Annotated in this window: 113 protein-coding genes and 1 tRNA gene (2 of these 114 only partly in view); 75 read left to right on the forward strand and 39 right to left on the reverse strand. The window is 66.4% G+C overall.

What is annotated here, in order from left to right:
• The 3 genes from PFY01_RS07550 to rplL all read left to right on the forward strand — a co-directional run.
• A protein-coding gene (locus tag PFY01_RS07550) for a DUF2059 domain-containing protein (protein WP_271042997.1) crosses the window boundary here: on the forward strand, positions 1-463 show its 3' portion. 92 nt of this gene lie to the left of the window's left edge; only the last 463 of its 555 coding nucleotides appear in the window; its start codon lies off the left edge, out of view; the stop codon is at positions 461-463.
• Between the two features lie 310 nt (positions 464-773).
• Complete coding sequence (rplJ, locus tag PFY01_RS07555; RefSeq protein ID WP_055754822.1) at positions 774-1,289, forward strand: 50S ribosomal protein L10; 516 nt, start codon at positions 774-776, stop codon at positions 1,287-1,289.
• Positions 1,290-1,351: 62 nt separating this feature from the next.
• Positions 1,352-1,735 (forward strand): 50S ribosomal protein L7/L12, encoded by a 384-nt coding sequence (gene rplL, locus PFY01_RS07560; RefSeq protein ID WP_017506702.1) that lies wholly within the window; start codon positions 1,352-1,354, stop codon positions 1,733-1,735.
• A gap of 123 nt (positions 1,736-1,858) precedes the next feature.
• Here rplL and PFY01_RS07565 read toward each other — a convergent pair whose 3' ends face one another.
• Positions 1,859-2,776, reverse strand: a complete 918-nt coding sequence (locus PFY01_RS07565) for an alpha/beta hydrolase family esterase (RefSeq protein WP_271042998.1) — start codon at positions 2,774-2,776, stop codon at positions 1,859-1,861.
• 119 nt (positions 2,777-2,895) lie between these two features.
• Between PFY01_RS07565 and PFY01_RS07570 the strand changes: the two genes are divergently transcribed.
• Positions 2,896-3,573, forward strand: coding sequence for a type 1 glutamine amidotransferase domain-containing protein (locus PFY01_RS07570; RefSeq protein ID WP_165116153.1), 678 nt, complete (start codon positions 2,896-2,898; stop codon positions 3,571-3,573).
• A 40-nt stretch (positions 3,574-3,613) separates the two neighbouring features.
• Here PFY01_RS07570 and PFY01_RS07575 read toward each other — a convergent pair whose 3' ends face one another.
• The 4 genes from PFY01_RS07575 to PFY01_RS07590 form a co-directional block, all read right to left on the reverse strand.
• Positions 3,614-5,590, reverse strand: a complete 1,977-nt coding sequence (locus PFY01_RS07575) for a M61 family metallopeptidase (protein WP_271042999.1) — start codon at positions 5,588-5,590, stop codon at positions 3,614-3,616.
• 114 nt (positions 5,591-5,704) lie between these two features.
• On the reverse strand, positions 5,705-7,666 hold the full coding sequence (locus PFY01_RS07580) for a M61 family metallopeptidase (protein ID WP_271043000.1): 1,962 nt from the start codon (positions 7,664-7,666) through the stop codon (positions 5,705-5,707).
• 132 nt (positions 7,667-7,798) lie between these two features.
• Positions 7,799-8,284 (reverse strand): hypothetical protein, encoded by a 486-nt coding sequence (locus tag PFY01_RS07585; protein ID WP_271043001.1) that lies wholly within the window; start codon positions 8,282-8,284, stop codon positions 7,799-7,801.
• Between the two features lie 132 nt (positions 8,285-8,416).
• Positions 8,417-8,968, reverse strand: coding sequence for an FKBP-type peptidyl-prolyl cis-trans isomerase (locus PFY01_RS07590; protein WP_271043002.1), 552 nt, complete (start codon positions 8,966-8,968; stop codon positions 8,417-8,419).
• A gap of 340 nt (positions 8,969-9,308) precedes the next feature.
• On the opposite strand from PFY01_RS07590, the gene rpoB reads away from it, so the two are divergent.
• The 3 genes from rpoB to PFY01_RS07605 all read left to right on the forward strand — a co-directional run bounded on the left by rpoB (position 9,309) and on the right by PFY01_RS07605 (position 17,977).
• The gene (rpoB, locus tag PFY01_RS07595) at positions 9,309-13,424 is read left to right on the forward strand and encodes a DNA-directed RNA polymerase subunit beta (protein WP_112861789.1); all 4,116 of its coding nucleotides are present in this window, start codon (positions 9,309-9,311) and stop codon (positions 13,422-13,424) included.
• A gap of 103 nt (positions 13,425-13,527) precedes the next feature.
• Positions 13,528-17,724, forward strand: coding sequence for a DNA-directed RNA polymerase subunit beta' (rpoC, locus tag PFY01_RS07600; RefSeq protein WP_271043003.1), 4,197 nt, complete (start codon positions 13,528-13,530; stop codon positions 17,722-17,724).
• A gap of 121 nt (positions 17,725-17,845) precedes the next feature.
• Positions 17,846-17,977 carry a hypothetical protein gene (locus tag PFY01_RS07605; RefSeq protein ID WP_271040861.1) on the forward strand — a complete coding sequence of 44 codons (132 nt, stop codon included), beginning with the start codon at positions 17,846-17,848 and terminating at the stop codon, positions 17,975-17,977.
• A 2-nt stretch (positions 17,978-17,979) separates the two neighbouring features.
• Here the strand turns inward: PFY01_RS07605 and PFY01_RS07610 are convergent, their stop codons facing one another.
• A complete protein-coding gene (locus PFY01_RS07610) occupies positions 17,980-18,804 on the reverse strand; it encodes a hypothetical protein (protein ID WP_271040862.1) in 825 nt (274 codons plus the stop codon).
• Positions 18,805-19,184: 380 nt separating this feature from the next.
• Here PFY01_RS07610 and rpsL point away from each other — a divergent pair, with 380 nt between their 5' ends.
• The 5 genes from rpsL to PFY01_RS07635 all read left to right on the forward strand — a co-directional run bounded on the left by rpsL (position 19,185) and on the right by PFY01_RS07635 (position 25,415).
• Positions 19,185-19,559, forward strand: a complete 375-nt coding sequence (gene rpsL / locus PFY01_RS07615) for a 30S ribosomal protein S12 (protein ID WP_008260482.1) — start codon at positions 19,185-19,187, stop codon at positions 19,557-19,559.
• A gap of 81 nt (positions 19,560-19,640) precedes the next feature.
• On the forward strand, positions 19,641-20,114 hold the full coding sequence (gene rpsG / locus PFY01_RS07620) for a 30S ribosomal protein S7 (protein WP_055754905.1): 474 nt from the start codon (positions 19,641-19,643) through the stop codon (positions 20,112-20,114).
• Positions 20,115-20,259: 145 nt separating this feature from the next.
• Entirely contained in the window at positions 20,260-22,338 is a 2,079-nt protein-coding gene (fusA, locus tag PFY01_RS07625) for an elongation factor G (protein WP_055754906.1), read from the forward strand.
• A 109-nt stretch (positions 22,339-22,447) separates the two neighbouring features.
• Positions 22,448-23,638 (forward strand): elongation factor Tu, encoded by a 1,191-nt coding sequence (gene tuf, locus PFY01_RS07630; RefSeq protein ID WP_055753383.1) that lies wholly within the window; start codon positions 22,448-22,450, stop codon positions 23,636-23,638.
• Between the two features lie 181 nt (positions 23,639-23,819).
• A complete protein-coding gene (locus PFY01_RS07635) occupies positions 23,820-25,415 on the forward strand; it encodes a carboxylesterase/lipase family protein (RefSeq protein WP_271040863.1) in 1,596 nt (531 codons plus the stop codon).
• Here the strand turns inward: PFY01_RS07635 and PFY01_RS07640 are convergent.
• The gene (locus PFY01_RS07640) at positions 25,412-26,479 is read right to left on the reverse strand and encodes a L,D-transpeptidase family protein (protein ID WP_271040864.1); all 1,068 of its coding nucleotides are present in this window, start codon (positions 26,477-26,479) and stop codon (positions 25,412-25,414) included. The two genes, PFY01_RS07635 and PFY01_RS07640, sit on opposite strands and share 4 nt — an antisense overlap.
• A gap of 38 nt (positions 26,480-26,517) precedes the next feature.
• A complete protein-coding gene (locus tag PFY01_RS07645; RefSeq protein ID WP_165117191.1) occupies positions 26,518-26,679 on the reverse strand; it encodes a hypothetical protein in 162 nt (53 codons plus the stop codon).
• 143 nt (positions 26,680-26,822) lie between these two features.
• On the opposite strand from PFY01_RS07645, the gene PFY01_RS07650 reads away from it, so the two are divergent.
• The 3 genes from PFY01_RS07650 (at position 26,823) to PFY01_RS07660 (ending at position 29,900) form a co-directional block, all read left to right on the forward strand.
• Positions 26,823-27,989: a GNAT family N-acetyltransferase gene (locus PFY01_RS07650; RefSeq protein WP_271040865.1), complete on the forward strand. Its 1,167-nt coding sequence runs from the start codon at positions 26,823-26,825 to the stop codon at positions 27,987-27,989.
• Between the two features lie 10 nt (positions 27,990-27,999).
• Positions 28,000-28,914, forward strand: a complete 915-nt coding sequence (locus PFY01_RS07655; protein ID WP_271040866.1) for a transcriptional regulator — start codon at positions 28,000-28,002, stop codon at positions 28,912-28,914.
• A 98-nt stretch (positions 28,915-29,012) separates the two neighbouring features.
• Positions 29,013-29,900 carry a GIN domain-containing protein gene (locus tag PFY01_RS07660; RefSeq protein WP_271040867.1) on the forward strand — a complete coding sequence of 296 codons (888 nt, stop codon included), beginning with the start codon at positions 29,013-29,015 and terminating at the stop codon, positions 29,898-29,900.
• Positions 29,901-30,017: 117 nt separating this feature from the next.
• On the opposite strand, the gene PFY01_RS07665 is transcribed toward PFY01_RS07660, so the two are convergent.
• Entirely contained in the window at positions 30,018-30,773 is a 756-nt protein-coding gene (locus PFY01_RS07665) for a porin (RefSeq protein WP_271040868.1), read from the reverse strand.
• 589 nt (positions 30,774-31,362) lie between these two features.
• On the opposite strand from PFY01_RS07665, the gene rpsJ reads away from it, so the two are divergent.
• The 30 genes from rpsJ to PFY01_RS07815 all read left to right on the forward strand — a co-directional run bounded on the left by rpsJ (position 31,363) and on the right by PFY01_RS07815 (position 48,037).
• Positions 31,363-31,668 carry a 30S ribosomal protein S10 gene (rpsJ, locus tag PFY01_RS07670; RefSeq protein WP_003164367.1) on the forward strand — a complete coding sequence of 102 codons (306 nt, stop codon included), beginning with the start codon at positions 31,363-31,365 and terminating at the stop codon, positions 31,666-31,668.
• Positions 31,669-31,689: 21 nt separating this feature from the next.
• Positions 31,690-32,439, forward strand: coding sequence for a 50S ribosomal protein L3 (gene rplC / locus PFY01_RS07675; protein WP_055753390.1), 750 nt, complete (start codon positions 31,690-31,692; stop codon positions 32,437-32,439).
• Positions 32,439-33,077, forward strand: coding sequence for a 50S ribosomal protein L4 (gene rplD, locus PFY01_RS07680; RefSeq protein ID WP_017506058.1), 639 nt, complete (start codon positions 32,439-32,441; stop codon positions 33,075-33,077). The genes rplC and rplD overlap by 1 nt, the downstream gene beginning before the upstream one ends.
• Positions 33,077-33,379: a 50S ribosomal protein L23 gene (locus PFY01_RS07685; RefSeq protein ID WP_008260292.1), complete on the forward strand. Its 303-nt coding sequence runs from the start codon at positions 33,077-33,079 to the stop codon at positions 33,377-33,379. The genes rplD and PFY01_RS07685 overlap by 1 nt, the downstream gene beginning before the upstream one ends.
• A gap of 4 nt (positions 33,380-33,383) precedes the next feature.
• Complete coding sequence (gene rplB / locus PFY01_RS07690; RefSeq protein WP_055753391.1) at positions 33,384-34,220, forward strand: 50S ribosomal protein L2; 837 nt, start codon at positions 33,384-33,386, stop codon at positions 34,218-34,220.
• A 2-nt stretch (positions 34,221-34,222) separates the two neighbouring features.
• Entirely contained in the window at positions 34,223-34,501 is a 279-nt protein-coding gene (gene rpsS, locus PFY01_RS07695) for a 30S ribosomal protein S19 (RefSeq protein ID WP_017506055.1), read from the forward strand.
• A gap of 3 nt (positions 34,502-34,504) precedes the next feature.
• Positions 34,505-34,885 carry a 50S ribosomal protein L22 gene (gene rplV, locus PFY01_RS07700; protein WP_017506054.1) on the forward strand — a complete coding sequence of 127 codons (381 nt, stop codon included), beginning with the start codon at positions 34,505-34,507 and terminating at the stop codon, positions 34,883-34,885.
• Positions 34,885-35,640, forward strand: a complete 756-nt coding sequence (gene rpsC / locus PFY01_RS07705) for a 30S ribosomal protein S3 (RefSeq protein WP_017506053.1) — start codon at positions 34,885-34,887, stop codon at positions 35,638-35,640. The genes rplV and rpsC overlap by 1 nt, the downstream gene beginning before the upstream one ends.
• A gap of 3 nt (positions 35,641-35,643) precedes the next feature.
• On the forward strand, positions 35,644-36,084 hold the full coding sequence (gene rplP / locus PFY01_RS07710; RefSeq protein ID WP_017506052.1) for a 50S ribosomal protein L16: 441 nt from the start codon (positions 35,644-35,646) through the stop codon (positions 36,082-36,084).
• Positions 36,084-36,281 (forward strand): 50S ribosomal protein L29, encoded by a 198-nt coding sequence (gene rpmC, locus PFY01_RS07715; protein ID WP_008263673.1) that lies wholly within the window; start codon positions 36,084-36,086, stop codon positions 36,279-36,281. Before rplP ends, rpmC begins: the two co-directional genes overlap by 1 nt.
• 10 nt (positions 36,282-36,291) lie before the next feature.
• The gene (gene rpsQ, locus PFY01_RS07720) at positions 36,292-36,534 is read left to right on the forward strand and encodes a 30S ribosomal protein S17 (protein ID WP_017506051.1); all 243 of its coding nucleotides are present in this window, start codon (positions 36,292-36,294) and stop codon (positions 36,532-36,534) included.
• Between the two features lie 18 nt (positions 36,535-36,552).
• Positions 36,553-36,921 (forward strand): 50S ribosomal protein L14, encoded by a 369-nt coding sequence (gene rplN, locus PFY01_RS07725; protein WP_003164378.1) that lies wholly within the window; start codon positions 36,553-36,555, stop codon positions 36,919-36,921.
• A 1-nt stretch (position 36,922) separates the two neighbouring features.
• The gene (gene rplX, locus PFY01_RS07730) at positions 36,923-37,231 is read left to right on the forward strand and encodes a 50S ribosomal protein L24 (protein ID WP_039248554.1); all 309 of its coding nucleotides are present in this window, start codon (positions 36,923-36,925) and stop codon (positions 37,229-37,231) included.
• Complete coding sequence (gene rplE, locus PFY01_RS07735; protein WP_017506049.1) at positions 37,231-37,791, forward strand: 50S ribosomal protein L5; 561 nt, start codon at positions 37,231-37,233, stop codon at positions 37,789-37,791. Before rplX ends, rplE begins: the two co-directional genes overlap by 1 nt.
• A gap of 19 nt (positions 37,792-37,810) precedes the next feature.
• Positions 37,811-38,116 carry a 30S ribosomal protein S14 gene (gene rpsN / locus PFY01_RS07740; RefSeq protein WP_055753393.1) on the forward strand — a complete coding sequence of 102 codons (306 nt, stop codon included), beginning with the start codon at positions 37,811-37,813 and terminating at the stop codon, positions 38,114-38,116.
• A 15-nt stretch (positions 38,117-38,131) separates the two neighbouring features.
• On the forward strand, positions 38,132-38,530 hold the full coding sequence (gene rpsH / locus PFY01_RS07745) for a 30S ribosomal protein S8 (protein WP_008262310.1): 399 nt from the start codon (positions 38,132-38,134) through the stop codon (positions 38,528-38,530).
• A 1-nt stretch (position 38,531) separates the two neighbouring features.
• Positions 38,532-39,065: a 50S ribosomal protein L6 gene (rplF, locus tag PFY01_RS07750; protein WP_055753394.1), complete on the forward strand. Its 534-nt coding sequence runs from the start codon at positions 38,532-38,534 to the stop codon at positions 39,063-39,065.
• 3 nt (positions 39,066-39,068) lie between these two features.
• Positions 39,069-39,425, forward strand: coding sequence for a 50S ribosomal protein L18 (gene rplR / locus PFY01_RS07755; RefSeq protein ID WP_008259637.1), 357 nt, complete (start codon positions 39,069-39,071; stop codon positions 39,423-39,425).
• 12 nt (positions 39,426-39,437) lie between these two features.
• Positions 39,438-40,046: a 30S ribosomal protein S5 gene (gene rpsE / locus PFY01_RS07760; RefSeq protein WP_055753395.1), complete on the forward strand. Its 609-nt coding sequence runs from the start codon at positions 39,438-39,440 to the stop codon at positions 40,044-40,046.
• 3 nt (positions 40,047-40,049) lie between these two features.
• The gene (gene rpmD, locus PFY01_RS07765; RefSeq protein ID WP_271040869.1) at positions 40,050-40,238 is read left to right on the forward strand and encodes a 50S ribosomal protein L30; all 189 of its coding nucleotides are present in this window, start codon (positions 40,050-40,052) and stop codon (positions 40,236-40,238) included.
• 142 nt (positions 40,239-40,380) lie between these two features.
• Positions 40,381-40,974 (forward strand): 50S ribosomal protein L15, encoded by a 594-nt coding sequence (gene rplO, locus PFY01_RS07770; RefSeq protein WP_055804617.1) that lies wholly within the window; start codon positions 40,381-40,383, stop codon positions 40,972-40,974.
• Between the two features lie 128 nt (positions 40,975-41,102).
• Positions 41,103-42,482, forward strand: a complete 1,380-nt coding sequence (secY, locus tag PFY01_RS07775; RefSeq protein ID WP_017506043.1) for a preprotein translocase subunit SecY — start codon at positions 41,103-41,105, stop codon at positions 42,480-42,482.
• A gap of 37 nt (positions 42,483-42,519) precedes the next feature.
• A complete protein-coding gene (locus PFY01_RS07780) occupies positions 42,520-43,080 on the forward strand; it encodes an adenylate kinase (protein ID WP_017506042.1) in 561 nt (186 codons plus the stop codon).
• A 27-nt stretch (positions 43,081-43,107) separates the two neighbouring features.
• Positions 43,108-43,839 carry an energy transducer TonB gene (locus tag PFY01_RS07785; RefSeq protein ID WP_271040870.1) on the forward strand — a complete coding sequence of 244 codons (732 nt, stop codon included), beginning with the start codon at positions 43,108-43,110 and terminating at the stop codon, positions 43,837-43,839.
• A gap of 138 nt (positions 43,840-43,977) precedes the next feature.
• Positions 43,978-44,346 (forward strand): 30S ribosomal protein S13, encoded by a 369-nt coding sequence (gene rpsM, locus PFY01_RS07790; RefSeq protein ID WP_026108555.1) that lies wholly within the window; start codon positions 43,978-43,980, stop codon positions 44,344-44,346.
• A gap of 9 nt (positions 44,347-44,355) precedes the next feature.
• Positions 44,356-44,745 (forward strand): 30S ribosomal protein S11, encoded by a 390-nt coding sequence (rpsK, locus tag PFY01_RS07795; RefSeq protein ID WP_013268944.1) that lies wholly within the window; start codon positions 44,356-44,358, stop codon positions 44,743-44,745.
• 93 nt (positions 44,746-44,838) lie between these two features.
• Entirely contained in the window at positions 44,839-45,858 is a 1,020-nt protein-coding gene (locus PFY01_RS07800) for a DNA-directed RNA polymerase subunit alpha (protein ID WP_017506040.1), read from the forward strand.
• A 104-nt stretch (positions 45,859-45,962) separates the two neighbouring features.
• Positions 45,963-46,382: a 50S ribosomal protein L17 gene (gene rplQ, locus PFY01_RS07805; RefSeq protein WP_055804627.1), complete on the forward strand. Its 420-nt coding sequence runs from the start codon at positions 45,963-45,965 to the stop codon at positions 46,380-46,382.
• A gap of 89 nt (positions 46,383-46,471) precedes the next feature.
• Entirely contained in the window at positions 46,472-46,930 is a 459-nt protein-coding gene (locus PFY01_RS07810; RefSeq protein WP_055804630.1) for a GNAT family N-acetyltransferase, read from the forward strand.
• A gap of 189 nt (positions 46,931-47,119) precedes the next feature.
• The gene (locus tag PFY01_RS07815) at positions 47,120-48,037 is read left to right on the forward strand and encodes a LysR substrate-binding domain-containing protein (protein ID WP_271040871.1); all 918 of its coding nucleotides are present in this window, start codon (positions 47,120-47,122) and stop codon (positions 48,035-48,037) included.
• On the opposite strand, the gene PFY01_RS07820 is transcribed toward PFY01_RS07815, so the two are convergent.
• Positions 48,009-48,866 (reverse strand): ABC transporter permease subunit, encoded by an 858-nt coding sequence (locus PFY01_RS07820; protein ID WP_271040872.1) that lies wholly within the window; start codon positions 48,864-48,866, stop codon positions 48,009-48,011. The genes PFY01_RS07815 and PFY01_RS07820 overlap by 29 nt on opposite strands.
• Positions 48,856-49,767, reverse strand: coding sequence for an ABC transporter ATP-binding protein (locus PFY01_RS07825; protein ID WP_174086385.1), 912 nt, complete (start codon positions 49,765-49,767; stop codon positions 48,856-48,858). Before PFY01_RS07825 ends, PFY01_RS07820 begins: the two co-directional genes overlap by 11 nt.
• Before the next feature lie 99 nt (positions 49,768-49,866).
• On the opposite strand from PFY01_RS07825, the gene PFY01_RS07830 reads away from it, so the two are divergent.
• Positions 49,867-51,111: an ectonucleotide pyrophosphatase/phosphodiesterase gene (locus tag PFY01_RS07830; RefSeq protein ID WP_271040873.1), complete on the forward strand. Its 1,245-nt coding sequence runs from the start codon at positions 49,867-49,869 to the stop codon at positions 51,109-51,111.
• A 62-nt stretch (positions 51,112-51,173) separates the two neighbouring features.
• On the forward strand, positions 51,174-52,895 hold the full coding sequence (locus PFY01_RS07835; protein ID WP_271040874.1) for a hypothetical protein: 1,722 nt from the start codon (positions 51,174-51,176) through the stop codon (positions 52,893-52,895).
• Positions 52,896-52,914: 19 nt separating this feature from the next.
• Here the strand turns inward: PFY01_RS07835 and PFY01_RS07840 are convergent, their stop codons facing one another.
• The 3 genes from PFY01_RS07840 to PFY01_RS07850 are packed head-to-tail and all read right to left on the reverse strand — an operon-like array spanning position 52,915 to position 57,894.
• The gene (locus PFY01_RS07840) at positions 52,915-53,694 is read right to left on the reverse strand and encodes a thioredoxin domain-containing protein (protein ID WP_271040875.1); all 780 of its coding nucleotides are present in this window, start codon (positions 53,692-53,694) and stop codon (positions 52,915-52,917) included.
• Positions 53,695-53,719: 25 nt separating this feature from the next.
• Positions 53,720-55,120 (reverse strand): M48 family metalloprotease, encoded by a 1,401-nt coding sequence (locus PFY01_RS07845; RefSeq protein WP_271040876.1) that lies wholly within the window; start codon positions 55,118-55,120, stop codon positions 53,720-53,722.
• Between the two features lie 59 nt (positions 55,121-55,179).
• Positions 55,180-57,894, reverse strand: a complete 2,715-nt coding sequence (locus PFY01_RS07850; RefSeq protein WP_271040877.1) for an Rne/Rng family ribonuclease — start codon at positions 57,892-57,894, stop codon at positions 55,180-55,182.
• Positions 57,895-58,402: 508 nt separating this feature from the next.
• Between PFY01_RS07850 and PFY01_RS07855 the strand changes: the two genes are divergently transcribed.
• Positions 58,403-59,578 (forward strand): N-acetylmuramoyl-L-alanine amidase family protein, encoded by a 1,176-nt coding sequence (locus PFY01_RS07855; RefSeq protein WP_228763701.1) that lies wholly within the window; start codon positions 58,403-58,405, stop codon positions 59,576-59,578.
• A 39-nt stretch (positions 59,579-59,617) separates the two neighbouring features.
• On the forward strand, positions 59,618-60,295 hold the full coding sequence (locus tag PFY01_RS07860; protein WP_271040878.1) for an SDR family oxidoreductase: 678 nt from the start codon (positions 59,618-59,620) through the stop codon (positions 60,293-60,295).
• A 4-nt stretch (positions 60,296-60,299) separates the two neighbouring features.
• On the opposite strand, the gene PFY01_RS07865 is transcribed toward PFY01_RS07860, so the two are convergent.
• Positions 60,300-60,968, reverse strand: coding sequence for a J domain-containing protein (locus PFY01_RS07865; RefSeq protein WP_017506027.1), 669 nt, complete (start codon positions 60,966-60,968; stop codon positions 60,300-60,302).
• Positions 60,969-61,013: 45 nt separating this feature from the next.
• On the opposite strand from PFY01_RS07865, the gene PFY01_RS07870 reads away from it, so the two are divergent.
• The 7 genes from PFY01_RS07870 (at position 61,014) to PFY01_RS07900 (ending at position 69,597) form a co-directional block, all read left to right on the forward strand.
• On the forward strand, positions 61,014-61,310 hold the full coding sequence (locus PFY01_RS07870; RefSeq protein ID WP_055804669.1) for a BolA family protein: 297 nt from the start codon (positions 61,014-61,016) through the stop codon (positions 61,308-61,310).
• 80 nt (positions 61,311-61,390) lie between these two features.
• A complete protein-coding gene (locus PFY01_RS07875; RefSeq protein ID WP_271040879.1) occupies positions 61,391-63,208 on the forward strand; it encodes a response regulator in 1,818 nt (605 codons plus the stop codon).
• 124 nt (positions 63,209-63,332) lie between these two features.
• Positions 63,333-63,827: an RcnB family protein gene (locus tag PFY01_RS07880; RefSeq protein WP_199061338.1), complete on the forward strand. Its 495-nt coding sequence runs from the start codon at positions 63,333-63,335 to the stop codon at positions 63,825-63,827.
• 98 nt (positions 63,828-63,925) lie between these two features.
• Positions 63,926-65,614, forward strand: coding sequence for a cisplatin damage response ATP-dependent DNA ligase (locus tag PFY01_RS07885; protein WP_271040880.1), 1,689 nt, complete (start codon positions 63,926-63,928; stop codon positions 65,612-65,614).
• 52 nt (positions 65,615-65,666) lie between these two features.
• Positions 65,667-66,620, forward strand: a complete 954-nt coding sequence (locus tag PFY01_RS07890; protein WP_271040881.1) for a mechanosensitive ion channel family protein — start codon at positions 65,667-65,669, stop codon at positions 66,618-66,620.
• On the forward strand, positions 66,620-67,636 hold the full coding sequence (locus tag PFY01_RS07895; RefSeq protein WP_271040882.1) for a threonine aldolase family protein: 1,017 nt from the start codon (positions 66,620-66,622) through the stop codon (positions 67,634-67,636). The genes PFY01_RS07890 and PFY01_RS07895 overlap by 1 nt, the downstream gene beginning before the upstream one ends.
• A 74-nt stretch (positions 67,637-67,710) precedes the next feature.
• Positions 67,711-69,597 (forward strand): ABCB family ABC transporter ATP-binding protein/permease, encoded by a 1,887-nt coding sequence (locus tag PFY01_RS07900; protein WP_420197066.1) that lies wholly within the window; start codon positions 67,711-67,713, stop codon positions 69,595-69,597.
• On the opposite strand, the gene PFY01_RS07905 is transcribed toward PFY01_RS07900, so the two are convergent.
• From PFY01_RS07905 to PFY01_RS07920, 4 genes are all read right to left on the reverse strand, one after another.
• The gene (locus PFY01_RS07905; protein WP_271040883.1) at positions 69,582-70,061 is read right to left on the reverse strand and encodes a chemotaxis protein CheE; all 480 of its coding nucleotides are present in this window, start codon (positions 70,059-70,061) and stop codon (positions 69,582-69,584) included. The genes PFY01_RS07900 and PFY01_RS07905 overlap by 16 nt on opposite strands.
• Positions 70,058-70,609: a response regulator gene (locus tag PFY01_RS07910; RefSeq protein ID WP_271040884.1), complete on the reverse strand. Its 552-nt coding sequence runs from the start codon at positions 70,607-70,609 to the stop codon at positions 70,058-70,060. The genes PFY01_RS07905 and PFY01_RS07910 overlap by 4 nt, the downstream gene beginning before the upstream one ends.
• A 135-nt stretch (positions 70,610-70,744) precedes the next feature.
• A complete protein-coding gene (locus PFY01_RS07915) occupies positions 70,745-71,692 on the reverse strand; it encodes an acetyl-CoA carboxylase carboxyltransferase subunit alpha (protein WP_066554768.1) in 948 nt (315 codons plus the stop codon).
• 90 nt (positions 71,693-71,782) lie between these two features.
• A complete protein-coding gene (locus PFY01_RS07920; RefSeq protein WP_271040885.1) occupies positions 71,783-72,685 on the reverse strand; it encodes a site-specific tyrosine recombinase XerD in 903 nt (300 codons plus the stop codon).
• A 125-nt stretch (positions 72,686-72,810) separates the two neighbouring features.
• Here PFY01_RS07920 and PFY01_RS07925 point away from each other — a divergent pair, with 125 nt between their 5' ends.
• From PFY01_RS07925 to PFY01_RS07935, 3 genes are read left to right on the forward strand one after another with little or no spacing between them, the layout of a single operon-like run.
• Positions 72,811-73,377, forward strand: coding sequence for a shikimate kinase (locus PFY01_RS07925; RefSeq protein WP_271040886.1), 567 nt, complete (start codon positions 72,811-72,813; stop codon positions 73,375-73,377).
• Positions 73,374-74,480 (forward strand): 3-dehydroquinate synthase, encoded by a 1,107-nt coding sequence (gene aroB, locus PFY01_RS07930; RefSeq protein ID WP_271040887.1) that lies wholly within the window; start codon positions 73,374-73,376, stop codon positions 74,478-74,480. The genes PFY01_RS07925 and aroB overlap by 4 nt, the downstream gene beginning before the upstream one ends.
• Positions 74,480-75,067, forward strand: coding sequence for a GNAT family N-acetyltransferase (locus PFY01_RS07935; RefSeq protein WP_271043041.1), 588 nt, complete (start codon positions 74,480-74,482; stop codon positions 75,065-75,067). Before aroB ends, PFY01_RS07935 begins: the two co-directional genes overlap by 1 nt.
• Here the strand turns inward: PFY01_RS07935 and PFY01_RS07940 are convergent.
• Both PFY01_RS07940 and tadA read right to left on the reverse strand, forming a co-directional pair.
• Positions 75,064-75,489 (reverse strand): MliC family protein, encoded by a 426-nt coding sequence (locus PFY01_RS07940; protein ID WP_082464998.1) that lies wholly within the window; start codon positions 75,487-75,489, stop codon positions 75,064-75,066. The two genes, PFY01_RS07935 and PFY01_RS07940, sit on opposite strands and share 4 nt — an antisense overlap.
• Before the next feature lie 50 nt (positions 75,490-75,539).
• Entirely contained in the window at positions 75,540-75,998 is a 459-nt protein-coding gene (gene tadA / locus PFY01_RS07945; RefSeq protein ID WP_271040888.1) for a tRNA adenosine(34) deaminase TadA, read from the reverse strand.
• Positions 75,999-76,010: 12 nt separating this feature from the next.
• Between tadA and PFY01_RS07950 the strand changes: the two genes are divergently transcribed.
• From PFY01_RS07950 to rsmD, 4 genes are read left to right on the forward strand one after another with little or no spacing between them, the layout of a single operon-like run.
• A complete protein-coding gene (locus tag PFY01_RS07950; RefSeq protein WP_271040889.1) occupies positions 76,011-77,567 on the forward strand; it encodes a pseudouridine synthase in 1,557 nt (518 codons plus the stop codon).
• A gap of 23 nt (positions 77,568-77,590) precedes the next feature.
• Positions 77,591-78,001, forward strand: a complete 411-nt coding sequence (locus PFY01_RS07955; protein WP_271040890.1) for a GFA family protein — start codon at positions 77,591-77,593, stop codon at positions 77,999-78,001.
• A gap of 29 nt (positions 78,002-78,030) precedes the next feature.
• Positions 78,031-78,675 (forward strand): TMEM175 family protein, encoded by a 645-nt coding sequence (locus PFY01_RS07960; RefSeq protein ID WP_271040891.1) that lies wholly within the window; start codon positions 78,031-78,033, stop codon positions 78,673-78,675.
• Positions 78,675-79,250: a 16S rRNA (guanine(966)-N(2))-methyltransferase RsmD gene (gene rsmD / locus PFY01_RS07965; RefSeq protein ID WP_055753424.1), complete on the forward strand. Its 576-nt coding sequence runs from the start codon at positions 78,675-78,677 to the stop codon at positions 79,248-79,250. The genes PFY01_RS07960 and rsmD overlap by 1 nt, the downstream gene beginning before the upstream one ends.
• A 37-nt stretch (positions 79,251-79,287) precedes the next feature.
• On the opposite strand, the gene PFY01_RS07970 is transcribed toward rsmD, so the two are convergent.
• From PFY01_RS07970 to topA, 4 genes are all read right to left on the reverse strand, one after another.
• Positions 79,288-79,758, reverse strand: coding sequence for a low molecular weight protein-tyrosine-phosphatase (locus tag PFY01_RS07970; RefSeq protein WP_271040892.1), 471 nt, complete (start codon positions 79,756-79,758; stop codon positions 79,288-79,290).
• Between the two features lie 16 nt (positions 79,759-79,774).
• Positions 79,775-80,449: a hypothetical protein gene (locus PFY01_RS07975; RefSeq protein WP_271040893.1), complete on the reverse strand. Its 675-nt coding sequence runs from the start codon at positions 80,447-80,449 to the stop codon at positions 79,775-79,777.
• A gap of 161 nt (positions 80,450-80,610) precedes the next feature.
• The gene (gene mutL, locus PFY01_RS07980; protein ID WP_271043042.1) at positions 80,611-82,488 is read right to left on the reverse strand and encodes a DNA mismatch repair endonuclease MutL; all 1,878 of its coding nucleotides are present in this window, start codon (positions 82,486-82,488) and stop codon (positions 80,611-80,613) included.
• Between the two features lie 198 nt (positions 82,489-82,686).
• Positions 82,687-85,308 carry a type I DNA topoisomerase gene (topA, locus tag PFY01_RS07985; protein ID WP_271040894.1) on the reverse strand — a complete coding sequence of 874 codons (2,622 nt, stop codon included), beginning with the start codon at positions 85,306-85,308 and terminating at the stop codon, positions 82,687-82,689.
• A gap of 138 nt (positions 85,309-85,446) precedes the next feature.
• Between topA and PFY01_RS07990 the strand changes: the two genes are divergently transcribed.
• Positions 85,447-85,641, forward strand: coding sequence for a hypothetical protein (locus tag PFY01_RS07990; RefSeq protein ID WP_271040895.1), 195 nt, complete (start codon positions 85,447-85,449; stop codon positions 85,639-85,641).
• On the opposite strand, the gene dprA is transcribed toward PFY01_RS07990, so the two are convergent.
• The gene (dprA, locus tag PFY01_RS07995) at positions 85,638-86,711 is read right to left on the reverse strand and encodes a DNA-processing protein DprA (protein ID WP_271040896.1); all 1,074 of its coding nucleotides are present in this window, start codon (positions 86,709-86,711) and stop codon (positions 85,638-85,640) included. The genes PFY01_RS07990 and dprA overlap by 4 nt on opposite strands.
• Entirely contained in the window at positions 86,708-87,346 is a 639-nt protein-coding gene (gene plsY, locus PFY01_RS08000; RefSeq protein ID WP_271040897.1) for a glycerol-3-phosphate 1-O-acyltransferase PlsY, read from the reverse strand. The genes dprA and plsY overlap by 4 nt, the downstream gene beginning before the upstream one ends.
• Positions 87,347-87,474: 128 nt before the next feature.
• Here plsY and PFY01_RS08005 point away from each other — a divergent pair, with 128 nt between their 5' ends.
• Positions 87,475-88,407: a glycerophosphodiester phosphodiesterase family protein gene (locus tag PFY01_RS08005; protein ID WP_271040898.1), complete on the forward strand. Its 933-nt coding sequence runs from the start codon at positions 87,475-87,477 to the stop codon at positions 88,405-88,407.
• An 8-nt stretch (positions 88,408-88,415) separates the two neighbouring features.
• On the opposite strand, the gene pyrC is transcribed toward PFY01_RS08005, so the two are convergent.
• Genes pyrC through ruvX form a run of 4 tightly spaced genes read right to left on the reverse strand, consistent with a single transcriptional unit; the run spans position 88,416 to position 92,109 of the window.
• On the reverse strand, positions 88,416-89,690 hold the full coding sequence (pyrC, locus tag PFY01_RS08010; protein ID WP_271040899.1) for a dihydroorotase: 1,275 nt from the start codon (positions 89,688-89,690) through the stop codon (positions 88,416-88,418).
• Positions 89,687-90,670, reverse strand: coding sequence for an aspartate carbamoyltransferase catalytic subunit (locus PFY01_RS08015; RefSeq protein ID WP_271040900.1), 984 nt, complete (start codon positions 90,668-90,670; stop codon positions 89,687-89,689). Before PFY01_RS08015 ends, pyrC begins: the two co-directional genes overlap by 4 nt.
• A 39-nt stretch (positions 90,671-90,709) precedes the next feature.
• Positions 90,710-91,633: an AEC family transporter gene (locus tag PFY01_RS08020; RefSeq protein ID WP_271040901.1), complete on the reverse strand. Its 924-nt coding sequence runs from the start codon at positions 91,631-91,633 to the stop codon at positions 90,710-90,712.
• The gene (gene ruvX, locus PFY01_RS08025; protein ID WP_017506485.1) at positions 91,630-92,109 is read right to left on the reverse strand and encodes a Holliday junction resolvase RuvX; all 480 of its coding nucleotides are present in this window, start codon (positions 92,107-92,109) and stop codon (positions 91,630-91,632) included. The genes PFY01_RS08020 and ruvX overlap by 4 nt, the downstream gene beginning before the upstream one ends.
• 73 nt (positions 92,110-92,182) lie before the next feature.
• Between ruvX and PFY01_RS08030 the strand changes: the two genes are divergently transcribed.
• The 4 genes from PFY01_RS08030 (at position 92,183) to gatB (ending at position 96,094) form a co-directional block, all read left to right on the forward strand.
• Entirely contained in the window at positions 92,183-92,734 is a 552-nt protein-coding gene (locus PFY01_RS08030) for a hypothetical protein (RefSeq protein WP_271040902.1), read from the forward strand.
• Between the two features lie 95 nt (positions 92,735-92,829).
• Positions 92,830-93,117, forward strand: coding sequence for an Asp-tRNA(Asn)/Glu-tRNA(Gln) amidotransferase subunit GatC (gatC, locus tag PFY01_RS08035; RefSeq protein WP_039247681.1), 288 nt, complete (start codon positions 92,830-92,832; stop codon positions 93,115-93,117).
• Positions 93,118-93,119: 2 nt separating this feature from the next.
• Positions 93,120-94,598: an Asp-tRNA(Asn)/Glu-tRNA(Gln) amidotransferase subunit GatA gene (gatA, locus tag PFY01_RS08040; RefSeq protein WP_271040903.1), complete on the forward strand. Its 1,479-nt coding sequence runs from the start codon at positions 93,120-93,122 to the stop codon at positions 94,596-94,598.
• A gap of 2 nt (positions 94,599-94,600) precedes the next feature.
• Complete coding sequence (gatB, locus tag PFY01_RS08045; protein ID WP_271040904.1) at positions 94,601-96,094, forward strand: Asp-tRNA(Asn)/Glu-tRNA(Gln) amidotransferase subunit GatB; 1,494 nt, start codon at positions 94,601-94,603, stop codon at positions 96,092-96,094.
• 67 nt (positions 96,095-96,161) lie between these two features.
• On the opposite strand, the gene PFY01_RS08050 is transcribed toward gatB, so the two are convergent.
• The 3 genes from PFY01_RS08050 to PFY01_RS08060 all read right to left on the reverse strand — a co-directional run bounded on the left by PFY01_RS08050 (position 96,162) and on the right by PFY01_RS08060 (position 98,722).
• Positions 96,162-96,482, reverse strand: coding sequence for a hypothetical protein (locus PFY01_RS08050; protein WP_271040905.1), 321 nt, complete (start codon positions 96,480-96,482; stop codon positions 96,162-96,164).
• A 338-nt stretch (positions 96,483-96,820) separates the two neighbouring features.
• Positions 96,821-97,975, reverse strand: coding sequence for an RcnB family protein (locus PFY01_RS08055; RefSeq protein WP_271040906.1), 1,155 nt, complete (start codon positions 97,973-97,975; stop codon positions 96,821-96,823).
• Between the two features lie 162 nt (positions 97,976-98,137).
• A complete protein-coding gene (locus PFY01_RS08060) occupies positions 98,138-98,722 on the reverse strand; it encodes an RcnB family protein (RefSeq protein ID WP_271040907.1) in 585 nt (194 codons plus the stop codon).
• A gap of 314 nt (positions 98,723-99,036) precedes the next feature.
• Between PFY01_RS08060 and PFY01_RS08065 the strand changes: the two genes are divergently transcribed.
• Positions 99,037-99,342 carry a hypothetical protein gene (locus PFY01_RS08065; RefSeq protein WP_039247692.1) on the forward strand — a complete coding sequence of 102 codons (306 nt, stop codon included), beginning with the start codon at positions 99,037-99,039 and terminating at the stop codon, positions 99,340-99,342.
• A gap of 8 nt (positions 99,343-99,350) precedes the next feature.
• On the opposite strand, the gene PFY01_RS08070 is transcribed toward PFY01_RS08065, so the two are convergent.
• Positions 99,351-100,100, reverse strand: a complete 750-nt coding sequence (locus PFY01_RS08070) for a polysaccharide biosynthesis/export family protein (RefSeq protein ID WP_271040908.1) — start codon at positions 100,098-100,100, stop codon at positions 99,351-99,353.
• A 121-nt stretch (positions 100,101-100,221) separates the two neighbouring features.
• Between PFY01_RS08070 and PFY01_RS08075 the strand changes: the two genes are divergently transcribed.
• The 4 genes from PFY01_RS08075 (at position 100,222) to PFY01_RS08090 (ending at position 104,712) form a co-directional block, all read left to right on the forward strand.
• Positions 100,222-101,661 carry a GumC family protein gene (locus PFY01_RS08075; RefSeq protein ID WP_271040909.1) on the forward strand — a complete coding sequence of 480 codons (1,440 nt, stop codon included), beginning with the start codon at positions 100,222-100,224 and terminating at the stop codon, positions 101,659-101,661.
• A gap of 47 nt (positions 101,662-101,708) precedes the next feature.
• On the forward strand, positions 101,709-102,410 hold the full coding sequence (locus tag PFY01_RS08080; protein WP_271040910.1) for a hfsB: 702 nt from the start codon (positions 101,709-101,711) through the stop codon (positions 102,408-102,410).
• Between the two features lie 122 nt (positions 102,411-102,532).
• Entirely contained in the window at positions 102,533-104,197 is a 1,665-nt protein-coding gene (locus PFY01_RS08085) for an FAD/NAD(P)-binding protein (protein WP_271040911.1), read from the forward strand.
• 11 nt (positions 104,198-104,208) lie between these two features.
• Positions 104,209-104,712, forward strand: coding sequence for a DUF1543 domain-containing protein (locus PFY01_RS08090; RefSeq protein ID WP_271040912.1), 504 nt, complete (start codon positions 104,209-104,211; stop codon positions 104,710-104,712).
• Positions 104,713-104,717: 5 nt separating this feature from the next.
• Here the strand turns inward: PFY01_RS08090 and PFY01_RS08095 are convergent, their stop codons facing one another.
• The 4 genes from PFY01_RS08095 to PFY01_RS08110 are packed head-to-tail and all read right to left on the reverse strand — an operon-like array spanning position 104,718 to position 109,523.
• Positions 104,718-105,650, reverse strand: coding sequence for a glycosyltransferase family 2 protein (locus PFY01_RS08095; RefSeq protein ID WP_271040913.1), 933 nt, complete (start codon positions 105,648-105,650; stop codon positions 104,718-104,720).
• 2 nt (positions 105,651-105,652) lie between these two features.
• Positions 105,653-106,585 carry a glycosyltransferase family 2 protein gene (locus PFY01_RS08100; protein ID WP_271040914.1) on the reverse strand — a complete coding sequence of 311 codons (933 nt, stop codon included), beginning with the start codon at positions 106,583-106,585 and terminating at the stop codon, positions 105,653-105,655.
• Positions 106,582-108,042, reverse strand: a complete 1,461-nt coding sequence (locus PFY01_RS08105; RefSeq protein ID WP_333780209.1) for a lipopolysaccharide biosynthesis protein — start codon at positions 108,040-108,042, stop codon at positions 106,582-106,584. The genes PFY01_RS08100 and PFY01_RS08105 overlap by 4 nt, the downstream gene beginning before the upstream one ends.
• Positions 108,039-109,523, reverse strand: a complete 1,485-nt coding sequence (locus PFY01_RS08110) for an exopolysaccharide biosynthesis polyprenyl glycosylphosphotransferase (protein WP_271040915.1) — start codon at positions 109,521-109,523, stop codon at positions 108,039-108,041. Before PFY01_RS08110 ends, PFY01_RS08105 begins: the two co-directional genes overlap by 4 nt.
• Before the next feature lie 137 nt (positions 109,524-109,660).
• Between PFY01_RS08110 and PFY01_RS08115 the strand changes: the two genes are divergently transcribed.
• Positions 109,661-109,715 (forward strand) — tRNA-Ser (locus PFY01_RS08115) (it continues 37 nt past the right edge of the window).

A 109,715-nucleotide genomic window follows, 5' to 3' on the forward strand; every position in this document is an offset into this window, starting at 1 on the left:
CACGCGCGTCGAGCCAGCGCCGCAGGATGCCGGCCTGGCGCGCCGCAGCGCCCTGGCGCGCGAACTGATCGACCTGTCCGTCGGCCCGAACTTCATGAAGGAGTTCGAGCGCTTCATGGTCACGCAGATGGGTGAACTGGATAAAAAGGGCGGCGAAGAAGCGATTTGGGTGCGCACCAACATGCCGTCCATGGCAAGCAGAATGATCGAGCGGTTCATGGATGACTTGGCCCCGATCTACGGTTCCGTCTTCACCGAAGAAGAACTCGTCGCTCAGATCGCATTTTATCGCACGGCTGTCGGGCGCTCTGTCGCAGCCAAGACGATATCCTTGAGCATGGCCTCACAGGAGGTCGAGACCGCAGCGATGACGAACCTTCTGGAGGAGTTCGAGAGCAAATATTGCGCCCGGTTCGACTGCGGCGAGGGCGAGCAGACCGGCGCCAAGCCCAGTCGGCGTTAAGCCGGGTTGATTTCCAGCGGCGGCGCCTGTAAGAGCGCCGCTTCCCGTCGGAGGTTCATCTTCTGACGGTCCTGTCCGAGAACTTCGGGGCGTGGGGGTCACCCAGGCCATAACTGTCAGAGAGCCCTCTGACGCCGTGGGGAGATGGGGACGCGACCTTGCGCTGTCAGCCCGCATTCCGGGACGGACGCCGTCAGACGCATCCTTCGGACAATACGACCGGCCCGACGTTTCGCAGCGATGCGACGCGCTTTGGCCAATCCGTCGTCGGGAATAAGCTCGGCGGCGAATACCAAGACTGGAGACCGCAATGGATCGCGCTCAAAAAGCCGAGTCTATCGAATCGCTCAAGGGCGTTTTCGCCGACGCCGGCAGCGTGGTCGTGACCCACAACCTGGGTCTGACCGTTGCGGAAATGGAAGATCTGCGTGGCCGTCTTCGTAAAGAAGGCGGCGCGTTCAAGGTGGTCAAGAACCGCCTGGCGCTGAAGGCGCTCGAAGCCGAGGAAGGCAGCGACTACCACAACCTGTTCAAGGGTCCCGTGGGCATCGCCTATTCCGAGAACCCCGGTACGGCCGCCAAGGTCGCCACCGAGTTCGCCAAGGCCAACGATCGCTTCAAGATCGTCGGCGGCTTCATGGGCTCGACCATCGTTGACCAAAAGGGCGTGGACGCACTGTCCAAGCTCCCGACGCTCGACGAGGTTCGCGGTCAACTCATCGGCCTGCTCAATGCGCCTGCGACCCGTATCGCCGGCGTGCTGCAAGCACCCGCCGGTCAGCTGGCTCGCGTGTTCAACGCCTACGCCACCAAGGAAGCCGCGTAAGCGGCCCAGCCTTTCATCTCTGCATCACTCTCTAAAACCAATCCTCCGAAGGAAAACTGACAATGGCTGACCTCGCCAAGATCGTCGAAGACCTGTCCGCTCTGACCGTCCTCGAAGCTGCTGAACTCTCCAAGCTGCTGGAAGAAAAGTGGGGCGTCAGCGCCGCTGCTCCGGTCGCCATGGCTGCTCCGGCCGCCGGCGGCGGCGCTCCGGCTGAAGCTGCCGAAGAGCAAACCGAATTCACCGTCGTCCTGGTCGACGGCGGCGATAAGAAGATCAACGTGATCAAGGAAGTCCGCGGCGTCCGTTCGGACCTGGGTCTGAAGGAAGCCAAGGACCTGGTCGAAGGCGCTCCGCAGAACGTCGTCGAGAACGTCTCCAAGCAACAAGCCGACGAAGTCGCCAAGAAGCTGACGGAAGCCGGCGCCAAGGTCCAGATCAAGTAAGATCTGACTTTCGGCATTTGCTGAAGATCGGAAAGGCCCGGCGGGAAACCGCCGGGTCTTTTTTGTTGGCCTATCGCGCGGAGCGCTGCTTGAGGCCGGGCGCTGATGTGATGCGTGGAGCGCTCAGCGCTGCGGTCGGCTGCGCATGGCGAAGAAGGCCCACAGGGCGTCGTTGTCGGCGACCCAGCTGTGGCCGCCGCCTGAGGTGATGCGGCCCACCACGTCGGCGCCGTCGCGGCAGGCGGCGTAGCCCTCTTCATAGACCTTGTCGGCGATCCAGCGGGTGTCGCGCACCTGGGTGCAGCCGTTCAGCTGGGCCCAGCGCTGTTCGGCGGCGTGCATGGTGTAGCTCCAATAGCCTGCGCCGCCGCCCTGGATCGGATTGGTCGTGTCGGCGTCGCCGGCGATGGCGATGACCGGCATGGGGCGCGAAGGACGGCAGGTGGCGGGATCCGGCTGCTGCGGGCGGTCTTTTCGGGGATTGCCGGCGCGCAAGCCGACGACCGGGGCGATGGCGGCGAAACGGTCGGCGGCGACGCAACCCAGCCACGACGCCATCCGCCCGCCGCCCGACAGGCCCGTCGCATAGACGCGGCTGTCATCGACGCAGCCCTGGTCGGCCAGATAATCGATGGCTCCCGTCAGATAGGCGACGTCGTCGGCATCGCCGGGACCGGGGACTGCGCCGGTGACGGTCGGCACGCCGGGGATGTTCCAGACGAAACCTTGATCGATCGGAATGCCGGCGTCGGGCGCGGCGACGATGAAGCCGTGCCGATCCGCTGCCTCAGCCAGGCCGGAAGACGCCAGCATCTTGTCTCCGGTGCCGCCGCTGCCGTGCAGCAGGAAGACCAGAGGCGCCGGCTTTGCAGGGTCGAAACCAGCAGGCAAGTGGATCCGCATCGTGCGTCCACTGCGGCCGATGGCGACGGCCTGGGTCGCGCCCGCCTGTCCGATGTTGCAGGGGCCGGCCGCGTGCGCCGACGGGCTGAAGATCATCAGGCCCATCAGGGCGGCGAACAGACCGAACCAAGGCTTCATGCGACGTCGTCTCCGCTGATCGAGGCCGACAGGGTGGGGTGTTTTCGGCATCGAGGCCAGTCTTGAGCGGCGCCGTGCGGCTTCCCATCTGTGGACACCCCAAGACGGAGCCATCCCCTATGAAAATTCTGCTGGTGCTGACGTCGCACGACCAACTCGGCGACACGGGCAAGAAGACCGGCTTCTGGCTGGAAGAACTGGCGGCGCCCTATTACGCGCTGAAGGATGCGGGTGCGGAGATCGTGCTGGCCTCGCCCAAGGGCGGTCAGCCGCCGTTGGACCCCAAGAGCGACGACCCCGACGCCCAGACGGACGACACGCGCCGGTTCAAGGCCGACGCTGAAGCCCAGGCCGCCCTGGCCTCGACCGTCGTCCTGTCGTCGGTGAAGGCCGAGGATTTCGACGCCGTCTTCTATCCCGGCGGCCACGGACCGCTGTGGGATCTGGCGAACGACGCCGACTCCATCGCCCTGATCGAGGCCTTCGCCAAGGCGGACAAGCCGACCGGCTTCGTCTGCCATGCGCCCGGCGTGCTGAAGTCGGTGAACGGGCCGGATGGCAAGCCGCTGGTCAACGGCCGCAAGGTGACCGGCTTCACCAACTCCGAAGAGGAGGCCGTGGGCCTGACCGATGTGGTGCCGTTCCTGGTCGAGAACGTGCTGACCGCCAACGGCGGCGACTACTCCAAGGGGCCGGACTGGGGCTCCTATGTTCTGACCGACGGCAAGCTGGTGACCGGGCAGAACCCCGGCTCGTCGCACGCGGCGGCCGAGGCGTTGCTGAAGCTGTTGAAGTAAGGGGCGTGTCTCCTCCCCGCAAGGCGGGGAGGAGACACTTTTAGCGCCGGCGAGGCGCGAGGATGTCGGACAGGCGATCCGGCGCGCCCTCGATCCGTTCCAGCCGCGGGTAGCGCAGGCCGTCGTGGTAATCGAAGGCCACCGTGCGGAAGCGATCGCCGGATTTCAGCAACAGTTCGATCGGGGCGTCGGTCCCTTTCGCCGCCGTGACGGCGTCGCGCAGGACCTCGGCCGAGCCGGTCTTGCCGTTGACGGCGACCAGGCTCCAGCCGGCGCCGAGGCCTTGCTCGAAGGCGAGGCCGCCCCAGCGGATGTTGGTCAGCTTGTCGCCCGACAGGGTGAAGCCCAGTGAATACTGGAAGTCGTTGGCCCAGCCACTCTGGACCGACTTCTCCGCCGCCGAGGGTGTGTCTGTGTAGGTCAGTCGCCAGCCGCCACGCTCGATCCCGGCCAGCGGCGCGCGGGCGTCAGGACCGACGGCGTCTAGACGGGTGCGAAGGAAGGCGGCCCAGTCGTGAGGATAGACGGCGTTCAGGGCCGCGACGACGTCTTCGAAGGTGTAACCCTGAGGCGCCCATTCGCCGTCGTCGTGACCGAAGAAGCCCCTGGCGAAATCGTCCAGCGACTTGCGGCCATTGGTGCCCTCGCGGATCAGGGTGTCGGCGTCCAGCCAGACCAGCAGGCTTTCGCGGTAATAGTCGCCCGTGCCGCGCATCCATGAGGTGAACTGGCCCGGCACGCGATAGCCCAGCAGATTGTGATTGTTGGTGTCCTGCAAGGCGCGCCACTGGCGACCCGGCTGGTTGTCATAGAAGGCGGCGACGCTGGCCAGGGTGGCCAGGGCCACGTCTTTCGAATGCAGGCCCGACCGGGCGGCCAGCACATCGCCCCAGTATTCGGTCTGACCCTCATAGACCCACAGCAGGGTGTTCTGGGTCGGGACGTTGTGGTTGGCGGTCAGCTCGTCCGCCGGACGCATGAACTTGCCGTTCCAGGAGTGGGTGTATTCGTGCGGCAGCAGGCCCCGGTCGCCGGCGCTCTTGGCCCAGTTGGTGAAGAAGTCGGGTACGCCGGTGTTCTCGGACGAGCGATGATGCTCCAGCCCGATGCCGCCCATCTGATCGGTCAGGGCGAACAGAAATTCGTAGTTGTCGAAGTGGCGGGCGCCGAACAGGCGGTCGGCCTGCTGGACCATATTCTCGAACAGTTTCAGTTGGTCGTCGGTGGCGGCCAGCCCCTTGGCCTCGTCGGCCAGGATGTTCAGGTGGACGCGCTCACCGCTGGGGTCGATGTCCACGCGGCGATAATGGGCGCCGGCGAAGATGGGGCTGTCGATCAGGGTGTAGAGGTCGGTCGGGGCGAAGGTCGCCACGTCGCCGTCCTGAGACGCCGTGGTCAGGGCGGTGCCGTATTTCCAGCCGGCGGGCAGGACCACCGAGGGGGCGACCTGGATTTGGCGGCTGAAATAGCCGGCCGGATAGAGGATGGCCTTTTCCCACTGCAGATTGACCATGGCTGGGGTCATCAGCACGCGCCAGTTGGAGGCGTCGGGTTGGGTCAGTTGCTGGAAATGCACCTCGATGCTGGTCACGCCCGCCGGAATGTCGAGGTGGAAGGCGTAAGGGTCCAGCGTGTCGCGCAGCCACTCGATGCGCCGGCCGTCGGCGGTGACGGTCAGGCCGGCCAACAGCTGGATCGGGCCGGTGGCGGCGTGGTTGCCGGGCAGGAACTTGGGATAAAGCAGGGTCAGCGGGCCAGAACCGGCGACCGGGATGGTCTGGCTGACGCGGATGATGCGACGGTCCAGGTCGGTGATGTCGGCGCGGTACTGGATCACGCCCGGATACGGCTTGTCCTGCGGTACCGGGATGGCCGGCTGGGCGCGGGGCAGGGCCAGCGGCGCCTGGGTCGCATCGATGACGACCGGAGTGGACTGGAAACTCTGGGCCAGAACTGGCGAAGCGGCGGCCATCATCAAAACGGCGAGGCAGGCGGCGGTCAGGCGGGTACGCGGCATTCGGTCATCCGGTTCGGCGAAGGAGCCGCACCGTCGGGGGCGAGGGGCGATGCGTCAAGCGTGGCGTTGTGTCTCCTCCCCACAGGTGGAGAGGAGACGTATGTGGTTGGCGTTTCAGCGCCTGCGTGGGGTCAGGATGTCGCCCAGGCGGTCGGGCGTGCCGGGGATGCGTTCCAGGCGGGGGTAGCGCAGGCCGTCGTGGTAGTCGAAGACGACGGTGCGGTATTGCTCGTCGTCCTTGACGATCAGGGTGATGGGCGTCGACGGATCCTTGGCCGCGGTGACGGCCTCGGTCAGGCGTTCGGCGCTGGCGGCCTGCCCGTTGACGGCGACGATCTCCATCCCGGCGGCCAGGCCCGACTTGAAGGCCAGGCCGTTCCACTGGACGCTGCGGATCTTGTTGCCTTCGCCGGTCTGGAAGCCCAGCGAATAGGTGAAATCGTTGCGTTTCAGCTCGGCGTACAGGGTCTTCATGTAATCGGTGGGCTTGTCCGAATAGGCCAGCCGCCAGCCGCCGCGCGCCAGACCGTCCAGCGGGGCGCGGGCCTCGGGGCCATCGGCGTCCAGTCGGGTGCGCAGGAAGGTCGCCCAGTCATTGGCGACGACGCCGTTCAGGGCCGCGACCACATCCTCGAACGTATAGGGAGCGGGCGTATAGCTGCCGTCCTGGACGCCGTAGAAGGCGCGGGCGAAGTCGTCGAGCGACTTCCGGCCGCCGGTCTTCTCGCGGATCGTGGTGTCGACGTCCAGCCAGATCAGCTGGCCCTCCGAATAGTAGTCCTCGTCGCGCTGCCACGACAGCCAGCCCTTGGGCTGGCGCTGGCTGATGATGGGGTCGTTGGTCGTGTCCTGCATCGCGCGCCATTCGCGGCCGACGCGCGTGTCGAACGTCGCGGCGGTCATGGCCAGGGCGTCCATCGCCTGTTGCTTGCTTAGCAGGCCCGAGCGGGCGGCGATCACCTGGCCATAGTACTGGGTCTGGCCCTCGTAGACCCACAGCAGGCTGTTCTGCAGGGGGCTGTTGAAGTTTGGCACATACTGGTCGGCGGGGCGGCGCCATTTGCCGTCCCAGGAGTGGTTCATCTCGTGGCTGAGCAGGTCGCGGTCGGACAGATGGGTGTCCCAGCCGGTGAAGAAGGCGGGATCGACCGAGTTTTCCGAACTGCGGTGATGCTCCAGCCCGATGCCGCCCAGCTTGTCCGTCATGGCGATCAGGAAGTCGTAGTGGTCGAAATGGCGCGCGCCATACAGCCGGTCCATCTGATCGACCAGATTGCGCAGGATCTGGATTTGCTCGTCGGTGGCGTTCAGGCTGTCGGCCTTGTCCGCAACGATGTTGGCGCGAACGGGCGAGCGACCGCCGGGATCGAGGTCGATCTGGCGATAGTGAACGCCGGCGAAGACCGGGCTGTCGATCAGCACCTCCAGATTGACGGGCTTGAACGTCTGGATGTCGCCAGCCTTGGTTTCGGGCTCCAGCGCCGTGCCGAACTGCCAGCCGGCGGGGAATTTGACCGTGGGCTGGACCGTGATGTTCCGCGACCAGTGGCCGGCGGGATAGAGCAGCATCTTCTCCCACTGGATGTTCAGCATCTCGGGCGTCATGGTGATGCGACCCTGATTGCCGGTCGTCGGCGACAGGTGCTGCAGGGTGATGTTCAGCGCGGTCGCACCGGCCGGGACGACCACGTGGTAGGCGAAGGGATGCAGGGTGTCGCGGACCCACTGCACCCGCTGGCCGTTCGCCGTGATCTCGATGCCCGCCAACTGCGCGATGGGGCCGACGGGGCCATGATTGCCCGGCAGCCATTCGGGGAAGAACAGGGTCATCGGTCCCGCCTGGGCGACCGGGATCGTTTCCTTCACCGCAAAGATGTGCTGGGCCAGGTTAGTAGCGTCGACATCTAGGGTGATGACGCCGGTGTAGGCGACGTCCCGCGCTTCAGGAATCGCAGGCAGGGGCGTGGGCAGGGCGGGCGGCGTGGTCGAGGCCTGCTGCGCCAGGGCGGCCGGGGCAGTCGAGGCCAGGAGGAGGGCGAGGCCGAGTGGAGCGGCGCGCAGGCAAGAACGGATCATTGAGGACTCTTCAGGCGACTGGGGAGCCGCGACAGTCCGACGCAGGGGGCGAGGCGTCAAGCGTCAGCGCTGTTTCCGAAATTGCACTGCACCCCGAAAACGCGTGCAAAATGCAAGGGCGTGCAATTCGGATCAGTCCTCCTCCATCGGACGCAGGGGCGGCGTGGTGGGCAGGTTGTGCTGTCGTTTCGGGTCCTTGGCCATGCCCCGGTAGTAGCGCACAGCATGGTCGTCGATCTTGGCGATGGCCTCCAGATCCTTGTGCAGCCGGGACCAGCCCCGCGCCTCGATCAGCTTGCCGTCGATCATCGCCCGTGAAGCATTGGCCCAGGCCAGACGCGCCATGTCGGCGGCGTTGCAGGGCAGGCGCTGGTCGATGGCGTCCAGCTCATAGGCGTCCAGCGGTTCGAAAACCGCGCCGTGCGGCTGGTCCGATCGGCGCCATCCTTCCGTACGGGCGCGCCAACGGAAGGTCGACAGGCTGAGGCCGTGCCGCGCGCAGACGTCCTGCGCGAAACCTCCGGCGAGATAGTCTTTACGGGCGGCGGCCCAGGTTGCGGCGGATCGCCGTGTCCAGTCGGGCGAATTCGGATTGGGATCGGAGATGTCATCGGTCATGCCGCCCATGATGCAGGCGGCGTCGGCTATGGCCGGAACAATGACGTTTGGAGCGCCTAAGCGGTTGAATAGGCTAGGGGCAGGGTGTCGAAATAGGATGGAGCGCGGTTACCAGCCGTCCTGTTTCAGTCTTCAACCCGGCTTGACGTCCAGCAGTTCGACCGAGAAGCGCAGGGTGGAGTTGGGGGGCAGTTCGTCGCCGCCGACCCAGCGCGAGCCGTAGCCCAGCGAGGCGGGGATGACGAACTCGTAGATTTCCCCGACGCGCATCAGGGCCACGCCCTCGGTCCAGCCCTTGATGACGCGATTCAGCGGGAACTCGGCCGGTTCATTGCGGGCGTAGGAACTGTCGAACTCGCGCCCGTCAATGAAGGTGCCGCGATAGTGGACCTTGACCGTGTCGGTCGCCTCGGGCTGAGCGCCCTCGGGGTGGGCCCTGCCGACGCGGCGGTACTGCAGACCGCTTTCGGTGGTGGTCCAGCCGTGCCGGGCGCCGTTCCAGGCGAGGTAGGCGGTATTGCCGGCGTCCCAGGCCTGCTGCGGCGTCAGGGCGCCCTGGCCATTAACCTGATCGGCGGCGCGCGCGGCGGCCGAAGCCGTCTCGGCATAGGTCACCGGCTCGCGATGGGTGGCGCAGGAGGAGAGGGCGAGAGCGGCGAGAAGGGGCAGGGCGATCCGTGTCATAAGGCGACGCTAGATCAGCCCATCGTCGCTCGCAATGAGATTGGTCGGCTCTGTCGAAAAGGTTCCCTGGGGCCTTTATTTCGTCGCGAATGCGCGTATATGTGCGCGCTCCGCAACACTCCATATGAGTCTGCGCGCAAGCGCCGAGGCCCGGTCCGTCGCCCTCCGACCGAGCGAAGGCGCGGCTCCTTCCCAGGGAGCCGGTCCATTTCAGGCGTCCTGGCCCGGCAGCGGGCCGAGGGTGGATGCCGAAACCCTGGCTGCGGACGCGGAGACGCGCGCCGTGGCTGCTGCATTTCACGCACGCCTTCCCCGGGGCGTGCGCCATGGGAAACACTGAATGACTGACGTCGCCCACGATCTCGCCATCAACGGTCAGATCGCTTCCGCCACCTCGTTCACCGGCAAGAAGCGCATCCGCAAATCCTTCGGGCGTATCCCTGAAGCGATCGCGATGCCGAACCTGATCGAGGTTCAGCGCGCTTCCTACGAACAGTTCCTGCAGCGCGAGGTCCGTCCGGGCGTCCGCAAGGAGCAGGGCATCGAGGCGGTCTTCAAGTCGGTGTTCCCGATCAAGGACTTCAACGAACGCGCCATCCTGGAATACGTCTCGTACGAGTTCGAAGAGCCGAAGTACGACGTCGAGGAGTGCATTCAGCGCGACATGACCTATGCCGCGCCGCTGAAGGTCAAGCTGCGCCTGATCGTGTTCGAAACCGACGAGGAAACGGGAGCCCGTTCGGTCAAGGACATCAAGGAGCAGGACGTCTACATGGGCGACATTCCGCTCATGACGGATAAGGGCACCTTCATCGTCAACGGCACCGAGCGCGTGATCGTCTCGCAGATGCACCGTTCGCCGGGCGTCTTCTTCGACCACGACAAGGGCAAGACGCACTCCTCGGGCAAGCTGCTGTTCGCCGCCCGCGTGATCCCGTACCGCGGCTCGTGGCTCGACTTCGAGTTCGACGCCAAGGACGTGGTCTATGTCCGCATCGACCGCCGCCGCAAGCTGCCCGCCACGACCTTCCTGATGGGTCTGGGCATGGACGGCGAAGAAATCCTGAAGACCTTCTATGAGACCGTGCCTTACGAGAAGCGCGGCGAAGGCTGGGTCACTCCTTACAAGGCCGAGCGCTGGCGCGGGGTTAAGCCGGAGTTCGACCTGATTGACGCCGACACCGGCGAAGTGGTCGCACAGGCCGGTCAGAAGATCAGCGCCCGCGCCGCCAAGAAGCTGGGCGAGACGACGACCTCGCTGTCGCTGGCCGCCGACGCTCTGGTCACCAAGTATCTGGCCAATGACGCCGTCAACTTCGAGACCGGCGAAATCTTCGCCGAGGCCGGCGACGAACTGGACGCCCCGACCATCGAAGTGCTGGAGCAAAACGGCTTCACCACCATCGAAGTGCTGGACATCGACCACGTCACGGTCGGCGCCTACATGCGCAACACCCTGCGCGTCGACAAGAACGACAACCGCGAGGACGCCCTGTTCGACGTCTATCGCGTGATGCGTCCGGGCGAGCCGCCCACCCCGGAAGCCGCCGAGGCCATGTTCAACTCGCTGTTCTTCGACAGCGAACGCTACGACCTGTCGGCCGTCGGCCGGGTCAAGATGAACATGCGTCTGGAAAGCCCCGAGGTCTCCGACGAGATCCGCGTCCTGCGCAAGGAAGACGTGCTGAAGGTGCTGCAGATCCTGGTCGGCCTGAAGGACGGCCGCGGCGAGATCGACGACATCGACAACCTGGGCAACCGCCGGGTCCGTTCGGTCGGCGAGCTGCTGGAAAACCAGTACCGCGTCGGTCTGCTGCGGATGGAGCGCGCCATCAAGGAGCGCATGTCCTCGGTCGATATCGACACGGTCATGCCGCACGACCTGATCAACGCCAAGCCGGCCGCCGCCGCGGTTCGCGAGTTCTTCGGTTCGTCGCAGCTGTCGCAGTTCATGGACCAGACGAACCCGCTGTCGGAAATCACCCACAAGCGTCGTCTGTCGGCGCTTGGCCCGGGCGGTCTGACGCGTGAGCGCGCGGGCTTCGAAGTCCGCGACGTGCACCCGACCCACTACGGCCGCATCTGCCCGATCGAAACGCCGGAAGGCCCGAACATCGGCCTGATCAACTCGCTGGCCACCCACGCGCGCGTCAACAAGTACGGCTTCATCGAGAGCCCGTACCGTCGCGTGAAGGACGGCCAGGCCCAGGGCGAGGTGGTCTACATCTCGGCCATGGAAGAGTCGAAGTACACGATCGCCCAAGCCAACATCGAACTGAAGAACGGCCAGATCGTCGAGGACCTGGTCCCCGGCCGGATCAACGGTGAATCCCAGCTCCTGAACAAGGATGCCGTGGACATGATGGACGTGTCGCCGAAACAGGTCGTTTCGGTCGCTGCGGCCCTGATCCCGTTCCTGGAAAACGACGACGCCAACCGCGCGCTGATGGGCGCCAACATGCAGCGTCAGGCCGTGCCTCTGGTGCAGTCGGACGCGCCGCTGGTCGGCACGGGCATGGAAGCGGTCGTGGCCGTGGACTCCGGCGCCGTCGTGGTCGCCCGTCGTGACGGCGTCGTCGAACAGATCGACGGCACCCGGATCGTCGTGCGCGCCACCGGCGACGTGGACGCCGCCCGCTCGGGCGTCGACATCTACCGCCTGTCGAAGTTCCAGCGTTCGAACCAGTCGACCTGCATCAACCAGCGTCCGATCGTGCGCGTGGGCGATCAGGTGAAGGGCGGCGACGTCATCGCCGACGGCCCGTCGACGGACCTGGGCGAACTGGCTCTGGGCCGCAACGCCCTGGTCGCCTTCATGCCCTGGAACGGCTACAACTTCGAAGACTCCATCCTGATCTCCGAGCGCATCGTGCGCGACGACGTCTTCACCTCGATCCACCTGGAAGAGTTCGAAGTCGCCGCCCGCGATACGAAGCTTGGCCCTGAGGAAATCACGCGCGACATTCCCAACGTCGGCGAGGAAGCCCTGCGCAACCTCGACGAAGCGGGCATCGTGGCCATCGGCGCCGAGGTCCAGCCGGGCGACATCCTGGTCGGCAAGGTGACGCCGAAGGGTGAAAGCCCGATGACGCCGGAAGAGAAGCTGCTGCGCGCCATCTTCGGCGAGAAGGCTTCGGACGTGCGCGACACCTCCCTGCGCCTGCCGCCCGGCGTCGCCGGCACGATCGTCGACGTTCGCGTCTTCAACCGTCACGGCGTCGACAAGGACGAGCGCGCCATGGCGATCGAACGCGCCGAGATCGAACGTCTGGGCAAGGACCGCGACGACGAGCTCAAGATCCTCGAGCGCAACGTCTATGGCCGCCTGAAGCCGCTGATCGTGGGCAAGAACGCCGTGTCGGGGCCCAAGGGCATCGGCCGTGGCGAACTGACCGAAGAGAAGCTGGCCGAGGTCAGCCGTGGTCTGTGGTGGCAGATCGCCCTGGATGACGAAAAGGCCATGGGCGAGCTGGAAGCGATGAAGCGCCAGTTCGAGGACGCTCGCAAACAACTGGACCGTCGTTTCGAAGACAAGGTCGAGAAGCTACAGCGCGGCGACGAACTGCCCCCCGGCGTGATGAAGATGGTCAAGGTCTTCGTGGCCGTGAAGCGCAAGCTTCAGCCCGGCGACAAGATGGCCGGCCGTCACGGCAACAAGGGCGTCATCTCCAAGATCCTGCCGATCGAGGACATGCCGCACCTGGAAGACGGCACGCACGTCGACGTCGTTCTGAACCCGCTGGGCGTGCCTTCGCGCATGAACATCGGTCAGATCTTCGAAACCCACTTGGGTTGGGCCGCCGCCGGTCTGGGCAAGCAAATCTCCGGTCTGCTGGAAGCCTGGCAAGCGGGTGGTCAGAAGCAGGCGCTGATCGATCGTCTGACGCATATATACGGCGAGGAAACCCCTCTGCCGCAGGATGAGGAAGAACTGATCGAACTGGCGAAGAACCTGTCCAAGGGCGTGCCCTTCGCGACCCCGGTCTTCGACGGTGCGCACATCGGCGACATCGAGCGTCTGCTGGAAGAGGCGGGGCTGAACAAGTCGGCCCAGTCGATCCTGTACGACGGTCAGACCGGCGAGCAGTTCAAGCGTCCGGTCACGGTCGGCTACATCTACATGCTGAAGCTGCACCACCTGGTCGACGACAAGATCCACGCCCGCTCCATCGGCCCGTACTCGCTGGTCACCCAGCAGCCGTTGGGCGGCAAGGCGCAGTTCGGCGGCCAGCGCTTCGGGGAAATGGAGGTCTGGGCTCTGGAAGCTTACGGCGCCGCCTACACCCTGCAGGAGATGCTGACGGTGAAGTCCGACGACGTGGCCGGCCGGACCAAGGTCTACGAGGCCATCGTCCGTGGCGACGACAGCTTCGAGGCCGGCATTCCCGAGAGCTTCAACGTGCTCATCAAGGAAATGCGTTCGCTGGGTCTGAACGTGGAGCTGGGGAACAGCTGATCCGGATCACGAGCCCTCTCTCGCCACGGCGGGGGAGGGCGATCCCTCCGCTTTTCTCCGTTCTGAATAATTTTCGCGGGTCAGCCCCGCAGAAGGAATCAAGATGAACCAGGAAGTCCTGAACATCTTCAACCCGGTCCCGGTCACCCCGACCTTCGACCAGATCAAGATCGCCCTGGCCTCGCCCGAGAAGATCCGTTCGTGGTCGTTCGGCGAGATCAAGAAGCCGGAAACCATCAACTACCGTACGTTCAAGCCCGAGCGTGACGGCCTGTTCTGCGCGCGTATCTTTGGCCCGACCAAGGACTACGAATGCCTGTGCGGCAAGTACAAGCGCATGAAGTACAAGGGCATCATCTGCGAGAAGTGCGGCGTCGAAGTCACCCTGGCCCGCGTTCGCCGCGAGCGCATGGGTCACATCGACCTGGCTGCGCCGGTCGCCCACATCTGGTTCCTGAAGTCGCTGCCCAGCCGCATCTCGCTGATGCTGGACATGGCGCTGAAGGACGTCGAGCGCGTCCTGTACTTCGAAAACTACATCGTCACCGAGCCGGGCCTGACCCCGCTGAAGCAGAACCAACTGCTGACGGAAGACGAGTTCTATCGCTACCAGGAAGAGTTCGGCGATGACGGCTTCACCGCCGAGATCGGCGCCGAGGCCGTCCGCAACCTGCTGATGGGCATCGACCTGAACGCGGAAGCTGAAAAGCACCGCGCCGAGCTGGCCGACAATCCCTCGGAAATGAAGGCCAAGAAGGCGTCCAAGCGCCTGAAGCTGATCGAGGCCTTCCTGGAATCGGGCAACAAGCCCGAGTGGATGATTCTGACGATCGTGCCGGTCATTCCGCCGGAACTGCGTCCGCTGGTGCCGCTGGACGGCGGTCGTTTCGCGACCTCCGACCTGAACGACCTGTATCGCCGCGTCATCAACCGCAACAACCGCCTGAAGCGCCTGATGGAACTGCGCGCGCCGGACATCATCATCCGTAACGAAAAGCGGATGCTGCAGGAGTCCGTCGACGCCCTGTTCGACAACGGCCGACGCGGTCGCGTGATCACGGGCGCCAACAAGCGTCCGCTGAAGTCGCTGGCCGACATGCTGAAGGGCAAGCAAGGTCGCTTCCGTCAGAACCTGCTGGGCAAGCGCGTCGACTATTCGGGTCGTTCGGTCATCACCGTGGGTCCGGAACTGAAGCTGCACGAGTGCGGCCTGCCCAAGAAGATGGCGCTGGAGCTGTTCAAGCCGTTCATCTATGCGCGCCTGGACGCCAAGGGCCTGTCGGGCACCGTCAAGCAATCCAAGCGCATGGTCGAGCGTGAGCAGCCCGCCGTTTGGGACATCCTGGACGAGGTCATCCGCGAGCACCCGGTTCTACTGAACCGCGCGCCGACGCTTCACCGTCTGGGCATCCAGGCGTTCGAGCCCAAGCTGATCGAGGGCAAGGCCATCCGCCTGCACCCGCTGGTCTGCACCGCCTTCAACGCCGACTTCGACGGCGACCAGATGGCCGTTCACGTCCCGCTGAGCCTCGAGGCCCAGCTGGAAGCGCGCGTCCTGATGATGTCGACCAACAACATCCTGTCGCCCGCCAACGGCAAGCCTATCATCGTGCCGTCGCAGGACATCGTCTTGGGGCTGTACTATCTGTCGCTGGTCAAGGACGGCGAGCCGGGTGAAGGCAAGCTGTTCGCCAACATCGGCGAGATCGATGCGGCGCTGGACGCCAAGGTCGTCACCCTGCACACGCGCATCAAGGCGCGCTGGACGGAACAGGACGCCGAAGGCAATGAGGTGACCAAGGTCATCGACACCACGCCGGGCCGGATGAAGCTGGCGGCTCTGCTGCCGCGTAATCCGAACGTCGGCTATCGCCTGCTCGAGAAGAACCTGACCAAGAAGGAAATCGGCAATCTGATCGACGTGGTCTATCGCCACTGCGGTCAGAAGGCGACGGTCATCTTCGCTGACCAGATGATGGGCCTGGGCTTCCGCGAAGCCGCCAAGGCCGGCATTTCGTTCGGCAAGGACGACATCGTGATCCCGGCCAAGAAGGTCGAGCTGGTCGCCGAGACCCGCACTCAGGTCGAGGAGTACGAGCAACAGTACGCCGACGGCCTGATCACGCGCGGCGAGAAGTACAACAAGGTGGTGGACGCCTGGTCCAAGGCCACGGACCGGATCGCCGACGCCATGATGGGCGAGATCGCGCAACCGCGCGTGCTGATCGAGGGTGAAAACCCCGACATCAACTCGGTCTTCATGATGGCCAACTCCGGCGCCCGTGGTTCGCAGGCCCAGATGAAGCAACTGGGCGGCATGCGCGGCCTGATGGCCAAGCCGTCCGGCGAGATCATCGAGACGCCGATCACCTCGAACTTCAAGGAAGGCCTGACCGTCCTTGAATACTTCAACTCCACCCACGGCGCCCGTAAGGGTCTGGCCGACACTGCGCTGAAGACCGCCAACTCGGGTTACCTGACCCGCCGTCTGGTGGACGTGGCGCAGGACTCCATCGTCACCGAGCAGGATTGCGGCTCGACGCGCGGCATCACCCTGCGTGCGGTGATGGAAGGCGGCGACGTGCTGGTCTCGCTGGGTCAGCGCATCCTGGGTCGCTATGCGGCCGAGGACATCAAGGAGCCGGGCACGGATACCGTCCTGTTCCCCGCCGACACCTATCTGGTGGAAGAAGTCGCCGAGGCCGTCGAGGCTGCGGGCGTCCAGTCGGTCAAGGTCCGTTCGGCCCTGACCTGCGAGGCCGAAGCCGGGATCTGCGCCCACTGCTACGGCCGTGACCTGGCGCGCGGCACCAACGTCAACATCGGCGAAGCGGTCGGCGTCATCGCCGCCCAGTCGATCGGCGAGCCGGGCACCCAGCTGACGATGCGGACCTTCCACATCGGCGGCACGGCTCAGGTGGCGGAAACCTCCTTCATGGAGGCGACCAACGCCGGTACGGCCAAGGTGACCGGCCCGACCGTCGTCGCGGCCCACGGCGATCTGGTGGCCATGAGCCGCAACGTCATCGTGACCGTGGTGGTGGACGGCAAGGACCGCGAGACGCACAAGGCTCCTTATGGCGCCCGCATCCGCGTCAAGGACGGCGACGAGGTCAAGAAGAACCAGCGCCTGGCGGAGTGGGACCCCTACACCACCCCGATCCTGACGGAAGTCGGCGGCGTCGTGCGCTTCGAGGACCTAGTCGAAGGCCTGTCGGTCAAGGAAGAAACCGACGAAGCGACGGGCATCGCCCAGCGCGTCGTCAGCGACTGGCGCGCCAGCCCGCGCGGCTCGGACCTGCGTCCGGCCATGGGCGTCACCCTGGGCGACGCCTACGCCAAGCTGTCTTCCGGTTCGGACGCCCGCTATCTGCTGCCCGTGGGCGCGGTTCTGTCCGTGTCGAACGGCGATGAGGTCAAGCCGGGCGAGATCATCGCTCGCGTTCCGACCGAAGGCGCCAAGACCCGCGACATCACCGGCGGTCTGCCGCGCGTCGCCGAACTGTTCGAAGCTCGCCGTCCGAAGGACTGCGCGGTCATCGCCGAGATGGATGGTCGCGTCGAATTCGGCCGCGACTACAAGAACAAGCGCCGCATCAAGATCACGCCGGAAGTCAACGCCGACGGCGTGCAGGGCGAACCGGTCGAGTTCCTGATCCCGAAGGGCAAGCACATCTCCGTCCACGACGGCGATCTGATCCAGAAGGGCGACTACATCATCGACGGCAACCCGGATCCGCACGATCTGCTGCGCATTCAGGGCGTCGAAGCGCTGGCCGAGTATCTGGTGAACGAAGTGCAGGAGGTCTATCGACTGCAGGGCGTGCCGATCAACGACAAGCACATCGAAGTCATCGTGCGTCAGATGCTGCAGAAGGTGGAAGTGCTGGATTCGGGTGAAACCACCTTGATCCGCGGCGACACCGTCGAAGTCGCCGAAGCCGTTCTGGAAAACGCCAAGGTCGAGAAGCGTGGCGGCCGTCTGGCCACCACCCAGCCCGTCCTGCTGGGCATCACCAAGGCGTCGCTGCAAACCCGCAGCTTCATCTCGGCGGCGTCCTTCCAAGAGACCACTCGCGTCCTCACCGACGCCTCGGTCCACGGCAAGAAGGACATGCTGGAAGGCCTGAAGGAAAACGTCATCGTCGGCCGCCTGATCCCGGCCGGCACCGGCGCCTACCTGCGCAGCCTGCAGAAGATCGCCAACGAGCGGGATGCAGAACTGACCTCGGCTCTGGAAGAGGCGATCGAGCCGCTGCCGGCCGATCTGCAACTGGAGCTGGAGAGCAGCGAGAGCTGATCTTTCGTTTCAAAAGCGAAGACATGAAGGGGCGGCGCCGGCGACGGCGCCGCCCTTTTTCTATGCCTTGACGCGTGCCCGGGTTGCGGTGAACTGAGCCAAGGTTGTGTAGAGGGCCGCCATGACGAAAGCTGACAAGGTGCTGTGGGGCCTAACGGCCGTGATCTTGTCGCTCTTTGTCGTCGTCGAAGCCAAGACGATGATGCTCCATCTCGGCGCGGCCATGCATGACGCCTATTGCCAGGATCACTGACCTCAATCTTTCCACCGCTCTATCGGGGCTGAAGCACCCGGCGTGATCGGTGCGCCGCCGGCCCGGTGGCCGTCGCGTCGGGTCTGGACGTTGCGGGTCGAGTCGGGCGCCAGCGAGGGATTCAACTGCGCGCCGGCGCAGCCTGTGCCGAAGTTCGAGCCGACGCAGTCCGCCGGACCCACCACGCCGACGCCGCCGGACAGAGGACGACGGCGCGCCTCCCATTCAGCCAGACGCCGCGCGCCCTCGCGAGCAAAGGCGGCGTCGCGTTCGGGGTTGCCCGTGCCGGTGATCGGGGCGGCGTTGCGGCCGCGCCGCTCGGCGTCTTGGAGGCAGTTTGCGCGCTCGGCGGCGTTGAGCTGTTGCGGCGTGGTGCAGCCGATCAAGCCCTGACGCAGGACACGGGACATGGCGCCGGCGCGATCGTTCGGATTTACCGTCCAGGCGCCCGGCGGCGCGGGCGCACCTTGGGGCGTGGGCGCGGCGATGCGGAGACGGATCGGGGCAGGGCGACTGTCCGGCGGCGTTGCCTGGCGCGGGGAGGGCGTCTGAACCGTCGGGCGCGCATTCTGCGCTGACCGCGCCGTATCGTCGACTGCGGGCGCCTGGACCGGCGTTCTAGGCCGATCGTCGCGCAGAAGGGGGCGGGGCGTAATATCGACGTAGATCGGCGGCTGTTCGGGCGCGACGACGTCGCCATCTATGCCCAGGGCCATGAACGACAGGAAGGCGATCAGCGCGGTGTTGATCGCCACCGACGCCGTCGCCAGGCCCGCCTTTCGCCAGTCGAGGCGCCGGTCAGGTCGCGTCAGCTGTGCAAACGGCAATGCGTCGTCCCCCTTGATCCGATGCAAGCTGTGCTAGAAGCATGGCCGCTTTCGGGCGGAGGCGAGCCGACGACGAGGGAAGCAACGTGGGGCTCCGCTTTGAAGATCAGCGCCGCCTTGACCTTCCGGCCCATCGGGCGTAGAAGCCGCCCACTTTCGAGGCGTGGCCGGTTCGCCGGTCGCTGAGATCGTGACAATCCAACGGACGGGCTGTGCCCGCCGGAACGCCCAAAGCGCGCGTTCCGGTTTTTCTGTTTGGGTGGTCGCGCGCTCAGTCTCGATGACACCCGGGCGAGGGGATGGTCCCCCGTTCACAAGAAGGCGAGAGGCGCTTCGGTCGAAAGACACACGCCTCCATCAGAAGTCGAGACGAGTTTCGAATGCCTACGATCAACCAGCTGATCCGCAAGCCGCGCAAGCCCAAGCCCACCCGCAACAAGGTGCCGGCTCTGGAGGGTTCGCCCCAGCGTCGCGGCGTCTGCACCCGCGTTTACACCACGACCCCGAAGAAGCCGAACTCGGCTCTGCGTAAGGTCGCCAAGGTCCGTCTGGCCAAGAACGGCTACGAAGCCGTTTGCTACATCCCCGGCGAAGGCCACAACCTGCAAGAACACTCGGTTGTTCTGATCCGCGGCGGCCGCGTGAAGGACTTGCCCGGCGTTCGCTACCACATCCTGCGCGGCGTTCTGGATACCCAAGGCGTCAAGGACCGTAAGCAGCGTCGTTCGCACTACGGCGCCAAGCGTCCGAAGTAAGCCATTCTTCTCCGGGCCGTCGCGCCCGGAGGCCTTTTCGAGATCTTCCCGGCGTTGGTCGGGCACTGCAAGGAATACCCCATGTCGCGTCGTCACCGCGCCCAGAAACGTGAAGTTCTGCCCGATCCCAAATTCGGGGACCTGATCGTCACCAAGTTCATGAACTACGTCATGTACGAAGGTAAGAAGGCCGTCGCCGAAAACATCGTGTACGGCGCCTTCGACATCCTGGCCGAGAAGAAGAAGGACCAGGAGCCGGTCGCGACCTTCCACGCCGCTCTGGACAACGTCTCCCCGTCGGTCGAAGTGCGCTCGCGTCGCGTCGGCGGCGCCACCTATCAGGTGCCCGTCGAAGTCCGTCCGGACCGTCGCCGCGCCCTGGCCATCCGCTGGCTGGTCAACGCTGCGCGCAAGCGTGGCGAGAACACCATGACCGAGAAGCTGGCCGCCGAACTGCTGGACGCATCCAACAACCGCGGCACCGCGGTCAAGAAGCGCGAAGACACCCACAAGATGGCCGAAGCCAACCGCGCCTTCAGCCACTATCGCTGGTAACGCCTTCAAAGCGTCATCTGCGCTGACTATCTAAGGGTTTCCGGCGCGGGCGGTTTAAGTTAAATCGCCCGCGCTCGCTTATCCGAACACCGACATCCTTCCGAGGGCGCACCTGAGCGTCCTGAAATTTTCAAGGCACGCTTTCATGGCCCGCACTCACAAGCTCGAGGACTACCGCAACTTCGGCATCATGGCCCACATCGACGCGGGCAAGACGACGACGACTGAGCGGATCCTGTATTACACCGGTAAATCCCACAAGATCGGCGAAGTCCACGACGGCGCTGCGACCATGGACTGGATGGACCAGGAGCAGGAGCGCGGCATCACCATCACGTCCGCCGCGACGACCGCCTTCTGGCAGGGCAAGCGCCTGAACATCATTGACACCCCCGGCCACGTGGACTTCACCATTGAGGTCGAACGTTCGCTGCGCGTCCTCGACGGCGCCGTGACCGTGCTGGACGGCAACGCCGGCGTCGAGCCGCAGACGGAAACCGTCTGGCGCCAGGCCGACAAGTACAAGGTGCCGCGCATCGTCTACGTCAACAAGATGGACAAGATCGGCGCCGACTTCGACGCCTCGGTCGAGTCGATCCGCGACCGTCTGGGCGCCAAGGCCGTGCCGATCCAGTTCCCGATCGGCGCTGAGTCCTCGCTGTCGGGTCTGGTCGACCTGGTCCGCATGACCGGCGTGGTCTGGGATAACGACGGCCTGGGCGCCTCCTACAAGGACGTGCCGATCCCCGACGACCTGATGGACAAGGCGATCGCCGCGCGTCAGTACCTGATCGACAACGCCGTCGAGCTGGACGACGAGGCGATGGAAGCCTACCTCGAGGGCAACGAGCCCGACGAAGCCACCATCAAGAAGTGCATCCGTAAGGCCGTTCTGACCGGCGCCTTCTATCCGATCCTGTGCGGCTCGGCCTTCAAGAACAAGGGCGTGCAGACGCTGCTGGACGCCGTCGTCGACTACCTGCCGTCGCCGCTGGACATCCCACCGACGCCTGGCATCGACTTCAAGACCGAAGAGCCCGTCGTGCGTAAGGCTTCAGACGAAGAGCCCCTGTCGGTCTTGGCCTTCAAGATCATGGACGACCCCTTCGTCGGCTCGCTGACCTTCTGCCGCCTGTACTCGGGCAAGATGGAAACCGGTCAGTCGCTGCTGAACTCCAGCCGCGACAAGAAAGAGCGCGTCGGCCGGATGCTGCAGATGCACTCCAACAACCGCGAAGACGTCAAGGAAGCCTACGCCGGCGACATCGTCGCCCTGGCCGGCCTGAAGGAAACCCGCACGGGCGACACCCTGTGTGACCCGATCAAGTCGCCTGTCATCCTGGAGAAGATGGAGTTCCCGGCGCCGGTTATCGAAATCTCGGTCGAGCCCAAGACCAAGGGCGACCAGGAGAAGCTGGGCGTCGCCCTGGCCAAGCTGGCCTCGGAAGATCCCTCCTTCACCGTCTCGACCGACCACGAGTCGGGCCAGACGATCCTGAAGGGCATGGGCGAGCTGCACCTGGACATCAAGATCGACATCTTGAAGCGCACCTACAAGGTCGAGGCCAACATCGGCGCGCCGCAGGTCGCCTATCGTGAATCGCTGGGCCGCAAGGTCGACATCGATTACACGCACAAGAAGCAGACCGGCGGTACGGGCCAATTCGCCCGCGTCATGATCACCTTCGAACCCGGCGAGCCGGGCTCGGGCTTCGTGTTCGAGAACTCGATCGTCGGCGGCGCGGTGCCGAAGGAATACATCCCCGGCGTCGAAAAGGGCCTGAACTCGGCCAAGGACAACGGCCTGCTGGCCGGCTTCCCGCTGATCGACTTCAAGGCGACCCTGACGGACGGCAAGTACCACGACGTCGACTCCAGCGTGCTGGCGTTCGAAATCGCGTCGCGCGCCGCCTTCCGCGAACTGAAGGAGAAGGGTTCGCCCAAGCTGCTCGAGCCGATCATGGCGGTGGAAGTCGTGACCCCCGAGGAATACCTCGGCTCGGTCATCGGCGACCTGAACGGCCGTCGCGGCATGATCCAGGGTCAGGACATGCGCGGCAACGCCACCGTCGTGAACGCCTTCGTGCCGCTGGCCAACATGTTCGGCTATGTGAACACGCTGCGCGGCATGTCGCAGGGCCGCGCTCAGTTCACCATGCAATACGACCACTACGAGCCGGTGCCGCAACACGTCGCCGACGAAGTAATCAAGAAGTACGCCTAAGCTTTCCCTTTTCGGAAAGCCCGCCTATATGCGCCCGGACCGTAAGGACCGGGCGTCCTTAACCCCCAAACTGCAGGAACCCCGGTTCGGGGACCTTAGGAGCTAGAAAATGGCCAAGGAAAAGTTCGAACGGACGAAGCCGCACTGCAACATCGGCACGATTGGTCACGTTGACCACGGCAAGACGACGTTGACGGCTGCGATCACGATGACGCTGGCGAAGGCCGGCGGCGCGAAGGCGATGAACTACGCCGACATCGACGCTGCGCCGGAAGAGAAGGCGCGCGGCATCACGATCAACACCGCGCACGTGGAATATGAGACGGCCAACCGTCACTACGCCCACGTCGACTGCCCCGGCCACGCCGACTATGTGAAGAACATGATCACCGGCGCCGCGCAGATGGACGGCGCGATCCTGGTGGTGTCGGCTGCTGACGGCCCGATGCCGCAGACCCGCGAGCACATCCTGCTGGCCCGTCAGGTCGGCGTGCCGGCCCTGGTGGTCTTCATGAACAAGGTCGACCTGGTCGACGACGAAGAGCTGCTCGAGCTGGTCGAGATGGAAGTGCGCGAGCTGCTCTCGTCGTATCAGTTCCCCGGCGACGACATTCCGATCACCAAGGGTTCGGCCAAGGCCGCGACCGACGGCGTGAACCCGGAAATCGGCGAACAGCGCGTTCTGGCCCTGATGGAAACCGTCGACGCCTACATCCCGCAGCCGGAGCGTCCGGTCGACCTGCCGTTCCTGATGCCGGTCGAAGACGTGTTCTCGATCTCGGGCCGCGGCACCGTGGTCACGGGCCGCGTCGAGAAGGGCATCGTCAAGGTCGGTGAGGAAGTCGAGATCGTCGGCATCCGTCCGGTCCAGAAGACGACCTGCACGGGCGTGGAAATGTTCCGCAAGCTGCTGGACCAAGGTCAAGCGGGCGATAACGTCGGCGTGCTGCTGCGCGGCACCAAGCGTGAAGACGTCGAGCGCGGCCAAGTGCTGTGCAAGCCGGGCTCCATCACCCCGCACACCAAGTTCCTGGCCGAAGCCTACATCCTGACCAAGGAAGAAGGCGGTCGTCACACCCCGTTCTTCACGAACTATCGCCCGCAGTTCTACTTCCGCACGACGGACGTGACCGGCATCGTTCACCTGAAGGAAGGCGTCGAGATGATCATGCCGGGCGACAACGCCGAGCTGAACGTCGAGCTGATCACCCCGATCGCGATGGACCAGGGCCTGCGCTTCGCCATCCGTGAAGGCGGCCGCACCGTCGGCGCCGGCGTCGTGGCCAAGATCGTCGAGTAAGAAGACCCGGCCTCAAGTCGCGCGCCTCCGCGAGGCGCGCATAGGCCGAGAGACAGAGTAGCGTAACAGAACGGCCTCCAGAGCAATCTGGAGGCCGTTTTGCTGTGGGGGAACTCTAGGCGCCCGCAACGGGCCTGCCGTTTGGGCGTTAGGATGGTCTGCCCAAAAGCCAAGGTTCACGATGCGTCTGATCTCGTTGCTTGCGTGCCTTGTCGCCCTGTCGGCCTGCGCCACCCATCCCGGCAATGTCGATCAGGTCCGGTTCGCCAAGGACGCCGAGCCGGTGTTGGCGACGACGGAAGCCGGGACGGTGCGCGGCGTCGATGGGGCGGGGACGCGAGCGTTCCTCGGCGTTCCGTTCGCGGCGCCGCCGGTCGGCGAACGGCGCTGGCGCTCGCCGCAGCCGGTCGCGGCATGGCAGGGCGTTCGGGATGCGACGCGGATCGGTGCGGACTGCACCCAGGCGATCGGGCGACGCTCGATCCTGGGCGGCGGCGGCGGGATCGTCGTCGGGTCCGAGGACTGTCTGTATCTGAACATCTATGCGCCGGGCGGAGAGGCGGCCGAGGCGCGGCCGGTGATGGTCTATATCCCGGGCGGCGCCTTCACCGTGGGAGCGGGCGCCAACTACGATCCCTCGAAACTGGCGCGCGAGCAGGGTCGGGTGGTCGTGACGATGAATTATCGGCTCGGCGCGCTGGGCTGGCTGGCGCATCCGGGGTTTCAGGCGACCGGCGAAGGCTTCGGCGGCAACTTCGGCCTGATGGATCAGCAGGCGGCGCTGAAGTGGGTGCATCGAAACATTGCAGCCTTCGGCGGCGACCCGGGCGACGTCACCCTGTTCGCCGAGAGCGCCGGGGCCTGGACGGCCTGTTACCTGATGGCGTCGCCACAATCGGAAGGGCTGTATCAGCGGGTCATCATGCAGAGCGGCGGATGTCTTGAGCCGTCGTCCCTTGTCCGGGCGCTGGACGCGGCCCAATCGGGGCCGATGTTGGCCGAAAGGGTGGGCTGCACCGGCGAGGATCAGATCGCGTGTCTGAAAGCGCTTCCGGCCTGGCGGCTGTCGCGGGCGGCGTCATTGAGGCCGGGGATCAACGGGCCGGGATCGTGGGGACCGGTGCACACGGACGGCATTGTGCCGGAGAACCCGGCCGTCGCGATCCGCGAGGGACGGTTCACGCGCGTGCCCGTCCTCGTCGGGACGAACCTGGATGAGGGGCGGCTGTTCGCCAACGAGGTGCAGGACATGGATCGCTATCAGAAGGAGACGATCTGGATGTATGGCGACCAGGGCGAGCGAGTGTTGGCGCGCTATCCGGTGGGTGAGGACGGGCCCGCCTATGCCATTGCGACCAACTTCACCGATCAAAGGTTCGCCTGTCCGTCACAGGCCTTGCGACGCCTTTTGGCCCAGCATGTGCCGGTGTGGGGCTATGAGTTCGCCGATCGCGAGGCGCCGTTCGTCTTGCCCGACTGGGTCGTCGGTCTGAACCTGGGCGCCTATCACGCCAGCGAACTGGCCTATGTGTTCGGCACGCGCTGGGTGTTTGCTGATCCCAAGCAGTTCACGCCGGAGCAAAAGGCGCTGTCTGAGCGGATGCAAAGGCTGTGGGCGACGTTCGGACGTTCGGCCTTCGCCGCCGAATGGCCCCGCGTCGAGGGTGCGGGGCCGGTGCGCGTGTTCACGCCGCAGGGCGATGTGATGGACGACGGCTTTTTCGAACGCCACCACTGCGACTTCTGGGACGGGACGCCGTTCGGCGCCGTCCACTAGATAAAGCGGACGGTGACGCCCGGCTTGACCTTGTCGGCCAGCATCCAGGCGTCCCAGTTGGTCAGGCGCACACAGCCGTGCGAGGCCGTCTTGCCGACCAGATGAGGGTCCGGCGTGCCGTGGATGCCGTAGCTGGGCTTGTTCAGATCGATCCAGACGACGCCCACCGGATTGTTCGGGCCGGGTTTGACGACGACCTTCTTCTTGCCGTCGCCATAGCTGAGTTTCGACGGGTCGTAGGTGTAGTCCGGGTTCCGCGCCACGCCATTGACCTTGACCGTGCCGGTCGGAGTGGGGTTGTCGCCGCTGCCGATGGTGGCCGGGAAGTAGGCGATCAGCTTGCCGTCGGCGTCGAACGCCTTGACCGAACCTTCCCTCTTGTCGACGTCGATGTGGTCCACGTCGGCGGGCAGGGGCGCGGTGTTGACGGCGGGGACAAGCAGGCCTTGGCCCACGCGGTTGAAGTCGGCGCCGGGGTTCATGGCGCGCAGCAAGGCCTCGGTGACGTGGAAGCGTTCGGCCAAGGCCTCGACGATATTTGCGTAGCCCATGTGGGCCGCCTGACCCTGAGCTTCCAGCTCCGTGGGAACGACGCCGAGGTAGGGTCCGGCGATGTCCTGCTGGGTGATGGTGTAGGTGGTGGTCACCGCGCCCGGTCCGGCGGCGGCGCGCAGTCGGCCCATCACGTCGGCGTTCAACTCGCCATTCACCGTCATGCCGTTGGCTTCCTGAAACGCCGAGATCGCCTGGCGCATGTTCGACCCCGCCAGGCCGTCGATCGCGCCGGGCGAGAAGCGAGCGCGCTCCAGAAGAACCTGGGCGCGGATCAGGGCGGGCTGCGGCGGCTGGTGGGCGGCATTTGCGGCGGCGGGCTGACCCTCTTGTGCGGCCGGCGGCGGCGCATAGGCGGTGTTTTCGATGGCGTCTCGAGAGAGCGGGCCGGTTTGGCCCACTTGCGCGGCCTCGGCCGTCTGCGCCGCTGGGGCGGCGGTGTTCTCTTCCTTCGGCGAGCAGGCGCCCAGAGAGAGAACAGCGAGTGCGGCGAGGTAGGAAGGACGGTTCATAAGAGACTTTCGAGACGGTGAGTGCAGTCGGTCGGTGTTCAGTTGGGTTCGCCGGTCGCGGGGTCGGTTTCGGTCTCGCCGGAGTTGGACGAGTCCTTCGAACCCTTGGGCTCGGTCGCCGGGCGCGGCGGCTGGCCGTCGGCGTCCGGCCGCAGGTTCTCGTTCTCGACGGCTTTGCTGTCAGGGCGTTGATCGGTCATGGTCTTCTCCTTGGGTCACTCAAACGCGCCAGGGCGACCGCGGCTCCGTCAACGCGCGTTCACCATGCCGGTGAACCCTGATGAAACGCGCGTGGGGCAGGGTGCAGTCTGGAATGCACCTTGCTGCGCAGGGGCCTGAGAGGATGCGTATGGCCGGAATGCTGCAGGTCGAGATCATGGACGCGGCGGCGATGGACGCCGCCGCCGTCGCCCTGTGGCGTGCTTGGACGGCTGGCAATCCTGATCTGGCCAGCCCCTATTTCCGCTGGGACTATGCCGAGATCGCCTCGCGGGTCTGCCCCGGCGCGGCGATTGCCGTGTTCCGGCGAGATGACGAGATCGTCGGCTTCTTCCCGCATCAGCGACGCGGGGGAGCGGTGCAGCCGCTGGGCGCGCCTATGAACGACTATCATGGCGTCATCGCCCCGGCGGGCCAGACGATCACGCTGGAGGATGTGGCGCGGCTGTTGAACGCCAAGCGGCTGAACGTGCCCGGCTGGATCGGCGCAGGCGAAACCGGCCAGGCGCGTGAGACGGTGCAGGTGGCCATGCCCGAGGCGGGCTATGACGACTGGTACGCCGAGCGTCGCAAGACCTTCGGCAAATACTTTAAGGACAAGGAGCGGGCGCGCCGCAGCCTGGAGGCCGAACTGGGGCCGATCCGGGTGGAGCGGGGTCTTAGAGATCCGGCGCTGCTGGATCATCTGATCGCGCTGAAGGCGGCGCAGTATCGGCGCTCGGGCCTGCATGACATCTTCGCCTGCGGCTGGACGCGGGATCTGCTGCACGCTCTGATGAGCGAGGCGCGAGAAGGCTTCGGCGCCTCGATGGCGGCCATGCATGCGGGCGACAAGCTGGTGGCGACCGAGTTCTCGCTGCATGCCGGGCGGCATTACCATTTCTGGTTCCCGGCCTATGAGCCGACGCTGGCGCGCTGTTCGCCGGGCATCCTGCTGAGCATGGACACAATGCGGCTGGCGGCGGCCGAGGGCTTCCGGGTGTTCGACTTCGGCTTCGAGGGCGAGACCTACAAGAAATACTTCGTCAACGCCCGCCAAACGGTGCGCGAAGCCGTGGTGATGCAGCCCGGCGTGACCCAGGCGCTGGGCGACATCACGGTGGCGGCGTTGAACAGGGCGGGCGGGCGCGGCGAGGCGGTGCGGGCGTCCCTGCGTCGGCGCTGGGCCACGATCGAAGCCTGCGAGGCGACGCCGGTCGGGCGGCTGAGGGGGGCGGCGGTGGCCGCACGGTCGGCTGTCCAGAAGGCGGCCGCCAAGAAGAAGACGCCAGCGCGCGTCGCCCACGTTTGAGGATATCGGCATGACCCAACGTCGCACACGCTATCCGGGCCCGATCGCTGAGGCCAAGACCCACCCCCACACCCTGATCGAGCAAGGGTTCGCCGAGGACGCGGCGCTGGCCGCCGTGCTGGATCGCTATCCGGCCGAGCTGTTCGACATCAACCTGTATGACTATGACGACGAGGGGCAGGTGTCCTTGCGCACCGGCGCGCGCGGGCGCCTGTCGGGCGAGGAGCTGCTGGAGGCGATCAAACAGGGTCGGCTGTGGGTCAATCTGCGCGGGGTCGAGACCGGCTGGCCCGAGCTGTGGGCGGCCGCCATGAAGGACTTCGCCGCAATCCAGGCGACCTATCCGGGAATGCGGGCGGTGCGAAACGCGGGGCAGTTGATCCTGTCGTCGCCCAAGGCGCGCGTGCCCTATCATTTCGACGCGGCGGGCGTGGTGTTGTTTCACCTGCGTGGGCGCAAGCGGCTGTTCGTCTATCCCGGCGACGAGGGGCATCTGCCCGAGCGGAATATGGAACAGGTGGTCGCGCGTCAGACGACCGAGGAACTGCCTTACACGCTGGCGTTCGAACAGGACGCGCAGGTCATGGATCTGGAGCCGGGCCGCGCCCTGACTTGGCCGCTCTATGCGCCGCACCGGGTGGAGAACCTGGACCGCTTCTGCGTCAGCCTGTCGATGGATTTCCAGACCTGGCCGTCCCGTTTCCGCAACGGGGCGCTGTTCACCAATGCGGTGATCCGCAGCCGGGGCGGGCGGCCGCGCTTCACCGACGGCATGACCACGCCGGAGCTGGCGGCGCGCTGGGCCGCGTCGCTGGCGCTGAAGAAGGCGGGCGCGATGAAGAGCAAGATCGCCAACTTCGAGCGCGACTTCGAGCCGGAGATCGGCGCGGCTGACGGCGCGGGCGCTCTGAACGCGACGTCATAAGCTCGGGGCGTTAATTCGAGTTCATGACCTCGAGTTAAAATGACTTGGGCGCGGGCGGCGCGCACCTTCTCCTCACATTCGGGAAGGGAACACCGCTCATGAAAACCGCACTGATCGCCGCCGCCGCCGTCGCCACCCTGACCGGGTTTGTCGCGGCGCCCGCTTCGGCCGCCGAGGTCGAGATCCGCAACGCCGTCGCCCGTGTGGTGGTCATCGTCGAGGATCGTCAGGATATCGGGGTCGAGGTCACGCAAGGCCAGACACGCTTGCCGGCCATTCAGGTTCGCCGCGACGGCAATGACGTCAAGATCGACGGCGGCCTGCGCCGCAACGGCATGTGGGGCGGCAACAGCGCCGTTCGCGGCTGCAACTCCGGCCGCAGCGATACGGGCCAGCCGGGGCAGGGCGCGACCGTCGAGGTGCGTGACCTGGGCCGCATCCGCCTGGAAGACGCGCCTTTGATCGTCGTGCGCACGCCGCGCGCGGTGGATGTCAGCGCCAGCGGCGCGGTCTTCGGCTCGGTCGGACGCGGCGCGCGATCGGTCGAGTTGGACAACGGCGGCTGCGGCAACTGGAACGTGGCCAATGTGGACGGCGATCTGGAACTGGGCCTCGGGGGCTCGGGCGCGATCCGCGCCGGCACGTCTCGATCGCTGAACGCCAGCGTCGGCGGGTCTGGCTCCATCTCGGCCGGAGCAACCGGAGCCCTGAAGGCGGCCGTCGGTGGATCGGGCAATGTCGAGGTGGCCAGCGCCGGCGGACGCAGTGAACTTTCCATCGGCGGCTCGGGCGGTGTGAACGTGCGGCAGGGCCGAATGGACAAGCTGTCGGTCGCCATCGGCGGCTCGGGCGATGTTCGCTACGGCGGCGCAACGCGCGACCTTGACGTGGCGATCGCCGGATCGGGCAGCGTCCGAGTCGCCTCAGCCACGGGATCGGTTTCTCGCTCCGTCGTCGGATCGGGAACCCTGCAGATCGGGCAGTAAGACCCGAGCGACGAGAAGGTCCTCGGTCGTGGAACCCCGGGGGCCTTTTCCGGCCAAACAAAAAGCCCCGGCGGATCGCTCCGCCGGGGCTCTTCGCATGGATCAGGTCCGAGACGCTTAGAAGACGTTCAGGACGCTGGAGATGGCCGAGACGCCCAGGTTGGCGCCGGCGCGGTCACGCGCTTGCAGACCGCCACCGAACGAATAGCGCAGGCCGACCGACCAGGTGTCGACGTCCAGCGAATCGATGTCAGCGCGGGTGTAGGCGGCGCCCAGCGAGAACGGGGTGTTCTCGAACTCGTATTCGGCGCCCACGCCGTAGGTCCAGGCGTCGGTGTCGCCGCCCGAGAAGTCGACGTTGTTGTAGGCGACGCCGGCGTTCAGGCGCAGGTTCGGCATGACGTAGAAGGCGGCGTCGGCGCCGACGGTCCAGATGTCGGCGTCCACGTTGTCAGCGGTCGTGTAGGCGACTTGGCCGGTCAGGGTGGCGTTCGACAGATACTTCTGCGCTTCAGCGCCCACGGTCCAGATCGGCTCGTTGCCGCTGCCGATGCCGTTGGCGGCGACGAAGGCGCCGGCGCGCACGTCGGAGGACCACATCTTGGTCAGGTGAGCGGCGGCGGCGCCGGTGACGTCTTCTTCGCCAAAGGCCTTGGTGTAGTCGATCGCGCCGTTCAGGGTCACGGTCCAGTCGTGGGCCGGCAGGGCGACCGAGCCGTCAACGGTCCAGACGTCGGCGTCGACGTCGTCGCCGGCGACTTCGATCGACGGGTTGGAATAGGTCACGCCGACCGAACCGATGGCGTCTTGGGCGAAGGCCGGGGCGGCGAACAGGGCGGCGGCGGCGGCCGTGGCGAGGAGGATCGTCTTCATTTTTATTTTGTCCTTAGCAGTCTGCACCCGGATGGGGGTCCGGGGAGGGGCGCTGCTATCAGCCCAAGACGAAGCGGAGCAATAAACCGACGTTCGATTGGCTTGGAATGGCAAGGTTGTTGCGCAACAGCCACGCGTTGCGGCCAGAATGTGTCACGACTTGGCGATCTGTGGGGCAAGTCGTTAATCGCGCACAGCAGTCGCACTCCTGCACTATAAAGAGGCGTCCAACGCCGTAGACGTCACCAACGAATGCCTGGTCACGCTGTGCTGAGCCCTTGGCGAAGACCGCGTCGAAATCCTGTCTCAGCCCGGGTTTGCGCGCTTGACGAAATCAGAATCGATAGGCATAAGCCACCACTCTTGTTGGACCGGCTGTGCAGTTCGCTGCAAACGCGGTTCGCAAGAACGACCTAAGTCACTGTTCTTTGCAGCTTCTTGGGATATCAACGGCCTTCGCGGGCAACTGCGTGGGCCGATCGTTTTTGCGGATTTGCGTTCCCTGAGGGCTTTTTGCCCGAAGGCCTTCGGTCTTTGAAATGGTTCACAGGGACGCGGTCCTCCGACCGCATTGGAAGTAAGCACCGATATGGATCAAAGCATCCGCATCAGGCTCAAGGCCTTTGATCACCGCGTCCTCGATTTTTCGACGCGCGAGATCGTTAATACCGCCAAGCGCACCGGCGCGACCGTTCGCGGTCCGATTCCGCTGCCGACCCTGATCGAGAAGTTCACCGTGAACCGCTCTCCGCACGTCGATAAGAAGTCGCGTGAGCAGTTTGAAATCCGCACGCACAAACGCGTGCTCGACATCGTCGACCCCACCCCGCAGACCGTGGACGCGCTCATGAAGCTCGACCTGTCCGCCGGCGTGGACGTCGAGATCAAGATTTAAAGTAGAAAGAGGCGGGATCCGATGCGCACGGGCGTGATCGCCAAGAAGCTGGGCATGACCCGCGTGTTCGCCGATGACGGCGCGCACGTACCGGTCACTGTGCTGCAGCTCGACGGCTGCCAAGTCGTCGGCCAACGTACCCAGGAGCGTGACGGCTACGTCGCTCTCCAGCTGGGCGCTGGCACGAAGAAGGCTAAGAACACCAACAAGGCTCAACGCGAGACCTTCGCCAAGGCGGAAGTCGAACCGAAAGCCTATGTGACCGAGTTCCGCGTCGATGCGGACGGTCTGCTGGACGTGGGCGCCGAACTGTCGGCCGAACACTTCCTGGTGGGCCAGAAGGTCGACATCCAGGGCGAGACCATCGGTAAGGGTTTCGCCGGCGCCATGAAGCGCTGGAACTTCGGCGGCCTTCGCGCCACCCACGGCGTTTCGGTCTCGCACCGTTCGCACGGTTCGACGGGTAACCGTCAGGACCCGGGTCGGACGTTCCCCGGCAAGAAGATGGCCGGCCACTACGGCACCGAAACCGTCACCACCCAGAACCTGACCGTCGTCCGCGTGGACGCCGAGCGTGGCCTGATCCTGATCAAGGGCGCTGTTCCCGGTCACGACGGCAGCTACGTCAAGGTTCGCGACGCCATCAAGAAGGCTCGCCCGGCCGACGCTCCGTTCCCCGGCGCGCTGAAGTCGAGCAAGTCTGCTGCTCAACCCGCCTCGACCCCGGCTGAAGAAGCCCCCGTCGAAGCGACCGAAGGCGGTGAAGCGTAATGAAACTCTCTGTCATCCAACTCGACGGCAAGGCTGCTGGCGACGTGGAACTGTCGGACGCCGTCTTCGGCATTTCCGACATCCGCGGCGACATCCTGGCCCGCACCGTCAACTGGCAACTGGCCAAGCGCCGCGCCGGTACGCATAAGGTTCAGACCCGCAACGAGAACTCTCGTACGGGTAAGAAGATGTACAAGCAGAAGGGCACCGGCGGCGCTCGTCACGGTTCGCGCCGTGCACCGCAGTTCGTCGGCGGTTCGCGCGCCTTCGGCCCGATCGTTCGCGATCACGGCTTCTCGCTGCCGAAGAAGATCCGCGCGCTGGCTCTGCGTCATGCCCTGTCCTCCAAGGCCAAGTCGGGCGACCTGATCGTGGTCGACACCGTCTCGGTCAAGGAAGCCAAGACCGCTTCGCTGCGCGAAACGCTCGGCAAACTGGGCTGGACCAAGGCGCTCATCATCGCGGGTCCCGAAGTCGACACGAACTTCGGCCTGGCCGCACGCAACATCCCGCACATCGACGTGCTGCCGAACGCCGGCCTGAACGTCTATGACATCCTGCGGGCTGACAAGCTGGTGCTGACGAAGGCCGCCATCGAGGCCATCGAAGCCCGCTTCAGCGATAAGGAAGCCGCGTAATGGCCGCTCAACCTACCGCCAAGCACTACGACACCATCCTGGCCCCGGTGATCACCGAAAAGGCCACGATCCTGTCCGAGCAGAACAAGGTCGTCTTCCGCGTCGCCGACACGGCGACCAAGGACGAGATCGCCGCTGCGGTCGAAAGCCTGTTCAAAGTCAACGTCCTGAAGGTCAACACCCTGGTTCAAAAGGGCAAGACCAAGCGCTTCCGGGGTATCCTGGGTCGCCGGGTCGACATCAAAAAAGCGATCGTGACGCTGGCTGACGGCCAGTCGATCGACGTCACCACGGGGCTCTGATCAGATGGCCTTGAAACATTACAATCCGACCTCGCCGGGCCGTCGCGCCCTCGTGCTGGTTGACCGTTCGGAACTCCACAAGGGCCGTCCGGAAAAGTCGCTGACCGAAGGCCTGACCAAGTCGGGCGGGCGCGGGCAGGGCGGTCGCATCGCGGTCCGCTTCCGCGGCGGCGGCGCCAAGACCCTGTACCGCAAGATCGACTTCAAGCGTCGTAAGTGGGACATGGTCGGCACGGTCGAGCGTCTGGAATACGATCCGAACCGCACGGCCTTCATCGCGCTCGTGACCTACGAGGACGGCGAGAAGACCTACATCATCGCGCCGCAACGCCTTAAGGCGGGCGACACGATCGTCGCGGGCGAAAAGACCGACGTGAAGCCGGGCAACGCCATGCCGCTCCGTTCGATGCCGGTGGGTACGATCATCCACAACATCGAAATGAAGCCGGGCAAGGGCGCCCAGCTGGCCCGTTCGGCCGGCGCCTACGCCCAGCTGGTCGGTCGCGATCAGGGCTACGCCCAGATCCGTCTCGGCTCGGGCGAACTGCGTATGGTCCTGGACGGCTGCATCGCCACGGTGGGCGCGGTTTCGAACCCCGACCACATGAACCAGAACCTGGGCAAGGCCGGTCGTAAGCGTCACATGGGCTGGCGTCCGCACGTTCGCGGCGTCGCCATGAACCCGATCGACCACCCGCATGGTGGTGGTGAAGGCCGGACCTCTGGTGGTCGTACTCCCGTCACGCCGTGGGGTAAGGACACCAAGGGCACTCGTACCCGCAAGAACAAGGCTACGGACAAGTACATCATCCGTACCCGCCACGTTAAGAAGGCTCGCTAAGAATGGCCCGCTCCTCCTGGAAAGGCCCGTTTGTCGACGGGTATCTGCTCAAGAAGGCCGACGCCGTTCAATCGTCGGGCCGCAAGGACGTGATCAAGACCTGGTCGCGCCGCTCCACCATCCTGCCGCAGTTCGTCGGTCTGACGTTCGGCGTCCATAACGGTCAGAAGCACGTGCCCGTGTCGGTCTCGGAAGAGATGGTCGGCATGAAGCTCGGCGAGTTCGCCCCGACCCGGAACTTCCCGGGTCACGCGGCGGACAAGAAGGCCAAAAGGAAGTAACCGATGGCCCAGACAAAAAACGAGCGTCGGGTCGCCCCGACCGAGGCCCGCGCCAAGCTGGTCAACGTGCGTATCAGCCCGCAAAAGCTGAACCTGGTCGCCGCTTCGATCCGCGGCATGCCGGTCCAGAAGGCGCTGAACGAGCTGGAATTCAGCCGTAAGCGCATCGCTGGCGACGTCCGCAAGGTCCTGTATTCGGCAATCTCGAACGCCGAGAACAACCACAACCTCGACATCGACAATCTGGTCGTCGCCGAGGCCTTCGTGGGTAAGAACCTGGTGATGAAGCGTTTCGCGAGCCGTGCTCGCGGTCGTTCGTCGCGCATCCTGAAACCGTTCAGCGAGATCACCATCGTGGTCCGTGAAGCCGGCGAGGCCGCCTGATGGGACAGAAAATCAATCCGGTCGGTCTGCGCCTCGGCGTGAACCGCACGTGGGACAGCCGCTGGTTCGCCGCCGGCGCCGACTATTCCCGCCTGCTGCACCAGGACCTGAAGTTGCGCGAGTGGCTGCGGGAACGCCTGGCCGCCGCCGGCGTGTCGCGCATCATTATCGAGCGCCCGCACAAGAAGTGCCGCATCACCATCTACGCCGCCCGTCCGGGCGTCGTGATCGGCAAGAAGGGCGCTGACATCGAGAAGCTCCGCAAGGACATCTCGGCGCGCACCGAGGGTGAAGTTCACCTGAACATCATCGAAGTCCGCAAGCCGGAAACCGATGCGCAGCTGATCGCCGAGAACATCGCGCAGCAGCTGGAGCGCCGCGTGGCCTTCCGTCGCGCCATGAAGCGTTCGATGCAGTCAGCCATGCGTCTGGGCGCCAAGGGCATTCGTATGAATGTCTCGGGTCGTCTGGGCGGCGCTGAAATCGCACGTATGGAATGGTACCGCGAAGGTCGCGTGCCGCTTCACACGCTGCGCGCCGACATCGACTATGGCTTCTACGAAGCCAAGACGACCTACGGCATCATCGGCGTGAAGGTCTGGGTCTTTAAGGGTGAAGTGCTGGAGCACGATCCCATGGCGCAGGACAAGCGTTGGGCCCAGGAAGCTTCGGGTCCGTCCTCGAACGAAGGCCGCGAACGCGGCGGCCCCCGTGGCGACCGCGGTCCGCGTCGCGACCGGGGACGTGAGAACTAAGTCATGTTGCAACCGAAGAAGACCAAATACCGCAAGGCCTTCAAGGGCCGGATCCATGGCTCGGCCAAGGGCGGTTTCTCGCTGAACTTCGGGTCGTATGGCCTGAAGACGCTGGAGCCGGAACGCATCACCGCGCGTCAGATCGAAGCGGCTCGCCGCGCGATCACTCGCCAGATGAAGCGTCAGGGCCGCGTCTGGATCCGCGTCTTCCCCGACCTGCCCGTCACGGGCAAGCCGGCCGAAGTCCGGATGGGTAAGGGCAAGGGCGCCGTGGACCACTGGGCCGCGCGTTGCCACCCGGGCCGTATCCTGTTTGAAATCGACGGCGTGCCGGACGATGTCGCCCGCGAAGCACTCCGTCTCGGCGCCGCCAAGCTGCCGGTCCGTACCAAGGTCGTGACCCGTATCGACGCCGGCGTCGCGCATGTGGAGGCTGCCGCCTAATGACCAAGATCGCCGATCTGCGGTCGCAAACGACCGACCAACTGTCCGACGAGCTGCTGAAGCTCAAGAAGGAACAGTTCAACCTGCGCTTCCAGGCGGCCACCGGCCAAATGGAAAAGACTCACCGCGTTGGTGAAGTCCGCAAAGACATCGCTCGCATCTCGACGCTTCTGCGCGAGAAGCGTGCGGCCTCGTAAGGAAACGAATATGCCCAAGCGAATTCTTGAAGGCGTGGTCGTGTCCGACAAGGGCGAGAAGACTGTCGTTGTGAAGGTGGAGCGCACCCTGCTTCACCCGCTTCTGAAGAAGACCGTCCGGTCGTCCAAGAAGTACCATGCGCACGACGAAGCCAACGCGCTCAAGGTCGGCGACATCGCTCGCATCGTCGAGTGCGCCCCCAAGTCCAAACTGAAGCGCTGGGAAGTCCTTTCCAACGCCTCCGCCTCGTAATCAGAAGGATCTGATCTTATGATCCAGATGCAAACTAACCTGGAAGTGGCCGATAATTCGGGCGCCCGCCGGGTCATGTGCATCAAGGTGTTGGGCGGCTCCAAGCGCCGCTACGCCTCGATCGGCGACACAATCGTCGCCTCCGTGAAGGAAGCCATCCCGCGCGGCCGTGTGAAGAAGGGCGACGTCGTTCGCGCCATCGTCGTGCGCACCGCCAAGGACATCCAACGCAAGGACGGCTCGGTCATCCGCTTTGACAAGTCGGCCGCCGTCATCGTCAACAAGCAGAACGAGCCTGTCGGCACGCGGATCTTCGGCCCGGTTCCTCGCGAACTGCGCGCCAAGAACCACATGAAGATCATCTCGCTGGCTCCGGAGGTCCTGTAACATGGCCGCCAAGATCAAGAAGGGCGACCGCGTCGTCGTCCTCACCGGCAAGGACAAGGGCCGCACGGGCAACGTGCTGAAGGTCCTGCCCACCGAAAACCGCGTCCTCGTCGAAGGCGTCAACATGGTTCAGCGCCACACGCGCCCGAGCCAGGCTGACCCGCAGGGCGGCATCAAGAACAAGGAAGCCTCGCTTCACCTGTCGAACGTCGCGATCGCCGACGCCAACGGCAAGGCGACCCGCGTCGGCTTCAAGATCGATGGGGACAAGAAGGTCCGCATCGCCAAGACGACGGGAGACGTCATCTGATGGCTACCGAAAAGTACACCCCGCGCCTCAAGGACGAGTATCACGCTCGCATCCGCCAGGTGATGAAAGAAAAGTTCGGCTACACGAACGAAATGCAGGTGCCCAAGCTGGACAAGATCGTCCTGAACATGGGCATCGGCGAAGCCGTCGCAGACTCCAAGAAGGCGAACACCGCCCTCAAGGATCTGACCGCCATCGCCGGTCAGAAGGCCGTCGCCACCAAGGCCCGTAACTCCATCGCCGGCTTCAAGCTGCGCGAAGGCATGGTCATCGGCGGCAAGGTCACCCTGCGCGGCGACCAGATGTACGAGTTCCTGGACCGGTTCATCACGATCGCGCTGCCGCGCGTGAAGGATTTCCGTGGTCTGAAGGGCACGTCCTTTGATGGTCGCGGCAACTACGCCACGGGTCTGAAGGAGCACATCGTGTTCCCGGAGATCAACTACGACCAGATCGATCAGATGTGGGGCATGGACATTGTCGTCTGCACCACGGCCAAGACCGATGAGGAAGCCAAGGCTCTCCTCACCGAGTTCAAGTTCCCGTTCGTGAAGAACTGAGCGGGAAGGGAAGAGCACAATGGCTAAGAAAAGCGCCGTAAACCGCAATGAAGCCGTCAAGGCCCTGGTTGCGAAGTATGCCGCGAAGCGGGCCGCCCTCAAGGCGACCGCCAACGACGAAAACCTGCCGCTGGAGGAGCGCTTCGACGCACGCCTGAAGCTGGCCGAACTGCCGCGCAACTCCGCGCCGAGCCGCATTCGCAACCGCTGCGAAGTGACGGGTCGTCCGCGGGCGTTCTACCGCAAGCTCAAGATGAGCCGGATTGCGCTGCGTGAACTGGGCAACCTGGGCCAGATTCCCGGCCTGACAAAGTCCAGCTGGTAAGGGGAGCGAACAGACATGATGATCAACGATCCCCTGAGCGACATGATCGCTCGCATCAAGAACGCGGCGACCCGCAAGCGTTCCAAGGTGCTGACCCCGGCTTCCCGTCTGCGCCAGCGCGTCCTCGACGTGCTGCAGGACGAAGGCTACATCCGCGGCTACAACCTGGTTCAGAACCCGGGTGAGTTTCCGCAGTTCGAGATCGAGCTGAAGTACTTCGACGGTCAGCCCGTCATCGCCGAGATCGCGCGCGTGTCCAAGCCGGGCCGCCGCGTCTATTCGGCGATCGGCGATCTGAAGCCCGTCAAGAACGGCCTCGGCATCTCGATCCTCTCGACTTCGAAGGGCGTCATGTCCGACGCTTCCGCCCGCGACGCTAACGTCGGCGGCGAAGTCCTCTGCAGGGTCTACTGATATGTCCCGTATTGGCAAGAAAACCATCGCCGTGCCGAAGGGCGTGACTGTCACGCTCGACGGCCAGAACGTCACCGTCAAGGGACCCAAGGGCGAGAGCGCTTGGACCGTCGCCGACGAGATCGAAGTCAAGCAGGAAGGCGATGAACTGTCGCTGACGCCGCGTTCGGACACGCCTCGCGCTCGCGCGATGTGGGGTCTGTCGCGCACCCTGGTCGACAACATGGTCGTCGGCGTCACCACGGGCTTCGAAAAGTCGCTGGAGCTGGTCGGCGTGGGTTACCGCGCCGCGATGAAGGGCGACGCCCTTTCGCTGCAACTCGGCTTCTCGCACGAAGTCGATATCGCTCCGCCGGCCGGCGTCAGCTTCGCTGTGCCGAAGCAGACCGAGATCAAGATCTCGGGCGCTGACAAACAAGCCGTCGGTCAGATCGCCTCGGTCATCCGCAAGCTGCGTCCGCCGGAGCCCTACAAGGGCAAGGGCGTCCGTTACGCGGGCGAGAAGGTCCGTCGCAAGGAAGGCAAGAAGAAGTAAGTCATGGCTCTTTCTCTTCGACAACAAGCCAAGCGTCGCTCGGAGCGCACGCGTCGCCGCCTGAAGGCTGTCGCCAACGGTCGTCTGCGTCTGTCGGTCTACCGTTCGGACAAGAACATCTCGGCCCAGATCATCGACGACGCCCAAGGCGTGACCGTCGTGGCTGCCTCGTCGCTGGAAGGCGGCAAGGGCAAGCGCGGCTCGGACACGGCTGCGGCCGCCGCGATCGGCAAGCTGATCGCCGAACGCGCCATCGAGAAGGGCGTCAAGGACGTCGTCTTCGACCGTGGCGAGTACATCTATCATGGACGGGTGAAGGCGCTGGCGGAAGCCGCGCGTGAAGCCGGCCTGAACTTCTAAGGGACGCGACAGATGGCGCAACAACCCCAACGCGGCGGCGGCGGCAACGATCGCAACCGTCGTGACAACCGCAACGGTCCCGCTGCTGATGGTCCGGATTCCGACATCGTCGAGAAGCTGGTGCACATCAACCGCGTCGCCGCCACCGTCAAAGGCGGCCGTCGCTTCAGCTTCGCAGCCCTGATGGTCGTCGGCGACGGCAAGGGTCGCGTCGGCTTCGGTCACGGCAAGGCGCGCGAAGTGCCGGAAGCCATCCGCAAGGCGACTGAAGAAGCCAAGAAGACGATGATCCGCGTTCCGCTGCGCGAGAACCGCACGCTGCACCACGACGGCAACGGCCGTTGGGGCGCCGGCAAGATCATGATGCGCGCCGCCCCTCCCGGGACCGGCGTCATCGCGGGCGGTCCGATGCGCGCCGTGCTCGAAACCCTCGGCGTCCAGGACGTCGTGGGCAAGTCGACCGGTTCGTCGAACCCCTACAACATGATCCGCGCGACGTTCGAAGCGCTGAAGGTCCAGTCCTCGCCCCGTCAAGTCGCGTCCAAGCGCGGCAAGAAGGTCGCGGATCTGATGGGCCGCCGCAACGACGGCGCCTCGGCGCCCGAAGCCGTGGAGTCCTAAGTCATGGCTGAGAAGAAAACCCTCACCGTCAAGCAGACCGGTTCGCCGATCCGCCGCAAGAACGACCAGCGCGCCACCCTGGTGGGCCTGGGTCTGAACCGCCTGGGTCGTGAATCGACCCTGGAGGACACGCCTTCGGTTCGCGGGATGATCGCCAAGGTCGCCCACCTGACCGAGATCGTCGACAAGTAAGCCGTTTCGCCCTCTCCCGAACCCGGGGGAGGGCGTTTCTGCACTTGCGAATACCCAGAGGGTCGCCTATCAGCGGCCCTTCATTTTTTCCAAGCCGAGTCCGGACGATGTCCGGGCGCTAGCACCCGAAAGGATCAGGCACATGAAACTGAACGAAATCCGCGACAACGAAGGCGCCCACAAGAAGCGCATGCGCGTCGGCCGTGGCCCCGGTTCGGGCAAGGGCAAGACCGCTGGCCGTGGCGTCAAGGGTCAGAAGTCGCGTTCGGGCGTCGCCATCGGCGGCTTTGAAGGCGGCCAAATGCCGCTGTACATGCGTATGCCCAAGCGCGGCTTCAACAACGCCAATGCTCTGAAGCTGGCTGAAGTGAACCTGTGGCGCCTGCAAGACGCCGTCGACGCCGGCAAGCTGGACGCCAAGTCCGAACTGAAGGGCGACGCCCTGGTCGCCGCCGGCGTGATCCGTCGCGTCAAGGACGGCGTGCGTCTGCTGGGCACCGGCGAGCTGAAGCAAGCGCTGAACCTGGTCGTCTGGTCGGCCACTGCCGGCGCCAAGAAGGCCATCGAGGCCGCTGGCGGCTCGGTTGTCGAGCAACGCATCGAAGCCGAAGCCAAGGCCGCCGCGCGCGTCGAGAAGCGCAACGCCGCCAAGGGCAAGGCTCCGGCTCCCAAGGCGCCGCGCGGCGACGAGAACAAGATCTCGGCCCGCACCAAGCGCACCGCCGCCAAAGCCTAAGTCACGCGTCGTCGCGGCGATTAGGTCGTGACCTGATTACATCTGCGACGACGAAAGAACGGAAGCGGCCCTCGCATGAGGGCCGCTTTCCGCCTATCTGACGACTCAATCAGTCGTGGGGACGCATAATGGCTTCGGCCGCAGAACAACTCGCCGCCAATATGAATATGGGCTCGTTCGCGAAAGCGACCGAGCTGCATAAACGCCTGCTGTTCACGCTGGGCGCGCTTCTGGTCTATCGCATCGGCACCTATGTGCCGATCCCGGGCATCAACTCGCAGGCCTTCCTGCAGTTCTTCCAGAACCCGGACGGTCAGCGCGGCATCCTAGACATGTTCAACATGTTCTCGGGCGGCGCGGTCGAGCGTATGGCCATCTTCGCGCTGAATGTGATGCCCTATATCTCGGCCTCGATCATCGTGCAGCTGATGGGCACGGTGTATCCGCCCTGGGAGAAGCTGAAGAAGGAAGGCGGCGAAAGCGGCCGCAAGCAGCTGAACCAGTACACCCGTTATCTGACGGTGTTCCTGGCGCTGGCCCAGTCCTTCGGCATCGCGGCGGGCCTGAACAGCACGGCTGGCCTGGTCGACAACCCCGGAATCTTCTTCATCATCTCGACGGTCGTGACCCTGACCGGCGGCACCATGTTCCTGATGTGGCTGGGTGAGCAGGTGACCGCGCGCGGCGTCGGCAACGGCATCTCACTGATCATCTTCGCCGGTATCGTGGCGGTCCTGCCGTCCACCATCGCCCGCCTGCTGGGCTTGGCCCAACAAGGCCAGATGTCGGCCTTCGCCCTGCTGTTCATCGCCATTCTGGCCGTGGCCACCGTGGTCTTCATCGTCTTCATGGAACGCGCCCAGCGCCGTCTTCTGATCCAGTATCCGAAGCGCCAGGAAGGCAACCGCATGGCCGGCGGCGAGCGTTCGTTCCTGCCGCTGAAGGTCAACACCGCAGGCGTTATCCCGCCGATCTTCGCCTCGTCGCTGCTGATGCTGCCGACGACGGTTGCGACCATGACGGCTAACGCCGACCTGCCCAGCTGGATGAGCTGGCTGCCGCTGGTGACGGCGCAGCTGACGCACGGCCAGCCGCTGTTCATGGCGCTGTATGCCGCCCTGATCGTCTTCTTCTGCTTCTTCTACACCTCGATCACCTTCAATCCCGAGGACACGGCCGAGAACCTGCGTAAATACGGCGGCTTCCTGCCGGGCATCCGTCCGGGCAAGCGCACGGCGGAGTATCTGGACTATGTCCTGACCCGCCTGACCGTGATCGGCGCCGCCTACATCACCGCGGTCTGCCTGCTGCCCGAGTTCATCGTCAGCCAGTTCGGCAACAGCCTGTACTTTGGCGGAACGTCTATCTTGATCGTCGTCTCGGTCACCATGGACACTGTGGCCCAGATCCAGTCCCAACTGCTGGCGCATCAGTACGAAGGCCTGATCAAAAAGGCCAAGCTGCGTGGTCGTGGCGGTCGCGGCGCTCCCACGCCCGTTCGCCGCTAAGTCTTAGGTTGTCAGACGCCCAGGGGAGGGCTGAAGCATGAACTTGATCCTGTTCGGACCGCCGGCGGCGGGCAAGGGCACCCAGGCCAAGCGGCTGGTGGAAGAGAAGGGCATGGTCCAGCTCTCCACCGGCGACATGCTGCGCGCGGCCATCGCCTCGGGCTCGGAGCTGGGGCTCAAGGTCAAGGACGTGCTGGCGCGCGGCGATCTGGTCACCGACGAGATCGTCATCGCCCTGATCGAAGATCGCCTGACGGAGGCCGAGGCCGCCGGCGGCGCCATCTTTGACGGCTTTCCCCGCACCGTGGCCCAGGCCGAGGCGCTGGACGAGATGCTGGCCAAGCGCGGTGTTCAGATCGACGCCGTCGTCCGCCTGAAGGTTGACGACGCCGCCCTGACCGAACGGATCGCCAAGCGCTTCGCCGAACAGGGCCGTCCAGACGACAATCCCGAATCCTTCAAGGTCCGGCTCGAGGCCTATAACCGCAACACCGCGCCTCTGCTTCCCTACTATGAAGCCCAGGGTAAGTTGACCGAGGCCGACGGCATGGGGTCGATCGAGTCTGTCGCTAAGGCGATCGACGAGGCCCTGGCCTGATTTGCGTTTTCGGGCGTTGATCGCCTGATGACCGAATTAGACGACCCCAAACCTGAGAAGACCCGCCTGCGTCGCTGGCGCATGGCGGGCATATTCGTCGCCGTCGCGGCCGCAGAAATCGGCTTGTTCCTTTGGCTGGGACAGGTGAGGGGGCCGACGCCGCCGCCCGTGGTCGAGCCGACGCCGTTCGAGGTCGTGCTCTACGATCTGCCGCCGCCGATTTCCAACGAACCCCCGGCGCCCGAAACCGGCGGCGGCGCGCCCGCTGCACCATCCGTCATTCACACGCCGCCGCCTCCGCCCAAGGAACGCCCCCGCGAAGTTCCCGCGCCTCCCGTCAAGGCGCCGGCGCCCGCGCCCGTCGTCGGGGTCGCGCCGGCGCCATCGCCGCAACCCGGCTTCGGCCAGGGCGGGCAGGGGACAGGCAGCGGATCCGGCGTCGGCTCTGGATCCGGCCCGGGCAGCGGCTCGACCGGACCGCGTCTGGTCACAGGTCCCACCATCGGCCAGATCCGAGCCAACCACCCGCCGGGCGCCCGCAGCCGTTACGGCCGGGTCGAACTGTCCTGCGTCATTCGCTTGGACAGCCGGCTAAACGGTTGCCGCGTCGTTCAAGAGACGCCCCCCGGCTTGGGCTTCGGCGCGGCCGGCTTGCAGGTGTCGGGCTATTTCCGCTTCCAGCCGCCAACCGAAGACGGTCGGCCGGTGGAGGGCCAGAGGGTAACGGTCGGCGTCGATTTCGGCCGCCCGCCACGCTGAAGCGGTGCCGCGCGGGAGCGGATGTTGACGCCCGGTGAATCATCTGTATAAGGGCGCCTTCCCGCGAAGGGCGCCACGCTCCTGGTTTGTTAACCGGAGCGTTTGTTGCGTCTGACTAACGCGTATCTGGAGAATTTCGTGGCCCGTATTGCTGGCGTCAACATCCCGACCAACAAGCGCGTAGAGATCGCGCTTCAGTATATCCATGGCATCGGTCCCGCCGCCGCCAAGGACATCACCGAAAAGGTGGGCATCGAGCCCGCTCGCCGGGTGAACCAGCTGACGGACGCCGAAGTCCTGTCGATCCGCGAAACGATCGACAAGGATCACACCGTCGAGGGCGACCTGCGCCGCGAGACGTCGATGAACATCAAGCGTCTGATGGATCTGGCCTGCTACCGCGGCCTGCGTCACCGTAAGGGCCTGCCGGTCCGCGGTCAGCGCACTCACACGAACGCCCGCACCCGCAAGGGTCCCGCCAAGCCGATCGCCGGCAAGAAGAAGTAAGACAGACACATGGCCAAGGAACCGGGTCGCGTAAAGAAGCGCGAGCGCAAGAACATCACCTCGGGCGTCGCCCACGTGAATGCTTCGTTCAACAACACCATGATCACGATCACCGATGCCCAGGGCAACGCGATCTCGTGGTCTTCGGCGGGTCACATGGGCTTCAAGGGTTCGCGTAAGTCGACCCCTTACGCCGCTCAGATGGCTGCGGAAGACGCTGGCAAGAAGGCCCAGGAACACGGCGTGAAGACGCTGGAAGTGAACGTCTCGGGTCCGGGCTCCGGCCGTGAATCGGCCCTGCGCGCGCTGCAGTCGGTCGGTCTGACGATCACGACCATCCGCGACGTCACGCCGATGCCGCACAATGGTTGCCGTCCGCCCAAGCGTCGTCGCGTCTAAGCGATAGCGTTCTAAGGCACCCCCAATCTCCGTCCGCTCCATCATGGCCTCGTCGACAAGGCCGGAGCAGGCGAAACCCGTTCGAGGGACAAAATGATCGAAAGAAACTGGCAAGAGCTGATCCGTCCCGAGAAGCCGCAGATCGAGATCGGTTCCGACGCCCAGCGCAAGGCGCGCCTGGTGGCCGAACCCCTCGAGCGTGGCTTCGGCGTGACGCTCGGCAACGCGCTCCGTCGCGTTCTGCTGTCCTCGCTGCAAGGCGCGGCCGTCACGGCCATCCAGATCGACGGCGTCGTTCATGAATTCTCGTCGCTGGAAGGCGTGCGCGAAGACGTGGTCGACATCGTCCTGAACATCAAGCAACTGGCGCTGCGCATGCACGCCGAAGGCCCCAAGCGCATGACCTTGCGCGCCACGGGCCCCGGTCCGGTGACGGCCGGCCAGATCGACGTGCCGGCGGACATCGAGGTTCTGAACCCCGACCACGTCATCTGCACGCTGGACGACGGCGCATCGGTGCGCATGGAACTGACTGTCCAGAACGGCAAGGGCTACGTCGCCGCCGAGCTGAACCGTCCAGAAGATGCGCCGATCGGCCTGATCGCCGTCGACGCCCTGTATTCGCCGGTCAAGAAGGTGGCTTACCGCGTCGAGCCGACCCGTCAGGGTCAGTCGCTGGACTACGATAAGCTGTTGCTGGAAGTCGAAACCAACGGTGCGGTCACGCCGGTTGACGCTGTGGCTTACGCCGCGCGCATCCTGCAGGACCAGCTCCAGATCTTCATCACCTTCGAAGAGCCCAAGAAGGCTGTCGAGCAGTCGGACGGCAAGCCCGACCTGCCCTTCAACCCGGCGCTGTTGAAAAAGGTGGACGAGCTGGAACTGTCGGTTCGTTCGGCCAACTGCCTGAAGAACGACAACATCGTCTACATCGGCGACCTGATCCAGAAGACCGAGGGCGAAATGCTTCGCACCCCGAACTTCGGCCGCAAGTCGTTGAACGAGATCAAGGAAGTTCTCACGACGATGGGCCTCAGCCTCGGCATGGACGTGCCGAACTGGCCGCCCGAAAACATCGAAGATCTGGCCAAGAAGTTCGACGACCAGATCTAAGTTCAACCCTCCGCCCGTCTCCTTCGGGAGAATGTCGGGGCGGTTAGAAGATTACGGTTCCAGGTCCGATTGAGGATACCGGTTCCGGAGTAGGAGAGACCCAGATGCGCCACGGCGCCGCCCATCGTAAACTCGGTCGCACGAGCAGCCACCGCACCGCCATGTTCGCCAACATGGCCGCCTCGCTGATCAAGCACGAGCAGATCACCACGACCCTGCCCAAGGCGAAGGAACTGCGTCCCTTCGTCGAGAAGCTGGTCACCCTCGCCAAGAAGGGCGACCTGCACGCGCGTCGTCAGGCCATCAGCCAGGTCCGGGACGTGCCGCAAGTCGGCAAGCTGTTCGAAACGCTTGGCCCGCGCTACAGCGAGCGTAACGGCGGCTATATCCGCATCATGAAGGCCGGCTTCCGCCACGGCGACAACGCCCCGATGGCCGTCATCGAGTTCGTCGATCGCGACGTCGAAGCCAAGGGTAAGGACTCCGGTCCGGTCCTGGCCTTCGAAGGCAACGACGAAGACTGAGATTTGGTCGTTTGACCAAACGCCGGAAGGGCGGTCGGAGCGATCCGACCGCCCTTTTGCTTTGCGTGGAAACCGGACATGAGGGGTGAATGACTGGCGCCATCGTCGATTTCCGTTTCGATCACGCCGCCGCCTGGGCGCAGTTGAACACCGCCTGGCTAGTCGAGGGCGGCTTCACCATCGAAGCCAAGGATCGGCTGGCTATCGATGATCCGCAGGGCGTGTTCCTGGACAAGGGCGGGCGCATCTTCATCGCTGAGAAGGATGGTGAGGCCATGGGCTGTTGCGCCATGGTCCCGACCGACGACGGGGTGGAGGTCTGCAAGATGACGGTCACGCCCGCCGCGCGCGGCCTGGGGCTGGCGCGACGCCTGCTGGACGCCTGCGAAGCGGCGGCGCGGGAAATGGGCGCCGCCCGGCTCTATCTGGAAACCAATAGCGCCCTCAAGCCCGCGATCGCTCTGTATGAAGGCGCCGGCTTCCTGCATCTGCCGCCACGGCCCACGCCCTATGCGCGCGCGGACGTCTTCATGGAGAAACGGCTTTAGCCGTCCCAGAACGCGGCGATCGCCATGCTCCATATGAGCAGAATGCACAGGCCGTAGGTGATCTGATCCTGAAGCGAGCGGCGTGGTGGTTCGGGCGGTGGGTTCGGAAGCGGCATCGTCAAGCTTGAAGCCGATAGGCGACGACGGCGAAATCGATTAAGCGGGTGGAGGTCTGTGAGGGGAGGTCACATGTCGGGTCGCGCGCCGCCGCCGCTGAATGCGCTGCGAACCTTCGAGGTGTTCGCTCGGCACGGCAGCATGACCCGTGCATCAGCCGAGTTGTGTGTCACCCACGGGGCGGTCAGCCGTCAGATCGCGGCGCTGCAGGCCTCACTGGGCGTGGCTCTGGTGACCGGGCCACGCCATGCGCTGACGCTGACCGAGACTGGGGCAAAGCTGGCCGAGGGCCTGACGCCAGCGTTTAGCGCGATCATGGATGCGGTCGAGGCCGCGCGGCAGGGCGCGGTGCGGGAGATCGAGATTTCCTGTCTGGGCACCTTCGCCTTGAAATGGCTGATCCCGCGCTTGCCGTCATTTCTGGAGGTGCATCCTGACGTGCGCGTTAGGCTGTCGGAATCTTATGCGCCGGTCGATTATCGGCGCGATCGTTTCGACGGCGCCATCCGCATCGTGGAGCCTGATCAGGTCCATGTGCGAACCGAAGCGACGCCCTTCTTGGCTCAACATCAGGGACCGGTCGGATCGCCATCCATGGTGGCTCAACTGCCAACGATAGAAGCCTTAGCCAGCGCGCCGCGGCTGCATTCGGCGACCTTCCGTCGGGCGTGGTCGGTCTGGGCTGAACTGGCCGGCGTGACCCTGCCGCCGGCGGCGATGGAGCGAGAATTCGCGCACAATCATTCGCTGGTGGAGGCGGCGATCGCTGGATTGGGCGTGGGGATTGCGCCCTGGGCTTTCGTGGCGCCAGACGTGATGGCCGGTCGGTTGGCCGCGCCGTTCGGCTTTGTCGAGCGGCCGTCCCGGTTCGTTTTTCTGCGGCCGGAAGGCCGCAAGGACGCGGCGGTAGACGCCTTCCGCGACTGGCTGGTTGCGGAAGGCGCGCGCAGTCCTTCGCCGCCTATTCCTTGGACAAATCCTGGCGGTTGAACCAGGCGACGGCGGCGGCGAAGGGGACGCCGATCCAGAGGGCCAGGCTGAGCACGCCTTTGAGTCGGGCATGGTCTGGCAGTTGCGCCGCCGATGCGCCGCCCTCGATGGCGGCCTTCAGCAGGTCGGTGGCCATGCCGGGTGACAGCAGAGGCAGAAGCCAGCCGTCTGGCGTCACGCCCATCGGCAGCAGCAGTTGGGGCAGGAAGAACTGGGCCACGCCGATCACCAGCGGCGCAAACAGGGCCGCCAACAACGAGCGCGTCACCACGGCCGCCAGGAGGCCGAGCATGGTGAACTGCAGGATGCGCGCCCAGGACGTAAGGGTCAGAAGGCCGAAGTCCGCCGCCGCTTCGCCGTTCATCGAGAAGGTGAGGGGGCGGCCGAACACCGCCGCCTGGATCACACTGGCGATCACGTCGGAGATCAGGGCGGCGATGGTCGCCAGCACGATCACCAGACCCACCACCGCGACCTTGCCGGTCAGCAGGTTCGGCCGGGTGTTGCGCGCGCTGATCAGCCGCCAGGTTTCCCAGCGGTAGTCGCCGGCGTAGATCGTCGCCGCGCCGATCAGGACGAACATCAGGATGGCCGGATTGGCGAAGTCGCCCGCGCTCTTGACCAGGGCCATCCCCAGATCGAGCGGGCCGCCCTTCATCATGTCCGGCGGCAGCTTGCCCGCCAGTTTCGCCTCATTGGCCTTGGCGACGACGAAGCCCAGGGTGGCGAGGATTACACCCATGATCGGGATGAACAGCACGCTCCAGAACAGGGCGGTGCGGTTCTTGGATAGGCGGTAGGTTTCGGAACGGATCGCGTCAGCTAGCACGGTTTTGCTCCTGCACGCCGGTCCAGCCGGTTTCGCTCATGAAGACGTCTTCCAGGTCCGCGCCGATCCAGCGGGCCTCTTCGATATCGACTCCGCCCTCGACCAGAGCCTTGATGGCGGCGGCGGCTTCGCTACGCGGCACGGCGGCCACAAGTGCATCGCCCTCCAGCGTCGCGCGCTCGCCCAGCACGGACATGGCCTTCGCCAACGGCGTGACCGACAGGCGCAGACGCTCGCCCGAGGCGGTCAGATCGGAGACGCGGCCCTCGGTGATCACCTTGCCCTTGTTGAAGATGGCGACGCGGTCGCAGACGCGCTGGACCTCCTGAAGCTGGTGGCTGGCCAGGATGACCGTCACCCCGTCGTGGTCGGCCAGGCTGCGGATCAGGGCGCGCATCTCCTGGATGCCGGGCGGATCCATGCCGCTGGTCGGTTCATCCAGGATGACCAGGTCCGGCTTGGTCATCAGGGCGGCGGCGACGCCCAGGCGTTGCAGCATGCCGACGGAAAAACCCTTCACGCGGCGATTGGCGGCCTCGGTCAGGCCGACGCGTTGCAGCCAGTTGTCGATCTCGGCCGAGGACACGCCGCCATGGGCGCGGGCCAGCCATTCCAGCACCTGGCGGGCGGTCATGAACGGCGGAAAGCGCGGCGTCTCGATCATCGAGCCCATGCGCCGCATCGAGGCCGGATCGCCGATCCGACCGCCCATCACAGTGGCCTCGCCCTCGGTCGGACGAATCAGACCCAACAGGGTGCGAAACAGCGTCGATTTGCCCGCACCATTGGGCCCCAGAATGCCGTAGACCCCGCCGCGCGGGATCGACAAGGTCAGGCCGTCCAAGGCCTTTACCGTCCCGTAGGTCTTGGTCAGGCCGCGAATGTCGATGACGGTTTCCATACGTCAAGCTTGGCGAGTGAACGCCGGTCGCACAAGCCGTCGCGTGGCTGTCGTCCATTAAGTTTAGGCAATGGTTCAGTGTCGCCTTGGAGTAAGTTCATGTCTCGTTTCGTCGCCGCCAGCCTGGCCGTGGCAGCCGCCTTCGCCGTCGCGTCCTGCGCCGGGGCCCCGCAACCCGCCCGTACATCGCTGGTTGTCGAGCAGTCCACGCAGACGACCCGTCCCGATCTGGTCATCCTGGTGTCGATCGACGGCTTCTCGCCGGACTATCTGGGCAAGGGGCAGACGCCGGTGCTGGATGGACTGGTCGCCGGCGGCGCGTTCGGACCGATGCGGCCGTCGTTCCCCAGCGTGACCTTCCCCAACCACTATACGCTGGTGACGGGACTGCACCCGGACCATCACGGGGTGGTCGGCAACCGGTTCACCGACGCGCAACTGGGCGCCTTCACCATGGCCAGCAAGGAAAGCGGCTTCTGGGATCAGGGCGAGCCGATCTGGGTCACGGCCGAAAAGGCCGGCGTGCGCACCGGCACCATGTTCTGGCCGGGATCGGAGGTCCAGATCCAAGGCGTACGGCCCAGCCAGTGGGCGCCGTTCGACCAGGGAATGCCGGGCGACGCGCGCGTGGATCGTCTGCTGTCGTGGCTGGACTTGCCGTTGGATCAGCGACCGAAGCTGGAGACACTGTATTTCGACATCGTCGACACGGCCGGTCATCGCAACGGCCCCGATGCGCCCGAAACGCGCGCCGCCGCCGCATCGGTCGACGCCTCGATGGGACGGTTGATCGAGGGGCTGAAGGCGAAGGGTCTTTATGATCGCACCATGCTGGTCGTGGTGTCGGACCACGGCATGGCCGCGACCTCGCCGGATCGGGTCGTGTGGATCGACGACATCATCGACCCGGCGGCGCTGAAGATCGGCTATGGCGGCGCGGTCCTGACCGCCGATCCGGCGCCGGGCCGGGAGGCCGAGGTGCAGCAGAAGCTGGTCGGGCGCCATCCGAATATGGAATGCTGGAATAAGGCCGATGTGCCGGCGCGGCTGGTCTATGGCTCCAACCCCCGGGTGGCGCAGATCGTCTGTCTGGTCGAAACCGGCTGGCTGACGGCGACGCGCGATCGGCCGGTGACGCGGGCGGGGGGCGCCCACGGTTATGACAATCAGGCGCCGGAGATGGCGGCGATCCTCATCGCCCATGGGCCGGGCGTGGTCGCCGGGCGTCGGCTGACCGATCTGGACAGTGTTGATGTGCAGCCCTTCCTGACGCGGATGCTCGGGATCGTGGGGCCGGCCGGCGACGGGCGGGCGCAAGACACCTTGCCCGTCACCATGCCCTGACGGGGTGATTGGCGAGCCGACGATTTGAGCGCACACTGGTCACCAGAGGGAGAGGGGCGAAGATGCGCAAGAGTCTGTGGGTCGCGACAGTTTCGGTCGCCTGTCTGATTGCGCCCGTGGCGGTCGCCGACGCCACGGCGACGGCGGCGACCCTGGCCCTGATCACCAATCCGCAGGTCTGCGGCCGGGTCGGCGCCGTCGGCGATGTCCAGCCGACACGCGACATGGTCATGGCCCCAGGCTTCGGCGACGAGGGTTTCGCGGTCGATACGAAGAACCCCGAGGCCCAGGCCTGGTTCGACCATGGCGTTCGATTGCGCTGGGCGTTCGAGCATTCGGAATCGGTGCGGGCGTTCAGGAAGGCGAGGCAGTTGGACTCGTCGTGCAGCATGTGCGCCTGGGGCGAGGCTTGGGCGATCGGGCCGAACCTGAACGGCGGCGGCGGCGATCCCGAATCGATCGCCACAGGCCTGCGCGTCGCCCGTGACGCGCGGCGTCTGGCCCGCGACGCCACGCCGATGCAGCGCCAGATTATCGACGCGCTGATCCAGCGCTATTCCGGCAAGGAGAAGACCCGCGCCCTGCGTTACGCCCGTGCCATGGACCGGATCGCAAAGCGTCATGCCGACGATGTATCGGTCGCCTCGATCACCGCCGACGCCTGGATGCTCCAGCCCGAGGGCGAATGGTGGGACAAGGACGGCAAGGCGACCGATCCGGCCGTCACCCGCGCCATGGCGATCCTGGAGCACGCCCTGACGGTCAAGGCGAACGATCCGGGCGCCATCCACCTGTACATCCACCTGACCGAATGGTCGGACGATCCACACAGGGCGCTGGCCTATGGCGAGCGGCTGGCCCTGCTGGCGCCGGGCGCCAGCCATCTGGTGCACATGCCGTCGCACACCTTCTATCGTGTCGGGCGCTACAAGGACGCGATGATGTCCAACGTCAACGCCGTGGCGCTGGACAAGAGTTACGACCAACTGGTCGGCCCGCCCGGGGGGATACGCGGCATGCGGCTGCATGCCCACAACATCCATTTCGGCATGGGCGGCGCCCTGATGGCGGGCGGGGTCGAGCGCGGGCTGGAGCTGGCCGACTGGTATATGGCGACCTATCCGCAGCTAGCGGGACCGCCCGAGGCGGGCGAGGACGGCTATGTCGTCTATCGTCAGGTTATGGCGGCGGACGCCTATGCGCTTTACGGCCGGTTCGGATCGGACGCCCAGGTCGCGGCGCTGGCCGAACCAGACGTGGGCCGTCCGCTGATGCGGGTCGGCTGGCGCTATGCACGGGGCGAGGCGGCGGCGCGGCGCGGCGATGCGGCGGCGGTTCGGATCGAGGCCCAGGCCATCGCCGCCCTGCTGGCGGACAAGGCGTTCAAAGGCCCGATGGCGGATCGTCAGACCGGTTTCGCCGAACTGTTCCAGAAGGTGCTGGAAGGCCGCGCGGCCATGATTGATCAGGACTATCCCGCCGCCATCGCCGCCTATGGGCGGGCGGCGGCGATCCAGGCCATGGCGCCCGAGGGCGGCGATCCGCCGATGATCTGGTATCCGACGCGCCGAAGCCTGGCCGCCGCCATGCTGGCGTCCGGCGATGCGGCGGGGGCCAAGGCGAAGATCGGCGAACTGCTGAAGGATTGGCCGAACGATCCCTACAGCTACTACGTCCTCTACCGCGCCGAACAGGCGCTGGGCGACGAGACGGCAGCCAATGACGCCCTGCGCCACGCCGGCGTCGAATGGATCGGCGGGCAGATGAGTTTGGCCGAGGCCTGACGCCTCGGCCTCAGGTTTGTCAGCGCTTCGCCGCTTCGATCAGCTTGCCGATCTCGGCCGGGTCGATGCCGGGGCTGGCCTTGCCGTTGACGAAGAAGGTCGGCGTGCCGCGCAGACGCAGGGCGGCGGCCGTGGTGTGGATGTCGGCGATGTGGCGGGTGGTGTCGGGCGCGGCGATCGCGGCCTTGGCGCGGGCCATGTCCACGCCATGCGCGGCCAGGATGGCGTCGATCGCTTCGATCGATAGCGCCCGCTCGGTCATCAGGGCGTCATAGACTTCCAGATACTTGCCCTGCTGGTGCGCGGCCAAGGCCGCGCGGGCGGCGTATTGGGAGGTGATGTCGTCGCCGCGGTCCAGGATCGGCCAGTCCTTGAAGACGAAGCGGACCTCCGGATGGGCAGCCATCAGGGCGCGATAGTCGTGGGCCACGGCCTTGCAGCCGGGGCAGCGGAAGTCAAAGAATTCGATCACCGTGACCTTGGCGTTCGCTGGACCGAAGGCTGGATCGCGGGCGTCGGGCGCCAGGAGGCCAGCGTTGGCGGCGGCGGCCTGGTTCGTCTCCTCGACGGCGGCCTCGGCGTCCTTGGTCTGAAGCGCCATCTGCGCCTCCTGCAAGACCTCGGGATGCTCCAGCAGATACGCACGCACGTTCGATCCGCCGGTCAGATAGGGCGCCGCTGAAAAGCCCAGCGCGATGACCGATAGGCCCAGGGCCAGATAGCCGGCGCGGCCGCCGCTGAGCCATCCTGACTTGGCGGTCTTGGGTTCGGGCGCAGGCGTGGGGGCGTCGTCGGTCATTCAGGCTCGCAGTCGGCGTAAGGGGTCAGTTGAGGGTGGCGGGCCGGCGCGCGGCGTCACGGCGGTCCAGGTCGTTGAGATCGTCGGGCGTGGCGCCCGAGGCCAAGACGATATCGACGGCGCGTCGCCATTCGATCGAGCCGGGATCCAGCATGGAGCGGGCGCGCAGCGCGAACTGGGTGGCCTGTTTATCGTCCCCGCCGGCGAAATAGTATTCCGCCGAGGCCAGGCGCGCCTCGCCCTCCTTGCCTTGCGAGGCATAGGCCTGAGCCAGAAGTCGCCAGGCCATGGTGTTGTCCTTCTCGGCGACGACGGCGTGTTTCAGCTGGTCGATGGCCTCGTCCAGATTGGCCTTGTCGTTGGTCTCTATCAGGGCGTGGGCCAGGTTGACGCGCAGCAGGGGGGCGTCGGGCTTCAGGCGGACCGCCTCACGGTGGGCGGCGACGGCCTCGGCCGCACGGCCTTCCTCGAACAGGATCTGGCCCTTCAGTTCCTGGAAGTAGGGGTTGTTGACGTCCCCGGCGATCAGTTCGTCCACCGCCGTCAGCGCCTTTTCCGTCTGGCCGTCGCGATACCAGGCGATGGCGCGCGCATAGCGGCCGGGCAGGGAGGTGTCGGTCGGCGGATAGTCGCGCAGGGTGGCGTTCGGCGCATCCATGAAGGCGTGGATCTTGGCCAGGATCAGGGCGTGCTGCGCCATACGTTCGGGACTGTCGCGATGGTCGTAGTGCGGCTGTTCCTGCACATAGCGGCGCAGGCTCTCGATCCGGTTCGACGACAGGGGGTGGCTGCGGAAATAGGGATAGCGGCGGGCGTCGGAGAAGACCTCCTGCGAGCGGAAGTTCTCGAAGAAGGACACAAGACCCCCGCCGGATTCACCAGCCGCCTCCAGCGCCCGCGCGCCCGAGATGTCGGCCTCGCCTTCCTGGCTCTGCATGTAATGCAGCGCGCCAAGAGCGCCGAAATACTGGCTGGAGCCGAGCAGGGCCACGCCTGCGTCCGGCGCGCCGGCGGCGATCGCCAGGGCGCCCAGCGCCATGGTCATGAACATCGGCTGTTTGCCGGCGTTCTCGGCCCCGTCTCGCAAGGTGTGGCGGTTTTTGATGTGGCCCGCTTCGTGCGCCATCACGCCCAGCAGTTCGCCAGGCGTCTTGGTGCGCAGGATCAGGCCGGTGTTGACGCCCATGATCCGCCCGCGTGTTGCAAAGGCGTTCAGGTCGTTGTCGTTGACCAACAGAACTTCGATGTCGTTCGGGTTCAGCCCCATGGCCACGAAGACCGGGTCGGCCCATTCGCGCACGATGCCCTCGACCTCGGTGTCGCGGATCAGGCTTTGCGCGGAGGCCTGGCCGGCGACGGAAACAGCCATCAAGGCCGTCGCCGCCGCCGCCAGAACGCGGGATGCAGATCGGGGAAGCCACCTCATGGCTCTACTCCAACAACGACCGGCCCCCGCCTGTATCCAGACAGTCTAATCGTGACCGATCAGCGGCGCCACCACCCGCGCTTGGGCTTTTCGGGCGGTGCGACGATCTGGTTCGGGTCTTCGGCGATTATGGCCTGAACGTCGATCTCCGGCGTGGGGGCGACGAAGGGTTCGGCCAGCACGGCCTCGGTCACCGGAACCGCCGTCGGGGCGGCGACCGGGGCGACCTCGGCCGGTTCGGCGGCCAGCGCCTCGTGCGGGGTCACGTCCAGCTCCACCGCCGCGCCTTGGACCGTGGCCTCGTTCGGCTCGATGGCGGTGTCGGGATGCGGTTCGGTCGCGATCTCGACGTTGGCGCTGGCCGACTTGCGCCGCACGCGACGACGTTGAGGCTCGGGCGCGATGGCCGGAGCGGCCGTCTCGACGGCCTCGGTCGGCTCGACCATGACGGCCATGGGCGTCTCGGGCGAGCCGTCAGGCGGCATGCCTTCGTTGGTGGCGCGGTTCTCGACCTTGATGTCGTGGCTGACGGAACCGTCGCTACGACCGCGACCCCGACGACGGCGACGACGCGAACGGCCGCCTTCCTCGCCGGAGCCTTCGCCGGCCCCGTTATTGGCGACGACATCCAGGCCTTCGATCTCGGACTGAGCGACAGCGGGACGTTCAGCCCGCTCGGGGCGCTCGCCGCGTTCCGGACGACCTTCCGAGCGGCCAGGGTTCAGCGGGTCGAACCAGACATAGGGGTCGTCCAGCGACGGCGTGCGGCCGCGGACCCAGGTGTAGACGTCGCGCTCGCCATCCTCACGGACGCGGCGACCGCCACGGCGGCCACGGCGACGACGGCGGCCGTTTTCGTCTTCCTCATCGTCCGAGGCGTCGTCGGCGCTGACCGTATCGACGGCCTCGACGTCGGAGGTCTCCTCGTCGCGACGACCGCCGCGACGGCGACGGTTGCGCCCACGACCGCGATCGCGACCGCCTTCATGACGTTCCGAACGTTCGCGCGGTTCGTCGTCGTCGCTGTCTTCGCGGTCCAGGGATTCGACGGTGTCGTCATCGTCGTCGGCGATAATCTCCTCGTCGTCCTCCTCATCCTCGTCTTCGTACAGCGAGGCGTCGAAGTCGTCGTCGAGATTGGGCATCTCGATCTCGGGCGCGACGAAGTCCTCGTTGGTCTCGGTGCGCTCGATATTGTGTTCGCCCTGACCCAGGCTGTCGTCGATCTGGACGATGACGTTCAGGCCGCGACGTTCAAGCAGCGACTGCAGATAGGCGCGCTTGTGGTTCAGGATGTACAGGCCGACGGCGGTGCAGACCTTCAGCACCACGACGCCCGCGCCGTTCTTGCCGGCCTCGATGTCGACCGCGCGCAGGGTCATCAGAGCCGCAGATTCGGCCGAGCGAATGCGGCCTGTGCCCTGGCAGTGCGGGCAGGCCTCGGTCGCGCCCTCGATCACGCCAAGGCGGCGACGCTGACGGCTGATCTCCATCAGGCCGAAGGGCGAAATGCGGCCCATCTGGATGCGGGCGCGGTCGGAGGACAGGGCGTCCTTCAACACGCGCTCGACGGCGCGGTTGTTCTTGCCCTCATCCATGTCGATGAAGTCGATGACGACCAGGCCGGCGAGGTCGCGCAGGCGCAGCTGGCGGGCGGCTTCCTCGGCCGCTTCCATATTGGTCTTGAACGCCGTCTGCTCGACGTTGCGTTCCTTGGTGGCGCGGCCCGAGTTGACGTCGATGGCCACCAGGGCCTCGGTCTGGTTGATCACCAGATAGCCGCCGGACTTCAGCGGCACGACCGGCTGATGGATCTGCGTCAGCAGTTCCTCAATGCCATTGGCCGCGAACAGGGGCCGCGAGCCGCGATACAGGTGAACCTTCTTGGCCTGGGCCGGCATCAGCACGCGCATGAAGTCGCGCGCTTCCTTGAAGCCGTCGACGCCCTCGACCTGGATGCCGTCGAAATCCTTGTCGAACATGTCGCGCACGGCGCGGCGGACCAAGTTCTCTTCCTCGTAGATCACCGAGGGGGCGTGAGAGGCGAGGGTGGTCTCGCGGATCGTTTCCCACAGGCGCAGCAGATATTGATAGTCGCGCTTGATCTCGGCCTTGGTGCGCTTGGCGCCCGCCGTGCGGATGATCAGGCCCATGCCCTTGGGCACTTCCAGGGCCGAGACGGCGCTCTTCAGGCGACGACGGTCCGAGGTGTTGGTGATCTTGCGCGAAATGCCGCCGCCCTTGCCGGTGTTGGGCATCAGGACGCAGTAGCGGCCGGCCAGCGAGAGCCAGGTGGTCAGGGCCGCGCCCTTGGCGCCGCGCTCGTCCTTGACGACCTGGACCAGCAGGATCTGGCGGCGCTTGATGACGTCCTGGATCTTGTAGCGACGCATCAGGCGGCGCTTCAGCCGCTCCTCGTCGGCCAACGCCGATTCGGGGTCGACGTCATCGCCGGTCGATTCGCGGTCGAGATCGTCCTCGTCCTCATCGTCATGCGCCTCGGCCATGATGGCTTCGCGGTCGGCGACGGGGATCTGGTAGTAGTCGGGGTGGATTTCGTTGAAGGCGAGGAAGCCGTGGCGATTGCCGCCGTATTCAATGAAGGCGGCCTGCAGGCTGGGCTCTACGCGAGTGACCTTGGCGAGGTAGATGTTGCCGCGAAGCTGGCGCTTCGCGCGGGATTCGAAATCGAATTCCTCAATCTTGCGCCCGTCCACGATGGCGACCCGGGTCTCCTCGGGATGCGCCGCATCGATCAGCATTGTCTTTGACATGGAAAGTCTCTCTCTGGCGCGCGCAGGCCGACCGTCCCGGATCTCCGGACAGGGTCATGGCGGCTCGCCGAATGAAGGTGAGGGCCGTCGCGCGCGACATCCCCTCGCCGAGAACGGCGAAGAAGGCTTGATCAAGCCGTTGGGGAACGCAGGCGGAAAGGCCCATTAAGTCGTCGGTCCTGAACCGGGCGCGCCAATCCCTTGGGAAGGCCGCGTCCCTGGTCCGCTCTTCGAACCATCGGCCAGGCCGGGGCGGTTCTAGGATTGGTGAAAGTCAACGCCGCGAGGAGGGCGCGCCAAGATTCGCAGAGGCGAAATCGGCGCGATCGGTTCGCGAGCGGTCACAGCATAGTCATGCAACGGGAGAATTAAAAGGCGCTCGCCTTAACCCCCTGAATACGAGCCTCTGTCATGATGGGGTTCAAGTAGGCTTAAACCGGGTTCGCCGACGCAGATGAGCGGTCGCGTTTTGACAGGTCTGATGCGCTGGGGCGCGAAGGAGTGGGCGATGACCGCCCTGGCCTTCGTGGTCATCTGCATGGTCGGTCTGTCCGCAACGCGCGGTTTCGCCTGGGGCGCGCAGGGCGATGTGCTGGCGGTGCGCTTCGGCGCCGATGGCGATCGGACCCGCGTCGTCATCGATCTGGACAAGACGGCGCAAGGACGCGTCATCGACGCGGGCGGCGAAGGCCGGGTGGTGCTGGCCCTCAGCGGTGTTGCGCCAGGGCGTGGTCTGAACGGTGGCGGTTCCGGTCTGGTGCGCTCCTATGAGGTCACTTCGTCTGGCGGTTCGTCACGTGTTCAGCTGGAACTGGCGCGCGGCAGCGAGATCGAACGGCGCTTCCTTCTGCCGCCCGGCGATGGCGTCAGCCATTATCGTTATGTCGTGGACCTGAAGGCGACGGGAGCCGCCGCGCGCGCCTCGACCACGCCGGCGCCGCGCGCCAGCGCGCCGCCGCGCCGCGCTGAACGCCCCCTGATTGTCATCGACGCCGGCCATGGCGGCAATGATCCGGGCGCCAGCGGCGCAAGCGCCCAGGAAAAGCAGGTCACTTTGGCCGCCGCCCTGGCGTTGAAGGCCGAGCTTGAGAAGAACGGCCGCTATCGCGTGCGCCTGACCCGGACCGACGACCGCTACGTCGATCTCTATCGCCGTGTTTCCATCGCGCGTCAGGCCGACGCCGATCTGTTCATTTCCTTGCACGCTGACGCCGGCGCCGACCCGGCGCTGCGCGGGGCCAGCGTCTATACCTTGTCGGAGCAGGGCGCGGGCCGGGCCGTGCGCGAGTTCACGCGCGGCGACAACTGGCACCGCGAGCTGCATCTGCCGGGGCGCGACCCGTCGGTGGATCGCATCCTGCTCGACATGACTCAGCGCGCGACCCAGAACCGCTCGGCCCAGTTCGCGCGGGTCTTGCTGACCCATCTGGAGGGCTCGGACCATCCTCTGCTTCGCCGCAGCCATCGCGATGCGGGCCTGGCTGTCCTCCTGGCGCCCGACGTGCCGGCCGTGCTGCTGGAAATGGGCTTCATCACAAACCCCGAGGACGAGCGGCTTCTGACTGACGAGCGCGCGCGCCGTCGCCTGATGAAGTCGGTGGCGGACGGGATCGATCGCTATTTCCGCGAGCCGTCGAGCCCGATGATGGCTGCCGCGAACAGCCAGGCGGCCGGTCAGCCATGATCCGGCGCAACCAAGCCGGCCGTCGCCGGTTTTCGGACCATGAAAAAAGCGATTGTCACGGGCGGATCGGGCCTGATCGGAACGGGCGTCTGTAACGCCCTGCTGGCCAACGGATGGGAGGTCGCCTCCTTCGACCTGAAACCGAGCGAGGGGGACGCCCGTCACATCGACTGCGATCTGGGTGATGAGGATTCGGTCAAACAGGCGTTCGAGACGCTGGGGTGGTCGTCGCTGGATCTGCTGGTCAACAACGGGGGCATCGCCGATCCGGTGAACGGCCCGCTGGCTGAACTGTCGCTGGCGGACTGGCGCAAGACCATCGACAGCCATCTGACCGGCGCCTTTTTGATGAGCCGCGCCGCCATTCCGATGCTGAACGAGGGCGGCGCCATCGTGAACATGATCTCGACGCGCGCCTTCATGTCCGAGCCGCACACTGAGGCCTATGCGGCGTCCAAGGGCGCGCTGTTCGCCCTGACCCACGCCTTGGCGATCAGCGAAGGCCCTCGGATTCGCGTGAACGCCATTGCGCCCGGCTGGATTTCGGATGGCGAGGATCTGCGTTCTGTCGATCACGAACAGCATCCGGTCGGCCGCGTCGGCCGCGCCGAGGATATCGCCGGGGCCGTGCTCTATCTCGCCGAAGCGGGCTTCGTCACGGGGCAGGTGCTGACCGTGGACGGCGGGATGACGCGCAAGATGATCTACGCCGAATAGGCCGTCAGGCCAGGCCGGCCTTTTTCAGTGTCTTCCAGGCCTTGATGACGCGTTGCAGCTTGGCCTCGGCGCTGCGGTCGCCGCTGTTGGTGTCGGGGTGAAACCGCTTCAGCAGCTCGTGATACTGAGCCTTGATCTTCGCCTTGTCGGCGCCCGGATCCAGATCGAGGTCGGCCAGGGCGGCGCGTTCCAGCTTGCCGATGCGGCGGTCCTCGGTCGCGGACTGCGGCGCCTGATCGCCCTTGCGCCCGAACAGGCCGAAGCTGTCGCGCCATGAGCCGGCGCCGGTGGTATTCGAGGTGCCCATCTTGGCGGCGAAGGCGGCGGCTTCGCGCGTGAACTTGCCGGCCTGCATTTCCCAGGTCGGGCGGCCGCCGGTCATGGCCTCGTTTTCCTGGGCGGCGCGGATCTGGCCTTCGCTCATGCCGGCGTAGAAGTTCCAGCCCTTGTTGTATTCGCCGGCGTGCGGCTGGCAGAATTCGTAGAAGTCGTTCAGCCGCTCGCGCGACTTGGGCGCCTTGGCCGCAGCAGCCCGGCGACAGTCGGGCCACTGGCATGGCTTTTCGCCCGGCTTCAGGTGAAGGACGTCGGCTTTCGCCGCCTCTTCCTCTGGCTTGGGCGGCTTCACCCGAATGTCGGTGAAGCGCGGCTTGTATTGAAAGGAGGCGGACATCAGCTGAAGTGTAAGCCCGATTGGGACAGCATCAAGGAATCGATCATGTCTGAAGGCCCGGTGGCGACGATTATTCGTGCAAAACTGACGGCGGGGCTGTCGCCCTTGCGTCTGGAGGTCGAAGACGACAGCTGGCGCCACGCCGGACACCATCATGAAGGCGGAATGGACGCCAAGCCTGGCGGAGAAAGCCATTTCAATCTGGTGATCGTGTCCGCTGCTTTCCAGGGGCAATCGCGGCTGGCGCGACAGCGCGCGGTCAACGCCCTGCTGAAGGACGAGATGGCCGGACCGGTCCACGCTCTTTCGATCAAGGCGCTGACCCCGGAGGAGGCGAGTTGAGCGAGAGAACTGCGTTCACATCGTCTTAGAACCTTCGTCTTAGCGTCATTCGACCAAACAGAACGTGGGGATCTGGGCTTATGGTGGAATCCGATGGCGTCGCGAGGGCGCTCGAAGGCGATCAACGCGCCGGCGACGCAGCCCAGGCCCTGACGGCCATTCTGCAGACCCAGTATCTTCGCTACATGATCATCACGTCCTGGGCCGTGGGCCTGCTGGGCACGGTGGGCCTGTGGCCGGCGCTCTTGTGGTTCGGCGGCACCCTGGCGGCTGGGTCGCTGCGGGGACTGGTCGAACATCGTCTGAGCCATCGCGTCGGCACCAACTGGGGTGTGATTTTCCCGATCGTGGCCACGGTGACGACCGGCGCCTGGGCCATAGCGCCTCTGATGGCGTGGTTCTCGCCCACCGAGTTCGGACGGCCCCTGGCCCTTGCCCTGCTGATTTCCGGCTATGTGCTGGTCTTCGCTCAGCTTCGCAGCTCGCCGCGTCAGGCCCTGATCATCTCCTCGCCGTATGGCGCGGCTGCCACCATCATTCTGTTCAGTCTGTGGGGCACAACCGAGTTTTGGTCGATGCTGGCGGTCCTGCCGTTCACGGCGGCGGGTCTGTTCGTGCTGGTGACCATGACCCTGCTGCGCGAAGACCGCATCCGGGCCTTCCAGTCACACCAGGCGCATCTGATCGAGGAACTGGAAGCGGCCCGCGACAAGGCCAACGCCGCCAATGACGCCAAGTCGAACTTCCTGGGGGTGATCTCGCACGAACTGCGCACCCCCATGAACGGCGTGCTGGGCGCGGCCCAACTGCTCAGCGCGACGCGACTGGAGACGACGCAGCGCGAATATCTGTCGATCATCCGCAACTCCGGCGACAATCTGTTGTCGCTGCTGAACGACATCCTCGACATGACCAAGATCGAGGCCGGCAAGATGAACTTCGAGGTCGTCGATATCGTCATCGACGGTTTAAACAAGCGCATCACCGGCCCCTTCGAGGCCCAGGCCGAAGCCAAGGGCCTGACGTTCGTGACGACCGTGGAGGGCGAGATCCCGACGGTGGTGCGGGGCGATCCGCTGCGCGTCTGCCAAGTGGTGCAGAACCTGCTGTCCAATGCGGTCAAGTTCACCGAGGCCGGTGAGATCCACTATCTCGTACGCGGACATCGCGTGTCGGATCAGCGCGTGCGGTTCGAATTCGTTGTCCAGGACAGCGGTGCAGGCATTGCGGCGGCCGATCTGGAGCGGTTGTTCATGCCCTTCACTCAGGTCGACACCTCGTCCACGCGGCGCTTTGGCGGTACCGGTCTGGGCCTGACCATCGCGCGACGCATGGCCAACATCATGGGCGGCGACATCACCGTGACGTCCAAGCTCGCCGAGGGCTCGTGCTTCACCCTGGAAATCGAGGCCGAGGTCGTGGAATGGGCCAAGCCCGTCGCGGCGGCCGAGGTTCATGCCGAGATCGAAGGCGGCGAATCGCTGCGCGTCCTGGTGGTCGAGGATCACCCTGTGAACCGAATGATCCTGGAGGCCTGGATGAGCTCGGCCAGCCACGTCACCTCGACGGCCGAGAACGGCCAGATCGCGGTCGATATCGCCAAGGACCAGCCGTTCGACCTGATCATCATGGATGTGAACATGCCGGTGATGGACGGACTGACCGCGACACGCATGATCCGCGAAGGCGGCCAGAACGCCGGCACCCCCATCGTGGTGCTGTCAGCCTCGGCGCGTCATGAGGATCACGAAGCGGGTCTTCAGGCGGGCGCCGACGCCTATCTGAACAAGCCGATCGATTTCGGCGCCTTGGCCGCCCTGATGGGCCGCGTCGGCGGCGGTCGCGACGCGGTCGCGCAGATGGCGCTGCCGTCGTCTGAGGCCTCCGTCGCCGCCTGATTGCGGCGATCCTGTGTTCCCGACATGAACCTAGCCCGAGGACGCCGGTTCAGGCGCGCCTCAGTCGCCGTGCTCCATAACTGCACCCAAGCCGATGATCTTCGGCGCAGATGGAGACACGATCATGAAAAAGATCCTGACCACCGCAATCGCTTCGGTCATGGCCGCCGGCGCGCTGGGCGCCGCTGGCGCAGCCTCGGCCCAGCCCGTACCGCCCCACGGTCCGCATGGTCCCGCCGCACGTCACGGTCCGGGTCCTGACCACTACGATCGTCGGGACTACCGCCAGGATCGCCGCGATTACCGCCGCGAACTGCGCGAGGATCGTCGCGATTATCGCCAGCAGCAACGCGCCTATGAGCGCTGGCAGCGTGCGGAACGTCGTTACAACGCCCCGCGCTATGTCCCGCCGCGCGGCTATGCGGTTCGGACCTGGAGCTATGGTCAACGGATGCCGTCCTACTACCGCACCAACGCCTATGTGGTGAACGACTACAACCGCTATGGCCTGCGCGCGCCGCCCCGTGGCTACCAATATGTCCGCAGCGGTAATGACGTGGTGCTCGCCGCCGTCGCCGGCGGCCTGATCACCGCCGTGATCGCCGGACTGTTCAACTGATCTACTGAGGATTTGAGATGCGCCCCGGAGGGAAACCTCCGGGGCGTTTTTCGTTCTGATGAAGACGGCGACGCTTCCGGCGCCCAAGATGGATGACGATGCGCGCCTTCGCCGAGCTACTGGACCGCCTGTCCCTGACGGCCTCGCGCAATGCGAAGCTGGTGCTGGTGCGCGATTATCTGAGGGCGACGCCTGATCCCGACCGGGGATGGGCGCTGGCGGCCTTGACCGGCGACCTGACGTTCGACGCGGCCAAGCCGGCCATGATCCGAAAGGCGGTTGAAGGCCGGGTCGACAGCGTGCTGTTCGGCTGGTCCTACGACTATGTGGGTGATCTGGCGGAGACAGTGGCCCTGATCTGGCCCGTGACGCCGGACCATCGGCCAAACCGCGAGCCAGAATTGGCCGAGGTCGTCGAGGCGCTAAGGACCGCGACGCGGACGGAGGTGCGCGGTCTTCTGGAGGGTTGGCTGGATGCGCTGGAGCCGAAAGGGCGCTGGGCGCTGCTGAAGCTGATGACCGGGGCCTTGCGCGTCGGCCTGTCGGCACGGCTGGCCAAGACGGCCGCGGCCATGATGCGCCCGGACGCGGTGATGGCGCCGCCTTCGCCGGAGGGCGACGAGGCGCAGATGACGCTGGAGGCGTTGGACGCCTCGGCCATCGAGGAGGTCTGGCACGCGGTCGAGCCGCCCTACGCCGACCTGTTCGCCTGGCTGGAGGGCAGGGCGGAGCGGCCCAGCCCGGATGCGCCCGGCCGTTTCCGACCCGTCATGCTGGCGGTCGCCATCGATGAAGCGGTCGATCTGCCCAAATTGTCGCCGGTTGACTATGCGGCCGAATGGAAGTGGGACGGCATTCGGGTTCAGGCGGTGCTGGAGGGCGAGGTCCGTAAACTCTATTCCCGCACCGGAGACGAAATTTCAGCCGCCTTTCCCGACGTGATGGAGGCCCTGGCGTTCGAAGGTGCGATCGATGGCGAGCTGATCATCTGGCGCGACGGGGCGGTCGCGCCGTTCGGGGACCTTCAGCAGCGGCTGAATCGCAAGTCGGTGGACGCTAAGGCTATGCAGGCCTTTCCGGCTGCGGTCGTCGCCTATGACCTGCTGGCCCAGGATGGCGAGGATTTGCGCGGCCTGCCGCTGCGCAAGCGTCGGGCGCGCCTGGAGGCCCTGGTCAATGGTCATACCGGCGAGCGACTGCATCTGTCGCCGGTGGTCGATTATGCGGATTGGGATCAGTTGGCGCGGTTGCGAGCCGATCCGCCGGTCGGGGCGGCGGCCGAGGGGCTGATGCTGAAACGCTGGGACAGCCCCTATCTGGCGGGGCGACCCAAGGGACCGTGGTTCAAATGGAAGCGCGACCCCCACGTCATCGACGCCGTCCTGATGTACGCCCAGCGCGGGCACGGCAAGCGTTCCAGCTTCTATTCCGACTACACCTTCGGCGTCTGGACGCCGGAGGGGCCGCTGACGCCGGTGGGCAAGGCCTATTTCGGCTTCACCGACGAGGAGTTGAAACAGCTCGACAAGTTCGTGCGCGATCACACCATCGACCGGTTCGGGCCGGTGCGGTCGGTGCGGGCCGAGCGGGACTTCGGACTGGTGCTGGAGATCGCCTTCGAGGGGCTGAATCGCTCGACCCGGCACAAGTCCGGCGTGGCCATGCGTTTCCCGCGCGTCAGCCGAATTCGCTGGGACAAGCCGGCGCGAGAGGCCAACACCATCGACGACGTGATGGACCTGCTGGACGCTATCGAAAGCGGCGGCGGGCGGATCGCAAAGGCCTGAAATCGGGCTTTCGGGGGTTCCAATCGTCGCGTCAGGCGTTAGACCCGACCTCATGTCTCTGCCTATTTCCAACGAAGTCGCCGACGCGGTGGCCGCGGGCCGTAAGGCCGTTTCGATCGATGCCGCCGTGATCGCCAAGCTGACCGACATGGCGGGTGATTTCGCGATCAACCTGACGATCGCCATTCTGATCTTCGTCCTCACCGTCTTTGCGGCGAAATGGGCGGCGCGCGGGGCGCGCAATACGCTGTCGAGGGTCAAGGGATTCCGCCACGATCCGACGGTCCTGAGCTTCGCGGTCCAGGTCGTGCGGGTGGTGGTCTTCATCATCGGCATGATCGCCGTGCTGCAGCGGCTGGGCGTTCAGACGACCTCGATCATCGCCGTGCTGGGCGCGGCGTCACTGGCGGTGGGTCTGGCGTTGCAGGGCACGTTGTCGAACGTGGCGTCGGGGATCATGCTGCTGGTGCTGCGGCCCTATCGCGTAGGCGACGTGGTCGATGTCGGCGGGATGAGCGGCACGGTGCAGCGCCTGGACCTGTTCACGACCCAGCTGTCCAACGCCAACAACCACAAGATCGTCATTCCGAACTCCAAGGTCCTGAGCGATCCGCTGACCAACTTGACCGGCCAGCAGACGCGCCGGATCGAGATCAACTTCACGGTCGGTTATGGCGACGATCTGAACCAAGCGCGCTGCGTGCTGGCGGATATGGCCGCCGCGCACGACAAGGTGCTGCACGATCCCCATCCCTGGACCGGCGTGACGGGCCTGCTGGATAGCTCGGTTCAGGTGACGCTGCACGCCTGGGTCAAGGTCGGCGACTGGTGGCAGACCCAGGCCGATCTGATGCAGGGCGGCAAGGAGGCGCTGGACGCCGCCGGGATCGAGATTCCGTTCCCGCATCAGGTCGCCGTGCCCTATGGCGATGAGGATGTGGTGCCGGTCGTGCGCGTCCGCACGGTCGAAGACGATACGGCCGATCTGAAGGCGACGAACCGTTGATGCGTTACGATTTCGGCTCCGACAACACCGCCGGCATGGCGCTGAGCGCCCTCGAAGGCCTGGTGCGCGCCAACAAGGGATTCGCCCGCGCCTATGGCGCAGACGAGGTCACCGCCCGCGCCGCCGACCAGATTCGCCAGCGTCTGGATGCGGACGCCGACGTGCGTTTTGTATTCAGTGGGACGGCGGCCAACGCCATTGCCCTGTCGATGTTGGCCCAACCCTATGAGGCGGTGCTGGCTCACCATGCGGCGCATATCTGCACCGACGAGACGGGCGCGCCGGGCTTCTTCGGTCACGGCGTCGGCCTGATCGGGCTGCCGGGGTTCTCGGGCAAGATCGATCCATTGGCGCTGCAGGCGCAGTTGGGCGAACCCGAAGTCGGGCATCGTCAGCCGCCCGCCGCCCTGTCGCTGACGCAGGCCACCGAATATGGCTCGGTCTATACCGAGGAAGAACTGCGTCATCTGATCGAACCGGCCAAGGCGCTGGGCTACGGCGTTCACATGGACGGCGCGCGCCTGACCAATGCGGTCGCCGCCGGTTTCGACCTGAAGGACATTTCGCGTCTGGGCGTGGACGTGCTGGTGTTCGGCGGGGCCAAGGCAGGCGCCAACTGCGCCGAGGCGATCGTGCTGTTCGACAAGAGCCTGGCGCGGCGACTGGACAACCGTCTGAAACAGGCGGGCCAGACATCGTCCAAGACGCGGCTACTGTCGGGTCCGATGCTGGGACTGCTGGAAAGCGGCGATTGGGAGTCGGGCGGCGCCCACGCCAATCTGATGGCGCAGCGCTTGGCGGCCGGCATCGCGGGGCGGTCGCCCTTCGTCCTGGCCCATCCGGTGGAGGCGAGCGCCGTCTTCGTGCGGATGCCGCCAGAGGCGCACGCCCGCCTGAACGAAATGGGCTGGGCCTGCTACGCCTTCGATGACGGTTCGGTACGCTTTGTCTGTTCGTGGGCGACGCAGGAAGCGGCCGTGGACGAGTTGATCGAGGCGGTCGCCGGTCTGGGCTGAGCGACGAATCCCCGCTCGCGCGCCAGCGTGGCCTTTCCCCGGTCGCATTGGCTTTCCATATGCGCATCATGGCGATGCGAGGCGAACGCTCCGGCGGCAGGCGTGACCCGATGGTCAAGGCGCAGCAGGCAGGGAGCCCACAGGACAAGACGGACGGACCCCCGACGCTGACGGCGCTGGGGGACCTTGCGCGGCTGGTGGCCCGATCGGGCGCGCCGCACCTGAAACTGCGGCTGATCTCGGCCATCCTGCTGACGCTGGCGGGCAAGGGGCTGGGCGTTCTGGCGCCGCTGGTGCTGGGCGCGGCGGTCAACCGTCTGGCGGCCGGGCAGGGTGCGGCGACCGCCGTCGGCCTGGGCTTTGCGGCCTTCGCCATCGGCTGGGCCCTCGTGCGGTTTCTATCGGCGGCCTCGCCCCTGGTGTCGGACGTGGTGTTCGCGCCGGTGCGCGCCGCCGCCCAGCGCGCGACGGCGGCCGAGGCCTTCGCCCATGCGCTGAGCCTGTCGCTGGACTTCCACCAGACCAAACGCTCGGGCGCCCTGTCGCGGACGATGGACCGGGGATCGCGCGCGGTGGACTTCCTGCTGCGCATCTTAGCCTTCAACCTGGTCCCGACCGGGGTGGAGCTGGTGCTGGCGGCCGGGGTGCTGGGCGCCAAATACGACTGGCGTTTCGCCGCCGTCGCGGTGGTCGTGGTCGTCATCTACACCGCCGCCACCTTCGCCATGTCCAATTGGCGGCTGGAGCATCGCCGGATCATGAATGCGGCCGATTCCGAGGCCGCCGGCGTCTCGGTCGACGCCCTGCTGAACTATGAGACGGTGAAGTCGTTCGGGGCCGAGACGCGCGCGGCTCAGACCTATGACCGGGCGCTGGGCGACTATGCCGAGGCGTCGCTGAAGGCCAACAGTTCGCTGAACATGCTGAACGGGATGCAGGCCCTGGTGATGAACCTGGGGCTGGGCGTCATGGCGGTGATGGCCGGGTTCGAGGCGGCGGCCGGAAGGATGGGGCCGGGCGACGTGACAGCGGCGGTGCTGATCATGATCTCGCTATATGCGCCGCTGAACATTCTGGGCTTCGCCTATCGAGAAATCCGTCAGTCCTTCATCGACATGGAGGAGATGCTGAAGGTGACGCGACAGACGCCGCAGGTCGCCGATGCGCCGAACGCCGTCGCCCTGCCACGGCCGGTCGATGCGCGCGGGGCGTCGGTAGCGTTCGAAGCCGTCGGCTTCCGCCACGACGCGCGGGCCAATGGGCTGGAGGACGTCAGCTTCTACGCTGCGCCTGGCACCACGACGGCGCTGGTCGGGCCCTCGGGCGCGGGCAAGTCCACCATTGTCAAACTGGCGCTGCGTCTGCTCGATCCGCAGGAAGGGCGCGTGCTGATCGACGGCCATGATGCGCGCGAGGTGACCCAGGCCTCGCTGCGATCGGCGGTGGCGCTGGTGCCGCAGGATGTGGCGCTGTTCAACGACACCCTGGCCGCTAACATCGCGTTCGCCCGGCCTGAGGCGGATGAGACGCAGGTGTGGGCGGCCGCGGAGGCGGCGGAACTGGCCGACTTCATTCGCGGCTTGCCGGACGGGATGCAGACCAAGGTCGGTGAACGGGGGCTGAAGCTGTCGGGCGGCGAACGCCAGCGGGTAGGCATCGCACGCGCGCTGCTGGCCGATCCGTGCATCCTGATCCTGGACGAAGCGACTAGCGCTCTGGACAGCCGGACCGAGTCTGCGATCCAGAAGACGCTGCGCAAGGCCAGGAACGGGCGCACGACCCTGGTGGTCGCACACCGGCTGTCGACCGTGGCGGACGCGGACCAGATTCTGGTGCTGAAGGCCGGGCGGATCGTCGAACGCGGCGGGCACCACGAACTGGTGGCTCGACAAGGCGGGGAATATGCGGCGCTGTGGCGCAAACAGACGCGCGGCGGCAAGACGCCTCAGATGGCCGACTGATCGGCGGCGGGAAGCTTCTTTCTCAGAACCTCATGCAGGTTCGTCAGGATGGCGGTCCGTGCGGCCTGCTCTTGCGGCGGGAGCGCCAGCAACAGCTTCATCGCCTGGGCATGGACCGTGGCGATGCGCCAGTCGAACCCGCCCTGACGCGGCGCGGCGTCCAGCAGGTCGCACAGGCCCTTGGCCGCTGTGCACAGGTCGTCCATCGAGAAGGGACTGGCGGCGTCAATGATCTGGCTCGAGGCGGAATAGGCCAGATCCAGCCGCATCGGCTCGATCAGGTTCGGATCTGGCTTGGCCAGCAGGACGGCGATATTGTCGCCGATGATGGCGCGGGCCTGATCCTGAAGTCCGTCCAGATTGGCGCGGGCCTGGGCCAAGGCGACGCCGATGCTAACGCCGCCGGGGCGATCCAGCATCTCTGCCAGACGCGACTTGCGCTGAGTGTGGGTGATGACGGTCATAGGGCCAGACTCTCCATCCCCTTCGCCTTGCGAATCATGTCGGCGCGACGTTCCACGCCTTCATAGCCGGTGTGTCGGAACCGGCGATCCGGGCCCAGATAGTCGCCGACCTCAAGGAAGGGCCGGGTGTCGCGCGCGACCCACAGGATGCGCTCAAGCAGAAGGGCGGGGCTGAAGGGCTTGGTGACGACGAAGTTGGCGCCGCAGTCGCGCGCCTCGGTGACGCGCCCGCGACGAATGTGGCTGGCAGTCATGATGACGGGGGTGAAGGCGTTGGGATTGGGGCCGGAGCGACGCAGCCACCGCACCAGTTCGAACCCGTCGATGTCGGGCATGTCGGTATCGACGACCAGCAGATCGACGGGCTTGTCGGTCAGCAACTTCTTGGCTTCCATGCCCATGCCGCACGCATAGGTCGGCCGGATGCCGAAACCGGTCAGGGCGTTGGACGTCAGGGTCAGGGAGAAAGGCGAATCATCGACGATCATCGTGATCGCGCCGCCCAGGTTGAAGACGGCGCTTTCGCGCAGAGACTCGCCGCCGCTCATGACCCCAAGGCCCCCTTCTGGCCTGCCGATAGACTTATGGCCGGTCGCAAACCCCGATGCCTCCTAACGAAGGGCGGAGCTTGGCAGACGAGGGTGGATGCTGCGTTAACGTTGGTCGGCCAAAGCGACCAAGCGTCAGAGGGCGCCGATGGCGTAGAAGCGATCCGCGCGGCGCTTCTTGATCTGCTGGGGCGTCAGGCCGTCGAAGCCCTTCAGCTCTTCGGCCAGAACGTCGCCGACATTGGCCATGGCCGCGTCGCGATCGGTATGGGCGCCGCCGACAGGCTCTTGGATCAGGCGGTCCACGATCTTCAGCTGCATCAGGTCCGGGCCGGTGATCTTCATCGCCATGGCCGCATCCTTGGCCCGCGCGCCGTCGCGCCACAAAATGCCGGCGGCGCCCTCGGGCGAGATGACCGAATAGATCGAGTGCTCCAGCATCAGCACGCGGCTGGCCGCCGCGATGGCGATGGCGCCGCCCGAACCGCCTTCGCCGGTGATGGTGGCGATGGAGGGCACGCCCAGGGTCAGGCAGCGCTCGGTCGAGCGGGCGATGGCCTCGGCCTGACCGCGTTCCTCGGCGCCCAGGCCCGGATAGGCACCGGCGGTATCGATGAAGCTGAGGACCGGCAGGCCGAACTGTTCGGCCATGTCCATCAGGCGCACCGCCTTGCGATAGCCCTCGGGCCGCGCCATGCCGAAGTTGTGGGTGATACGGGTCGCGGTGTCGTGACCCTTCTCGTGGCCCATGATGACGACTGGACGACCGCGGAACCGGGCAAGGCCGCCCAGGATGGCCTGGTCGTCGCCGAACTGGCGGTCGCCGTGAAGCTCGTTCCAGTCGGTGAACAGGCTCTGGACGTAATCGATGAAGTGCGGACGCTGCGGATGGCGCGCGACCTGAGTCTTCATCCAGGGGTCGAGGCCGGCGTAGGTCTTCTTGCGCAGTTGCTCGGCCTTTTTGCGCAGGCCCTCGATCTCATGGTCGATGTCGCCCGAGGTGTCGGCCAGCAGCGACAGCTCCTCGATCTTGGCTTCCAGATCGGCGATCGGCTTTTCGAAGTCGAGATAGTGCGTGGCCATCAAGGCGTCCGGGAACTGCAAACGGGCGAAAGCGCCCTTGGGGAAGGCGCGCGAACCTAGAGAGGTCAACGCCGCCGGGCAAGCGGCGGTTCAGTCGTCGCGCGCCAAGGGGTGGTTTTGGTGGACGACCTGGGCCAGGCGATCGGTGGCGACGTGGGTGTAGATCTGGGTCGTGGCGATGTCGACGTGGCCCAGCAGGGTCTGGACGACGCGCAGGTCGGCGCCGCCTTCCAGCAGGTGGGTGGCGAAGGCGTGGCGCAGGACGTGGGGGCTGACACGGGCCCGGTCGATGCCGGCCGTGATCGCGGCCTCGTCCAGCAGTTGGGCGAAACGGCGCGGCGTCAGATGGCCGGTGCGGCCGGAGGAGGGGAACAGCCAGGGACTGTCGGGCGCATCAGGCTTTCGCTTCGCGTCGCGCGCTACGAGCCAGGCCTTGATCGCTTCGCGGGCGGCGGCGTTGAGGGGCGCGAGCCGTTCCTTGCCGCCCTTGCCGCGCACGATCAGATAGGCGGGGTCGCGCCGAATGGCTTCGACTTTCAGCCCCAGCAGTTCGGACACCCGCAGGCCGGAGGCGTAGGCCATCTCGACCAGGGCGACCAGGCGCAGACCCGCCGCCGCGTCACGGGCGGCCGAGGCGGCCAGAAGGGCGTCGATCTCGGCGCGGCTCAACACCTTGGGCAGGGATCGGCCCTGTTTGGGGGCGTCGAGACGGCGCGACGGATCGTCGGTGCGCCACCCCTCGGCCAGGGCAAAGCGGTAGAACTGGCGCGCGGACGAGCGGCGACGGGCGGCGGTGGCTGCGGATAGACCGCGCCGCGACAGATCCGCGAACCAGCCCTCGACCGCTTCGGCGTCGGCCTTCATCAATCCGCCGGCGTCCGACAACGCCATCTCCGCGTCCGCCAGATCGCGGCCATAGGCGGACAGCGTATGGGGCGAGGCGTCGCGTTCGACCGCCATCATCTCCAGAAAGGCCTCGATCTGGGGCGTCATCGCACGATCCGCGCGCCGAACGGATGGCGCATGGTCTGGCTTGGTGTAGAGGTTTTCTGGATCATGCCTGCCCGCGCCGCCGCCTTCGCCTTCCTCTCGACCGACCGTTCCGCCGGAGCCGCCGGATGAGGCGGCGCGCGAATCCGGGTCCGACCCGCACCATAGCCCTCGTCGGCCTGATGGGGGTGGGCAAATCGTCAGTCGGTCGTCGGCTGGCCAATCGGCTGCGACTGCCTTTCGCGGACGGAGATGTGGAGATCGAGGCGGCGGCCGGGATGACGGTGTCGGAAATCTTCGCCGCCCTGGGCGAGGCCGAGTTCCGCGCGGGCGAGGCGCGGGTGATCCGCCGCCTGCTGGAGGGGCCGCCCATCGTCCTGGCGACCGGCGGCGGGGCGATGATGAACCCGGAGACGCGGGCGCTGCTGAAGGCCACGGCAGACACCGTGTGGCTGAGGGCCGATCTGGCGGTCATCGCGGAGCGGGTGGCGCGGCGCGACACGCGGCCCCTGCTGCGCGGCAAGGATCCGCTGGAGGTGCTGACGACCTTGGCTCAGGCGCGCTATCCCATCTATGGCGAGGCCGATGTGACCGTGGACGTCGGGCAGGGCTCGCACGGCCAGGCGGTCGACGCCATTCACAAGAACCTGCGCCGACACTGGCGCCAGAGAAGACGCACGGAGACCCCGCAATGACGATCATTCCGGTCAGCGGCGGGGCCTTTGCCGCCTATGACGTCGTGGTGGGACGCGGGCTGCTGGCGCAGGCCGGCGCACACATCGCGCCGCTGGCCAAGGGGCGGACGGTCATCGTCACCGACGAGACGGTTGCGGGTCTCCATGCCCAGACCCTGATCGCGTCGCTGACGGCGGCGGGCGTGACCAGCGAGATCGTGGCCGTGCCGGCAGGCGAGGGCTCCAAGTCCTTCGCCGAGCTGGAGCGGGTGCTGGACCGGCTGCTGGAGATCGGTCTGGATCGCAAGGACGTGGTCATCGCCCTGGGGGGCGGGGTCGTGGGCGATCTGGCCGGTCTGGCGGCGGCGCTGTTCATGCGCGGCATCGACTTCGTGCAGATTCCGACGACTTTGCTGGCCCAGGTCGATTCGTCGGTTGGCGGCAAGACGGCCATCGATACGCCGCGCGGCAAAAACCTGGTCGGCGCCTTCCATCAGCCGCGTCTGGTGCTGGCGGACATAGACGTGCTGGCCACGCTGCCGGAACGCCAGGTGAGGTCCGGCTGGGCCGAGGTGCTGAAGCATGGGCTGATCTGCGACGCGCCCTTCTTCGACTGGCTGGCAGGCGAGGGGGCTGCGGGCGCCAGGGGCGATCCGGCGGCGCTGGAACGGGCGGTGATCCGCTCGGTGGAGATCAAGAGCGCGGTGGTCGGCGAGGACGAGAAGGAGGCGGGGCGACGCGCCCTGCTGAACCTGGGTCACACCTTCGGCCATGCGATCGAGACCGAGGTCGGCTTCGACGAAGGCGCGCTGGCGCACGGCGAGGCGGTGGCGCTCGGCTGCTGCATGGCCTTCCGCTATTCGGCGGGTGAAGGCCTATGTTCGGCGGACGGCGTGGCGCGGGTCGAGACGGTGGTCGCGGCGGCTGGGCTGCCGACGCGGCTGGATCAGGCGGGATCATTTGCAGCCGATCGTCTGCTGGCCTTGATGGCGGGAGACAAGAAGGCCGAGGGCGGGGCGCTGACCCTGATCCTGGCGCGCGGCATCGGCCAGGCCTTCGTCGCCAAGGGCGTGGATGCGGCCAAGGTGCGGGCCTTCCTGATCGAGGAAGGCGCGACCGCGTGATGCGGATCGCCCCGGTCCCTCTGGAGGATCGCTTCGTGAGGCTCGAGCCGTTCGAGGAAGGATTGAAAGCCGAGGTCAAGGCCGCGCTGGATTGCGATCCCGAGGCCTGGAGCATCATGGTCGCGCCCGCCTATGGCGATCATTTCGAGGCGTGGTGGAACACCGCGATGGCGGCGATGCAGGCGCAGACGCGGATCGCCTATGCGGTGCGGCGGCGCTCGGACGGGGCGGTGGTCGGGACGACGAGCCTGTATGAGATCAACCCCGCCTATCGCCGCTGCGAGATCGGCTCGACCTTCTATCGGCCCGAGGCGCGGGGCGGGGCGATCAACCCGGCCTGCAAACGGCTGCTGCTGGGTCATGCCTTCGACGCGGGCGCTGTGCGGGTCGAGATCATCACAGACGCGGTTAACGCCCAGAGCCAGGCCGCCATCCTCAAACTAGGCGCCAAGGCCGAAGGCGTCATGCGCAAGCACAAGATCACCTGGACCGGTCGGGCGCGCGACACCGCCATGTTCGCCGTCATCGTCGACAACTGGCCCTCGGTGCGCCAGAGTCTGGATCGACGGTTAGCGGCCTTCACTTAGTCGACCGCTCGGCATTCCGTCGGCTGGCGGCCTTCGACGGACCAGGTGGCGAGGACGCCCTTGCCGCGCAGTTCGACGTTGGAGGCGCGGTACCATATGCCGTCGGCGGCGCGTTCCTGATACAGGTCGATGGCCTCGCCGGAAGAGTTGCGGATGGTGGCCATCTGACGCGGGTTGTCGAAATCGACCGACAGGCGCTCGCCATTGTCGCACAGATAGACGGTGTGGACGACGCGGTTCAGGGTGCGGTCCTGGATTTCGGCGCCGGTGCGCTGGCGGGCGGTCTGGGCCTGGATGGCGCGTTCCTTGACCTCGTCGCCGGTGCGCGGAGCCTTGTCGGGATCGGCGCCGCAGGCGGTGAGGAGGGCCAGGGCGGCCAAGCCGCTGAACACGATCGACTGCGGCAGATCCGGCTTGAACAAGGTCTTTTCCCTCCACGGCCCCGCCCAACGGCGCAGCTTTTCGCGGCGTTCTAACGTGCGCCGCCTGTCGCCGTTCCCCGTCTTTGACGGAAGAAGGATTTGAGCAGTGACGACGCCTCGCCCGCCAGAAGGCCTGAGTCCGTGGTCGGGCGCCAGTGGCAGGTGGGTTGTTCGAACAGACGCGGGCCGTGGATGACGGCGCCGCCCTTGGGATCGTCGGCGGCCCAGACCACGCGGCCGATGCGGGCGTGGCTTATGGCGCCGGCGCACATGGCGCAGGGCTCCAGCGTCACATAGAGGGTCAGGCCGGTAAGGCGATAGTTGTCCAGCGCCGTCGCCGCGCGCCGCATGGCGACGATCTCGGCATGGGCGGTGGGGTCGCGAGCTGCAATCGGACCATTGGCGCCGGTCGAAATTACCTCACCTGAGGCGGGATCGACAAGAATTGCGCCCACGGGCACCTCTCCTGCGTCCGCCGCCGCTTGCGCTTGGTCCAGCGCCATGCGCATGAACCGCTCATCATGGTCCGCCATACAGACGACAACGACAAGAAGCCCCGCGCCCGTCAAGACGAACGGTCGCCCCGGCCCTTTAAATCCTCCGGTCCCCGCAAGAGCGGCGACGGGACGAGATCATTCGGCGACAAGCCGCGCGGCCCTCGCGAAGACGGCGCCAAGCGGTTCGGCGACAAGGCCGACCGCCCACGCAGCGACAAGCCGCGCAGCGACCGGCCCCGCACCGACAAGCCGCGCAGCGATGGGGGCGGCAAGGACGGCAAGTCCAAGACGCCGGACACGCCTCTGCGCGCTGAGCGAATCGCCAAGACCATGGCCCGCGCCGGCATCGCCTCGCGCCGCGAGGTCGAGCGGCTGATCGGCCTGGGCAAGGTGGCGGTCAACGGCCGCATCCTGGATACGCCCGCGACCCTGGTGACGCGCGACGACGTGATCACGGTGGACGGCAAGCCCATCGGCTCGACCCAGGCCACGCGGGTCTGGCGCTATCACAAGCCGGCGGGCCTGTTGACCAGCCACAGCGATCCGACGGGACGACCGACGGTGTTCGACGCCCTGCCGGCCGGTCTGCCGCGCGTGATTTCGGTCGGGCGGCTGGACCTGGCGACCGAAGGCCTGCTGCTGCTGACCAACGACGGCGAGCTGAGCCGGGCGCTGGAGCTGCCATCGACCTCGCTTGTGCGTCAGTACCGGGCGCGGGCGCGGGGCAAGATCACCCAGGAGCAGTTAGACGCGCTCAAGGACGGCGTGGTCGTGGACGGCGTCTCTTATGGTCCCATCGAGGCCAAGCTGGACAAGGCCAAGGAGTCCAAGTCCGAGGACGGCAAGGCGCCGGCGAACCTGTGGATCTCGGTGTCGATCACCGAGGGCAAGAACCGCGAAGTCAGGAAGGTGCTGGAGTCCGTCGGCCTGACGGTCAACCGGCTGATCCGCCTGGCCTACGGCCCGTTCCGCCTGGACGTGCTGCCGGTCGGATCGGTGGAAGAGGTCGGGCCGCGCGTGATCCGCGAGCTGCTGGCCGACTACATCCGGCCCGAGAACCTGCCGACCGGCAATACGGTCGAAACGCCCGCGCCCATCCCCGGCCGTCGGGTCTCGACGCCCATCGTCAAGGGCCGGTCGGGTTCGGCCATGTCGGACCCGTCGCGCAAGCCCAGCCGCGTCCGCGCCGCCGAGACGGCCCAGGCCGATGCGGTCGAGCGCCGCGAGCGTCCGCCCAAGAAGGAAGGCTGGGCCAAGGCCGCGCCTAGGTTTGAGCATTCCAAGAGCTTCAAGCCGCGCGAACGCACCACGCCCGCCAGCGACCGCCCGGCGCGTGAGGATGGCGACCGGCCCAAGCGCGCCTTCAAGCCGCGCGACGACCAGTTCATCGACGATCGGCGCGGCAAGCCCGGCGCCAAACCGGCGGGACGCGCCGGCTCCGGCCCCCGCGCAGGCGGTCCCGGCGGAAAGCCGAGCAGCGGCCGCGACTTCAAGCCTCGCACGGGCGGCGCCGGCAAGCCGGCCGGTCCGTCTGGAACGAGCGGACGCGGGCCAGGCGGCAAGCCGCGCACGCCCCGCTGAGGATCGCCGCCGAGGACTGAGCGATGACGATCTCGACCGGGCGGTGCCTGTGCGGCGCCGTCACCTTCACCGCGACGCCGAACGGCGGGATGCACGCCTGCCACTGCCCGACCTGCCGGCGGCAGTCGGGCGGCATCCTGTTCAGCGTGGACTGCGGCGACAGCGTGGAGGTCACGGGCGAGGTGGCGACCTATGTGTCGTCCGACTGGGCGACGCGGCAGTTCTGTCCCGCCTGCGGGACGGGCCTGTTCTGGCGATCCAACGACGGGGCGATCACCATGGTTTCGGCCCAGGCGTTCGACGATCCGTCGGTCTTCGCCCTTGAGGACGAGTTCTGCATCGAGAGCAAGCCGGCGACCTATGCGCTGGCGGGCGAGCGGCCGCGCCTGACGACGGACGAGTTGTGGACGCAGTTCGCGCCGCCGCAGGATTGACGACAAGGGTTGCGACAGGGGGAATGGCGATGACGACGACGACAGCGGACCTGAGTCCGGCGAAGGGCGATCACAGCCTGGAACGGCTGCTGCTGTTCTCGGACGGGGTGTTCGCCATCGCCATCACCCTGCTGGCCATCGAACTGCATGTGCCCGAAGGCTGGAACGGGCAGTGGGCCAGCCTGTGGGCCGAGCGGTGGCCGATGTTCACCGCCTTTGCGCTCAGCTTCGCCATCATCGGCGTCTTCTGGAACACGCATCGGCGGGTGTTCGCTCGCATGACCGGCTTCAGCAACGGGGTGATGCTGTTCAACATGCTGGCGCTGGCCGGGGTGGTGTTGATGCCGTTCGCCACGACCCTGCTGTACGAGCAGCCGCGCAACGGCGAGGGGGCGTGGATCTATCTGAGCTTGGTGGCGCTGGTCGGCGTGATGCACGCCGGCGCCTATGGCTGGGCCGCCTTCGTGACCGATGCGATCCGGCCGCGACCGCATTGGGCGGTGCGCGCCACGGTGGTCGTGACCCATGCCCTGATGCCGGGGCTGGCCTGCGCGCTGAGCTTCTTCCTGATGGCGCGGGGCGTGGGGCTGCTGGCGGCCGTGACGGCGCTGGCGCTGGGGCTGCTGATCGCCGGCCGGGTCTGGGTCGGTCGGCGCTTTGGCGGAGCGGCCTGATGCGGATCGTCGCCGGAAGCCTGAAGGGCCGGGCCATCGTCGCGCCGGAGGGGCAGGGCACGCGCCCGACCTCGGACCGCGCGCGCCAGGCCGTGTTCAACGTGCTGGAACACGCCGCCTGGGGTGAGAGCCTGCAAGGCTTGCGGGTCATCGACCTGTACGCCGGTTCGGGCGCCCTGGGGTTCGAGGCGGTCAGCCGGGGGGCGGGCTTCTGCCTGTTTGTCGAGACGGACGACGGGGCGCGCGGCGCGATCCGCGAGAACGCCGACGCCTATGGGCTGATGGGACGCACGCGGGTGCATCGCAGGAGCGCGACGGACCTGGGCGTGCGGCCCGGCCCGATCGCCGAGGCGTTCGACCTGGCGTTTCTGGACCCGCCCTACGGCAAGGGGCTGGGGGAGCAGACGCTGGCGCGGCTGATCGAGGGAAGCTGGCTCAAGCCCGGCGCCCTGGTGGTGTTCGAGCGCGGGTCGGACGAGCCGGAGATCGACACGCCCGGCTATCAGCGGCTGGACGCGCGCGACTATGGCGCAGCCAGGGTGCTGTTCCTGAAGGTTTCGCCGACAGCGGAGTGAGGCGACGCTGCCCGTCTCCCAACGGGAGAGGGGAGGGTTACAGCTTGGCGACCAGGCCGCGCGCGGCGGCCGTCACCTCGGCCCAGGTGACCTCGAACCCTTCGCCGTCGCCGAAATAGGGGTCGGCGACGGCCTGGCCCTCGCGGCCGGGGACGTGGTCGAGCAGCAGGCTGAGTTCGGCGGTCGCGTCGTCGGGCCGCAGGCGGCGCAGGTTTTTCAGGTTCTCGTGGTCCAGGGCGATCACATGGGTGAAGCGGCGAAAGTCCGCCTGCGTCACCTGCCGCGCCTTCAACCCCGAAATCTCGACCCCATGCCGCCGCGCCGTCGCCTGCGCCCGTGGGTCCGGCGGCTCGCCCGCATGCCAGTTCCCGGTCCCGGCGGAATCGACGATCAGGTCGAGACGGAGCCGCTCCGCCTCGGCGCGTAGGGCGGCCTCGGCGAGGGGCGAGCGACAGATGTTGCCGAGGCAGACGAAAAGGATGGAGGTCTTATCTGGTTGATCCGCCATAAATTTCTTCCATCGTCTACCGGGCCGGATGTTCACCGACAGTCACATTCACAGGGACGGAGACATTGGTTTCCGATACCCGCATCTCCGCAGACGCGGCCATGTCTTTATTTTTTTCAATAGCAGTTCCGGTCAGAAACGAGTGAAAAATGCTCCAGATGACAGCAGAGACAAGTACTAACATGAATAATCCCGCAACCCAGCGTCCGATCACAAACGCTGGCTCGCCGCGTTTTACTCGTTTCCATTCCGATTTCAGCACAACAGATGCCGCATCAATGACAGCCTGTGATGATCGTTTGACTGCTTGATAGTCGAGAAGTCCTGCGCTCGTGCCGGGCTGCATTCCTGGAAGATCGTCAATGCTTTGATTGATGCGGGCACTGTCAATTTCCAAGTTATTTAGTCTTAGTCGTATCTTGGCTCTTAGACGGTATAGTTCTGAAGAGGCAGAGACGGCTTTAGCAATAGCGACGTCGTCGTCAGTTTTGGCGATGCTTAGGGCGTAGTGAATCGACCAGAAAAGTGCTAAAAGATCAGAGATTTCAGCACGAAGGCCGTCAATCCAAGCTTGTCGAAATTCTGAGATTTTAGCTTCTTTGGTTAGCACAAAGCCTGCAAAAGCCACGATAGCAGAGACCAGTGCAGCGATGACTGCCGCAGGAATCCAGCCAGTCTGTGTCAAAACCACCTCGATATTTCCCCATTACCTTTCGAATTCAGATCCATTTTTGCGTTAGTGGTTGTACACCGTCAAGATTACGCTGTCTTCAAGCGTGTCTCACTGTTTGTTCAAACGTTATTTGGACATCCTGCGATAATGATGCGGAGCGTCGCCGAACTTGATTTAACTCACCGTCTTCCAAAGAGCTTCTCCAGGTCATGCAGCTTGAGCTCCACATAGGTCGGCCGCCCGTGGTTGCACTGGCCCGAATGCGGGGTGGCTTCCATCTGGCGGAGAAGGGCGTTCATCTCCGGCGCCGAGAGGACGCGGCCTGAGCGGACGCTGCCGTGGCAGGCCATGGTGCCGCAGATGGCGGCGAGGCGTTCCTTGAGCGACAGGGCCTGGCCGTGTTCGGACAGATCGTCGGCGATGTCGCGGATCAGGCCCTGAACGTCCGTATCGCCCAGCATCGCCGGGGTCTCGCGCACCAGGACGGCGCCGGCGCCGAAGGCCTCGACGATCAGGCCCATCTCGGCCAGTTCCTCGGCGCGCGAGGCGACGCGTTCGGCCTCGGCCGGGTCCAGATCGACCACTTCGGGCGTCAGCAGGGCCTGGCGGGTCACGGCCCCCTCGGCCATCTGGGCCTTCATCCGCTCATAGACCAGCCGCTCGTGCGCCGCGTGCTGATCGACGATGACCAAGCCATCGCGGGTCTGGGCGACGATATAGTTGGCGTGGAGCTGACCCCGCGCGGCGCCCAGGGGGTAGTCGAGGGGGTCGGCGGGGGCGTGAGCGGTGAATCGTGACTCGTGACTGATCGAGGCGGCATCGGAGGGTTGCGACGGCCATGAGGGGCCGTCCCATGACGGCTCGACGCGGGCGCTGCGTTCGTTGAGGCCGGGCAGGACTTGCGCGGCGGCGGCGGGCTGGGACCAGCCGGTCCAGCCGCTGAAGCCTTGCGCCGACGGGGCGCTGGGGCTGTAGGCGACGCCGGTGTGGGGCTGGAAGCCGGAAAGGGCGTCGGCGGCGACGGTTGTGCTGGCGCGGTGGCCGGCGGCGTGGAGCCCGTGGCGCAGGGCGCCGACGATCAGGCCGCGCACCAGGGCCGGATCGCGGAACCGGACCTCGGCCTTGGCCGGATGGACGTTGACGTCGACATAGAGCGGATCGATGTCGAGGAAGAGGACGGCGGCCGGATGCCGGTCGCGCGCCAGGAAGTCGGCGTAGGCGCCGCGCAGCGCCCCCTGCAGCAGCCGGTCCTTCACCGGGCGGCCGTTGACGAACAGATACTGATGCGCCGCATTGCCGCGCGAATAGGTGGGCAGGCCCGCATAGCCGGACAGGCGCACGCCGTCGCGCGCCTGATCGATCAGCAGGGCGTTGGCCTCGAAGTCGCGACCGAGCAGGGCGGACAGCCGCTTCAGACGGCCTTCGTCGCCGAGATGTTCGGCGGGCAGGCGCAGGGTGACCTTGCCGTCCAGCGACAGGGTGAAGGCGACGGCCTCGTGCGCCATGGCCTGGCGCTTGATCTCTTCCGAGATGGCCATGGCCTCGGACCGCTCGGACTTCATGAACTTGAGCCGGGCGGGGGTGGCGTAGAAGAGGTCGCGCACCTCGACCCGCGCGCCGTGCGGGCCGGGGAAGGGGGCGGGGGCCAGGGGCCGGGTCTCGCCGCCCTCGACCGTGATGGCCCAGGCGTCGGTCTCGTCACGCGAGCGGGTGGTGATCGACAGGCGGGCGACCGAGCCGATCGAGGGCAGGGCCTCGCCCCGGAAGCCCAGGGTGTGGATGCGCAGCAGGTCCACGTCGCCGGCGTCGTCGGGCTCCAGCTTGGACGTGGCGTGGCGTTCGATGGCCAGCGGCAGTTCCTCGCGCGGAATGCCCTTGCCGTCGTCGGCGATCAGGATGCGCGACAGGCCGCCGCCGTCGACCTGGATCTCGATATTGCGGCCGCCGGCGTCCAGGGCGTTCTCCACCAGTTCCTTGATGGCGCTGGCCGGCCGCTCGACCACCTCGCCGGCGGCGATGCGGTTGACGGTTTCGGGGGAAAGGCGGCGGATGGGCATGAGCAGGCGAAGATAGGGCGCGGGGGGGATTCGCGCCATGCACGATCCTTTCCCTCTCCCGTTGGGAGAGGTGGCCCGAAGGGTCGGGTGAGGGTCGGGCGGTGGGCTAGTTCGCAACACCGCGACCCTCACCCTTTCGCGCGAAGGCCGATCGCTGACGCTCTCGGGCGCTCAAGCCCTCTCCCAACGGGAGAGGGATCAGTCTTCGGCTTTGGCTTTGGCCTTCTTCGCCGGAGCCTTTTTGGCGGCAGGTTTCTTGGCGGCGGCCTTTTTCGGGGCGGCGGCCTTCTTGGCGGGCGCCTTCTTCTTGGGCGCGGCGCCGGCCTTGGCGGCCAGAAGAGGCAGGGCGTCTTCCAGGGTCAGGTCTTCGGGCGCCGTGCCCTTCGGCAGGGTGGCGTTGATCTTGCCGGATTTGACGTAGGGCCCGAAGCGACCGGCCATGACGTGGATCGGCTCGCCCGTTTCCGGGTGCGCGCCCAGGTCCTTCAGCGGGGCTGTGGCCGCGCCGCGACCGGGACGACCGGCGCGCTTCTCGGCCAGCAGGGCGACGGCGCGGTTCAGGCCGACCTCGAACACCTCGTCGATGTCCGAGACATTGGCGTAGGTCCCGGCGTGCAGGACGAAGGGTCCGTAACGACCCAGGCCCGCCGTGATCATCTTGCCGTCCTCGGGGTGGACCCCGACCTCGCGCGGCAAGGCCAGAAGGCGCAAGGCCTGGTCCAGCGTCAGGGAGGCCGGCGACCAGCCTTTGGGCAGGGACGAGCGTTTGGGCTTGTCGCCCTCGGGCGGGGTGATTTCGACATAGGGGCCGAAACGGCCGATCTTCAGTTGGACCGGCTGGCCCGTTTCCGGATCGACGCCCAGTTCGCGGTCGCCGCTCTCGGCCGAGCCGTCCTCAGCCGACGGGCTGGCGACGGGGCGGGTGTATTTGCACTCCGGATAGCGGTCGCAGCCGATGAAGGCGCCGAAGCGGCTGGTCTTCAGGCTGAGCTGGCCCTGGTGGCACAGGGGGCACTCGCGCGGATCGGTCCCGTCGCCCTTGTCCGGGAAGATGTGGGCGCCGAGGCTTTCGTTCAGGGCGTCCAAAATGGCGGTGGTGCGCAGTTCGCCGGCGGCTTGCGTCGCGGCGTGGAAGTCCTGCCAGAAGTTGCGCAGCAGCACCTTCCAGTCCAACTGACCGGCCGAAACCTCGTCGAGCTGGGTCTCCAGCGCGGCGGTGAAGTCGTATTCGACCCACTTCTTGAAGAACTGCTCCAGGAAGGCCGTGACCAGCCGTCCCTTATCCTCGGGATAGAAGCGGTTCTTGTCGACGCGGACATATTCGCGGTCGCGCAGGGTCGACAGGGTCGAGGCGTAGGTCGAGGGGCGACCGATGCCCAGCTCTTCCAGCTTCTTGACCAGGGTGGCTTCCGAATAGCGCGGGGGCGGTTCGGTGAAATGCTGATCGGTGCGGATGGCGTCGACCTTGGCCTTGGCGCCTTCCTTCAGGGCGGGCAGGCGGCTGGTGTCGTCGCTCTCGTCGTCTTCGGCGCCCTTCTGCTTTTCGTCGCGGCCTTCCTCATAGACGGCGAGGAAGCCGTCGAAGGTGACGACCTGGCCGGTGGCGCGCAGACCCGTCTGGCCGTCGGCGGTCTCGATGTCGACGGTGGTGCGGTCCATCCGGGCCGCCTCCATCTGCGAGGCGACCATCCGCTTCCAGATCAGCTCATAAAGGCGCTGAAGATCGGATTCGAGGCGCAGGCTGTCGGGATGGCGCGCGATGTTGGTCGGCCGGATCGCTTCGTGCGCTTCCTGAGCATTCTTGGCCTTGGTCTTGTAATAGCGCGGTTCTTGCGGGACGAAGGCCGGGCCGAACGCCTGGTTGATGACCTCGCGCGCCTGGGCGATGCCCTCGGGCGTGGTCTGAACGCCGTCGGTCCGCATATAGGTGATCAGGCCGCCGGTCTCGTCGACCCCCTCGTACAGTTTCTGCGCCGCCTGCATGGTACGCTGGGCCGAGAAGCCGAGCTTGCGCGCCGCCTCCTGCTGCAGGGTCGAGGTGGTGAAGGGCGGGGCCGGATTGCGGCGGACGGGCTTCTTCTCCACCGCATTGATGGTGAAGTCGCCGGCGGCGATGGCCGCGCGGGCGGCGGAAGCCGTCGCCTCGTCCTTGATGTCCAGACGCTGAATGCGCTTGCCGGCGTGCTTGACCAGGCGAGCGGTGAAGGGCGGGCTGTCGGCGTTCAGGTCGGCTTCGATGGACCAGTATTCCTGAGCCTTGAACTTTTCGATCTCCATCTCGCGATCGACGACGATGCGCAGCGCCACCGACTGGACGCGGCCGGCCGAGCGGGCGCCCGGCAGCTTGCGCCACAGGACCGGCGAGAGGGTGAAACCGACGAGGTAGTCCAGCGCGCGGCGGGCCAGATAGGCCTCGACCAGCTCCATGTCGATCTGACGCGGATTGGCCATGGCGTCGAGCACGGCGGACTTGGTGATGGCGTTGAAGGTGACGCGCTGGACCTCTGTTTCCTTCAGCGCCTTCTTCTTGTTCAGCACCTCCAGCACGTGCCAGCTGATGGCTTCCCCTTCGCGGTCGGGGTCGGTCGCCAGGATGACGCGATCGGCGCGCTTGGCGGCCTCGGCGATTTCGGACAGGCGTTTGGCGCCCTTGGCGTCGGCTTCCCAGTGCATGGAGAAGTCGTCGTCTGGCAGGACCGAGCCGTCCTTGGACGGCAAATCGCGGACGTGGCCGTACGAGGCCAGGACCTCGTAGTCCGAGCCCAGATACTTATTGATGGTCTTGGCCTTTGCGGGGCTCTCGACGATGACGAGGTTCATAACGGTCCGGTCTCGGGAAGGGGCGCGAACGTGGTTGGAGCGGAGCCGTGAGTCAATCGCACCTGTCGTCTTACATCCCAAGGTAGTTGTGTTTTAATGAAGCGCGGTTAGATTGTGTTCTTGGCAACGGAGACGATCATGGCGACGGCGCACCCTCAATCGGCCTGCGAAACGGATCGCCAGGCGCATATCGAAGCGGCGGCCTTTCCGACGCGGGAATACATCGGCGCCATGGCGCTGGAAATGGCGCGGCTGGCGCGGGACGAGGGCGACGTGCGGCTGGCCGGCTTGCTGGAACAGGCGGCGACGGTGGCGGGTCATCCGCCGGCCTAGAGCGAAGCGAGACCGCCGGGCAGCAGGTCGGCGCGGCCGGTCAGGCTGAGCTCCAGCAGGGCGGCGGCGACCTGGGACACCGGAGCGTTGAGGGCGCGGGCGATCTCGTCGCGTGGGGTGGGTGTCGGCGACAGCAGGACGGCGACGCGGTCGAGGAAGGCGTCGTCGATGTCGCCGTCGAATCGCATCGGATCGGCGGGTGGCTCGCGCAGGGTGCGCAGGGTGTTGAAGGCGCGGTCGATGTCTTCGATCCCCTCGCACAGGATGGCGCCCTGGCGCAGCAGTTCGTTGGGCCCGCGCGCGCGGGGATCCAGCGGCGATCCGGGCACGGCGAAGACATCGCGGCCCTGTTCGGCGGCGAGACGGGCGGTGATCAGGGAACCGGACCGGACCTCGGCTTCAACGACCACCACCCCGCGCGACAGGCCGGAGATGATGCGGTTGCGGCGCGGGAAGTCGCGTGCCTGGGCGCGGGCGCCGACTGGGCTTTCGGAGACGACGCAGCCCTGGTCCGTCAGACGGGCGTAGAGGTCGGCGTGTTCGGACGGATAGATGTCGTTCACCCCGCCGCCCAGGACCGCGACAGTCCCGGTCGCCAAGGCGCCTCCGTGGGCGGCGGCGTCGATGCCGCGCGCCATGCCTGAGACGACGACATGACCGGCCTGACCGAGTTGCTGCGCCAGACCGCGTGCGATCCGCTGACCGCCCGCCGAGGCGATGCGGGCGCCGACGATGGCGACCGAGGGCTGGTTCAGCAGATCGACGCGACCCCGCGTCCACAGGATCGGCGGCGGCGGGTCCAGCGCGGCGAGCATCTCGGGATAGTCGGGATCGCCCAGCACCAGCAGGCGGGCGCCGATGGCGTCGCCGGCGGCGATCTCGCGTTCGACCGTCTCTACGGGGGGCGGAACGGAGGCGGAGCCGGACTTGCGCACCAGATTGGGCAACGCGTCCAGCGCACTGAGGGCCGAGCCGTAGCGGCCGATCAGTTGAGCGAAGGCGACGGGGCCGATGCGGTCGGTGCGAGCGAGCCGCAGCCGGGCGAAGCGTTCGGCCGGGTCCAGGCTCACGCCTTCTTGGCCCCGATGCGCGGTTCCTCGCCCTTCAGCAGCCGGGCGATGTTCTGGTGATGTCGAACCCAGATCAGGACGGCGGCGAACACGGTCAGGGCGAGGATGGGCAGGCTGACCGGCAAGCCGACGACGGCGAGCGGCAGAAGCGCCAGCAGAGGCGCGGTCGCCGATGAGATGAGCGCCGCCAGCGATGAATAGCGGAACAGGAAGGCGCAGAGCAGCCAGACCGCCCCCGCCATCAGGCCCAGCGGCCAGGCGGCAGCCAGCAACAGGCCATAAAAGGTGGCGACGCCCTTGCCGCCCTTGAAGCCCAGCCAGACGGGAAACAGGTGTCCCAGGAAGGCCGCGCCGCCGGCGATGGCGCCGGCCAGCTCGCTGCCGAACAGATGACGGGCGATCAGCAGGGCGACCGCGCCCTTGCCGGCGTCCAGCAGCAGGGTGGCCAGGGCCAAATCCTTGCGCCCGGTGCGAAGGACATTGGTCGCGCCGATATTGCCCGAGCCTATGTTGCGCACGTCGCCGGCGCCGGCTGCACGTGTGATCACCACGCCGAACGGAGTCGAGCCGAGCAGATAGCCGCCCAGCGCCACCAGCGCCAAGGTCCCGAGAGCCGGGGCCACTAGATCCTGCACGTTGATTCGCTCCCCGCGTGTCGTTGCGGCAAAATGCGTCGCGGGGCGGTCGGGAGCAAGGGCGATCCGACCTCTTGACCCGATGATCGGCGCAGCGTTTGGTCCGCGCGTCTTTCCGGAGCCGATCCATGACCCGTATTTCCGCCGCCGCCGCGACCCTGCTGCTGCTTTCGACGACAGGTTGCGTGGGTGCGCCGCCGATGGCGCCTGCGCCGTCATCGGGGCCGGCGATGGCGGCCTATTTCGACTGCGTGCGGGACGGCGGCGTGGCGATCTCGGCGCACCGGGCGGTTTCGGCGCTGGACCAGCCCGAGAATTCCATCGCCGCCATCGAGGCGACAGGCCGAGCGATCCCCAATGCGATCCTGGAACTGGACGCTGTCCTGACCAAGGACCGGCAATTGGTTCTGATGCACGATGACACCATGGACCGGACGACCACGGGGCGCGGGCGGGTCGCGGACCTGACGCTGGCCCAGGTGAAACAGGCGCGGCTGAAGGCGTCGGACGGCGCCCTGACGCGCGCCGCGCCGCCGACGCTGGGCGAGGCGCTCGACGCCGCCGGACGCGTGGGGGCCATCGCCAGCATCGACCTGAAACCCGCGGACGGCGAGACCACGGTCGATCTGGCGCGAGCGGTGATCGATCAGGTGCGTCAGTCGCGGGCCGGAAACCGGGTGATCCTGATCACCTATAACGACGCCGACGCGCGGGCGGTGGCGGCCATGGCGCCGGAGATGATGATCTCAGCCGGGCTAAGCGGTGTGGAGGATCTGAGCGGGCTGAACCCGGCGCAGATCCTGGCCTGGACCGGCACGCGCGAGGAGCGTCCTGCGCTTTGGCGCGCCCTGCGCGAGGCCGGCGTCGAGGTTCAGTTCGGCACACTGGGCGCCGAGGGCGTGCGCCGTGACGACCGCTACGCCTCCGACGGGGACGTATCGGAATACCGCGATCTGGTGCGCCAAGGCGTCACCGTGATCGCCACCGATACGCCGCTGGCCGTCAAATCGGTGCTGGGCGCCGAGGTGGCCAAGGCCGCGACGTGCGCGCGGCCGCGCTGATCTGTGCCTTAGAAGACCTTGCGACCGCCCACCCAGGTTCCGATCAGCTTGCCCTGAAGCCGGCGGCCGTCGAAGGGTGAGTTCTTGGATTTGGAGTGAAGGGCGTCCGCGTCGATGATGACGGGCGCGCCGGCGTCGAACAGGATGACGTCGGCGGGTGCGCCCTCGGCCAGGACGCCCGCGTCGAGGCCGAGCAGGGCGGCGGGCCCATGGGTCAGCGGACGCAGCACGTCGAGCAGGTCCAGGCCGTCTTCGTGGTGCAGGGTCAGGGCGGCGGGCAGCAGGGTCTCTAAGCCGATGGCGCCGGGCGCGGCCTCGGCGAAGGGCCGGCGCTTGTCCTCGGCTGGGGCGGGGGCGTGGGCGGAGGTGATGACGTCGATCAGGCCTTCGCGCACGGCTTCGATCAGGGCCTGGCGGTCGGCCTCCGAGCGCAGCGGCGGGTCCAGCCGGTAGAAGGTGCGGTAATCGCCGATGTCCACCTCGTTGAAGCACAGGTGGTTGATCGAGACGCTGACGGCGACCTCCAGCCCCTTGGCGCGGGCGCGGGCCAGGGTGTCCAGGGCGCCCTCGGTCGAAATCTGATCCACCAGGAACCGCGCGCCGGTCTGTTCGACCAGGGCCAGGTCGCGCTCCAGCCCGATCCGCTCGGCGATGGCGGGGCTGCCGGACAGGCCCAGGCGCGTGGCCAGTTCGCCGGAGGCGGCGACCGCGCCTTCCGTCAGCCAGGGGTCGGCCGGTCGGCAGGCGATCAGGGCGTTGAAGGCTGCGGCGTAGCTCATCACCCGTTGCAGGGTGCGGCTGTTGACGATGACCTTGTCGCCGTCGGTGAAATACAGGGCGCCGGCCTCGTCCATCAGGCCGATTTCGGCCATGCGCTGGCCGTCCAAGGCCTTGGTTGCGGCGCCGGCGGCGCGGACATTGACGAGGTTCAGGGCCGCGCCGCGACGCTGGATGAAGTCGATCATCGCCGGGTCGTCGACGGCGGGGTCGGTGTCGGGCTGAACCACGATGGTGGTCACGCCCCCAGCGGCGGCGGCCAGGCTGGCGGACTTCAGCGTCTCTTTGGGCTCGGCGCCGGGTTCGCCGGTCTTGACCCGGATGTCGATCAGGCCGGGCGCGAGGCACAGGCCGTCGGCGTCGATGATCTGATCCGCCGCCAGGTCCGGCGTCGGGCCGTGGATCACGCGGCTGATGGAACCGTCCTGGATCAGCAGGCCGCCGGGGCCGTCGTAGTCCGTAGCGGGGTCCAGCAGGCGGGCGTTGATGATGGCGACGGTGGTCATCGGGCGTCTCCCCAACGGGCGGAGAGTGAGGCCAGCACGGCCATGCGGGCGGCGACGCCCATCTCGACCTGATCCTGGATCAGCGAGACGTCCAGGTCGTCGGCCACGTCGGAATCGATCTCGACGCCGCGGTTCATGGGCCCGGGGTGCATGACCCGGGCGCCGGGATTGGCCCAGGCCAGCTTCTCGCGATCCAGGCCCCAGAAGCGGAAATATTCGCGGGTCGAGGGGACCAGGGCGCCGGCCATCCGCTCCAGTTGAAGCCGCAGCATCATGACTACGTCGCAGCCTTTCAGACCCTCGCGCATGTCATGGAAGACCTCGCAGCCCCAGCGGTCCGCGTCGCCGGGCACCAGGGTCGGCGGGCCGATCAGGCGGACGCGCGCGCCCATCATCTGTAGCAGGGCGACATTGGAGCGGGCCACGCGGCTGTGGGTGATGTCGCCGCAGATGGCGACGGTCAGGCTGGTCACATCGCCGAAGGCGCGGCGCATGGACAGCAGGTCCAGCAGGGCCTGGGTCGGGTGTTCGTGGCGGCCGTCGCCGGCGTTGACCACGGCGCAGCCGACCTTCTGGCTCAGCAGCTCCGCCGCGCCCGAGGCCGAGTGGCGGATGACCAGAATGTCGGGCTTCATGGCGTTCAGCGTGACCGCCGTGTCGATCAGGGTTTCGCCCTTCTTCACCGAGGAGGCGGCGACCGGCATGGTGACGACGTCCGCGCCCAGCCGCTTGGCGGCGATTTCGAAGGAGGAGGAGGTGCGGGTCGAGTTCTCGAAGAACAGGTTCACGACCGTGCGCCCGTGCAGCAGGTCCAGGGCCTTGGACGACTGGCGATTGAAGTCGACGAAGGCGTCGCCCAGGTCCAGCAACTGCGGCGTCACATACGGATCGAGGTCCGATGCGGCCAGGAAGTGCAGTTTGGGGAACGGAACCAGCCGGTCGCGGATGGTCTGATCGGTGACTTGAGCGGGCTGGGTCATCGAGACGCGGCTATAGGCGTGACTCGCCCTGAACGCCAGTCAGGTGAAGTGGAACAGGGCCAGCAGGATGGGAATGACCACGGCGCTGCCCACGGTCGTCAGGGCGATGACGCCGGCGATCAGGGGGGCGTCGCCGCCCATCTGGCGCGCCAGGATGTAGGAGGCGGCCGAGCCGGGCGCGGCGCCGCAGATCAAGGCGATGCCCTGCGCCAGGCTGTCGCCGCCCAGCGCCCAGGCGATGAACCACATCAGCGGCGGCATGACCCCGAGTTTGACCAGGCTGACAGCGGCGATGGTGGTGCGGCGGCGTTTGACCTCGGCGAAGGACAGACCCGCCCCGGCGACGATCAGGCCCAACGGCAGGGCGGCGGCGCCCAGCAGGTCCATCGCCTCCGACAGGCCCGGGATCAGCGGCACGCGTAGCAGGTTCAGCGCCAGGCCGATCAGACAGGCCAGCAGGATCGGATTGGCCAGCATCGACTTGATCAGGCCGACGACCGACGGCTCGCGGCGCAGTGAACCCCATTTCGCCAGCACGGCGACGCAGGCGATGTTGGTGACGGGAATGATGAAGGCGATGGCGACCGCGGCCAGCGCCGTGCCTTCCGAGCCATAGACCGACTGGATCACCGGCACGAAGACGAAGCTGTTCCAGCGGATCACGCCCTGGAAGACGCTGGTGTAGGCCGGGCCGTCCAGTGTGATCAGGGGCTTGGCCGTCAGGGTCGCGGCCGCCACGATCAGGGTCGCGCCCACCGCCGCAGCCCCCGCCACCGTCGCGCCGCCGCCGGCGAGGTCGGCGTGCCAGATCGCGGGGATCAGGAAGCTGGGATAGAAGATGTTGATCGACAGCTTCTCGATCGGGCGCCAGGCCTCGTCGGGCAGGAAGCCGGACTTTCTGAGGCCGTAGCCCAGGGCGATCATCAGAAAGACCGGCAGGACGCCGGCGATCAGGGCCGTCAAACCCAGGTCGCCTGGTCCCGAACCCGATCCAGCGCCCCTTGCAGAATCCAGGCGGCGGCGGTGCGGTCCACGACCTGGGCGCGGCGTTTGCGGTTCAGGTCCAGATCCTCGATCAGGAAGCGCTCGACCGCGCTGGTGGACAGGCGCTCGTCCCAGAAGGCGATGTTGACGGGCCGCAGCCGCTCCAGATTGCGGGCGAAGGCGCGGCACGACTGGGCGCGCGGACCTTCGGTGCCGTCCATGTTGGCGGGCAGGCCGATGACCAGGGCCGAAACCTTGCGATGCGCCATCAGCTTGAACAGGTGTTCGGCTTCCTGCGTGAACTTGGACTTGCGGATCAGCTCTAGCGGCGAGGCGATCAGGCGCGTGGAATCCGACACGGCGACGCCGATGGTCTTCTCGCCCAGATCCAGCCCCATCCACGGCGTGTCGGGCGGGCAGGCGGCGGGCAGGTCGAGGAGGTCGAGGACGGGCACGGCCTGCGGTTAGGACTGGCGCGCACCGAAGTCAAAGGCGATGGTGGAGACGATCGACACGAAGGACGATGACATGCGCATAGTGACAGCGGCGATGACGGCTTTCGGGCTGGTGCTGAGTGGTTGCGGACAGGCCGACGCGCCGGCCAAGACCGAGACCGAGACCGCACAGGATACTCATATCGCGGCAGCCGCGCCGACGCCGAGCGCGATCACGCGTGCGGCCCCGCCACCGACCGGCAAACCGGTCGGGCCTGCCGAACGGCGCACGGCCGCTGCACGCGAAGAGATCGGCACGGCGGCCGACGTCTCGCAGTTGCAGGCCCTGCCGGATCAGAACGCCAAGGTCTTCAGCCTGTCGGGCGGCGATCCGGCGGTGAATGGTCTGGTGACCTATTTCGCCCTGTTCGGCGGTTCGGCCGAGGGCTGGCGCGCCTATCCTTTGGGCGACTACGCCGAATGGAAGGTCGTCGAGGCGAAAGGTGGGCGCGTGGTCCTAGCGGTGCGTCAGGACACGGCGGGGCCGAACGGCGACATCCTGAAGGTGGAGCGCACGGTGCAGATCGACTTCCCGCCGAGCGGCGAGACGCCGCCGGACGCGGTGTCCGTCAGCACGTCGCGGTGAGATCACGCCTGACGACGGGCGGCTGATCCTTGTGAATCCCAAAGCGGGCGGCTAATCCGACCGCTTCGTTTTCATTTTGTGTGTTGGAGGGCCGCATGGCCATCGACGCTGCGACGGTGCGCAAGGTCGCGCATCTCGCCCGCATCAAGACCCCTGAGGACCGGCTGGAGCCGCTGGCGCAGGAGCTGAACGGCATCCTGGCCTGGATCGAGCAGTTGGATCAGGTGGATGTCGAAGGCGTGGAGCCGATGACCTCGAACGTCGCCCAGCCGCTGCGCCTGCGCGACGACGTCGTCACCGACGGCGCCAAGGTCGATGCGGTCTTGTCGAATGCGCCCAAGTCGGCGGACGGCTTCTTCGTCGTGCCCAAGGTGGTCGAATAGTCATGAGCGACCTGACCAAACTGACCCTGAAGGGCGCCGTCGACGGGCTGAAGGCCAAGGACTTCACCTCGGCCGAAATCACCCAAGCCTTCCTGACCACCATCGAGGCCGCGAACCCGACGCTGAACGCCTATGTCGAGGTGACGGCGGACAAGGCCATGGACATGGCGCGCGCGTCCGACGCCCGCATCGCCGCCGGCCAGGGCGGGGCGCTGGAAGGCGCGCCGTTGGGGATCAAGGACCTGTTCTGTACCGAGGGCGTGCAGACGACGGCCGGCTCCAACATGCTGCGTGGCTTCACGCCGCCCTATGAATCGACCGTCACCGCCAATCTGTGGCGCGACGGGGCGGTCATGCTGGGCAAGCTGAACATGGACGAGTTCGCCATGGGCTCGTCCAACGAGACCTCAGCCTTTGGCCCGGTCAAGAACCCGTGGAAGTCGACCGGCTCGAACGCCGAGCTGACGCCGGGCGGTTCGTCGGGTGGTTCCGCCTCGGCCGTGGCGGCGGACCTGTGCCTGGCTGCGACCGCATCGGACACCGGCGGTTCGATCCGCCAGCCGGCCGCCTTCACCGGCACGGTCGGGATCAAGCCCACCTATGGCCGAGCCAGCCGCTTCGGCATGGTGGCCTTCGCCTCGTCGCTGGACCAGGCCGGGCCGATCACCAAGACGGTGGAGGACGCGGCCCTGCTGCTGCAATCCATGTGCTCGTTCGACGCCAAGGATTCGACCAGCCTGGACATCGCCACGCCCGACTGGACCCAGTCGGTCGGCAAGTCGGTCAAGGGTCTGCGCATCGGCGTGCCGCGCGAATATGTCGTGGACGGGATGCCGGCCGAGATCCAGGCCCTGTGGGACCAAGGCGTGGCCTGGCTGAAGGACGCCGGCTGCGAGATCGTCGAGATCAGCCTGCCGCACACCAAATACGCCCTGCCGACCTACTATATCGTGGCGCCGGCCGAGGCGTCGTCGAACCTGGCTCGCTATGACGGGATGCGGTTCGGGCACCGGGCGGAGGACTTCAAGTCGCTGGACGACCTGTATGCGACCTCGCGCGCGGAAGGGTTCGGCAAGGAGGTCCAGCGTCGCTTGACCATCGGCGCCTATGTGCTGTCGGCCGGCTTCTACGACGCCTACTACGTCAAGGCGCTGAAGGTGCGTCGCCGCATCGCCGAGGACTTCGATAATGTCTGGGGCCAGGTGGACGCCATCCTGACGCCGTCGACGCCGTCGGCTGCGTTCGCGCTGGGCGACAAGCAGATCGACCCGCTGACCATGTATCTGAACGACGTCTTCACGGTGACGACCAATCTGGCCGGCCTGCCGGGCATCTCGGTGCCGGCGGGCGTGGACGCCGGCGGCCTGCCGCTGGGTCTGCAGGTCATCGGCAAGGCGCTGGACGAGGCGACGGTCTTCCAGGTCGGCGCCGCGCTGGAACGGGCGGCGGGCTTCACGGCCAAGCCGGGCAAGTGGTGGTGAGCATGAGCGACAATACCAAGACCATCAAAGGCCGCACCGGCGATTGGGAAATCGTCATGGGCCTGGAAATCCACGCCCAGGTGGCGTCCAAGGCCAAGCTGTTTTCCGGCGCGGCCGTCGGCTTCGGCGCGGGGCCGAACGAGCAGGTGTCGCTGGTCGACGCGGGCTTTCCCGGCATGCTGCCGACGCTGAACAAACACTGCGTCGAACAGGCGGTGAAGACGGGCCTGGGCCTGCGCGCGCAGATCAACCGCCGCAGTCAGTTCGACCGCAAGAACTACTTCTATCCCGACCTGCCGACCGGCTATCAGATCAGCCAGCTTTATTACCCCATCGTGGGTGAAGGCGTGGTCGAGGTGGAGGCCGAGGACGGCAGCTTCTTCAACGTCGGCATCGAGCGGCTGCACCTGGAGCAGGATGCGGGCAAGCTCATCCACGACCTGTCGCCGACCGAAAGCTACGTCGATCTGAACCGGGCCGGCACGGCGTTGATGGAGATCGTCTCTCGTCCCGACCTGCGCACGCCGGACGAGGCGGTGGCCTATTTGAAGAAGATCCGGACCATCCTGATCTATCTGGGCACCTGCGACGGGGACATGGAGAAGGGCAATCTGCGGGCTGACGTGAACGTGTCGGTTTGCCGGGCCGGCAACTACGACAAGTTCAAGGAGACGGGCGACTTCAGCTATCTGGGGACGCGCTGCGAGATCAAGAACGTCAACAGCTTCCGCTTCATTTCTCAGGCGATCCAGTATGAGGCGCGCCGCCAGATCGAGATCCTGGAGGACGGCGGTTCGATCACTCAGGAGACGCGCCTGTACGACCCGACGGCCGGCGAGACGCGCTCGATGCGGTCCAAGGAAGAGGCGCAGGACTATCGCTACTTCCCCGATCCCGATCTGCTGCCGCTGGATCTGGAAGAAGCCTGGATCGCCGAGATCAAGGCGTCTCTGCCCGAGCTGCCAGACGACAAGCGCAAGCGTCTGATGGCGGACTATGGCCTGTCGCAATACGACGCCATCGTGTTGATCTCGGAACAGGCTAAGGCCGACTATTTCGAAGCCGCCGCCAAGGGGCGCGACGCCAAGCTGGTGTCGAACTGGGTCACCAATGAGGTTTCGGCGCGCCTGGCCGCCGAGGGCAAGGACTTCAGCGAGAACCCGCTGCCGGCGGCGCACGTCGCGCAACTGGTGGAGTTGATCGAGACGAACGTCATCTCGTCCAAGATCGCCAAGGAGGTCTTCGATCACGTCTGGAACGGCGAAGGCTCGCCGGCCGAGGTGGTCGAGAAGCATGGCCTGAAACAGGTCACCGACACCGGCGCCATCGAAAAGGCCGTGGACGAGATCATCGCCGCCAACCCGGACAAGGCGGCGGCCGTGGCTGAAAAGCCCCAGGCCATCGGCTGGTTCGTCGGTCAGGTCATGAAGGCCACGGGCGGCAAGGCCAATCCGGCGGCGGTCAACGACATCCTGAAGGCCAAGCTGGGCCTGTAAGGCGCGGCGTCGAACGAAAAGCAAAGGCCCTGCGGAGCGATCCGCAGGGCCTTTTCCATTTCCAGGCTCAGGCCGACGGCGGGACGGGCGGCGCCGGCGGTGCGGGGGGAGCCGGAGGCGCAGGCGGGACGGGGGCGTCCGGGTCGGTTGGCGCTGGCGGAGCGGGCGGGGCAAGCGGAGGGGGCGGCGCAGACTCATCGACAGGGGGCGGCGCCGGGGGCGCGGGCGGCGCAGGCACGGCGGGATCGACCGGCGGCGGGGCCGGGTGGTGCGGAGTCTGATGATCGACCGGCGGGGGCGGCGGAGGCGGCGCGCTGGGCGCTTGCTGAGCGGTTGCGGCGCCGGCCAGCAGCATTGAGGCGGCCAAGGCGGTCAGTGCGATCTTCATCGGGGACATGTCCTTCGGTTGAAACGCCATCCGGAAACACTTCCGGACGTCATCGTGAATGGCGACGAAGACCAGCGTCGGAGCGCATCGCGGCCGATTTTCGTCCGGCGGGTTTCAAGTCGTTTCAAGCACTGATTGCTGAAGCTGATCTCGGCTGAGCGGCGTTTGTGGCGCAGCTGAGGGCTTCGAATACCTGGCGATCCAATGACGCATGACAAGATGTCGCACCGGAACAAGGTCACGCGAGGGTCACCGTTCGCAATCCTTCAGCGAAGCGGGGCAATAAAAAAGCCCGACGGCGCGGGGCCGTCGGGCGGAAGTGCAAAATCGTCAGGCTGTTACCAGCGCCAGGCGTCGCGGATGACGTCGATAATATAGCCGTCGTATTCGTCGATCAGATACAGGGTGTTGTCGACGGAAACCCAGCGCGTGCCCTCGGGCGGATAGCCTAGGCCGTAGGTGCGCCAGTCGTTCAGCTGATAGCGCCAGAAGGCATCCGGCAGATACTGCCCGACCGACCACGACCGACCCCAGTAGGAGCGCGGCACGCTGTAGTAGCCCCAACCCGGCGCGAAGTAGAAGCCGACGCGTACGCCGTTGTAACCCCTGAAGCGCCGATCATTGCGCCACCAGTCCGAGCGGTGGTTGCGATAGAAATCCCGCCGCCATTGATCGCCGTTGAAGCGCTGGCGGAACTCGCGATGCTGACGGTCGCGGTCACGACCGTTGTTCCACGCCGAGCCTGGACGGTCGGGACGGTTCCAGCCGTTTCCAGGACGGTCGGGGCGTTGACCGCCAGCATTTGGGCGGTAGGGCCGATCGGGTCGGTTCCAGCCGCCTTCGGGCCGGTCGGGACGCTGGCCGCCGGTATTCGGACGATCGGGTCGGTTCCAGCCGCCTTCGGGCCGGTCCGGACGCTGGCCGCCTGTATTCGGACGATCGGGCCGGTTCCAGCCGCCCTCGGGTCGGTCCGGACGCTGGCCGCCGGTATTCGGGCGATCGGGTCGGTTCCAGCCTCCTTCGGGCCGGACCGGACGCTGGCCGCCGGTGTTCGGACGATCGGGCCGGTTCCAGCCGCCTTCGGGACGATCCGGACGCTGGCTGCCGGTGTTCGGGCGATCAGGGCGGTCCCAGCCGCCTTCCGGTCGGTCGGGACGCTGGCCGGCCGTGTTGGGGCGGTCAGGCCGAGACCATCCGCCTTCGGGACGATCCGGACGTTGACCGCCAGCATTGGGACGTTCGCCACCCGACGGGCGCTCGGGACGGGGCGTATCGTTTGCGGGGCGGCTGGGACGTTCCGGGCGAGGCTCGCGCGGTCCGTCCTCACGACTCATCTGCGGGCGCTCGGGCCGGTTCATGCCGCGGGCGCGCCCTTCGCGCTGCGGCCGTTCCTGCTGAGCCTGGTCCTGTTCCTGGGCGAGGGCTTGTATCGGAGCTGCAAGCGGGCCGGCGACGGCGGCGATGGCGGTGAAAGCCATCAGGAGGCGTTTCATGGTCTTTGGTTCCTGCACGCCGGGTCTCCGGCGGCTTGAGGCGATCATCGATCCGTGGCGATGAACCCAGGCTGAACACTGTTCGCAATCAAGGGGCTGTCGGAAAAAGCAGAACCCCGCAGGCAAGACCTGCGGGGTTCGATCGTCCGGTTATGACGGGGCTTAATAGACGCCCGAGAGAACGCTGGCGATCAGGCCGCTGGCCACAGCGATCAACAGGATGTCGTTGCCGGCGTGGACGTAGCGATAGCCGCGCGGGGCTTCGCGAAGGCCGTAAACATAGGGGTCGCGGACGTAGTAGCTGCGATACTGTGCCGGCAGATAGCCGCCGGTGCGCCAGCGATAGCCGTTGTAGCGCGGCTCGACCCGGTAGTAGCCATAGCTGGGCGCATACCAGTAGCCCGAGCGCGGACCGTTGTAGCCACGGAAGTCCGAGCGGCCGCGCCACCAGTTGCTGTTGTTGCGGTCCCAGCGGTCGTTGCGCCAATTGCGACGGTCGTCCCGACGTTCCGCCCAGTAGTCGCGGCGGTCGTCGCGGCGGTCACGACGATAGTCCTGACGGCTGTCATAGCGACCGTCGCGCCAATCGCGGCGATCTTCACGGCGTTCCTGGCGGAAGTCGCGTCGGTCGTCACGGCGATCCTGACGATACTCGCGGCGGTCGCGGTCCTGGGCCTGGGCGAGCATCGGCACGGCCGTGGTCGACAGGGCGAGGGCGACGACGGCGGCCTTGGTGAGACGGTTCATCTTCGTGCTCCATTCTGGGCCGCCGACGGATGTGCCGACCCGACCCGTTAATGATGAGCAAGGTCGGATTTCGCGCCTGAATGCCCGCTGAACGATCGCGTCAGGTTTGCGGAGCGCTCGTGGCGCGCCGGCGAGGCGTGAACGAGAGATTTATCAGAGATTTCCGAGATCTGAATTCTGTCGGAAGTATTCATTTTTGCTTTACTGAAAAGTCCGAGCGAGGCCTTTCGCCGTTAACTTTAACTTCAAACCACCGGTATTTGATGGCGTCTCAGAGGCGGGCCCAGAATGGCGCCCGATCAGGAGATACGGTGATGAACGCGCAAGAAATGGCGCACGACCTGCAGGCCCACGACGACGGTCTGCCGCTGCCGACCCCGGACATGTCCGGCGACGACCTGTTCAAACTGGGCATGATGTATTCGGCCGGATCGGGCGGTTGCCCGATGGACCGGGTGTCGGCCCACATGATCTTCAACCTGGCGGCCATGAAGGGTTCGATCGAGGCGCGCGTCTATCGCCGCGAGATGAGCCTGGAGATGGAACGCGAGGAGATCGCCGAAGCGCAGAAGGCCGCGCGTCGCTACATCGACCAGGGCGTCGTTCAGCTGGTCGCCTAAACGACCATCTAGAACTGGGCGTAGCCGTTGCCGTTCGATCCGTTGATCGAATAGCTGAAGCCGATAGGCAGGGCGGCGCGCACCTGGGTGAAGAAGGCCGCCAGTTCGCCCAGCGTCGAACGCGGCACGAAGACGATATCGCCACGCCGCAACGGCACGACCTCGCCGCGACGCGGACGCAGGTCCACCACCCGCATCATGCGCGAGCCGCCAGGGCCGCGACGGATCAGGGCCACGCTGTCCTGACGCGACGTCGGGGCGAACCCGCCAGCCTGGATTACTGCCTGATAGGCGTCCAGATCGCCGATCATTTCGAAGACGCCCGGGTTGCGCACCTCGCCATCGACCCAAACGCGGATCGGGCCGGCCTGGCGTAGGGTGACCTCGACAACAGGGCGCACCAGCTGGGTCGCATAGGCCGCAGAGACGACCTGCTGAAGCTGGGGCAGTGTGCGATCCGCCGCCATGACCGATCCGATCAGGGGCAAAGCGATACGGCCGTCGGGACCGACCTTGAGGGTGCGTGTCAGTTCCGAAGCCGTCGGCGTCGCCACTTCGATCTCGTCCCCAGGATAGAGCAGATATTCCGGCTCTTGGTCCGTCCAGGGGGCGAAGGGCAGGCCGGCGAGCGCGTCGTAGGGCGACCGGTCGACGCGCCGGGGATCGCCAGCGCCGCCGGCGCCGCCGCAGGCCGCTAGCGACGCGGTGATGGAGGCTGAACCCAGGGTCAGCAGAAACAGGCGGCGATCGGTCAGCATGGGAATCGGTCGGCCTCGACGAGGGATATCGGGCAACCTCGCCGGTTATGGGTAATCATCGGTTAACGCCGGTGCGCGAAGGGTGAGGATCACACGCCTTTCAAGGGATTCGGCCCGCCCGATGCGCTCCACCGCACACGTCACCACAAGGCCGCGCTACGGCGTTCTGGACGTGATCGGCCTGTTGTTCCGCGAACTGCTGCTCATGATCATCGTCTTCGTGGTGATCCTGGGGCTGGGGTTCGCCGCCGCCATGACGCTGAAGAAGAGCTACACCGCCACCGGATCGGTCTTCGCAGGCGTGGGGCAGGAATACGTCTATCAACCGCGCGTCGGCACGGCGGAGCGGGGCCAGGCGCCGCAGGGCGACGAGGTCGCCAACTCCGAAGCCGCCATCTTGGGCTCCAGCGCCGTGCGTCAGAAGGTGGTCGAGGCCCTGGGCCCCGCCGCCATTTTGGGCGAGCAGCCCAAGGGCAGTCCACAGGCGGCGCGGTCCGCCGCGCTGAAGGCCGTCGGCGGCGGCCTGGGCGTCGCCACGGCGCCGGGCAGCGCGGTCATCCACCTGACCTACAAGGCCGACGATCCCGAACGGGCAGCCCGGGTGCTGAACACGATCATCGAGCAATATCTGATCTATCGCCGCGAAGTCTTCCAGGACAAGACGCCGGCCATCGCCAGCCAACGCATCGCTTTCGAGGATGAACTCGGCAATGCGGACCGCGCCTACGAGGCCTTCCTGGCGTCGAACGACATCGGCGACTTTACGGCGGCCAAGGCGACGCTGGCGGCGACCTATCAGACGGTCTTCACCGATCGGATGTCGACGCAAAGCCAGCTGAACCAGACCGCCCAGCGGCTGAACACCCTGGTGGCGCAGCAGGCGGGAACACCGGCTGAGGTGGCGCTGCAGCAGGATCTCAACATCTCGGCCCAGGACCAGGTGCTGCAACTGCGCACCGAGCGCGAGCAACTGCTGTCGCGCTATCAGCCCGACGCCCAGCCGGTGAAGGACATCGAGGCGCGGATCAATCAACTGCAAGCCTATGTCGCGACCGGCACGGCCGTCGGGGCCAAGGAGGTCCGCACCGGGCCGAACCCTGTCTGGACCGAGCTGGAAACCACGCGGATCAACACCCGGGCCGAGCGCGACTCGCTGGCGGCGCGTCTGGCGGTGCTGGACCGGCAGCTGGCCGATATCCGTTCGCGGCAGGCGCGGTTGACTGCGCTGGAATCCGAGAACACGACCCTGGCCGGCAGTCGCGAAGTGCTGAGCGCCTCAATCCGAGAGTTCCAGCAACGCGAGACCCAGAGCCGCGCCGATAACGCCCTGGTCGCCGCCGGCGCCGACAATGTCACCGTCATCGAACGCGCCCAGCCGCCGGCGACCGGCAAGAGCCTGAAAATCCCGCTGCTGGCGGCGGTCTTCCTGTTCGCCGGCTTCACCGCTCTGTGCGTCGGCCTGTTGCGGGTGTTCACACGGCGCGGCTTCACGACGCCGGCATCCGTCAGCCGCACCCTGGACATGCCGGTCCTGGCCGTCGCGCCGGCCAAGGCGGCCTAGCCGAACTCGTGCTAGGCTGAGGGCTTAGGGAGCGCCTTGGCGATTCGATGGTCGATCTGACTTCAGAAATGGCGGGCCTTTGGGCGGCGCTGGGACCGGTGCCGGCGCACCGTGCGCGCGTGATCCAGTTCGCCTCCGCCGCGACCGGCGAGGGCGTCTCGACCGTGGCGCGGGAGTTCGCGCGGCTGGCCGCGGTGCGGGCGCGCAAGCCCGTGTGGCTGATCGACGGCGATCTGGCCCAGCAGGGGCAGTTGGAAACGGTGTCGGCCGAACCGGATCGTTTCGGCCAGGTCGGCAAGGCCGCGCAAGGCTCGCCCGACGGCTCAAGCTTCTACGCCGTGACGCCGCGCGTGACCGGGCGCGACGGCAAGCCGGTGCCGGACTCGCGGCTGCTGACGGCGCGGTCCTGCCTGGGCGGCCGGTTGTGGGTCACGCATTTCCACATGGAAGCGCTGCGGTCCGGGCACCGGGTCGAGGCGGTTGGAGAGCCCCGCTACTGGGAGGCGCTGCGGCCTCACGCCGACACCATTGTCATCGACGCACCCGCCGCCGACCGCAACGACATGGCGATCATCCTGGCGCCCTTCGTTGACATGACGGTGCTGGTGGTCGCGGCAGAAAGCACCGCCGCCCACGCGCCGGTCATCCTGCGCGACGAGATTGAAGCCGTCGGCGGCAAGATCGCCGGCGTGGTCATGAACCGCTCGACCTACAAGGCGCCGGGGTTCCTGCAGCGACTGATGGGCTGAAGCCGCTTTTGAAGCGGACATTTATGGCGTCCGATTTCGCACATTCAGCAAGAAAATGAGGCGGTTGCGTTGAAATTGAGCGCGGATGCGGCGCCTTTGCGTGCGTCGCGCATTGTGTGGCCATGACAAAGTCCGTCGCATTCGTCGGAGCGGGGCCGACGACGCTCTACGCTCTTCATGCCCTGCTGTCTCAAGGCGCCGTTTCGGCGCGGGTGACGGTGTTCGAGGCGCGCGAGACGGCCGGTTGCGGCAGCCCCTACAGCCCGGACTGGAACGACGCGGCGATGCTGTCCAACATCGCCAGCATAGAGATCCCGAAGTTACAAAACACGTTGGCCGACTGGCTGTCGGCACGAACGCCCGCCGAACTGGCAGAGCTGGACGTGGATGGGGCGTCGCTCGATGAGCGCACGTTCGTTCCACGTGTTGCCCTGGGGCGGTATTTCGAAAGCCAGTTCGCCACCCTGGTTCAGCAGGCCCGCGCCAAGGGCGTCGATATCAATGTGCGGACGGGATGCCGGGTCATCGATGCGGCGAACCGCAGGGATGGGATCGAACTGACCTTCACATCGCCGCCGTCGCGGAAGATCGCCAGGGCTGTGTTCGACCATGTGGTTCTGGCGACGGGTCACCAGTGGCCGTCGCGGCCGGACGCCCAGCCCGGATATTTCCTCAGCCCATGGCCCGCGTCGGTCCTTGCTGATGTTCCGGCGAGGCGGATCGGCATTCGGGGGTCGTCATTGACGGCCATCGATGCGGCCGTCGCCTTGGCCACGTCGCACGGGGACTTCGTTCGGCGCGACGATCGGCTGATCTATCAGCCCGCGCCAGATACCGAAGATTTTCACATCGCCATGATGTCGCGAAAGGGTTTGCTGCCCGAAGCAGACTTCTATTTTCCGCTGCCGCATGGCCCGCTGGCCTATTGCACGCCCGAGGCCGTCGCTGCGGCTGTGGCGCGCGGTCCTGACGGGCTGCTGGACGCCGTATTCGACCTGTTTCGAACCGAGCTGATCCACCTGGATCCCGACTACGCCGCCGAGACGGGACTACATGATGCGACGCTGGAAACCTTCGCCGAGGCCTATTTCGCTCGGCGCGCAGCGGTTGATCCCTTCGTCTGGGCCGCCGCGAACCTGAAGGAGGCGCAGGCGAACCATGCCGCACAGGTGACGGTGGCCTGGCGCGACGGCATCCTGCGCATGCACGAGATCGTCGCCGTCATCGTGCCGCATCTGGACAGCGCCGAGTTCGAGCGGTTCAGCCGTGCCTTCAAGCCGATCTTCGTCGATATCTACGCCGGCGTGCCGCACGAATCGATCGAGCGGATGCTGGCGCTGCACGCCGCCGGACGGCTGGACGTCATCGCCTTGGGCGACGATCACGAGGTGGATACGCGCTGTCCCGAAGGCGGCGCGCGCGTGACGATCGGCGACACGAGCCGCCATTTCCCGATCTTCATCGAGGCGACAGGGCAGGCGGCCTTGAGCGGCATCCAGTTTCCCTTCCTGTCCCTTCTCGAGCAGGGGATCGTTCGAGATCAGGTCGCCAACGATGCGCCCGACGTGGTCCGGGGGATTGCGGTCGACGACCTGTTCCGGCCGGTCGATGCGCCCCTGCCGACGGATCGGCTGTTCTGTCTCAGCCTGCCGTTCATCATGGGGCGGCATCCCTTTGCGCAAGGGATTACCAGTTCGCACGAAATGGGTGGGATCGTCGGTCGGCGACTGGCGTTGATCCTGAATACCGCAAAGCCTGCGGTCGATCACGCCGAAACGGCGGCCTGACGCGAGGACGAATGAAGCTGTTTGCGATCTATATCGGCGGGGAACACCCCGGCGCGAATATCGAGGTGCACGATATACGCTTCCTCGTCGCGCCGACGATCGAGGCGACACACGAGGCCTTGCTCGCACAGTGGTGGGGACGCGAGGGAACGCTCCACATTGATTGCTGGTCGGAGATAGCGCAGGCGGACGGCTATGAGATCAGCCTTTTGCCCACGCCCTATGAGGGCAAGGAGAAGCTCTACTATGTGAACCTCGGAGGCTATGACGGCGTGGCCTTCGCGGAGCAGCACCGAAATGTCTTCGTCGTCGCCGACAGCCTGGCTGCGGCCAAGGCGCGCGCCATCAAACTGGCCAAGGGATGGACCGACGCCCACCGCGACGAGATGTATGAAGCCGAACAGGCCTTTGCGCTGGATGACGCCGCCCGGGCCGAGCGCCTGCACATTCATCTGAAGCCCAGTCTGATGACCGGCGATCCAGACTTCACCTGCCGCTATATGCCGATCCGCTGATCGGTTCAGGCCGTGGGGCGGCCCAGCATCGCCGCCCCGTAGAGTTTCGGCTCGAAACCCTTGGTCCAGAAGACCTTGCCCAGTCCTCTGGCGCAGCGGTCATAGGTGTGGGCGCGGTCGGGACGGCGCAGGAGGGCGGACACCAGGGACGCGGCGCCCCATACGCCGGTCTGGACCAGGCCGACAAGCGTCCATTTGACGACGCCGGGCCAGTCGCGGCGGTCGGCGGCCATCTGGGTCGGGCTTTGGCCATAGGCGAAGGCGCGGGTGAGTGCATAGTTGAGCGTGGCGCGGTGGGGCGGTGCGAACTCATCCACCCAGGCGTCGGCGGCCCAGCCGAAACGCCCACCGCGCGCCGACAGGGCGGTAAACAGGCGGTCGTCCTCGCCGCCCGTCTCGTTCATGGCGACGTCGAATGGGGCGGCGCTGGGCAGGGCGGTTGCCCGCACCATCAGACTGTTGCCGCAGCCGTGGATGCCGTCGGTCAGGCCGGTCTCGCGCGGGCCCTCGCGGCCAAAGAAGCGCTCCAGATAGGCTGTGGTCCAGCCGGTGTTTTCCGGCACGCGCCCGCGGATGGGGCCGAAGACGACATCGGCGCCGGTCTGAGTTTGGGCGCTCAGCAGGGCGGCGAGCCAGCCGGGAGAGGCGGCTTCGTCGTCGTCCAGAAAGGCGATCAGGGGCGCATCGGTGGCGGACAGGCCGATGTTGCGCGCCGTCGCCACGCCGGGGGTGGGGGCGTGGGCATAGGTCAGGGGCACGGGCACCTCGGCGCGCAGCCGCTCGATCAGGGCGGCGGCGGAGCCTTGCGGGTCGTTGTCGGCGACGACGATGGCGGCGACGCGATGCAGCGATCCGGTCTGGGCGAAGACCGACCGCAGGGCGCGCTCAAGGCTGTCGGGGCGGCGCAGGGTCGGGATGATGACGGCGACGTCGCGCATGGTCAGACGGCGTCCGCATAGACGGCGGCGCGGTAGAGCCTGAGCGCGAAGGCGCGGGCCTTGACCGGCAAGACCGCAGTCAGCGCAGCCTGTTTCATCAGGCGGCGCGCAAAGGGCAGGGCGGGCAGGCGTTTCAGGGCGCGCGCGGCCTTGTAGCTGGGATAGGTCTGGACGATGGCGGGGTGCAGGGCGACGACGCGGGCGAAGTTGCCGGCGCCCTGATCGAACTTGCGCGCCAGATCCTCGACCGTGTCTAGGCCCATATGGGTGGCGGGATTGTCGATATGGACGACGTGAAAGCGGCGAGAAACGCGCATGGCCCACTCCACGTCCTCCCAGCCCCAGCCACTGAAACCGGGATCGAAGGCTTCGGCGGCGAACACGTCGCAGCGCACCAGCAGATTGGAGGTAAAGACGTATTTCTCGGGCGTCAGGGCGCGCTGGGACGCGGGCAGGCATTCCGAGGCGCCCGACAGGGCGCGGTGGACGGCGAACCGGGCGTCGGTCGGCGCCTGATCCAGCGAGAAGCCGCCAAAGGCCACGGCGGGCGAATTGCCGGTGACCAACCTGAGCCAGTTTTGCAGGAAGGCCGCCGTATCGGGCCGCATGTCGCTGTCGAGAAACAGATAGGCTTCGCCGCGCGCGGCAGTGGTCAGGCGGTTGCGCCCCCTGGCGCGGCCTTCGTTGACGGCCAGGGTGACGAGACGGGCGGGCAGATGCAGGGCGTCGATGGTCGCCTGAAGCCGGGTCGTCAGATCAGCGTCTGCGGTGCCGTCGTCCAGCAGGATCAACTCGACCGCGCCGGACAGGGCGGGGGCCTCGGTGTCCAGTTGGCGCAACAGGCCTTGCGGATCGTCGCGCAGGAAGGGGATCAGGACCGAGATCGTCGGCGTCGCCTGAGCCCAGGCGGCGTTGTCGTGAATCTGGACGCTCACGCCGTCATGCTCCGGCGCGCGCGGATCAGGCGCATGAGGACGTCACGCACGCCTGCGGCGTTCAGGGTCAGGGCGACGACGGCATAGACGAGGCCGCCCACGCTCGCGTCCAGCATCAGCTCCATAAAACCGCCCAGCGGCGGCATCATCCAGACGACCCCGGCCATGACGGCGGAGGCGATCCCGCAGTGGATCAGCGCCTCCCAGGGCATGGGCAGGGCGATGGCGCGGCGGCTGAGCAGGATACAGGCGATCAGGCCGATGGCGAAACTGGCCGTGGTCGAGACGGCGGCGCCGGTCACGCCCATGCGGGGGATCAGCATCAGGTTCAGCGCGACGTTGCACAGGGCCGGGATCGCCATGGTCACCAGCAGCAGGCCGGTCTTCTTACCCAGGGTGAAGCCGAAGCCGAAATAATAGGCGATCATGCCCGACAGGAAGGACGAGGCCGCAATCCACGGTGTGACCAGGCCGGCGGCCGCGCGCAGATCCTGGCCGATCATCAACTCCGCCAGCGGCCGCGCGACCAGCGACAGACCGACAGCGGCGGGCAGACCGATCAGGATCAGGGTCGATCCCTGCTCGATGGCCGTCTGACGCAGCGCCTCACGCCCACCGCGCTCCAGCGCCATGACCATGGCCGGCGCACCGGCCGCGCCCAGCCAGATGAAGATGACGTCCAGCGTCCGGTTCGCCAGGCTGTAGCTGGCGTGATAGGCGCCGACCGCCGCCGCATCCATGAAGGCCGCCAGCAGGAACCGATCCGTCGAGGCCAGCACCAGCGCCAGCGTCAGCGACGCCGCGATGGGATAGCCATACAGGGCATAGGCCTTGAGCCGGACGCGATCCAAGGTCCCGCCCGTCGCATGTCGCAATTCGCCCGGCAGGATGAAGGGGAGGGCGAACAGGGGGGCGATGGCCAGACCCAGCAGGGGCGACGCCGCGCCGGCGCCGGCCAGGGCGAATCCGGCCCCGACCAGAAAGCCCAGGATGGCGACGCCGATGTCCACGGCGGCGGATTTCGACACCTCGCCCGCCGCGCGATACCGCTCCTGCGCCAGCTTCGCGAGGTTGCGCACGGGCGCGCCCGCCAGGCCGAAGGCGACGGCGATCTTGAACGCCGGCGTCAGCGGCGCCAGCCACACGATCAGGGCCGCGATCGGGGTGAAGACGGCGATGATCGTGAACGACGTGCGGTACAGACTGGCGAAATGGGTCGCCATTCCCTCGGGTGTGCGCTCGGCCGCCCAGAAGCGCGCCATCGACGCTTCCAGCCAGGTGAAGGTCACGGTGTGGGCCAGGGTCGTGACCGAAAACGCCAGGGCGTAATGGCCGAAGTCGTCGGCGCTGAGCAGGCGCGTAAAGACGAAGATGGTCAGGAAACCGACCACGCCCTGGACGATCTGGGCCGGCAGATAGCCCCAGACGCCGCGCCAGAACATGCGCTTCTCGCTCAACGTACGGCCGCCCGGTCGCCCAGCAGGACGGGAATGGTGATGGCGATCACCCAGAGGTCCAGCCAGAAGGACTGGCGCTCGATGTATTCGATGTCCAGTTGGACGCGTTCGCGCACCTGGGCCTCGGTGTCCACCGGTCCGCGCGAGCCCTTGATGGCGGCCCAGCCGGTCATGCCGGGCTTGATGCGGTGGCGATGGGCGTATTCGGCGACCAGCAGGGCGGATTCGGTTTCGCCGGTCTTCATGCCGATCGCGTGAGGGCGAGGGCCGACCAGGGACATCTCGCCGGACAGGACGTTGAAGATCTGCGGCAGTTCATCCAGGCTGGTGGCGCGGATGAAGCGGCCGACACGGGTCACGCGGTCGTCGTCGGCGCAGACCTGGCGGCTTGCGGTCGCATCGGCGGCGGCGTGGCGCATGGAGCGGAACTTCCACACGACAATGGTCTCGTGATTGAAGCCATGACGGCGCTGGCGGAAGAAGACGGGGCCGGGACTATCCAGCCGCACGGCCAGAGCCACCAGGGCCATGATGGGCGCAGCGACGACCAGGGCTGCGGCGCCAATCACCAGGTCCTGCATCCGCTTGTCGAAGGCGCGGCGGTCCGGGTTGGCAGGACCATCCAAAGACGCAAGCGGCGCATTCGCCAGCCTGTTCAGCAGCCCGTCGCGGCCCAACTCCGAATCGACCAGGACCGTCAGCGGATTGGGCAGGGCGTTCAAGGTCTGCGTCAGGTCGCGCACGCGCTGGCCCGCCTCGGGATCGATGGCCAGCACGATCCGGTCGACATAGGGCGTCAGCCGGTGGGTCAGCAGGGCCTTGGCGGTCCCCAGCACCGGCACGCCGGCGACGCTGTCGGGCGATCGGGCCAGCCGGTCGTCGAACACGCCCAGCACATTCATGTCACGCCGCTCAAGCGCCTGTTCGATCAGACGCCGCGCGTTTCGGGTCGCGCCGACGATGACGATGTTGGGCGACAGCACGCCCAGCCGACGCCACCGCGCAATGACGACCAGCCACAGGCCGTGCAACAGCGCCAGGGCGGCCGTCGTCGTCAGGGCCCAGGGCGCAATGACGTCCAGCGCCGGGCGGTCCAGCAGCCAACCCAGCACGAGCGCCACGCCGGCCGAGACGACTCCCACGCCCACAACGCCCGTCATGTGCAGAGGCCAGGGCGTGTCGCGTCCGAATCGATAAAGCTGAAGCGCGCGCATCAACACGAGCACCAAAACGGCGCCGACGACCACGGGCGCAGCGTCGCCGACCGTGATCGAGGCCAAGCCCGTCGGCTGGATCGCCAGGACCGCGCTGAACGCCAGCCCGCAAACCATCAGCACGTCGATCAGCCGGAAATAGTGCGCCGACAACCGCACGGACGATCGCTCGCGCGCATTCAGCCAAATCTCCGGGCGGAACGGCCCGCGCGACGGCCGGCTCTTCAGCGGCGTGTCGGCGGCGAGACTGGCGGGGCGGTCGAGCAACAGGCGGTCCAGAAGCGATCCGGGGGCGAATGATGGCCGCGATACTGCCGCTTCAGCCTCTATGTCGCGTTAACGTAGACGCTTTCTCTCGAACCGGATTGCGCGACGCATCAGCCTCCGCTATCGACGCCCTCGCAGGAGACGTGGCCGAGTGGCTGAAGGCAACGGTTTGCTAAATCGTCGTACCCCGTA

It is taken from the genome of Brevundimonas vesicularis, assembly GCF_027886425.1.
GTDB classification, from domain to species: domain Bacteria; phylum Pseudomonadota; class Alphaproteobacteria; order Caulobacterales; family Caulobacteraceae; genus Brevundimonas; species Brevundimonas vesicularis_C.

Bases quoted from the DNA above. Each gene is read 5' to 3' on its own strand.
- PFY01_RS08080 (WP_271040910.1), top strand. From the start codon at position 101,709: ATGGTCGATCTGACTTCAGAAATGGCGGGCCTTTGGGCGGCGCTGGGA.
- rpsQ (WP_017506051.1), top strand. From the start codon at position 36,292: ATGCCCAAGCGAATTCTTGAAGGCGTGGTCGTGTCCGACAAGGGCGAG.
- PFY01_RS07850 (WP_271040877.1), bottom strand. From the start codon at position 57,894: ATGTCAAAGACAATGCTGATCGATGCGGCGCATCCCGAGGAGACCCGG.
- PFY01_RS07605 (WP_271040861.1), top strand. From the start codon at position 17,846: ATGACGAAAGCTGACAAGGTGCTGTGGGGCCTAACGGCCGTGATCTTG.
- rplQ (WP_055804627.1), top strand. From the start codon at position 45,963: ATGCGCCACGGCGCCGCCCATCGTAAACTCGGTCGCACGAGCAGCCAC.
- topA (WP_271040894.1), bottom strand. From the start codon at position 85,308: ATGAACCTCGTCATCGTCGAGAGCCCCGCAAAGGCCAAGACCATCAAT.
- rplL (WP_017506702.1), top strand. From the start codon at position 1,352: ATGGCTGACCTCGCCAAGATCGTCGAAGACCTGTCCGCTCTGACCGTC.
- gatA (WP_271040903.1), top strand. From the start codon at position 93,120: ATGAGCGACCTGACCAAACTGACCCTGAAGGGCGCCGTCGACGGGCTG.
- PFY01_RS07990 (WP_271040895.1), top strand. From the start codon at position 85,447: ATGGCGACGGCGCACCCTCAATCGGCCTGCGAAACGGATCGCCAGGCG.
- PFY01_RS07960 (WP_271040891.1), top strand. From the start codon at position 78,031: ATGACGACGACGACAGCGGACCTGAGTCCGGCGAAGGGCGATCACAGC.
- PFY01_RS07895 (WP_271040882.1), top strand. From the start codon at position 66,620: ATGCGTTACGATTTCGGCTCCGACAACACCGCCGGCATGGCGCTGAGC.
- rplJ (WP_055754822.1), top strand. From the start codon at position 774: ATGGATCGCGCTCAAAAAGCCGAGTCTATCGAATCGCTCAAGGGCGTT.
- PFY01_RS07925 (WP_271040886.1), top strand. From the start codon at position 72,811: ATGAGGCGGCGCGCGAATCCGGGTCCGACCCGCACCATAGCCCTCGTC.
- rpsK (WP_013268944.1), top strand. From the start codon at position 44,356: ATGGCCAAGGAACCGGGTCGCGTAAAGAAGCGCGAGCGCAAGAACATC.
- rpsH (WP_008262310.1), top strand. From the start codon at position 38,132: ATGATGATCAACGATCCCCTGAGCGACATGATCGCTCGCATCAAGAAC.
- PFY01_RS07920 (WP_271040885.1), bottom strand. From the start codon at position 72,685: ATGACGCCCCAGATCGAGGCCTTTCTGGAGATGATGGCGGTCGAACGC.
- PFY01_RS07640 (WP_271040864.1), bottom strand. From the start codon at position 26,479: ATGAACCGTCCTTCCTACCTCGCCGCACTCGCTGTTCTCTCTCTGGGC.
- rplE (WP_017506049.1), top strand. From the start codon at position 37,231: ATGGCTACCGAAAAGTACACCCCGCGCCTCAAGGACGAGTATCACGCT.
- PFY01_RS08015 (WP_271040900.1), bottom strand. From the start codon at position 90,670: ATGACCCAGCCCGCTCAAGTCACCGATCAGACCATCCGCGACCGGCTG.
- gatC (WP_039247681.1), top strand. From the start codon at position 92,830: ATGGCCATCGACGCTGCGACGGTGCGCAAGGTCGCGCATCTCGCCCGC.
- rplD (WP_017506058.1), top strand. From the start codon at position 32,439: ATGAAACTCTCTGTCATCCAACTCGACGGCAAGGCTGCTGGCGACGTG.
- secY (WP_017506043.1), top strand. From the start codon at position 41,103: ATGGCTTCGGCCGCAGAACAACTCGCCGCCAATATGAATATGGGCTCG.
- PFY01_RS07915 (WP_066554768.1), bottom strand. From the start codon at position 71,692: ATGGCCACGCACTATCTCGACTTCGAAAAGCCGATCGCCGATCTGGAA.
- mutL (WP_271043042.1), bottom strand. From the start codon at position 82,488: ATGCCCATCCGCCGCCTTTCCCCCGAAACCGTCAACCGCATCGCCGCC.
- PFY01_RS07665 (WP_271040868.1), bottom strand. From the start codon at position 30,773: ATGAAGACGATCCTCCTCGCCACGGCCGCCGCCGCCGCCCTGTTCGCC.
- PFY01_RS07900 (WP_420197066.1), top strand. From the start codon at position 67,711: ATGCGAGGCGAACGCTCCGGCGGCAGGCGTGACCCGATGGTCAAGGCG.
- PFY01_RS07910 (WP_271040884.1), bottom strand. From the start codon at position 70,609: ATGAGCGGCGGCGAGTCTCTGCGCGAAAGCGCCGTCTTCAACCTGGGC.
- PFY01_RS07635 (WP_271040863.1), top strand. From the start codon at position 23,820: ATGCGTCTGATCTCGTTGCTTGCGTGCCTTGTCGCCCTGTCGGCCTGC.
- PFY01_RS07870 (WP_055804669.1), top strand. From the start codon at position 61,014: ATGTCTGAAGGCCCGGTGGCGACGATTATTCGTGCAAAACTGACGGCG.
- PFY01_RS08090 (WP_271040912.1), top strand. From the start codon at position 104,209: ATGAAGCTGTTTGCGATCTATATCGGCGGGGAACACCCCGGCGCGAAT.
- rplN (WP_003164378.1), top strand. From the start codon at position 36,553: ATGATCCAGATGCAAACTAACCTGGAAGTGGCCGATAATTCGGGCGCC.
- rplX (WP_039248554.1), top strand. From the start codon at position 36,923: ATGGCCGCCAAGATCAAGAAGGGCGACCGCGTCGTCGTCCTCACCGGC.
- aroB (WP_271040887.1), top strand. From the start codon at position 73,374: ATGACGATCATTCCGGTCAGCGGCGGGGCCTTTGCCGCCTATGACGTC.
- PFY01_RS07950 (WP_271040889.1), top strand. From the start codon at position 76,011: ATGGTCCGCCATACAGACGACAACGACAAGAAGCCCCGCGCCCGTCAA.
- PFY01_RS07970 (WP_271040892.1), bottom strand. From the start codon at position 79,758: ATGGCGGATCAACCAGATAAGACCTCCATCCTTTTCGTCTGCCTCGGC.
- PFY01_RS07645 (WP_165117191.1), bottom strand. From the start codon at position 26,679: ATGACCGATCAACGCCCTGACAGCAAAGCCGTCGAGAACGAGAACCTG.
- PFY01_RS07835 (WP_271040874.1), top strand. From the start codon at position 51,174: ATGCGCAAGAGTCTGTGGGTCGCGACAGTTTCGGTCGCCTGTCTGATT.
- rpsN (WP_055753393.1), top strand. From the start codon at position 37,811: ATGGCTAAGAAAAGCGCCGTAAACCGCAATGAAGCCGTCAAGGCCCTG.
- PFY01_RS07650 (WP_271040865.1), top strand. From the start codon at position 26,823: ATGCGTATGGCCGGAATGCTGCAGGTCGAGATCATGGACGCGGCGGCG.
- rpoC (WP_271043003.1), top strand. From the start codon at position 13,528: ATGAACCAGGAAGTCCTGAACATCTTCAACCCGGTCCCGGTCACCCCG.
- PFY01_RS07810 (WP_055804630.1), top strand. From the start codon at position 46,472: ATGACTGGCGCCATCGTCGATTTCCGTTTCGATCACGCCGCCGCCTGG.
- PFY01_RS08005 (WP_271040898.1), top strand. From the start codon at position 87,475: ATGACCCGTATTTCCGCCGCCGCCGCGACCCTGCTGCTGCTTTCGACG.
- rpmD (WP_271040869.1), top strand. From the start codon at position 40,050: ATGGCTGAGAAGAAAACCCTCACCGTCAAGCAGACCGGTTCGCCGATC.
- PFY01_RS07565 (WP_271042998.1), bottom strand. From the start codon at position 2,776: ATGAAGCCTTGGTTCGGTCTGTTCGCCGCCCTGATGGGCCTGATGATC.
- rplB (WP_055753391.1), top strand. From the start codon at position 33,384: ATGGCCTTGAAACATTACAATCCGACCTCGCCGGGCCGTCGCGCCCTC.
- rpsG (WP_055754905.1), top strand. From the start codon at position 19,641: ATGTCGCGTCGTCACCGCGCCCAGAAACGTGAAGTTCTGCCCGATCCC.
- PFY01_RS07935 (WP_271043041.1), top strand. From the start codon at position 74,480: ATGCGGATCGCCCCGGTCCCTCTGGAGGATCGCTTCGTGAGGCTCGAG.
- gatB (WP_271040904.1), top strand. From the start codon at position 94,601: ATGAGCGACAATACCAAGACCATCAAAGGCCGCACCGGCGATTGGGAA.
- rplF (WP_055753394.1), top strand. From the start codon at position 38,532: ATGTCCCGTATTGGCAAGAAAACCATCGCCGTGCCGAAGGGCGTGACT.
- pyrC (WP_271040899.1), bottom strand. From the start codon at position 89,690: ATGACCACCGTCGCCATCATCAACGCCCGCCTGCTGGACCCCGCTACG.
- rplV (WP_017506054.1), top strand. From the start codon at position 34,505: ATGGCCCAGACAAAAAACGAGCGTCGGGTCGCCCCGACCGAGGCCCGC.
- PFY01_RS07845 (WP_271040876.1), bottom strand. From the start codon at position 55,120: ATGAGGTGGCTTCCCCGATCTGCATCCCGCGTTCTGGCGGCGGCGGCG.
- PFY01_RS07590 (WP_271043002.1), bottom strand. From the start codon at position 8,968: ATGACACGGATCGCCCTGCCCCTTCTCGCCGCTCTCGCCCTCTCCTCC.
- rpmC (WP_008263673.1), top strand. From the start codon at position 36,084: ATGACCAAGATCGCCGATCTGCGGTCGCAAACGACCGACCAACTGTCC.
- PFY01_RS07570 (WP_165116153.1), top strand. From the start codon at position 2,896: ATGAAAATTCTGCTGGTGCTGACGTCGCACGACCAACTCGGCGACACG.
- rpsL (WP_008260482.1), top strand. From the start codon at position 19,185: ATGCCTACGATCAACCAGCTGATCCGCAAGCCGCGCAAGCCCAAGCCC.
- PFY01_RS07890 (WP_271040881.1), top strand. From the start codon at position 65,667: ATGTCTCTGCCTATTTCCAACGAAGTCGCCGACGCGGTGGCCGCGGGC.
- PFY01_RS07575 (WP_271042999.1), bottom strand. From the start codon at position 5,590: ATGCCGCGTACCCGCCTGACCGCCGCCTGCCTCGCCGTTTTGATGATG.
- PFY01_RS07655 (WP_271040866.1), top strand. From the start codon at position 28,000: ATGACCCAACGTCGCACACGCTATCCGGGCCCGATCGCTGAGGCCAAG.
- PFY01_RS07880 (WP_199061338.1), top strand. From the start codon at position 63,333: ATGAAAAAGATCCTGACCACCGCAATCGCTTCGGTCATGGCCGCCGGC.
- PFY01_RS08060 (WP_271040907.1), bottom strand. From the start codon at position 98,722: ATGAACCGTCTCACCAAGGCCGCCGTCGTCGCCCTCGCCCTGTCGACC.
- PFY01_RS07830 (WP_271040873.1), top strand. From the start codon at position 49,867: ATGTCTCGTTTCGTCGCCGCCAGCCTGGCCGTGGCAGCCGCCTTCGCC.
- PFY01_RS07855 (WP_228763701.1), top strand. From the start codon at position 58,403: ATGACCGCCCTGGCCTTCGTGGTCATCTGCATGGTCGGTCTGTCCGCA.
- PFY01_RS07800 (WP_017506040.1), top strand. From the start codon at position 44,839: ATGATCGAAAGAAACTGGCAAGAGCTGATCCGTCCCGAGAAGCCGCAG.
- PFY01_RS07840 (WP_271040875.1), bottom strand. From the start codon at position 53,694: ATGACCGACGACGCCCCCACGCCTGCGCCCGAACCCAAGACCGCCAAG.
- rpsC (WP_017506053.1), top strand. From the start codon at position 34,885: ATGGGACAGAAAATCAATCCGGTCGGTCTGCGCCTCGGCGTGAACCGC.
- PFY01_RS07885 (WP_271040880.1), top strand. From the start codon at position 63,926: ATGCGCGCCTTCGCCGAGCTACTGGACCGCCTGTCCCTGACGGCCTCG.
- PFY01_RS08065 (WP_039247692.1), top strand. From the start codon at position 99,037: ATGAACGCGCAAGAAATGGCGCACGACCTGCAGGCCCACGACGACGGT.
- rplP (WP_017506052.1), top strand. From the start codon at position 35,644: ATGTTGCAACCGAAGAAGACCAAATACCGCAAGGCCTTCAAGGGCCGG.
- PFY01_RS07875 (WP_271040879.1), top strand. From the start codon at position 61,391: ATGGTGGAATCCGATGGCGTCGCGAGGGCGCTCGAAGGCGATCAACGC.
- PFY01_RS07905 (WP_271040883.1), bottom strand. From the start codon at position 70,061: ATGACCGTCATCACCCACACTCAGCGCAAGTCGCGTCTGGCAGAGATG.
- PFY01_RS07825 (WP_174086385.1), bottom strand. From the start codon at position 49,767: ATGGAAACCGTCATCGACATTCGCGGCCTGACCAAGACCTACGGGACG.
- tuf (WP_055753383.1), top strand. From the start codon at position 22,448: ATGGCCAAGGAAAAGTTCGAACGGACGAAGCCGCACTGCAACATCGGC.
- rpsJ (WP_003164367.1), top strand. From the start codon at position 31,363: ATGGATCAAAGCATCCGCATCAGGCTCAAGGCCTTTGATCACCGCGTC.
- PFY01_RS07685 (WP_008260292.1), top strand. From the start codon at position 33,077: ATGGCCGCTCAACCTACCGCCAAGCACTACGACACCATCCTGGCCCCG.
- rpsE (WP_055753395.1), top strand. From the start codon at position 39,438: ATGGCGCAACAACCCCAACGCGGCGGCGGCGGCAACGATCGCAACCGT.
- rpoB (WP_112861789.1), top strand. From the start codon at position 9,309: ATGACTGACGTCGCCCACGATCTCGCCATCAACGGTCAGATCGCTTCC.
- PFY01_RS07785 (WP_271040870.1), top strand. From the start codon at position 43,108: ATGACCGAATTAGACGACCCCAAACCTGAGAAGACCCGCCTGCGTCGC.
- PFY01_RS07580 (WP_271043000.1), bottom strand. From the start codon at position 7,666: ATGATCCGTTCTTGCCTGCGCGCCGCTCCACTCGGCCTCGCCCTCCTC.
- rplR (WP_008259637.1), top strand. From the start codon at position 39,069: ATGGCTCTTTCTCTTCGACAACAAGCCAAGCGTCGCTCGGAGCGCACG.
- PFY01_RS08030 (WP_271040902.1), top strand. From the start codon at position 92,183: ATGCGCATAGTGACAGCGGCGATGACGGCTTTCGGGCTGGTGCTGAGT.
- PFY01_RS08075 (WP_271040909.1), top strand. From the start codon at position 100,222: ATGCGCTCCACCGCACACGTCACCACAAGGCCGCGCTACGGCGTTCTG.
- tadA (WP_271040888.1), bottom strand. From the start codon at position 75,998: ATGCGCATGGCGCTGGACCAAGCGCAAGCGGCGGCGGACGCAGGAGAG.
- PFY01_RS07955 (WP_271040890.1), top strand. From the start codon at position 77,591: ATGACGATCTCGACCGGGCGGTGCCTGTGCGGCGCCGTCACCTTCACC.
- PFY01_RS07585 (WP_271043001.1), bottom strand. From the start codon at position 8,284: ATGACCGATGACATCTCCGATCCCAATCCGAATTCGCCCGACTGGACA.
- rplO (WP_055804617.1), top strand. From the start codon at position 40,381: ATGAAACTGAACGAAATCCGCGACAACGAAGGCGCCCACAAGAAGCGC.
- rplC (WP_055753390.1), top strand. From the start codon at position 31,690: ATGCGCACGGGCGTGATCGCCAAGAAGCTGGGCATGACCCGCGTGTTC.
- PFY01_RS07780 (WP_017506042.1), top strand. From the start codon at position 42,520: ATGAACTTGATCCTGTTCGGACCGCCGGCGGCGGGCAAGGGCACCCAG.
- PFY01_RS07660 (WP_271040867.1), top strand. From the start codon at position 29,013: ATGAAAACCGCACTGATCGCCGCCGCCGCCGTCGCCACCCTGACCGGG.
- PFY01_RS08050 (WP_271040905.1), bottom strand. From the start codon at position 96,482: ATGAAGATCGCACTGACCGCCTTGGCCGCCTCAATGCTGCTGGCCGGC.
- fusA (WP_055754906.1), top strand. From the start codon at position 20,260: ATGGCCCGCACTCACAAGCTCGAGGACTACCGCAACTTCGGCATCATG.
- PFY01_RS07860 (WP_271040878.1), top strand. From the start codon at position 59,618: ATGAAAAAAGCGATTGTCACGGGCGGATCGGGCCTGATCGGAACGGGC.
- PFY01_RS07815 (WP_271040871.1), top strand. From the start codon at position 47,120: ATGTCGGGTCGCGCGCCGCCGCCGCTGAATGCGCTGCGAACCTTCGAG.
- PFY01_RS07865 (WP_017506027.1), bottom strand. From the start codon at position 60,968: ATGTCCGCCTCCTTTCAATACAAGCCGCGCTTCACCGACATTCGGGTG.
- PFY01_RS08095 (WP_271040913.1), bottom strand. From the start codon at position 105,650: ATGCGCGACGTCGCCGTCATCATCCCGACCCTGCGCCGCCCCGACAGC.
- rsmD (WP_055753424.1), top strand. From the start codon at position 78,675: ATGCGGATCGTCGCCGGAAGCCTGAAGGGCCGGGCCATCGTCGCGCCG.
- PFY01_RS08070 (WP_271040908.1), bottom strand. From the start codon at position 100,100: ATGCTGACCGATCGCCGCCTGTTTCTGCTGACCCTGGGTTCAGCCTCC.
- PFY01_RS08055 (WP_271040906.1), bottom strand. From the start codon at position 97,975: ATGAAACGCCTCCTGATGGCTTTCACCGCCATCGCCGCCGTCGCCGGC.
- rpsS (WP_017506055.1), top strand. From the start codon at position 34,223: ATGGCCCGCTCCTCCTGGAAAGGCCCGTTTGTCGACGGGTATCTGCTC.
- PFY01_RS08085 (WP_271040911.1), top strand. From the start codon at position 102,533: ATGACAAAGTCCGTCGCATTCGTCGGAGCGGGGCCGACGACGCTCTAC.